The 83,357-nt window shown below is 67.6% G+C and carries 74 protein-coding genes and 2 pseudogenes (1 of these 76 cut by a window edge); 32 read left to right on the plus strand and 44 right to left on the minus strand.

Annotated features, from left to right (window positions below):
• Positions 1-14: the beginning of a 2'-5' RNA ligase family protein gene (locus FM105_RS03255; protein WP_087004720.1), read on the minus strand. 529 nt of this gene lie to the left of the window's left edge; 14 of the gene's 543 nt are visible here — the first part of the coding sequence; its start codon is at positions 12-14; its stop codon lies off the left edge, out of view.
• Between the two features lie 68 nt (positions 15-82).
• Between FM105_RS03255 and FM105_RS03260 the strand changes: the two genes are divergently transcribed.
• A complete protein-coding gene (locus FM105_RS03260) occupies positions 83-640 on the plus strand; it encodes an SAP domain-containing protein (protein WP_256970196.1) in 558 nt (185 codons plus the stop codon).
• A gap of 96 nt (positions 641-736) precedes the next feature.
• On the opposite strand, the gene FM105_RS03265 is transcribed toward FM105_RS03260, so the two are convergent.
• On the minus strand, positions 737-1,264 hold the full coding sequence (locus tag FM105_RS03265; protein WP_087004724.1) for a DUF421 domain-containing protein: 528 nt from the start codon (positions 1,262-1,264) through the stop codon (positions 737-739).
• Between the two features lie 34 nt (positions 1,265-1,298).
• The gene (locus FM105_RS03270) at positions 1,299-2,036 is read right to left on the minus strand and encodes a dihydrofolate reductase family protein (protein ID WP_306298553.1); all 738 of its coding nucleotides are present in this window, start codon (positions 2,034-2,036) and stop codon (positions 1,299-1,301) included.
• Positions 2,037-2,083: 47 nt separating this feature from the next.
• Here FM105_RS03270 and FM105_RS03275 point away from each other — a divergent pair, with 47 nt between their 5' ends.
• On the plus strand, positions 2,084-2,299 hold the full coding sequence (locus tag FM105_RS03275) for a hypothetical protein (RefSeq protein WP_087004727.1): 216 nt from the start codon (positions 2,084-2,086) through the stop codon (positions 2,297-2,299).
• Complete coding sequence (locus FM105_RS03280) at positions 2,296-2,916, plus strand: hypothetical protein (RefSeq protein ID WP_218777903.1); 621 nt, start codon at positions 2,296-2,298, stop codon at positions 2,914-2,916. The genes FM105_RS03275 and FM105_RS03280 overlap by 4 nt, the downstream gene beginning before the upstream one ends.
• Before the next feature lie 38 nt (positions 2,917-2,954).
• Here the strand turns inward: FM105_RS03280 and FM105_RS03285 are convergent, their stop codons facing one another.
• The 6 genes and pseudogenes from FM105_RS03285 to FM105_RS03310 form a co-directional block, all read right to left on the minus strand.
• Positions 2,955-3,395, minus strand: a complete 441-nt coding sequence (locus FM105_RS03285; protein WP_087004734.1) for a YtoQ family protein — start codon at positions 3,393-3,395, stop codon at positions 2,955-2,957.
• Between the two features lie 719 nt (positions 3,396-4,114).
• Positions 4,115-4,882: an alpha/beta fold hydrolase gene (locus tag FM105_RS03290; protein ID WP_256970197.1), complete on the minus strand. Its 768-nt coding sequence runs from the start codon at positions 4,880-4,882 to the stop codon at positions 4,115-4,117.
• A gap of 147 nt (positions 4,883-5,029) precedes the next feature.
• Positions 5,030-5,343 (minus strand): annotated as a pseudogene (locus tag FM105_RS03295) (integrase core domain-containing protein); the annotation flags it as partial.
• 45 nt (positions 5,344-5,388) lie between these two features.
• Positions 5,389-5,679 (minus strand): type II toxin-antitoxin system RelE/ParE family toxin, encoded by a 291-nt coding sequence (locus FM105_RS03300; RefSeq protein ID WP_087004743.1) that lies wholly within the window; start codon positions 5,677-5,679, stop codon positions 5,389-5,391.
• Complete coding sequence (locus tag FM105_RS03305) at positions 5,676-5,909, minus strand: type II toxin-antitoxin system ParD family antitoxin (protein ID WP_087004746.1); 234 nt, start codon at positions 5,907-5,909, stop codon at positions 5,676-5,678. Before FM105_RS03305 ends, FM105_RS03300 begins: the two co-directional genes overlap by 4 nt.
• Before the next feature lie 146 nt (positions 5,910-6,055).
• A complete protein-coding gene (locus FM105_RS03310) occupies positions 6,056-6,484 on the minus strand; it encodes an AAA family ATPase (RefSeq protein WP_087004749.1) in 429 nt (142 codons plus the stop codon).
• A gap of 795 nt (positions 6,485-7,279) precedes the next feature.
• Between FM105_RS03310 and FM105_RS03320 the strand changes: the two genes are divergently transcribed.
• Both FM105_RS03320 and FM105_RS03325 read left to right on the plus strand, forming a co-directional pair.
• Positions 7,280-8,413: an XRE family transcriptional regulator gene (locus tag FM105_RS03320; protein ID WP_087004752.1), complete on the plus strand. Its 1,134-nt coding sequence runs from the start codon at positions 7,280-7,282 to the stop codon at positions 8,411-8,413.
• A complete protein-coding gene (locus FM105_RS03325) occupies positions 8,410-8,871 on the plus strand; it encodes a DUF4411 family protein (protein WP_087004756.1) in 462 nt (153 codons plus the stop codon). Before FM105_RS03320 ends, FM105_RS03325 begins: the two co-directional genes overlap by 4 nt.
• Before the next feature lie 132 nt (positions 8,872-9,003).
• Here the strand turns inward: FM105_RS03325 and FM105_RS03330 are convergent, their stop codons facing one another.
• The 4 genes from FM105_RS03330 to FM105_RS03350 form a co-directional block, all read right to left on the minus strand.
• Positions 9,004-11,937 carry a type I restriction endonuclease subunit R gene (locus tag FM105_RS03330; RefSeq protein WP_087004758.1) on the minus strand — a complete coding sequence of 978 codons (2,934 nt, stop codon included), beginning with the start codon at positions 11,935-11,937 and terminating at the stop codon, positions 9,004-9,006.
• A gap of 2 nt (positions 11,938-11,939) precedes the next feature.
• On the minus strand, positions 11,940-13,355 hold the full coding sequence (locus FM105_RS14480; protein WP_143275808.1) for a restriction endonuclease subunit S: 1,416 nt from the start codon (positions 13,353-13,355) through the stop codon (positions 11,940-11,942).
• Positions 13,355-15,292, minus strand: a complete 1,938-nt coding sequence (locus tag FM105_RS03345; RefSeq protein WP_256970198.1) for a type I restriction-modification system subunit M — start codon at positions 15,290-15,292, stop codon at positions 13,355-13,357. The genes FM105_RS14480 and FM105_RS03345 overlap by 1 nt, the downstream gene beginning before the upstream one ends.
• Before the next feature lie 227 nt (positions 15,293-15,519).
• Positions 15,520-15,735, minus strand: a complete 216-nt coding sequence (locus tag FM105_RS03350) for a helix-turn-helix domain-containing protein (RefSeq protein ID WP_087004771.1) — start codon at positions 15,733-15,735, stop codon at positions 15,520-15,522.
• Between the two features lie 120 nt (positions 15,736-15,855).
• Here FM105_RS03350 and FM105_RS14895 point away from each other — a divergent pair, with 120 nt between their 5' ends.
• The 3 genes from FM105_RS14895 to FM105_RS03365 all read left to right on the plus strand — a co-directional run bounded on the left by FM105_RS14895 (position 15,856) and on the right by FM105_RS03365 (position 19,056).
• Positions 15,856-16,740 carry a transposase gene (locus FM105_RS14895; protein ID WP_256970206.1) on the plus strand — a complete coding sequence of 295 codons (885 nt, stop codon included), beginning with the start codon at positions 15,856-15,858 and terminating at the stop codon, positions 16,738-16,740.
• A gap of 188 nt (positions 16,741-16,928) precedes the next feature.
• A complete protein-coding gene (locus FM105_RS03360) occupies positions 16,929-18,662 on the plus strand; it encodes an ATP-dependent nuclease (protein ID WP_179207046.1) in 1,734 nt (577 codons plus the stop codon).
• Between the two features lie 16 nt (positions 18,663-18,678).
• Positions 18,679-19,056 (plus strand): transposase, encoded by a 378-nt coding sequence (locus FM105_RS03365; RefSeq protein ID WP_087004774.1) that lies wholly within the window; start codon positions 18,679-18,681, stop codon positions 19,054-19,056.
• 56 nt (positions 19,057-19,112) lie between these two features.
• Here the strand turns inward: FM105_RS03365 and FM105_RS03370 are convergent, their stop codons facing one another.
• A complete protein-coding gene (locus tag FM105_RS03370; protein ID WP_087004777.1) occupies positions 19,113-20,300 on the minus strand; it encodes a protein kinase domain-containing protein in 1,188 nt (395 codons plus the stop codon).
• A 517-nt stretch (positions 20,301-20,817) separates the two neighbouring features.
• Positions 20,818-21,900 carry a redox-regulated ATPase YchF gene (ychF, locus tag FM105_RS03375; RefSeq protein ID WP_087004780.1) on the minus strand — a complete coding sequence of 361 codons (1,083 nt, stop codon included), beginning with the start codon at positions 21,898-21,900 and terminating at the stop codon, positions 20,818-20,820.
• Between the two features lie 51 nt (positions 21,901-21,951).
• Here ychF and FM105_RS03380 point away from each other — a divergent pair, with 51 nt between their 5' ends.
• Complete coding sequence (locus FM105_RS03380) at positions 21,952-23,088, plus strand: DNA recombination protein RmuC (protein WP_087004953.1); 1,137 nt, start codon at positions 21,952-21,954, stop codon at positions 23,086-23,088.
• 105 nt (positions 23,089-23,193) lie between these two features.
• Positions 23,194-24,123 carry a hypothetical protein gene (locus tag FM105_RS14640; RefSeq protein ID WP_179207047.1) on the plus strand — a complete coding sequence of 310 codons (930 nt, stop codon included), beginning with the start codon at positions 23,194-23,196 and terminating at the stop codon, positions 24,121-24,123.
• Between the two features lie 107 nt (positions 24,124-24,230).
• Here FM105_RS14640 and FM105_RS03390 read toward each other — a convergent pair whose 3' ends face one another.
• The 7 genes from FM105_RS03390 to FM105_RS03420 all read right to left on the minus strand — a co-directional run bounded on the left by FM105_RS03390 (position 24,231) and on the right by FM105_RS03420 (position 33,050).
• On the minus strand, positions 24,231-24,848 hold the full coding sequence (locus FM105_RS03390) for a histidine phosphatase family protein (protein ID WP_087004783.1): 618 nt from the start codon (positions 24,846-24,848) through the stop codon (positions 24,231-24,233).
• Positions 24,845-26,149, minus strand: a complete 1,305-nt coding sequence (locus FM105_RS03395) for an ABC transporter ATP-binding protein (RefSeq protein WP_256970199.1) — start codon at positions 26,147-26,149, stop codon at positions 24,845-24,847. Before FM105_RS03395 ends, FM105_RS03390 begins: the two co-directional genes overlap by 4 nt.
• Entirely contained in the window at positions 26,146-27,948 is a 1,803-nt protein-coding gene (locus FM105_RS03400) for an ABC transporter permease (protein ID WP_087004786.1), read from the minus strand. Before FM105_RS03400 ends, FM105_RS03395 begins: the two co-directional genes overlap by 4 nt.
• A gap of 81 nt (positions 27,949-28,029) precedes the next feature.
• Positions 28,030-29,193 carry an ABC transporter substrate-binding protein gene (locus FM105_RS03405; RefSeq protein WP_087004789.1) on the minus strand — a complete coding sequence of 388 codons (1,164 nt, stop codon included), beginning with the start codon at positions 29,191-29,193 and terminating at the stop codon, positions 28,030-28,032.
• 150 nt (positions 29,194-29,343) lie between these two features.
• Positions 29,344-30,186 carry a MurR/RpiR family transcriptional regulator gene (locus FM105_RS03410; protein WP_087004792.1) on the minus strand — a complete coding sequence of 281 codons (843 nt, stop codon included), beginning with the start codon at positions 30,184-30,186 and terminating at the stop codon, positions 29,344-29,346.
• 152 nt (positions 30,187-30,338) lie between these two features.
• Positions 30,339-31,820 carry an arylsulfotransferase family protein gene (locus tag FM105_RS03415; RefSeq protein ID WP_087004795.1) on the minus strand — a complete coding sequence of 494 codons (1,482 nt, stop codon included), beginning with the start codon at positions 31,818-31,820 and terminating at the stop codon, positions 30,339-30,341.
• 147 nt (positions 31,821-31,967) lie between these two features.
• Positions 31,968-33,050: a 4-hydroxy-3-methylbut-2-enyl diphosphate reductase gene (locus FM105_RS03420; protein WP_087004798.1), complete on the minus strand. Its 1,083-nt coding sequence runs from the start codon at positions 33,048-33,050 to the stop codon at positions 31,968-31,970.
• 132 nt (positions 33,051-33,182) lie between these two features.
• Here FM105_RS03420 and xseA point away from each other — a divergent pair, with 132 nt between their 5' ends.
• Both xseA and FM105_RS03430 read left to right on the plus strand, forming a co-directional pair.
• A complete protein-coding gene (gene xseA, locus FM105_RS03425; protein ID WP_087004801.1) occupies positions 33,183-34,529 on the plus strand; it encodes an exodeoxyribonuclease VII large subunit in 1,347 nt (448 codons plus the stop codon).
• Between the two features lie 2 nt (positions 34,530-34,531).
• A complete protein-coding gene (locus FM105_RS03430; RefSeq protein ID WP_087004804.1) occupies positions 34,532-34,801 on the plus strand; it encodes an exodeoxyribonuclease VII small subunit in 270 nt (89 codons plus the stop codon).
• 47 nt (positions 34,802-34,848) lie between these two features.
• Here the strand turns inward: FM105_RS03430 and FM105_RS03435 are convergent, their stop codons facing one another.
• Positions 34,849-35,556: a DUF4245 domain-containing protein gene (locus tag FM105_RS03435; RefSeq protein ID WP_179207048.1), complete on the minus strand. Its 708-nt coding sequence runs from the start codon at positions 35,554-35,556 to the stop codon at positions 34,849-34,851.
• A 100-nt stretch (positions 35,557-35,656) separates the two neighbouring features.
• Here FM105_RS03435 and glpX point away from each other — a divergent pair, with 100 nt between their 5' ends.
• The 3 genes from glpX (at position 35,657) to FM105_RS03450 (ending at position 39,054) form a co-directional block, all read left to right on the plus strand.
• Positions 35,657-36,796: a class II fructose-bisphosphatase gene (gene glpX, locus FM105_RS03440; protein WP_087004810.1), complete on the plus strand. Its 1,140-nt coding sequence runs from the start codon at positions 35,657-35,659 to the stop codon at positions 36,794-36,796.
• Positions 36,793-37,554: a carbonic anhydrase gene (locus FM105_RS03445; RefSeq protein ID WP_373270415.1), complete on the plus strand. Its 762-nt coding sequence runs from the start codon at positions 36,793-36,795 to the stop codon at positions 37,552-37,554. The genes glpX and FM105_RS03445 overlap by 4 nt, the downstream gene beginning before the upstream one ends.
• A gap of 96 nt (positions 37,555-37,650) precedes the next feature.
• Positions 37,651-39,054, plus strand: coding sequence for a class II fumarate hydratase (locus tag FM105_RS03450; RefSeq protein ID WP_087004813.1), 1,404 nt, complete (start codon positions 37,651-37,653; stop codon positions 39,052-39,054).
• Between the two features lie 216 nt (positions 39,055-39,270).
• Here FM105_RS03450 and FM105_RS03455 read toward each other — a convergent pair whose 3' ends face one another.
• Both FM105_RS03455 and FM105_RS03460 read right to left on the minus strand, forming a co-directional pair.
• Complete coding sequence (locus FM105_RS03455; protein ID WP_087004816.1) at positions 39,271-40,569, minus strand: PhoH family protein; 1,299 nt, start codon at positions 40,567-40,569, stop codon at positions 39,271-39,273.
• Between the two features lie 318 nt (positions 40,570-40,887).
• Complete coding sequence (locus tag FM105_RS03460) at positions 40,888-41,664, minus strand: isoprenyl transferase (RefSeq protein ID WP_087004819.1); 777 nt, start codon at positions 41,662-41,664, stop codon at positions 40,888-40,890.
• A gap of 55 nt (positions 41,665-41,719) precedes the next feature.
• Between FM105_RS03460 and trhA the strand changes: the two genes are divergently transcribed.
• Complete coding sequence (trhA, locus tag FM105_RS03465) at positions 41,720-42,493, plus strand: PAQR family membrane homeostasis protein TrhA (RefSeq protein ID WP_087004821.1); 774 nt, start codon at positions 41,720-41,722, stop codon at positions 42,491-42,493.
• On the opposite strand, the gene FM105_RS03470 is transcribed toward trhA, so the two are convergent.
• Positions 42,487-42,813, minus strand: a complete 327-nt coding sequence (locus tag FM105_RS03470) for a hypothetical protein (protein WP_087004824.1) — start codon at positions 42,811-42,813, stop codon at positions 42,487-42,489. The genes trhA and FM105_RS03470 overlap by 7 nt on opposite strands.
• Entirely contained in the window at positions 42,810-43,802 is a 993-nt protein-coding gene (gene mca / locus FM105_RS03475; protein WP_087004827.1) for a mycothiol conjugate amidase Mca, read from the minus strand. Before mca ends, FM105_RS03470 begins: the two co-directional genes overlap by 4 nt.
• A gap of 197 nt (positions 43,803-43,999) precedes the next feature.
• Here mca and FM105_RS03480 point away from each other — a divergent pair, with 197 nt between their 5' ends.
• Entirely contained in the window at positions 44,000-44,449 is a 450-nt protein-coding gene (locus FM105_RS03480; protein ID WP_179207049.1) for a DUF4307 domain-containing protein, read from the plus strand.
• A 201-nt stretch (positions 44,450-44,650) separates the two neighbouring features.
• Positions 44,651-45,145, plus strand: coding sequence for a transcription elongation factor GreA (gene greA, locus FM105_RS03485; protein WP_087004833.1), 495 nt, complete (start codon positions 44,651-44,653; stop codon positions 45,143-45,145).
• A gap of 140 nt (positions 45,146-45,285) precedes the next feature.
• Here greA and FM105_RS03490 read toward each other — a convergent pair whose 3' ends face one another.
• Positions 45,286-46,917, minus strand: coding sequence for an AI-2E family transporter (locus FM105_RS03490; RefSeq protein ID WP_087004836.1), 1,632 nt, complete (start codon positions 46,915-46,917; stop codon positions 45,286-45,288).
• Positions 46,918-47,056: 139 nt separating this feature from the next.
• Between FM105_RS03490 and FM105_RS03495 the strand changes: the two genes are divergently transcribed.
• From FM105_RS03495 to FM105_RS03505, 3 genes are all read left to right on the plus strand, one after another.
• A complete protein-coding gene (locus FM105_RS03495) occupies positions 47,057-47,965 on the plus strand; it encodes a hypothetical protein (RefSeq protein WP_087004839.1) in 909 nt (302 codons plus the stop codon).
• On the plus strand, positions 47,962-48,657 hold the full coding sequence (locus tag FM105_RS03500) for a Maf family protein (protein ID WP_087004843.1): 696 nt from the start codon (positions 47,962-47,964) through the stop codon (positions 48,655-48,657). Before FM105_RS03495 ends, FM105_RS03500 begins: the two co-directional genes overlap by 4 nt.
• A 247-nt stretch (positions 48,658-48,904) precedes the next feature.
• Entirely contained in the window at positions 48,905-50,707 is a 1,803-nt protein-coding gene (locus tag FM105_RS03505) for an acetyl/propionyl/methylcrotonyl-CoA carboxylase subunit alpha (RefSeq protein ID WP_087004846.1), read from the plus strand.
• 135 nt (positions 50,708-50,842) lie between these two features.
• On the opposite strand, the gene FM105_RS03510 is transcribed toward FM105_RS03505, so the two are convergent.
• Together FM105_RS03510 and FM105_RS03515 are read right to left on the minus strand one after the other, a co-directional pair.
• Entirely contained in the window at positions 50,843-52,258 is a 1,416-nt protein-coding gene (locus FM105_RS03510; protein ID WP_256970200.1) for an NAD(P)H-quinone dehydrogenase, read from the minus strand.
• A 30-nt stretch (positions 52,259-52,288) separates the two neighbouring features.
• Positions 52,289-52,846 (minus strand): gamma carbonic anhydrase family protein, encoded by a 558-nt coding sequence (locus FM105_RS03515; protein ID WP_087004852.1) that lies wholly within the window; start codon positions 52,844-52,846, stop codon positions 52,289-52,291.
• A 287-nt stretch (positions 52,847-53,133) separates the two neighbouring features.
• Between FM105_RS03515 and FM105_RS03520 the strand changes: the two genes are divergently transcribed.
• Positions 53,134-53,382, plus strand: a complete 249-nt coding sequence (locus tag FM105_RS03520) for a WhiB family transcriptional regulator (RefSeq protein WP_087004855.1) — start codon at positions 53,134-53,136, stop codon at positions 53,380-53,382.
• A 224-nt stretch (positions 53,383-53,606) separates the two neighbouring features.
• Here the strand turns inward: FM105_RS03520 and FM105_RS03525 are convergent, their stop codons facing one another.
• Both FM105_RS03525 and FM105_RS03530 read right to left on the minus strand, forming a co-directional pair.
• Positions 53,607-55,094, minus strand: a complete 1,488-nt coding sequence (locus tag FM105_RS03525) for a sensor histidine kinase (RefSeq protein WP_087004858.1) — start codon at positions 55,092-55,094, stop codon at positions 53,607-53,609.
• Positions 55,091-60,019: an NAD-glutamate dehydrogenase gene (locus FM105_RS03530; RefSeq protein ID WP_179207050.1), complete on the minus strand. Its 4,929-nt coding sequence runs from the start codon at positions 60,017-60,019 to the stop codon at positions 55,091-55,093. Before FM105_RS03530 ends, FM105_RS03525 begins: the two co-directional genes overlap by 4 nt.
• A gap of 90 nt (positions 60,020-60,109) precedes the next feature.
• Between FM105_RS03530 and FM105_RS03535 the strand changes: the two genes are divergently transcribed.
• On the plus strand, positions 60,110-60,658 hold the full coding sequence (locus FM105_RS03535) for a DUF2505 family protein (protein WP_087004861.1): 549 nt from the start codon (positions 60,110-60,112) through the stop codon (positions 60,656-60,658).
• Here FM105_RS03535 and FM105_RS03540 read toward each other — a convergent pair.
• Genes FM105_RS03540 through FM105_RS03550 form a run of 3 tightly spaced genes read right to left on the minus strand, consistent with a single transcriptional unit; the run spans position 60,590 to position 63,010 of the window.
• A complete protein-coding gene (locus tag FM105_RS03540) occupies positions 60,590-61,060 on the minus strand; it encodes a DUF6912 family protein (protein ID WP_087004864.1) in 471 nt (156 codons plus the stop codon). The genes FM105_RS03535 and FM105_RS03540 overlap by 69 nt on opposite strands.
• Positions 61,061-61,064: 4 nt before the next feature.
• Positions 61,065-62,324 (minus strand): AAA family ATPase, encoded by a 1,260-nt coding sequence (locus FM105_RS03545; RefSeq protein WP_087004867.1) that lies wholly within the window; start codon positions 62,322-62,324, stop codon positions 61,065-61,067.
• On the minus strand, positions 62,321-63,010 hold the full coding sequence (locus FM105_RS03550) for a hypothetical protein (RefSeq protein WP_087004870.1): 690 nt from the start codon (positions 63,008-63,010) through the stop codon (positions 62,321-62,323). Before FM105_RS03550 ends, FM105_RS03545 begins: the two co-directional genes overlap by 4 nt.
• Before the next feature lie 107 nt (positions 63,011-63,117).
• Here FM105_RS03550 and FM105_RS03555 point away from each other — a divergent pair, with 107 nt between their 5' ends.
• Complete coding sequence (locus FM105_RS03555) at positions 63,118-63,336, plus strand: helix-turn-helix domain-containing protein (protein ID WP_087004873.1); 219 nt, start codon at positions 63,118-63,120, stop codon at positions 63,334-63,336.
• Between the two features lie 14 nt (positions 63,337-63,350).
• Here the strand turns inward: FM105_RS03555 and FM105_RS03560 are convergent, their stop codons facing one another.
• Positions 63,351-63,950 carry a hypothetical protein gene (locus FM105_RS03560; protein ID WP_143275809.1) on the minus strand — a complete coding sequence of 200 codons (600 nt, stop codon included), beginning with the start codon at positions 63,948-63,950 and terminating at the stop codon, positions 63,351-63,353.
• A 146-nt stretch (positions 63,951-64,096) separates the two neighbouring features.
• Here FM105_RS03560 and FM105_RS03565 point away from each other — a divergent pair, with 146 nt between their 5' ends.
• Entirely contained in the window at positions 64,097-64,825 is a 729-nt protein-coding gene (locus FM105_RS03565) for a LysM peptidoglycan-binding domain-containing protein (protein WP_087004879.1), read from the plus strand.
• A gap of 179 nt (positions 64,826-65,004) precedes the next feature.
• Entirely contained in the window at positions 65,005-65,373 is a 369-nt protein-coding gene (locus FM105_RS03570; RefSeq protein WP_143275810.1) for an Rv3235 family protein, read from the plus strand.
• A 287-nt stretch (positions 65,374-65,660) separates the two neighbouring features.
• Here FM105_RS03570 and secA read toward each other — a convergent pair.
• From secA to mtrA, 7 genes and pseudogenes are all read right to left on the minus strand, one after another.
• Positions 65,661-68,153: pseudogene (gene secA / locus FM105_RS03575) on the minus strand (preprotein translocase subunit SecA); the annotation flags it as partial.
• Between the two features lie 54 nt (positions 68,154-68,207).
• A complete protein-coding gene (locus tag FM105_RS03580; RefSeq protein ID WP_256970201.1) occupies positions 68,208-69,326 on the minus strand; it encodes a winged helix-turn-helix domain-containing protein in 1,119 nt (372 codons plus the stop codon).
• 140 nt (positions 69,327-69,466) lie between these two features.
• The gene (gene hpf / locus FM105_RS03585; protein WP_087004892.1) at positions 69,467-70,153 is read right to left on the minus strand and encodes a ribosome hibernation-promoting factor, HPF/YfiA family; all 687 of its coding nucleotides are present in this window, start codon (positions 70,151-70,153) and stop codon (positions 69,467-69,469) included.
• 124 nt (positions 70,154-70,277) lie between these two features.
• The gene (locus FM105_RS03590) at positions 70,278-71,045 is read right to left on the minus strand and encodes a ComF family protein (RefSeq protein WP_101600469.1); all 768 of its coding nucleotides are present in this window, start codon (positions 71,043-71,045) and stop codon (positions 70,278-70,280) included.
• Positions 71,046-71,047: 2 nt separating this feature from the next.
• Complete coding sequence (locus FM105_RS03595) at positions 71,048-72,799, minus strand: LpqB family beta-propeller domain-containing protein (protein ID WP_087004898.1); 1,752 nt, start codon at positions 72,797-72,799, stop codon at positions 71,048-71,050.
• On the minus strand, positions 72,753-74,489 hold the full coding sequence (gene mtrB, locus FM105_RS03600) for an MtrAB system histidine kinase MtrB (RefSeq protein ID WP_087004901.1): 1,737 nt from the start codon (positions 74,487-74,489) through the stop codon (positions 72,753-72,755). Before mtrB ends, FM105_RS03595 begins: the two co-directional genes overlap by 47 nt.
• 22 nt (positions 74,490-74,511) lie before the next feature.
• Positions 74,512-75,192: an MtrAB system response regulator MtrA gene (mtrA, locus tag FM105_RS03605; RefSeq protein ID WP_087004969.1), complete on the minus strand. Its 681-nt coding sequence runs from the start codon at positions 75,190-75,192 to the stop codon at positions 74,512-74,514.
• Between the two features lie 152 nt (positions 75,193-75,344).
• Between mtrA and FM105_RS03610 the strand changes: the two genes are divergently transcribed.
• From FM105_RS03610 to FM105_RS03630, 5 genes are all read left to right on the plus strand, one after another.
• The gene (locus FM105_RS03610) at positions 75,345-76,487 is read left to right on the plus strand and encodes a hypothetical protein (protein WP_087004904.1); all 1,143 of its coding nucleotides are present in this window, start codon (positions 75,345-75,347) and stop codon (positions 76,485-76,487) included.
• Entirely contained in the window at positions 76,487-77,245 is a 759-nt protein-coding gene (locus FM105_RS03615) for a DUF4129 domain-containing protein (RefSeq protein ID WP_087004906.1), read from the plus strand. The genes FM105_RS03610 and FM105_RS03615 overlap by 1 nt, the downstream gene beginning before the upstream one ends.
• Positions 77,242-78,504: a DUF4350 domain-containing protein gene (locus tag FM105_RS03620; protein WP_087004909.1), complete on the plus strand. Its 1,263-nt coding sequence runs from the start codon at positions 77,242-77,244 to the stop codon at positions 78,502-78,504. Before FM105_RS03615 ends, FM105_RS03620 begins: the two co-directional genes overlap by 4 nt.
• Positions 78,501-79,880: an AAA family ATPase gene (locus FM105_RS03625; protein ID WP_087004912.1), complete on the plus strand. Its 1,380-nt coding sequence runs from the start codon at positions 78,501-78,503 to the stop codon at positions 79,878-79,880. The genes FM105_RS03620 and FM105_RS03625 overlap by 4 nt, the downstream gene beginning before the upstream one ends.
• Before the next feature lie 70 nt (positions 79,881-79,950).
• A complete protein-coding gene (locus FM105_RS03630) occupies positions 79,951-81,243 on the plus strand; it encodes a DUF58 domain-containing protein (RefSeq protein WP_087004914.1) in 1,293 nt (430 codons plus the stop codon).
• Positions 81,244-81,263: 20 nt separating this feature from the next.
• Here the strand turns inward: FM105_RS03630 and FM105_RS03635 are convergent, their stop codons facing one another.
• The gene (locus tag FM105_RS03635) at positions 81,264-82,259 is read right to left on the minus strand and encodes a stage II sporulation protein M (RefSeq protein WP_087004917.1); all 996 of its coding nucleotides are present in this window, start codon (positions 82,257-82,259) and stop codon (positions 81,264-81,266) included.
• Positions 82,260-82,387: 128 nt separating this feature from the next.
• On the opposite strand from FM105_RS03635, the gene FM105_RS03640 reads away from it, so the two are divergent.
• The gene (locus FM105_RS03640) at positions 82,388-83,206 is read left to right on the plus strand and encodes an RDD family protein (protein WP_256970202.1); all 819 of its coding nucleotides are present in this window, start codon (positions 82,388-82,390) and stop codon (positions 83,204-83,206) included.
• Positions 83,207-83,357: the final 151 nt, after the last annotated feature.

The following is an 83,357-nucleotide window of genomic DNA, read 5'->3' on the forward strand; positions in this document are numbered from 1 at the left end:
TCCGGTGACGTCATCGTCCGTGATCCCTCCTGCTCGCTCCCACGCCATACTCGCAGACGGGCAGAACGATAGGCTCGTGGACGTGACCGATGAGAAGCGTCCCCGGCTCACTGAGAGCCTGACCGGTGCGGAGCTGATGCGCTGGTACTGGCTCAAGGACGAGTTGGCTGACTTCGCCCGGCGGCTCGGCATCAGTCCGACCGGTGGCAAGGAACTGCTGACCCAGCGGATCGCCGCGAAGCTCGACAACACACCTTTCAGCGAGCCGCAGAGAACCAGGCGCACTGGCCGCACGCAGCTCACGGGCCAGCTGACGGTTGCGACGGTGATCCCCGTGGGACAGCGATGCAGCCAGGTCGTACGAGCGTGGTTCGTCGAGCAGGTCGGATCATCCTTCGGGTTCGATGCTGAGATGCGCGCATTCTTCGTTCGCGCCGACGGCACACAGACCATGCAGGACGCGCTCGACCATTACCGAGCAACGCGCGGGCAGGGAGCAAAGCCCATCGACGCGCAGTTCGAGTACAACCGATTCACCCGAGCCTGGTACGCGGACAATCCCGCAGGGAGCCGCGAAGAGCTGCTCCGCGCCTGGCGGAGATACCGAGAGGGCCCGGTCGACCACCGTGGGCGAGCGTAGACACGGCGGCGCTGCACCGTCGACGCTGCGCAGCCGGCATCACGTGATCAGATGAGGCCCCTTCGCGAACGCAGCGCCCGCGCCGGAGTGCGCTGATCAGTCGTGGCGCTCGATGTACGGCAGCAGGCTCGACCCATCTCCCATCGAGTCCTGGCCGATGACGCCCAGCGATCCGTCCTGATGCAGGATCACGGCCTGGATGCCCTCGAGTGAGCCGTGCCCCGACTGGCGAGCGGCGGTGTGGACGTCGACCTCCGTGAGCCGGTGCCTGCGCAGGGCCTTGGCCTGCAGCTCTCCGCCGTAGTAGAGGAGGACCGGCGGCGAATCGAGGAAGCGGCGCATGAACCTCCACCGCGAGCGGCCGAACGCGAGCGCCCACTGCACGACGACCAGGAGCACCAGCGCCACGATCGCCTGGGCGAGGCTGACGTCGACGGCGGTGACGGTGCGGCCGAACACCGACCCCAGGCTCACAGCGATGACGAAGTCCAGCGGCGTCATCTTCGCCATGGTGCGCGGCCCCGTCCCGCGCAGCATGATGACCAGCGTCAGGTAGCCGACACCGCCGATCAGCAGGGTGTGCCAGATGGGTGACCAGCCGGTCCAGAAATAGCTCATATCCATGCGGCCATCCTGTCACCTGGGGACACGTCACCCTTCATCGGTCCCACGCGGTTCCCGGCGGTGCGGCGAGTGGAGTGGGACGGTATTCGAGGAGTTGGAGTCCCCCGTCGAAGGTCCGCGCCTCGAGGAGCTCGAGCGTGAAGTCCGCGAATCGCTCCCAGATCCGCTCGAGTCCCGACCGGCCGGTGAGCACGGGGAAGAGAACGATGCGGAAGCGATCGACGAGTCCCGCCTGCATCAGCGACGAGGCGAGGCTGATGCTGCCGACCGTCGTCAGCGGGTCGGAAGACGTCCGCTTCAGGTCCTGGACGGCGGTCACCGCGTCGGTCGCGATGAGGCGCGAGTTCGGCCAGTCGAGCCGCTCCTCGAGGGTCGCGGAGAACACGATCTTCTCCGTGTCCGCCATCTGGGCGAAGCTGTCCCGCTCCTGCTGCGAGATATCGATCGTCTCCGCCTGCTGGGCCATGGCCGACATGAGCCGGTACGTGTTCGCGCCCATGAGCGACACCCGCGTGGGCTGCGCCTCCAGCCACTGGAGGTATTCGGGGCTCTCGAGCCCCCACCAGCCGGGCCATCCGTCAGCAGCGGCGCAGCCGTCGAGGGAGAGGATGAAGTCGACGAGCAGTTCCTGCTCGTCACTGTCCGCGCCCGAGGCCCCGGTCGCCTGGTCGGCAGGTGTCGCCTGGCCGGCAGGTGTCCGCTGGGGTGCGCGCGTGTCGCCGGGGTGTGGATCAGTGGGGTTCGGATCGCCAGTGTGCGGGTGGGTGTCCACGATGCGTCCTCGTCGTCGAGAGATGGCCCGGGGGTCCCGGGGCACGTGTGGGGAACCGACGATACTCCCCTGCCGTCGGCCTGCCCATCGCGCTGAGCGTGCTCAACAGCACCGAGGTCGCGGTCCCCGCCGTCATCTACTCAATCCTGATATACGTCCTCGCCTCGGCCTTCGGCTTCGTGACCAGCCGCGAGACCCGCACCGCGGCCGGCAGGCGGACGTCATCGAAGACATTCTGCGTAGACTCGTCGCCATGGGCATGAGCACCACTGCAGCGATCGCCGACTCCGTCCTCACTGATGCGCACCTGCACGCACTCGGGCTGGTGCCGCTGGGCACGGAGACCACCGTCGAATCAGTCGCACTCGCGCCCGAGGACAGGAGTGCGTGCGTGGTCCGAACCGATGCGGCGACGATCATCGTCGACGGCGGCGAGCAGCTGATGGCGCTCTTCGACGCGTCCGCGGTCGCGCTTCCGGGAACCGTGCACGTCGCGGCCGCGGTCTCGAGCGTCGACTACAGCGCCTATCGAGTCTTCGTCGACGGGCAGTCGGTACGGCACCTGGAGCACGAGGACGGAGAGGTCACAGTCGACGAGGGCGATGCGTCCCCCGCCGAGGACGTCTTCCGACTTCCCAGTGAGGACGAGGAACTCGAGGGGGAGATCGACGGGGACATCCTCATCCAGAGCCTTCCTCAGCTGGCGGGGTTCCCCGTCGACATCTTCACGCTGACCGGTGCCGCTTACGCGGCGGCAGACAGCGGAGACACTGCGGATGACAGCGCAGGCGACAGCGCGGGCCCGAACACGTCAGGCTCCGAACAGCACGATCCGAAGTCCCGGAAACGGGGGTTCTTCGGGCGGCTGTTCGGAGCCTGAGTCTGGTTCGTCGGTCTGCTGCGGGTCAGCCCGCAGGGTCAGGCCGTGAGCACGTACCGCAGAGTCTCCACGACCTGGTCGGTGGTCGTGCACCACGCCTGAGCCCCCGCGTCGACCTCCTTGAGGGGGTGGACGATGTCCGCGTCGTGGAGAGTCACGTAGGGCTTGGCGAGCGCCGAGCAGTAGCCGGCGTCGAAGGCGGCATTCCACTGCTTGTACTTGTCGCCGAACCGGACCACCACGAGGTCCGCCTGCTCGATCAGCGTGCGCGTGCGGATCGCGTTGACCTTGGATGACTGGTGATCCCGCCAGAACTGGCTGTCGTTCTCGCCCAGGTGGTCGCCGGCGGCATCGCTAGCAGGGTGGTCGGTCACCGGCGCGGTGAAGACGATGTCCAGGTCGGCAGCCTCAGCTCCGCGCTGGATCTCGTCGCGCCAATCGGTGTGGATCTCGCCGGAAAGATAGACGAAAAAGCTCATGGTCGGAGGCTCCTGTATGCGATGTGGTCGGATCTGGCATGTTCTCTCTGGCTCACCATCCTAGTAGCTCGACGAAAAGTACCGGCGCCCGATACCGGCGGTGAAGACCCCCGACGTCACACTGCGGCGTCGACCCGGGTGCCTCGCACCGTCCTCAACACTGGGGTCCCATCGACGTCACACCCTCGAGCGCGAGCCCATCCGTGCGAAATCTCCCCCTGTTCGATTGATCGCGGTTGCGTGCACACTGATTCACGTACAGGTAGCCGAATCAGTGAGGAGTTCAGGGGTGGTCAGCCGCCTGGCCCGGCCACATTCCAGCCCGCGGGACTACACGTTGAAGCGAAACTCCACCACGTTCCGTAGCCGAATAACCTCGGGTCTCAGCGGCTCACCCCGCGACCGACTCACGCCGCTCGTGGTCCTGCATCACCCGTCTAAGGGGCTGCCGCACCGATAGGTGACATTTGATCTGGCTTGCTCGAAGGGTCGCCTGGAAGATGTGCACCATGCCCGCTCTGCACCCCAGGAGGTCCGCGACGATCTCATCCGGCGTGGCCCGCTCTCGTGAAGACTGCGTACCGGTGATCTCGTAGGGCTCCTGCCCGGCACCCCGACCGGGAAAACGATCGCCGCCTGAACGGTGGACGGGATCGGCATCGTCGAACTCGCACGTCGGAACGGCGAAGGAAGGGATGTATGAATACCGCGCGACCGGGTCAGCGCTGGTCGTTGAGGAATTCCGTGAGTATGGCGTTGAATGCCTCCGGTTGGCATAGGGGTGTGGGGTCGTTGGAGTCGGCGACGCGGATCAGATGTGTGCAGGGTACGGCACGTTGGAGTTCTTCCATGAAGGCAATCGATCGTGGCCAGGAGTCCTCGCCGACGACACCGAGGATCGGGTACGTCGCGGCATTGAGTGCGGGTGGATAGTTGACGAGATTGATCGCCCACCGGCTCTTGAGAGCGTCGAGCGGTCTCAGCCTCGTCACGGCTTTGGAGAGATAGTCGGCCGCGTGCGGCCACCGGCGATACTGATCTCGCATGATGCGAGACAGGGCGGCAGGTGGCATGAGATTGGAGATCGAGCCAGCGTAGACCGACGCGAGCCACAGTGCCTTGCCGAGAGAAGTGGGGCGGGTGTCGCTGTACGAGTCGATGACGGCCAGCCGCTCCACCCGCCCCGGATAACATGCGGCGAAGTGCTGGGCGATGACGCCGCCGAAGCTGACTCCGCAGATCGTCGCACGCTCTTCCCCGAGGTGGTTGAGCAACTGTGCGATGTCATGGGTGATCTGATCGCGCACCCGCCGCCAGCCCCGGATTGGTCCGGACTGGCCGACGCCCCGAGCATCGAGAACGATTACTCGGTGGTCCCGAGAGAATCGCTCGATCTGAGCTGACCACATGCCGGTTCCAGCGCTGATGGCGTGAATGAGGACTAAGGGGGCGACCCTGGCCGTGGGTCTCGTAGTAGATCTGCGCACCCTGGGTGTCCAAAACCGGCATCAGCGTGCGGCTCCCTCTTCGTCGGCGGCAGACCTCGCCGCGTCTAGCTGGTGCGAGTCAGTGTAGAGGCCGTGGGTGCACAGCTCCATCAGCGGAACTGAAGCGCCCTGGGTTTCGTTCCGCGGTTAGACGGTCGCGGACGCGGTCGTCTTTGGGTGAATGTAGGACGCTTCGATCTCGGCCAGGGTGCGATAGCCGAGTGCTTCGTGGAGCCGCTTCGTGTTCCACCAGTTGACCCAGTTCAGAGTCGCGATTTCGACCGTAGTCACGGTCGGCCAAGTGCGGTGACGGTGGATCAGCTCGGCCTTGTAGAGGCCGTTGACGGTCTCAGCCAGGGCGTTGACGCTCCTCTCGCCGACAGTGCCGACGGATGGCTGATCAACTCGTCCGAGTAGGCCAACGAGACGCCTTGACTGCCGCGGTCGCTGTGATGGACCAGGCCGCCGCTGGAGGCCTCGGCGCGGGTGCTCAGCAGCGTTGTCGCTCAGAAGTGCCGTGTCGGATCCATCCGTTGATGCAGGATGCGCACGACGTCTACACCGTCAGCGCTCTCGAGGTAGAAGATCAGATGACTGCCGATGCCATACCGGCGGTACCCCTCACGAATCTCGTCGCAGGCCCGCCCGCGTTGCGGGTCGACCGCGATCCGTTCGACCGCGGCCCTGATCTCGGAGATGTAAGTCTCGGCTTGATTCTCGTCCCAGCGCTCGTGCGTGAAGTCCCAAATCGAGGAAAGGTCGCGTTGTGCAGCCGGCGTAAGGCGGTAGTTCGTCATGACCTCTTCGACGCAACAAAGGCGTCGAAGTCGAAAAGCTCCGGCGTGCCGCTCTCTTCACCCGCGATGAGCGCGCCTCTGAGCGCCGCCATTTGCATCTCGTGGTCCTCCAGCAACCGAAGGCCAGCACGGACGACCTCACTGGCGGACCGATATCGCCCCGCCTCCACTTCCCGGGACAGGAAACTTGCGAAGTGGTCATCCAGACTGATCGAAGTGTTCTGAGCCATACGAACAGATTACCAAAGATTGGTAGTTTGGCGTAACGCCGAAACCGCCCCGTGCCTGAAGCTCTGCGGCCGTCGCCAGCGAAGCGTTGCGCCACGTCCGGTGCACCTCGTCGCCGCCATTGACTGCGCCCACAACGACATCACGCTCAGGTCGAGTCGTGGCGCCCGATGATCGCGTCCGCGACCTCGTCCGCGGTCCACGCCGCCGTGTCGAGCTCCAGGACGTCGTCGGACCACGCGGCGTAGTCAGCGCGGCGGCGCAGCACGTCCGCCCAGGCCGGCTCGCCGACATGAGCGAGACCGCGGTCCCTGCTGTGGAGCCGTCCTTCATGCTCCCGAGCGTCGGAGAGCATGAGATACACGAACCCGAGCAGCGCCTCCGTTCGTGAGGCCGCCGTCCGCCAGGTCTGCCGAGCCTCTTCGCTGTGGTTCACCGCATCAACGACGACATCGTGGTCGAGCCGGAGATTCTGCTCCGCGATCGCTCGGGACACCTCATACGCCGCGACGGTCACGGCAACGCTGGTCTTCCCGACACCGGGAGGCCCAGAGATCACGAGGAGATGCCCGGTCACGCGATTTTCAGCGGCATGATCGACCCGATCCGATCCCCCGCGAGGCCCTCCGCGCGGTCGAGCTCGTAGTGGCTCTGCAGGTTGATCCAGAACTCGGCCGACGTGCCGAAGTACTTCGCCAGAATATAACGAGGATCGTCAATAACGCTAGACGTTAAAGCGGAACTCCACCACGTTCCGATGATTTCGGAACCTTTGACGCTAAGGCTGTTCCAAGTCGGCAGAGTACCGCCTGAACTGGGGTTTTAGTGCGAGGAGGCGCTGCGCGGAGGGCAACCTGCGCCACTTGGAGCGCCTGAAGGCAGCCTAGCAGCCAGGGTCGCGGAAGAGTTGCGAGGGGGCCAGCAGACGCGCCATTCGACAGGTTAGCGCGCCTACACAACTCCCCATATCTCCAATGCCGAGATTAAAGGTTCGGCCTACCGCCAACGCTGATCCAGTACGGACACTCGCCATCGTGGTTCCCGCAGTCGCACGCGTGAGGACCCTCGTGGTGGTGCCAGCCGCCGAAGCGACCAAGCTCCTCAGACCAGTGCTCACAGCGGATGACCTTCGGCGCGCGCTTGGTGTCATCAGTAGACATGGGTCCATGATCCCACGCCGCGCCGCCGGGACTGCCGGCGCAGTAGCGCCCACCCATGCTCCGCAACGACAGTCATCGGCGACGCTGGCGCTGACACGGTGGGGGTAACGGACCGATAGCTCTTGAGGGTCAGTGCCTAACCATATGATTGGGACAAGGTCACTCGCACCTGGCCTGCCGCCGCTGACCGCCACTCGGGGAGGAGCATCACCATGGCACGCGCACCCATCAACGGGGCCACGCTGACTTGGGCGCGCTCCGTCATGCACCTGGATGCCCAGGACGTGGCCAGCGCCGCTGGCACAACCCTCGAACGAACACTTGCATTTGAGTCCGGCGACGAGCAGCCGACCCTGAAGCAGCTAGAGAAGATTGCTAAGAAGTTGGACCGGACAATGGCCTTCTTCTTCGCTCCTCCGCCAGCGTCCACGGACGTTCCACAGACCCCTGACTTTCGTGGGCGTGGAGCGGAACCCCTCCCACCCCTTCTGGCGCGCGAGATGCGTCGCGCGGAGCAGCACCGCGACACAGTGCTAGACCTCCAGGGAGCGCCGGAGCAGACGGCCCGAGTGGGTTCCATCACTTGGGGCACTTACCGCAAGCGTGCCAGCGAGCTCCGCGCCTATCTCGGTCTCCGCGAAGAGTTTGTACCCCCCGAGAATGGCCAGAACCAGGTACTGAACTTTTGGAGAGGACTGCTGGAGCACCATGGCTACCTCGTATTCCAGACGACCAAGGTTCCTCTCAGCACATTCCGAGGCCTGTCCATTCAGCACGATTCCTTGCCAGTAATCATCCTTAATGGATCCGATTCCAACAACGGCAAGGTGTTCACCCTCTTCCACGAGGTCGCACACCTTGCCAACAAAACCAGCGGCCTGTGCGATCTGGATGAGGATGTGAATGAAGAGGCAATCGCCAATGCGTTCGCAGCGAACTTCCTCATGCCCTACAAGCAGGTCACGGCGTTGGTAAAGACACTGGATGGAGAGCCCAGCGACCTAGCATCCAAGGTAGCGGCGCGCTTCAAGGTCAGCTACCTGGCCGCAGGCATCCGTCTCCGGACATTGGATGTAATTGATGACGACGATTTGGAATCCATCTGGCGGGAGAGTGACGCAGTCTGGGCCAAGAGTCGAGCGGACCAGAAGGCAAAGACCGGCGGGCCCGCCCCCTGGCGCGTGCGTTACCGAGACCTTGGCAGCACATATATCGGCACCGTGGCGCGCGCCGTGGAGGACTCCCGAGTTGACTGGATGGATGCCAGTTACCTCCTGAACGCACGGATTCCCATGGTCAGACAGATGTTTGAGGAGTATTACCGGACCGAGGGGAGCAGCCAGTGAGCTACACCCTCGATTCAAACATTCTCATCAACATGGAGCGGCTCTACCCCCGCGACATCTTCCCGTCCCTATGGGCTTCAATCGAAGGCCTCGTGAGCCAGGGAGAGGCCTGTATCTGCGAAGCAGTCCTCCGCGAGTTGGAGCGAGGTGACGACGACCTCCACATCTGGGCAAAGAACCTCCACGGGTTCCTATGCGCAACGCATCAAGATGAGGTGTTGACGGTGGCCGCCATCACTCAGGCCCACCCCGGCTGGGTGAGCGGAACACAGAACGATGCCGACCCCTGGGTCATTGCCCATGGACTTCAAGAGCAGCGGGTAGTGGTTACCGAGGAAACCCTGAAGGGCCCCAATACACCGGACCGGAACCAGAAGATCCCCAATGTTGCTTTGGAACACGGGGTACCCACCATGAAGTTTTTCGGATTCGTCAAGGCGCAAGGCTGGACTTTCTAGCCGGAATGCAAGCCTGGGATCGCTCCCACTCCAGGACAGTAACGGGGTGATCCGAGTATCGAAACCAAGCTTTGACAGGCTAAGTTTGCTGCCCGCCAGTACAGAGTAGATTAACTTTCAACGCGGAACCACTCAAGCACTCTTCCGGTATGTGGCATTGAAGACCGCGCTAGCGAGCCATTGCTTAAAGCTGCTGTTGTCCTGAAACTCCTTGAAGAGCTGCGTGTCATCTGAGATGAGGCGCAGCATGACCTGGCTGAGGGCACGGTCACTCTCGACGCGGGCGTTCACCGGGTCGTCATTGGCCTGCGCATTCTTGTAGGCCTCGTCCTCGGAAACCAGCCGCGGGATTTCTTCGGTGATGAACCGCTGCACACGATCGGCGTCGTTCCACTCGATATTGCCGAAGTGATCGTTGAAACTCCGGACGATCGCCGAGAGCCTCTCGAGCTCCGGATCCGAGAGGTGTCCTCCGCCGGCAGCCGGGATCGGTGCAAGGGTGCCGTCTTCGTCGTCGAGCACGATCTTCATCGCCTTGAGCTTCTCAGCGCGATACGACTCCAAGTCGATGTTCTCGAGGATCCCGGCGGCGAGATCCTCCTCCTTGGGAGCCGGGAGTTTGGGCACCAGGTGGTCAAGGAAGATCGATCGCTTCTCCCACTCCGTGCTGCCGTAGGGCAGGACGGTGGAGAGGAAGTTGTACGTGCGAAGGAAGGCTTTAGCATCACCCTTGAACTTCACCTGGTCATCTTCTTCAGGGAGTTCGATGTACTCAGCGACGCTGGTGTCCAGCAGCGGGTCCAGCTGGTCGCGCCTCTCGCCCGCCAGGTACCGGCTAACAAATTCTTCGACCTGCTCAGGTGTGTAGATCCCGAATGCGTCAAGGTCGTTGACCAGGTCATGCAACTTGTTGGCGTCTGTCTCTTCAGCCAGCACGGTCGTGCGGTAGTACGGTTCAAACGCGCGCTGGATCTCCTCAGCATCGTTGGCAAAGTCGAGAACGAAGGTGTCGCGCTTCGCCGGATGTGCCCGATTGAGCCGCGACAGCGTCTGCACCGCCAGGACACCCGACAACGCCTTGTCCACGTACATCGTGTGCAGCAGTGGCTCGTCGTAGCCGGTCTGGAACTTGTTCGCGACGACGAGGATCCGGCTCGGGTCGGTCTTCACCTGTTCGGCGATCGCGTTGGAGGGGAAGCCATTCAAGCTTGCCTCGGTGACTTTCAGCCCTTTGTACTCGTGCTCACCAGAGAATGCGACGACCGCCTTGTACGGGCTCTTGCGGGCTGCGAGCGCGTCACGAATCGCATGGAAGTACTCGATGCACCGTGCGATCGACGAAGTTACGACCATTGCCCGCGCTTGGCCGCCGATCTTCCGCTTCGCGACCACCTGGGCAAGGAAGTGCTCGACCATGATGTCGGTCTTCTGAGCAATGGCGTGCTCATTTCCCTCGACATAGGCACGAAGCTTCTTCGAGGCGCGCTTCGCATCGAACTCGGGATCGTCCTCCACAGTCTTCATCAGCTTGTAATAGCTGCCGACCGGCGTGTAGTTGGAGAGGACATCGATGATGAAGCCCTCTTGAATCGCCTGCTTCATCGTGTACGAGTGGAACGGCCGAAAGCTCGTGCCACCTTCGCCATTGGGCACCGGTTCGCCGAACATCTCAAGCGTCTTGTTCTTCGGCGTTGCGGTGAAGGCGAAGTAGCTCGCGTTCGTCAACAGCTTCTTGCCCTCGATGATCCGGTTGATCCGGTCTTCGACGGTGTCTTCCTCATCGGCTTCGACACCTGCAAGCGCACGAGAAACAGCCGCGGAAGTCTTCGATCCCTGGGACGAGTGCGCCTCATCGATGACTATCGCGAACGTACGGTCACGATGGTCCGCGCCGATGTCATCCAGGATGTACGGGAACTTCTGCACCGTGGTAACGATGATTTTCTTGCCTGCGGTGATCGCACGGCGTAGATCTCCGGATCGGTCGGCATGCACCACAGTCGACCCCACCTGCAGGAACGACTTGATGGTCTGCGTGAGCTGGCTGTCAAGGATGATGCGGTCGGTGACGACGATGATCGAGTCGAACGCGATCCGACCAGCATGTGTGGCCTCGGTGAGCTGGTGAGTCAGCCAGGCAATCGAGTTTGACTTGCCACTTCCAGCCGAGTGTTGAATGAGATAGCGACGACCAGCACCGTTCGCCTCAACATCGGACAAGAGTTGGCGCACGACATCGAGCTGGTGATACCGAGGGAAGATCGCCTTGGAGACCTTCTTGCCAGTCTTCTGGCTCTTTTCAACCACGATCTGCGCATAGTTCTCGATGATCCCGGCGAGGCTCTGCGGCGCGAGCACTCGCCGCCACAGGTAGTCCGTCATGACCCCATCGGGGTTTGGCGGGTTACCTGCTCCGTCGTTGAACCCCTGATCGAACGGAAGGAACCACGATGAAGCGCCCTTGAGCTCCGTACAGAATCGTGCGCGCTGGTCGTCCAGCGCGAAGTGCGCGATCGTCCGTCCGAACGCGAACAGCGGCTCACGAGGATCGCGGTCGCGCTGGTACTGCTGCACCGCGTCTTCCGCGGTCTGGTTCGTGATGTTGTTCTTCAATTCGAACGTAAAGATGGGCAGACCATTGACGAACGCCACAAGGTCGACGGCGTCACCTGGATTGCTGACGCTGTGGTGCACCTGCCGTGTGATGACGAATCGGTTCGCGGCAAAATACTCAGCCGCCTTCGGGTTCCCAGCCGCGGGCGTCGGGTAGTACAGGTCAACGTGCAGACCGAGATGGTCGATGCCGTTGCGCAAGACGTGGACAACACCCCGCCGCGTGATCTCACCCTGGAGCCGAGCGAGGAACTTGTGACGCGTGGGAGTCTCCGATACGAGCCCGAGCGAGTAGAGGAGATCGGGCTGGGTTGACTCGATGAACTCGGCGAAGTGCTCCAGATCGATCGCGTAGGAAGCGACGTAGTTGCCGGGTGCCCCCGTAGCCCAGCCACCCTCGCTCATCTGAGTGACGATGAGCGTTTCCAAGCTCTCCTCGTTGAGTCGCTGCATGCTCACTCCTCGCCTTCGCTCAGTGCTTCCTCAAGATCATCGTCGGTTGCTGAGATCGTGTTGTCGAACGACTCGGGTGAGTCCGGCAACGTCGCTGCAATAGCGCGGACGTCGACCTGGCCCGTCACGACGTCGGCGACGAGCCGCGTGCGAAATTCACTTAGGAGATCAATCTCTCGCCTCGTCTTCCCAACGACCGTTTCAAACTCCGCCGATCGTCTGTGGAACTCATCCACGATCGCTTTCTGTACATCAACTGGGGGCAATCCAATCCAGAGGTTGGCAATAACGCCTTGCCCAATGTTCTGCATCGACTGGCTCGCGCCGACTGCACCAGCCTCGATCTGATCACGAGAACTTCTTGAACCCATCGCAAGAGCCAGGAACTCGTTGTCAGCTCGGTCGGCTCGGGCCTTAAGTCGAAATGTTTTATCCGAGAAGGTAAGTTTCTCTCGAGGATTCAACGCCACTGCGGCAGAACCGACCAATTCGCGAGTGTTTGCCCGACTTACGAGCAGATCGCCGTGCTTAACTTCGAGTTTGGGCCTGGGTTCTTGACCTTCAGGGAGCTTCTTATTCTCCTCAGAGCGGAAGCGTCCATGGTTAGAACAACCGGCCTTCAAGACGCCCCACTCATCGGGGCCGGCGGGCTGCGCATCGCACTGAGGTGACCACCCTTGCTCCATTCCCACAAGCACCTTCTTGACTCGAAGCAGTTCCCACGACGCCGGAACTCTGCTGAGCCACGGGAGCCCAGTGGAAGTCTGATCTTGCTCAGCGTCACCTCGCACCAACGATTCAGCGATTGCTTGCTGCTGTTCTTCGAGAAGAGCGATGAGGCGGCGCTTAGCAGCGATGGCCTTGTCGATGCGGGCGTTCGCGTGGGCGAGGTACTTCACGATCGCCGCCTGCTCCTCAACCGGCGGCACCAACAGCGGCGTATCAAGCCAACGTTCGTCCGAAATCTGGAGTCGAGATTTCCATACACCCTGAGATCGAACTTGCAGCTCCCATTGGAATGGTTCGGAACGCACTAACTCATGCAGATATGAGGGATTTAGATCGTGGTTGCGCTGCCGGTACACACCGTATGCCGTACTGACAATGCCATGGTGTCGCGCAATGCCGAGGCCTCGCCCCCACGCCCACAGGCTATTGATTACAAGGTCGTTGGGCCAGCAGAGTTTGTGCCCGATGTAGCTCTCCGCCCTAAACATGCTGACAGTCGCCGATGCCCGCGGAATGACGCCACGCTTCGAAGAGACAGTCAGCAATTCTTCCTCACCGGAAACCGAGCGCACATCGATTGGTCGCATTACTGCTTTTGCGCGCTCCATTCGCCAGTGACGCGGGATTTCCGGAGCCCATGGGATCCTGGTGGCGCGGGTCTCGCCATATCTATGAAGCTCGCGAAACATCAGTCCTCACCTGCAATTTCGCCGATCAAGTCGTCCGTTTCGGCTTCAAGAGTACGGATGTCAGCCTGGATCTCGGCGAGGGTGCGCATCGGGGCAGGCTTGTAGAAGTGGCGGGTGAAGGAGATCTCGTAGCCGATCTTTGTCTTCGACTCGTCGATCCAGGCATCCGGTGCATAGGGCGTGACTTCACGTCGGAAGAAGGCTTCGATCCCACTCGCGTGGTCGCCAGTTGGCTCGGTCAGCGGCACCTGCTCGGTGTCGCGGAGCTCGGTGTCAGGTTCGTACTCGACAACGCGGGTGCGACCAGCGATGACCGACTCGTACCGTCCGTGCAGCGAGTCGGGTACAGCCGAATACGGGAGAATCTTCTTGATGATGGGCGGCGCGCTTTCGTCCCGTACTCCATCTTCCTTGAGCTGCTTGATTTCCTTCGCTGTATACACGCGGTTCGGATCCACGCCGACGATGCGCAGCGGTCGCTCGACGGTGATCTTTTTGTAGCCGAAGTCGACTCCGTCGAACACCTTGGAGCGATCGGTGACGTCGTACTGGTCGAATGCCGCGAAGGCCTCGAGCACCTTGTCGGCGTCGGTCGCACTGACTTTCACGCCCTTCTCGCCGAGGTTCTTGCGCAGCGGTGTCGACCAGCCTGTGGCATCGATCAGCTGCACCTTGCCTTTGCGGCGCTCTTCCTTGCGGTTGGAAAGCACCCACACGTAGGTCGCGATACCGGTGTTGTAGAACATCTTGAGCGGCAATGCGACGATCGCCTCAAGCCAGTCGTTCTCGATGATCCACCGGCGGATGTTGCTCTCGCCCTGTCCGGCATCGCCGGTGAACAGCGAAGAGCCATTGTGAACCGATGCGATACGGGAGCCCCGATCCGTTTCCTGCTTCATCTTCGAGATCAGGTTCGCGAGGAACATCAGCTGGCCGTCGCTGCTGCGCGTGACGAGTGAGTACTCGCTGTCGCCATCGTGAGTAACCACGAAGCGCGGGTCGATGATCTTCTTCGCGCCGCCAAGGCGGTCCTGGTCGGTCTTCCAACTCTTGCCGTACGGCGGGTTCGAGAGCATGAAGTCGAACTCCTGGCCCGCGAACGCGTCGTTGGAGAGGGTCGAGTACTCCGGGCCGCCGACGATGTTGTCTGCAGCCTTGCCGTCACCTTTGAGGATCAGGTCGGCCTTCGCGATTGCATACGTCTCGGCGTTAATTTCTTGCCCGTACAAGTGGGTCGAGACCTTCTTGCCGGACGCCTCCGTGAGGTGATGCAGCGTCTCCTCGGCAACAGTCAGCATGCCGCCGGTGCCCATCGCGCCGTCGTAGAGGCGGTACGTGCCCGACGGGATCGCGCCAGCAATCGGTTCGAACATCAGCCGGGTCATGAGTCGGACAGCGTCGCGCGGCGTCCAGTGCTCGCCGGCCTCTTCGTTGTTCTCCTCATTGAAGCGGCGCACAAGCTCTTCGAAGACCGTGCCCATCCCATGGTTGTCCATCCCGGCCGGGGACAGATCAAGATCCGGCGCGAGGAACTTCTCGATCAATGCACCGAGCGCGTCAGCCTTCGTCAACCGGGGTAGCTGGTTGCGGAACTCGAAATTGTCGATGATCTCCTGCACGTTGGGCGAGAATCCGTCCAAGTACGCCTCGAAGTTCTGCCGCAGGCGCGTCGAGTTCGACACGTGGCGCAAGTCCTGCATCGAGAATCCAGACGTGTTGTAGAAGTCCTGCTTGGCCGCATCCCGCAGCGGTGCATCCTGGTCGGCAACGCCCGCCTCATCCAGCATCTTCTTCATCGCCATCACTGCGTCGCGCGTCGGGCCAAGGACGCTGTCCAGGCGACGCAGGACCGTGAAGGGAAGGATCACGTCACGGTACTTGCCTCGGACATAGAGGTCGCGGAGCACATCGTCAGCGATGTTCCAGATGAGCGCCACGATTCGAGAGTGGTTGATGGAGCTGTGTGGCACGGGGATCCTTCACTGGTGACTAGACAACCTGCCGAGCGGCGGGGCGACGAGACTGGTACTGGCGATGCCGCCCAACACTGAAGGTAGACGGCACCACTGGCATTCTCTCAGCTCGCGGGAAACCTTGTCTGCCCAGACAGGCTCCGCGCAACACCACCCCGCTCGCCACGCAAGAGCGGCTCAAGCACCGACCGTCATCGACGAACGATCAGGGACTGAGCCTCGACCTCGAGCTGCTCGGCGAGAGCATCCACCGAATCCAGAGTGAGGTTCCGCTCCCCACGCTCGATACCAGCGAGGTACCGAGTCGACACTCCGAGCTCTTCAGCAAGACCTTCCTGCGACAGCCGACGCGCAAGGCGCAGATCGCGCACCTGCGCTCCGAGCACCTTCTTCAGCGGTTCTGTCACACATCCAGCCTCAGGTCTGGTAGTCATGACTTCCAGGAAGTTATCGCTTCTAGTTGCGGTTCGACGGGTCTCGCACGACTCGCACTGCGGCCGCATCAGACCTCGAAGGAGAGCGTGACGATGCCCGATTCGCAGCAGATCCCCGACGGGAGCTCGACAGCTCTCCCCCGCGTCCTGCACACACCACGCAGCACGGCACTGCTCTTCGAATCGTGGGCCCAAGCAGAGGAGGCGAAGCGGAGGGAACGGGCAGGCAACGACCCCCAGCTGACGTACGAAGCCTATGCAGCAGGCGAACCATGCCGCGCGTGCGGGCGCGCCCTTCTCGGTGAGCCAGCTCTGGGTACTGATAAAGAGAGCCTTGCGCTGATCGACGCCAACAATGCCGAGTTCCGAGCAGAACACAAGGCATGCAACATGGGTGTTTGGCGTCTCGAGAACAACAGGGTGGAGCACTGCCACCTGTGCTGCCCGTTCCCGCCACTTTCGCCGACACAGCGCGATGAGTTCCGACAGCTCCTGCACCCGTCCTCATTGCGCATCGACCGCAGCGCCACCTGGCGTGTGGAACTCACCTGTCAGCACGTCGAGACTCTGGCCGGGCACTCCCCTTTCTACGTTGAACCCACCGTCCGATGTACCGCATGCGTCGTCATCCGCGGCGTAGTCAAAGCCATGAGAATCGATGACCAGACGAACGACGGTGACCACAACAGCGACATCGAAGGCCTCCAGCCTGACCATCAACGACTCACAGACGAGCAATGGAGCTGGATCAAGCACATCGTTCAGGCAGAAGAAGGCCCTCGCCGAGGGCGGCCACGCACTGACATACGCACGATCGTCGACGCTGCTCTCTACAAGACCCGCACTGGCATCACGTGGCGCGAGCTCCCAGCAACGTTCGGGTCATGGCAGACCGCCTTGCGCCGGCACCGCCAATTGATCGCGAGCTCCCAGTGGGACGAGATCACTCGCACTCTGGCAGAACGAGACCTGCCCTAGTTCGCCCCTCATATGCGGAGGACACGATCCCCCGAGAGCAGTCGACGCCTCGCAGCGTGCCGTTCCAGACCGATTGCGTCTCTACGCAGCTATGGTTGACAAGTCCCACTCCCTCGCGGGGACGGCGGAGTCGACTTTCGTCAACCAAAGTGTCGCCCACCCGCACCTTCCACGAGGAAAGGATGCGCATGCCAGAAGGCAATCCGTCACCCAAAAAGGCCCGCCTCACCCGGATTAAAATTAGCAGGTTTCGCGCCATAAAGTCAGCGGACATTGAGCTTGGAGACACCACAGCGCTAGTGGGGCAAAACGGGTCAGGCAAAACAACCGTCCTGAGGGCGCTTAACGCTTTCTTTAACTACGCGGCCGAGGAGCCAGACTTTCAGTCGGGTCGCCACAAATACACCAGCGGTTCACAATCCGTGATCGAGGTCGCACTCGAAGGGCTCGCGGATTCTGGGTTGCCTCTCTCGGATCCCGCAGTAGGCCAGGTGCGAGCCAGACTCAAGTACCGGTCCGCAAAGAAGTGGGAGTGCTATGCCGGCGGGAAATGGTCCGCGATGCCTTCCGATTTCCACGACACTCTTCGACAACACCTGTCGTTCGCCTTCATTCCCATTCGGCGCGATCACGAAGTGGCGCACGACGGGTCCGGCGGGCTCCTCGAAAGGGCGGTCGAGCAATGGGTAGCCGCGAACCATCAACGCGATAGGAGAAGCCCGCAAATTGCCCGAGTTGCTTCGGATCTCCAGAAGCGCTCGCTTTCCGGACTAGAAAAACATCTCGGCAAGATTGCGCCAATGTCTGGACCATTCTCCTTCCAGCTCGAGTACGCCACGCCGCCCGATTACCGACTCCTGCTACAAAACTTGCGGCTCTCGGTAAAAGAAGGAGGGCAGCTGATACCACTTGCGGATAGCGGGAGTGGAACTCAGAGCATGGCAGTATTCGCCCTTTACGCATACCTCGCAGAACTCGAGAACACCAACTACATTCTGGGGTTCGAAGAGCCTGAGCAAAATCTTCACCCTCAGGCACAGCAACAACTCATGCGAGTCCTGGGGGACCTTGGCCTGCAGGTTGTGTTTACAACGCACTCTCCGACCATTGTCGACACGCTTGAGCACGAGCAAGTCGTCCTGTGTAGACGCGTAAAGTCCGCCAGCCGCGAACTCGAGGCGGAAGTCAGCCAGATCCCGTCATCATTCTTCCAAGATCACGGACTTGATCGAGAGAGCTACTACAAGTTTCATCGCCGCAAGAACTCCAGCTTCCTCTTCGCCGATTTTGTGATTGTGACCGAAAGCCCCATCGATTCCAACGTCGTGGACCAACTGCTCCGCGAGGCGGGCGTAGAGATCGAGGAGCGCGGGATGACTATATTCTGCGTCGACGGAATCCCGTCAATTCCACACATGTACTATTTACTGCATGAGTTGACGATTCCAGCAGCGTTCGTCGTCGACAAAGACTACTTCGTCCCCTACCGCAATAATAACGATCGGAAGAAGAGTCTTGACTCGAAGGGATACCCTCTATACCGATCAGAGGCGAAGCAGCGGAGCCTCCTCGCCACACTCTTTCCGTCACCCAAGGATCAAGGCAGCCTGCTCCACGCTCTGGTGCACAACCACCGGGCCGCCATGGACATGCTTCAGAGAGTAAACTTCTTTGCATTCCGGTATTCAATGGAAGTCGACCTCGTATCAGTTCCAGCGACGCGCGAACGACTGTTTGACCTGACCGGCCTCACCGGAGTGGATAGGACCGAGAAAAACCTGTTGGCCAAAAAGGATGCATTGAAGGATCAGACATACCTACTTAAGTCCTTTACTAGGATTCCATCCAATAGACTGCCGGCTTCCTATCAGCGGTTGCGATCAAGGCTTCCTGTAATTGCCGCGGCCGCACGAACCATCTGATGCGCCGCTAGAGTCAATGACTGACCTAGCAGGCCTTGAACTCGCTGAGGCGATCATCGAGGTCGAAGTCGCCTGGCCGTGCGCCAACCAGCTACGCGACGCCTACCGCGTCAAGGACCTCACCGAGGGCAGCAAGTTCGCCGAACGTATGCTCGAATCGTTCGCCACCTGCCCGATCTCCGAGTTCCGCCGACTCGGGAACACCCTGACCCAGTGGAAGGCCGCGTTCATGTCGTACTTGAGCACAGTGCAGTCCAATAGCGGCGGCACCAACGCCGTCAACAGGCCCATCGTGCTGCATCGCCGCGTCGCCCGCGGCTTCCGCAACTGCGACAACTACCGGCTACACATACTCCTCATCGCAGGCGGGCTGAACCCACCTCAAATTGGATGAGCCACAAACCCACGGCTAGGATCCAATGCCAGCGTCGGCACATTACAGCGGGCAAGCTACGCCGGAGCTTCGCCAGTCACGGTCGTGTCCAGCGCCTCAACGTCGGCGATCAGCTCCATCACCGACTGGTAGCGCCGGTCAGGCTGAGAATCGATGCACTTGTGGATGATTTGCTCGATAGGACTTGCGCTGCTCCGCCCCATATTTTTCCGCCCAGTGAAGATATAGAGCAATACGAAGCCAGCCGCGAATACGTCATGGACAGCAGCGAAGTCCTTGAACGAACCGAGAGCTGGATCGATCTTCGTGCCCTTGAGTTCGGTCTCCGTCATCGTGAATTCGGATCCCTTGAGCTTGGCCAGACCGAAGTCGGACAGTTTGACCAGCACAGCTGAACCGCCGAAGGTGCGGAGCAGGACGTTCCTGGTGCTCAGATCCCGGTGAAAGTGCCCCTTGGAGTGGATGAAGTTGAGGCCGTACAGGAACTGCAGCGCGATCCTCTTGCGGGTCGTCGATCCGAAGCCTGACTGGTTGTTTCGCTTCGCGACGTAGTCCTCCAGCGAGGTGTCGCAGTGCTCCATCGTGTACGACCAATCCGACTCCTTGAAGTTGTAGACCTCGAGGACGTACGGGAACTGAAGCTCTTTCATCAGCTCGAACTCCCGCCGGAAGCGTTCCTTCTCCCGATCATCAGAACCGGGTTTGAGCTTCTTCCTTGCCAGGGTCATGCCGTAGTTCGGGTCAGTGAACCGATGAACCAAGGCGAAGGCACCCTCGCCGATGGGCGTCAGCTTCACGATGCGAGAATCGGACACCGGTACGGCTTGGTCGCCAAGGCTGAAAACTGGTGCGTAGCTCTCGACCTCGACGGGAGTGAAGCCTTCAGGGATGGGGCTCCCTCCACTATCAACGAGCCATGCCGGCGCGTTCTCGATGACCCGCTGGTACCTGGGGTCCATGGTCAGCGAGTGACCAGCCTTGTTGAGCATCGTGCGAGCTTCGGTCAGGAGGTCGATGAGATCTAGCAAGTTCCTCGAGTTGTCAGCATTGAAGTGTCCGCTGCTACCGCCACGAGCCTTGTAGTTCATGTGCTTGAACTCGACGTCGAGGCCAGCGTGGATGTAGGCGAAGGCGCGGGGCAGGACCTGCTCCCGGCGGTACAACTCGAGGTAGGTCGAGTCGATGTCCCTCTCATAGAACGTGCGCTCAAAGCGCTCCACCCGGTCCTGCTCCATGGTCTTCATACCTCGAAGCTATCGATGACCTATGACAGACTCCTCAAACTGCTCCATGCGGCGCATCCTGAGGAGTCACTGAAGCCGGTGCGACCTGACCACTATGGGTCACGGCTCGCTCTCGCCGTCGAGAGCGTCTCGTACATTCGCCCGCAACCGCTGGTGGCCCGATGTCCATCTGAGGCCTCCGCCGTTTGCGTTCTGAAGGATGGCCAGCCTGCCGAAGAAGTCCGATCTCCCGGGCAACCACCTTTTGAGTCAGGGCGATTTTTGAGTCAGCGCTCGTGCCGAGCAATCGCCCGCCGAACAACTCGAACTTGCCCCCGGAACAGGCCATCCGAGGCCGCCTGCCTGCTCCGCTCACACACCCAAAGGAAGGGAGCCGGCCCCTGCGGGAGCTCCGCAGAGGCCGAGCAAAGTCCCAGGTCAGCGGCATAAACGCTGAGCAACTAATGGTAGATCGGAACTCGTCCGTCGAGCCTCACCGGAAGCCGAGAAGATAAAACCCCTGGTCAGAGTCGCTTTTTTAGACGTTAAACCTAAATTCAACCACGTCTCCATCCGCCATGACGTAGTCCTTGCCCTCCATACGGACCTTGCCTGCAGCCTTCGCGTCTGCCATCGAGCCCAGCGAATCCAGATCGTTGAACGAGACGACTTCGGCCTTGATGAAGCCCTTCTGGAAGTCCGTATGGATGACACCGGCAGCCTGCGGAGCAGTCCAGCCCTTCCCGATCGTCCACGCGCGGGACTCCTTCGGACCGGCGGTGAGGTACGTCTGCAGTCCCAGAGTGTCGAAGCCCACCCGGGCGAGCTGGTCCAGGCCGGCCTCGTCCTGGCCGCTCATCTCGAGCATCTCCGCAGCCTCGTCCTCGTCCAGCTCAGCGAGCTCCGCCTCGAACTTCGCGTCGAGGAAGATCGCCTCGATCGGCGCGACGAGCGCACGCAGCTCGTCCTTCTTCGTGTCGTCGGCCAGGATGTCGTCATCGACGTTGAAGACGTAGAGGAACGGCTTCGTCGTCATGAGCTGCAGATCATCCAGCGGTTCGACGTCGAATCCGTCGCCCATCGCCTGGAAGAGCGTGCGGCCCTCTTCGAGAATCGCCTGCGCGGCGGTCATCGCTTCGAGGACGGCGGGATCCGTCTTCTTCTGCTTGACCTCCTTCTCGATGCGCGGCTGCGCCTTCTCGAGAGTCTGGAGGTCTGCGAGCACAAGCTCTGTGTTGATCGTGTCGATGTCGTCCGAGGGCGAGATCTTGCCGTCGACGTGCACGACGTCCTCGTCCGAGAACGCCCGGATGACCTGGCAGATTGCCTCGGCCTCACGGATGTTCGCGAGGAACTGGTTGCCCAGGCCCTCCCCCTCCGAGGCGCCGCGGACGATGCCGGCGATGTCCACGAAGCTCACGGTCGCCGGGAGGATCTTCTCCGACCCGTAGATCTCCGCGAGCCGACCCAGCCTGGGGTCGGGCAGCGGGACCACGCCGACGTTCGGCTCGATCGTCGCGAACGGGTAGTTCGCGGCGAGAACCTGATTCTTGGTCAGTGCATTGAACATGGTCGACTTGCCGACGTTGGGCAGTCCGACGATTCCGATAGTAAGAGCCACAGGAGGAGAGTCTAGTCGGTCATGTCCGTGCCTCGTGCTTGCATGGTCACCATGGAAGCGATCACCCTCTCCGTGGCTCTTGTGCTCGTCCTCGCCGCCGGCATCGCCATCGGCTGGTGGCTGGGCGGCACGCGTGCGCGCGCACAGACCCAGGACCGGCTGGTCCGCGCGGAAACAACTGCGCAGATCCTGTCGGAACGGACGGAGGCGCTCGAGGCGGATGCCCAGGTCGCCGGTGAGCTCACTGCCGCTGTCGGTCCCCTCACCTCCGACGTCCGCTCCCTCTCCCAGCACGTGACCGGCCAGGATCGGCAGCAGGCGGCACGCTTGGCAGGGCTCGATGAACAGCTGCGACAGCTGGCGCTCCAGAACCAACGACTCCAGACCTCCACGCACGGCCTGCTCACGGCGTTGTCGGCCGGCAGCAGCCGCGGCGATTGGGGCGAGGTCCAGCTGCGACGCATCGTGGAGCTCTCAGGGATGACGGAGCACATCGATTTCAACGTGGAGGTCACTGCGACCACCGACGCAGGGCGCATCCGACCGGACATGGTCATCAATCTTCCGGGGGAAGCACACATCGTGATCGACGCGAAGGCCCCCCTCAGCGGCCTGGAGACAGATGCGGACGGCACTGCAGTCGCGGACGCACAGGCTCGCGCCGTCAGGAGACACGTCACCGCACTGTCGAAGAAGTCGTACTGGCAGGCGTTCACCCCCACCCCTCGCTTCGTCGTGTGCTTCCTCCCCTCCGACGGACTCCTCGCGGCAGCAGGCCAGGAAGATCCTTCGCTGATCGACGACGCCCTGTCGGCAGGCGTGGTCCTCGCGTCTCCGTCGACCCTGCTGGGGCTCCTCAAGACCGTCGCACTCAACTGGCAGCAGGCGGATCTGAGCCGCAGCGCTCATCAGATCCTGGATCTGGGCCGCGATCTCCACAACCGCGTCGTGACGCTCACAGAGCACCTCACACGGATGGGTTCGAGCCTGGACAGGAGCGTCGAGGACTACAACCGACTCGTCGGCTCCTTCGAGTCGCGGTTCCTCCCCACTGCGCGGAAGCTGTCTGCCACAGGTGTCTCCGATACACCGCTCGCCGATCCTGAAGAACTCTCCACCCGCACGCGTGGACTCACCGCACGGGAATTCGGCCCAGCAGAAAACGGTCACCTGAAACCCCACCTGTAAGGGCGTTGCACGTTCGCTGATAGCGTCCTGGGTGGCGCCGGGGTGCCCCGTCTTCTCGCACCTCAGTCGCCACTCCATGCTTCCGACCTCAGAAGGCAGTCGAACGTGACCACCGATCCGTCCTCCGCCGGCGATTCACAGCAGCACGGCACTCTGCCGCCGCAGGCACCCGCATACGGCCAGCAGGCCCCGGCCCAGCCGCCTCACGGCCATGCCCAGCCCCAGCACCCGGGCAACGGTCAGCCGTACCCGTACAGCGCCCACCCTGGATACGGACAGCCGCAGCAAGAGCAGACCCACCCGCAGTCGGGCTATGCCCAGCACCCCGGATCCACCCAGCAGCCCGGGTACAGCCAGGCACCCCACGGTCATCAGCAGCAGTACCAGCAGTCTCCCGGCGCCGGGGGCACTGCAAACGCAGCACCGAAGAACGAGTACTTCGATTTCACGGACTACCGCTTCCGCATGCCCACTGCATGGCCGAAGACCGTCGCCGCAGCGAAGCCGTCGTTCCGTCAGGGCTTCGGCAGCATCTTCCAGACGGCACATATGCCGATGGACGCACGGATCGGCTACTGGGTCTGGCTCGTCGGAACCGTCCTGGCGATCGTGCTGTGGTTCTTCTCCATCGCGGTCATCGCATTCGGCGTCCTCATCAACCCGTTCACGCTCGTCGCGACCGGCATGGTCGGCATCTTCGGCGGTGTCCGCTGGGGAATGGTCCTGCTCTTCGTCGCGACCATGGTGTTCGTGCTCGTCATGATGGTCGTTCAGCTCTTCATGACGCTCAAGCTCCGAGAAGGCGCGGAATGGGCACGCCTCGCACTCACCGCCATCACGCTTGCGAGCATCGTCTACTCGATCATCCTCACGGCCGCCGGGCTCGAATCCGGGGGCGCGGGCAGCGTCGTGACCAACATCCTGTCGCTCCTCATGGTCGCGTTCTTCTGGCTGCCGAAGGCCAATGAGTGGTTCCTCCGCACGACGGACGGTGACACCCCTCCTGCAGGTCCACGTCGTTCCGCCCGTCACTGAGAACGTCTGTCGGGTCCCCATCCGTCTGCTCTCCAGCAGACGGTTCTCCACCCGATGTGCCGCGGCCCGTTCACTCCCCCACTGGGAGTGCACGGGCCGCAGCGCATTCAGTCCGCTGGATCCGGATCCAGCACCACCGGTGAGTAGTTGTAGAGCCGCAGCTTCACATCCTGCGTGCGCGAATCCACGTCCAGCAGGCTGAGACCTGCAGGATGGCTGTGGACCGCACGCGCAGGATCAAGACCGACCAGCTCCGCGAGCATCGCGCGGACCGGGCCGCCGTGCGTGACGATCACCAGCGCCTCGCCGCCCGCCTCCGCACAGTCTGCTGCCGCCCCGAGCAGCCCCGCCGTCACGCGGCTCGTGAGCTGCTCGAACGATTCCCCGCCCGGTGGTGTGAGCCTGCCGGCGCGCCACGCCGCGTACGCCTCCGGACTGTCGGCACGGATATCAGCCGAGTACCGTCCTTCCCACTCTCCCAGCGACGCCTCGTCCAACCTGCTGTCGCACGCGTCCGGCTCGAGACCCAGTTCCTGCGCAGTCTCCGCGGTCCTCCTCAGACCGGAGACGACGACTCTGTCGGGTGCCACCGCTGCGATCGCAGCCGCCAGACTGCGCGCCTGGCCCCGACCCGCAGCGGACAGGGCGATGTCCTTCTGCCCCTGCAGCCGTCGTTCGCCGTTCCACGCCGTCTCCCCATGACGGATCAGCGCCACGCGGATCATCGGCCACTCTCCACATCCGACGGGTCACGGTGCCTGTTGGGGAACCGTTCCCCGTGCTCGTCGAAGCACGCCTCGGGCGCAGCCGGAAGCCGCACCCCCACGGGCCCACCGGTCACTGCACCGCTCGGGGCATCGGCCGTCACATGCACGCGCGTGCCCTCAGCCACATCGATGCCCACGACCCAGCGCTCGGCCATCGGGACCTGATCGACCAGCGTGCCCTCCAGCACCGCGCCGGCCTCTCCCGGTTCCGCGAGCGTCAGAGATCCCGATCGGTAGAGGGCTCGCACAGTACCGCTGACACCCTCCGGCGCCTGTCCGACGTCCACTCCCGCCAGCAGCAGTCGGCCATCCCGCACGACGCCGTCGATCACGTTCGCGGGCGGAGTGCCCATGAACGTCGCGGCGAAGGCCGTCGCCGGCTCCTCGATGAGTTCGCGCGGCGTCCCGAACTGCTCGATCCGGCCGTCGCGCATCAGCGCGATGTGCGTGGCCATCGTCATCGCCTCGACCTGGTCGTGCGTGACGTAGACGCTCGTCGCACCGGTCGCCCGGTGGATGCGCATGAGTTCGCTGCGCGTCTCCACCCGCAGCTTCGCGTCCAGGTTGGACAGCGGCTCGTCGAACAGCAGCATCTCCGGTTCCGGCGCGATCATCCGTGCGATCGCGGTGCGCTGCTGCTGCCCGCCGCTGATCTCCCCGGGGTAGCGAGAGGCGAGCGCCTCGATGCCCAGGAGCTCCAGCACCTGGGCCACTCTCTCGTCCCGGCGCGTGCGCGGCACCTTCGCCACTGTCAGCGGCCACTCCACGTTCTGGGCGACCGTCTTGTGCGGCCACAGCGCGTACGACTGGAACACGAGACCGGCATTGCGCTTGCTCGCCGGCACCGATGCACCGGAACCGCGGGCGATCAGTCTCTCGCCGAACATGATCTCGCCGGCTGACGGGTCCTCGAGGCCGGCGAGCATCCGCAGGGTCGTCGACTTCCCGCAGCCGGACGGTCCCAGCAGGACGAGGAAGGATCCGGCGGGCACGTGCAGCGAAATGCCGTCGACGGCCGCAGCGTCGCCGAACCGCTTCGTGAGCCCCTCGAGCGTGAGCGATGCGGCGCGTCCACCACCCGCGGCATCGGAAGCGATCCGGGCAGGATCCGCTCTGTCGTCGACCGCCGTCGTCGGCGCATCCATCTGCATCGTCGTGCTCCGTTCACTTTTCGGGATCAGATTGTCGCGGGTCTTGTCGTCGTGCGTCTGGTCGTCACGCGTCTGGTCGTCGCGCGTCCGTGCAGGGTGCGCCGTCATCCGTCATCGCTCCAGGGCTGCGAGGCCTTCTCGAAGCGTCTGACCAGGAGCGTCGCGCCCACGGAGATCACCGCGATGAGGACGGTGACCGCGTTCGCCAGCTGGGTGAAGTTCTCCGACGAGTACTGGTAGGTCAGCACCGCGAGGACGGGCATGGCCGGTGTCGCCAGCAGCACCACGAGGCTCAGGTCGCGCACCATCTGCACGAACACCAGCACTCCCCCGGTCAGCAGTCCGCGTGCGGTGAGCGGTGCGACGATCGACCGCAGACGGCGGAGCAGGCCGGCCCCTGCCATGACCGCCGAATCCTCGACGTCGCGGGACACCTGGCTCATCGCCGCGGTCCCGGAGCGCACCGCGAAGGGGATCGTCGCCGCGACGCCTGCCAGCACCAGGATCGCGAACGTCCCGTACAGGCTGGGGAACGGTCCCCACGATGCGCCGAACTGTGCGATGAAGGCGGCACCCAGCGCGATGCCCGGGATGAGGAACGGCACGAAGCTCACGACGCTCAGCGTCCCGGTGAGCCAGCGCGGGCCCGACGATCGTGTGAGGACGTAGGCGATGAGCAGCCCCAGGATGCCGGCGCACACCGCGACGGCGACTCCCAGCACCACGGTGTTCCACGCCGCATCGAGGATCTGCGGGTTGCGCAGGACGCCGCGCTGCCCCTGGGCGAGCGCAGGATCCGATTCGCCCAGCCAGTAGTGGAGGGTCAGGCCGGACGCGAAGTCATTCGTCCGACGGGTGAGCGACGAAGCGACGAGCACCAGTCCCGGAAGCACCGTCGTGCAGGCCGCGATGGCCCACGCGATCGCAGCCACCGGCCACGCCCACGGGCCCATCCGCGTGGTCCGGCGGCGACCGCCCTTGCCGCTGATCGTCTCGAACCGACTGCCGCGACCGGTCACCCGCGTCGAGGCGTACATGACCATCGCCGCGACGACGATGAGGACGATCGACAGGACGTATCCGCGTGACGTGTCGCCCGTCGTGATCGAGCCGTAGAGCCGCGTGGACAGGGTGTGGAACCGCACCGGCAGTCCCAGGAGGGCGGGGGTGACGAAGTTCGAGACGCCTTCTGCGAACGCCAGCAGTGCCCCGGAGATGATCGCCGGTGTGACGACCGGCAGCGCGATGTCCTTCGCGACGGCGAACCGTGACGCTCCCGTCATCTCCGCCGCTTCGAGGATGTCCCCGTTCACGCTGGCCAGCGATGCGGCGATGAGCATGAAGGACAGGGAGAAGTAGTGCGCGGTCAGCGTGAGCGCCACCGGCACCGGCCCCCACGCCAGCCAGTCGGGCACCGCGAGTCCCCACGTCGCGAGCACGCCCACGGACCCACCGACGAGGTCGTTGCGGAAGACCGACTCCCACGCGAGCGCCAGCGCGAAGCTCGGCAGCGCGAACGGGATCGTCGCGAGCACACCCAGGATCTTCCGACCGGGCAGGTCGGTCATCACGACGACCCAGGCGAGGAAGCCGCCTACGATCGTCGACAGCAGCGCCGTCGCCACCCCCATCAGCAGGGAGTTGCCCAGCGGGCGCCAGAGCAGGTTCTCGGAGATCCGGCTGGCGAAGACGTCTCCCCAGGCGTCTCTGCCGTCGGCCGCGAACGTCGTGTTGAGCAGTCCGACCAGGGGTGCGATGACCAGGACGGCGAGGACCGCCAGCGTCCCCCACGCGAGGACGACGGTGGGACCGGGCATCGCGAGGGGCCGGCGCCTCGGCGGTCGTGCACCGGTCGGGGACGACGGCGTCGTCCGCGTGCGGGCCGGTGCGGGAGGTGCGTGCGTCATGCGCCGCCTTCCGACGTCGGGCCCGCCGCCGAGGTGCCGGTCAACCGTGCGGTGACCGGCACCCCGGCGGCGGGGTGGGGTTCAGGACAGGGAAAGGAGGAAGTCGGAGACGTCGCCGCGGGACTCCGCGGTGGCGGCCGGATCGATGTCCCAGGCGCCCAGCTCCTCGAGGGACGCCGCGTCCTCCGGGGCCTCCATGTCCGTGCGGACCGGGTAGTCGCCGGGGACGTAGAACGGCTCGTAGCCGGGACCGCCGGTGGCCGAGTCATCGCCCATGAGGAAATCGGCGACCAGACGGGCGCCGGCGGGGTTCGCGGAGTCCTTGACCATGCCGATGGAGGCGGGGAAGGTGATGCCCACAGCCGGCTCCGTGTCCAGGGAGGCCTGGAGAGCCCAGCCCTCCTCCTCGTTGTCACGGCGGTCCGAGTAGGACGTGATGCCGACCGGCGGATCCTCCTGGCCGGTGGCGCCGACGGCCGCATTCACATTGTCCGTGTCATCGACGAGCACCAGGCCGTTCTCGTAGAGGCGCTTGAGGAACTCCTCGCCGGCGTTCTGCGTGCCGTCGAGCTCGATGGCCTCGCCCGCGTGGGATTCATAGGCCTCCGCCATCGCGTCGGACTGGAGGACGATCTCCGTCATGAGGTCGAGGTAGTCTCCGCGGACGTTCGGGTCGACCATGACGACCTTCCCGTTCCACTCCTCCTCCGTGAGCTCCCAGAGGTTCTCGATCGGGCTGCCGTCGGGGTGGGCCTCCTCGTTGTACATGAGGATCTTCGTCGACAGGCGGTTGGCCAGCAGCGGCTCCTGGTACTCCTGCGGCACGGTGTCCGCGACGCGCTCGGGCACGTAGCCGGTGAGGATCCCCGTCTCCACGAGCTCGGAGAGGACGACCGGGGCGTCGGAGATGTAGGCGACATCGGCAGAGGGGGCGCCCGCCTCCGCCTCGGAGGACAGACGGGTGATCTGCTCGGTCGACGAGATGTCATGGCCGATGAGGTCGATGCCGGGGTACTCCGCTTCGAACGCCTCCTCGACCGCGGCGATGCGTGAGGTGAACGAGTAGACGGTCACCTCGCCCTCCTCCTCGGCAGCGGCGACGAGCTCGTCATGGCTGAACGAGTCGTATTCGTGGGCGGCAGCGGTGTCGGAGGCCGGCTCCGTCTCCGGCGATCCGCCTCCGCAGGCGGCGAGGGTGAGGGTCAGGGGAACGGCGACGGCGAGGGCGAGGCGACGCGTGAACATGAAGACTCCTTCAGAGATCCGTGGGGTGTCATGAGACGAGGACGTGGGGGGGGTGAGTGGGCAGGGTCGACGAAGGTCAGTGGGTGCGGAAGGTGGTGAGAGCCGGGGTCTGGGACCTCGGGAGCGGTGCCCGGGCAGTGCCCGGTCGTGTCACTCGAACGTGCGCAGCAGCGAATCGAGCCTGTCGAGAGCGGGCAGGGTCCGGTCGGGATGTCGGTGGGCGAGCGTGAGGACGAGCGCGTTCGTCACGGCCATGGGAACGGTGAGGGAGGAGAATCCGTCGCGGTCGCTGCGGCGCGCGGCCACGAGCACATCCGGCGCGGGATCGAGGGTGTGGAGGGTGTCCGTCACGAGCACGGACCGTGCGCCGACCGCCGCCGCGTGCGCCAGCAGGCCGGTCAGCAGACGCGGGGGCCGGCGGAAGGCGAACGCGAGGACCAGGTCCTGTGCGGTGAGTGCCGTGAGCCGCTCCGCGAGCTCGCGGCCATCCCCGTCCAGGACGACGACGCGCACGCCGAAGCGCCGGAGCCTGCGCTCGACCAGCTCGGTGAGGACGCTCGCGTTGCCGCGGGCGAACACGTGCACGGTGTCCGCTGCGGCGATGGCGTCAGCGATGCCGTCCAGACGCGTCTGCTCGACGCACTCCGCGACAGCGGCCAGTGACTCGACCTCCGCGCGCAGGAACGTGTCGAGCACCGTGCCCGTCTGATGCTCCGCCAGCTCTGCGCGCATGCGGTCGCCGGCCCCGCGCAGCGGCTTCTGAGCTTCGCGTCGCTCCTGCCGCAGCTCCTCCCGCAGATGCGGATAGCCCTCGAACCCCAGCTTCTGGGCCAGGCGCGTCGCCGCAGCGGGGTGGGAGCCAGCATGACCCGCCAGGTCGTCGCCGCTCCAATGCACGGCGTCCTCGGGCGAGGACAGGAGGGTGTCGAGGAGTGCCCGGTCGGTCTTGGTGAGGCGACCGCGCTGTGTCTCGATGCGCTCGTGGAGGGTCATGCCCAGAACACTAACGGCAACGACTCTTGCAGGACAGTGAAATCCTGCAAGAGTCGTTGCCGTTCATGGACTCTTCATCTCATGCGCCGGGGAGCCTCCCGGGGTTCACCCGGGTTCACCCGGGTGAACCCGGGTTCACCGGGTGTTCGCCGTCAGTCGGCAGTCGTGCTGCCCAGCACCTCGCCATCCTCGTCGAGCGCTTCGACGACGACGCTGTCTGCGTCCTCGGGCAGCGGGATGGGCGTCTCGAAGCCCGCACGCTCCGCTGTCGCGAGCTCGGCGCGCGCACCGGCGTCGGGTCCGCCGAGCACGCGCCACTGCGCGACCTCCGTCGCACCGTTCCACGAGGCGTAGACGGTGGTCTGGTCGTCCTCGGTCGTCATGTCCGCCGCGGGCGGCTCGGTCGGCGTCGCCTCCCATTCGGAGAGGTACGCGCGGTAGTTCGAGTCCGCGCCCACGGTCCCGTCGCGCAGGACCTCGCCGTCGGCGGAGTACTCCGTGAACGACGGCAGGGCTCCCCAGCCGATCACGACGCGTCCGTCCTCGAGCTCCTGGTAACTGCCCTGGTTCGCGGCGATGCGGGGAACGGGAGGCAGGAACTCCTGGACGAGCTCCGCTGTCATCTCGTCGGTGTCCACGTCGATCTTCATCCCACGGGACGAATCGCCCAGCGTGGGCGACGACTGATTGTCGAACAGCGTGATCGTGCCGTCGGGCGAGCGCTCGACATCGTGCTGCCAGGCGAAGTACAGGTCGTCGTCGGCTTCGAAGTCCGTCGACTTCCCGCCCAGCGTCCAGTTCACGCCACCCGACTCGCGGTCGACGTTGTAGAAGGCATGGGTGTTGCGCGCGTCCACCAGCAGCGAACCGTCGTCGTCGACAGAGACGGAGTTGCCGTGGAAGTAGTCGTACGGCTTGTCCTCGGTCCCCGCATCATCCTCGAACTCGCGCTCGGAGTCCGTGACGGGGATGTGGTCGAGTGAGCTCCAGTCGAGCAGGACCTCGCCGGTCTCGATGTCGACCTCCTGGACGACTCCGTCCCAGACCCAGCCGTCGGACTCCCCACCGATCTCCGTGAGGTCCGCCTGCTTCGGAACGTAGGCCATCAGCAGCATCGTGCCCTCGTCGGTGATCGTCGTCTCGTGGAGGTCGACCATCCGGTGCGGCAGGTCATTGCCCATGCCGACCCGCGCGATCTCCTCGTACGAGTCGTCGACGACGACGACCTCGCCCTCGGCCAGGGGCGTGTCGACGATGCCCTCCCACCAGGTGAGGACCTTCTCGCCCTCGTACTCCTGGACGCGCATGTCCCAGCCGGCCGTGGGCTCCGAGGAGCCCTCAGACTCCTCGTCCTCCTGGATCCACACCGGCTCCCCGTCCTCGTCGACGATCAGCTTGCCGGACCACAGACCGGTCTCCTGCGACTTCGGCCCGACGAAGAAGTACTCGTCGGACCGATCATCGTCGGTGCTGTCCAGATCGATCGGTGGAGCTGTGAGGTCCGTGCTCTCGTATTCGGTGAGCTCGACCTCGTCGGCGTCATCACCGCCACCGTTCGAGCATCCCACCACTCCGACCAGCACTGCGGCGGACAGGACCGCCGCCCCTCTGCGCACCCTGCGGTTCGCCGACATCGAATCATCCTTGTCGCTTCGTGTTTAAGCGGTCTCGTCCGCGACGAACCGCCCTGTGACAGCACCACACTAAGCGAATGATCAGGATCTGCGCGGTTGTCTCGCGGCGAGCAGGGGGCAGCAGAGGCCGGCAGAGACGAGCCGCGCTCAGCGCAGTTCGTGGTTCCGGTCCGCGCCGTTCTTCTTGTTCGAGGTCTCGAGGCCCGCCGCCTTGAGGTCCTTCCGCAGTTCGCGGGGCAGGGAGAAGATCACGTCCTCGTCCGCTGTGCGCACCTCTTCGACGTCGCCGTAGCCGTAGTCGGCGAGCAGGCGCAGCAGATCCTGGACCAGCAGGTCCGGGACGCTCGCACCGCTCGTCACGCCGATGGTCGACACGCCGTGGAACCACTCCTCATCGACCTCGCGGGCGAAATCGATGCGGTGGGCGTCCTTCGCACCGTGCTCCAGCGCCACCTCGACCAGGCGCACCGAGTTCGACGAGTTCGCGGACCCCACGACCAGCACGAGATCCGCGCCCGGAGCGATCTTCTTGACCGCGACCTGACGGTTCTGGGTGGCATAGCAGATGTCGTCGCTCGGCGGGGCCTCGAGGTGGGGGAAGCGCTGCTTGAGGATGTCGACCGTCTCCATCGTCTCGTCGACGCTCAGAGTCGTCTGCGAGAGCCAGATGAGCTTGTCCGTCTCCGGCAGCTCGACGGTGCGGGCCTCCTCCGGGTTCTGGATGAGGGTGATCGAGTCCGGTGCCTCGCCCATCGTCCCCTCGACCTCTTCGTGGCCCTCGTGGCCGACGAGGACGATCGAGTAGCCCTGCTTCTCGAACCGCACCGCTTCACGGTGCACCTTCGTCACGAGCGGGCACGTCGCGTCGATCGTGTCGAGGCTGCGCGCGGCTGCCTCTTCGTGGACCGCCGGCGACACTCCGTGGGCGGAGAACACCACGCGGGCGCCTTCCGGCACCTCATGCGTGTCGTCGACGAAGATCGCACCGCGCTCGGAGAGCGTGTCGACCACGTGGCGGTTGTGGACGATCTCCTTGCGGACGTAGATGGGAGCGCCGTAGTGCTCCAGCGCGCGTTCGACGGCGATGACCGCGCGGTCCACCCCTGCGCAGTATCCGCGCGGGGCGGCGAGGAGGACGTTCTTCTCACCGCTCTCCGGCTGACGGATCTCCGAGGGGTCCTTGCGGCGGCGCGGCATCGCGGGGACGGGCACAGTCACAGTCGCAGTCATGCGGATGATTCTACGCGGCACTCCTCAGAAGGGGCTGGGCACCGGGGAGTCGTCCGTCACCCCACCGACCCGTGTCCGTCGCCTCGTCTAGGATCGGGGACACCCCGCACACGATGAGAAGAGGAGCGGACCGTGGCGCAGCGCATCTCCGGGACCCCCGGGACCCTGGGCGATCAGCCGGAACGCCCACCCGCCGCGGCGACGGCGGCGGACACCTCCGCGGACAATCCCTGGCCGGTCAGCCTGCTCGCCCACAAGATGAAGGCCTACATCGACCGCATGTCGACGGTGTGGGTCGAGGGCCAGATCATCGAACTGTCCGATCGGGCGAACGCCAGCTATCTCACCCTCCACGACACGACGGAGGACATCTCACTCCCCGTGCAGATCTGGCGCAACGTCCGGGACCGCCTGGACACGCGGCTCACGGAGGGCTCCCGCGTCGTCGTCCAGGCGAAGGCGAACTACTGGCTCGCGAAGGGCCGCCTCACGATGCAGGCGTACGACGTCCGCGCCGTGGGACTGGGCGAACTGCTCGCACGGCTCGAACAGCTCAAGCAGATGCTGGGCGCCGAAGGGCTCTTCGACCCCGCGCACAAGAAGCCCCTGCCGTTCCTCCCCTCCCGCATCGGCCTCATCACCGGCCATGACTCCGACGCGATGAAGGACGTCCTCCGCAACGCGTCTCTGCGCTGGCCGGCCGTGGCCTTCGAAGTCCGAAACGCCGCGACGCAGGGGACGAACGCGGTCCCGCAGGTCATGGCGGCACTGGAGGAGCTCGACGCGCACCCGGACGTCGATGTCATCGTCATCGCCCGTGGCGGCGGCAGCCTCGAAGACCTCCTCCCCTTCTCGAACGAAGCGCTGGTCCGCGCAGTCCACGCAGCAAGCACTCCGGTCGTCTCCGCGATCGGCCATGAGGCGGACCGTCCGCTGCTGGACGACGTCGCAGACATGCGCGCCTCGACTCCCACGGATGCGGCGAAGCGGATCGTCCCGGACGTGGCAGAGGAGCAGATGGGCATCCTCCAGGCCCGCGCCTCGCTCAACGGCGCACTCGACCGGCTGCTGCAGAGTGAGGCCAGGGCCCTGGCCGACGTCCGCGGCCGTCCCGTGCTGGCCCAGCCGGAAACGATGATCACCGGACGGGAACAGGACGTGTCGACGCTGCGTGCCAGATCCTGGCAGGCGCAGGCGGGACTGGTGGGCCGCGCTGCGGCAGAGATCGAGCACCTCCGCACTCAGGTGCGCAGCCTCTCCCCCCTGAACACCCTGGCCCGCGGCTACGCCGTCGTCCAGACGGAGGACGGTGCCGCCGTGCGCAGTCACGAGCAGGTGGATGCGGGTGACCGCATCTCGATCAAGCTCGCCTCCGGGCGCCTGACAGCGCAGGTCGATGACTCCTCGCCGGACCCCCAGTCACGGGACCTCGGCGATGGTCCCCGGCAGCACACCGACGACAGCACTTCCAAGGAGTGACCATGGCAGATGAGCAGAACAGCACGACGACCGTTCCCGGCGGAGCGACGGACGGGATAGACGCGCTCAGCTACGAACAGGCTCGCGAAGAGCTCGTGACGACGGTGCGCACCCTCGAGGCCGGCAGCCTCACCCTGGAGGAATCGCTGCGCCTCTGGGAGCGGGGCGAGGCACTCGCCGATCGCTGCCAGAACTGGCTGGACGGGGCGAAGGACCGCTTGGAGAAGGCCCGTGCCGCCCGTGACGAGCAGGACGGAGCGGCGCAGGGCTGATCACCCATCGGCCGCTGGGCGGCCCTGGTGCTGATCAGTCGTCCTGATCAGTCGTCGGTCGCCACGGCTCCGACGGTCTGCACGGATTCCGCCGCGTACTCCTCGAGCGGGCCCCACTCGCCAGCGCCCACAAGCAGGAGGACGGTCCCGTCGGCCTCCCCCAGGAGCGCCTTGTCGGAGGAGTCGGTCCCCTCGAATCGCGTGAACGCGGTACCGGCCAGCTCGGACTCCCCCGTCTCCGCGAATTCCTCGAGGTACGACTCCGCCCACGCGTCGGGGGTCTCCTCTGCATCGGTCTGACGCAGCGACGCCCAGCCGTCGTCCCCGTCGACCCAGGACACGTACCAGGTCTCCACGGGAGGGGTCCCGCCCTCACCGAACGACGCGGCGTTCGCATGCCATCCCTCAGGCATCCCCGGCACCGCCAGGTCGAATCCTGCCTCCGGCTGCACGTTCTGGGCCACGGCGCCGTAGTCGACCTCGCGGGTGATGTCGCCCTCAGGACGCGGCGCGAGCGCAAGCGCGGCCAGCACCAGCACCAAGCACGCCAGCAGCGCGATCGCCATGTTCACCCAGTTGTAGTGCCGCCGGATCACACGCATCTCTTCGCGCGAGCCCGCCTTCGTGCGCGCCAGCGCCTTCTCGCCGGGGAACAGCTCCGGTTCCTCGTGCGGCCGCTCCGGTCCGGCGAGGCCGCCGTAGCGCGCGGTCGACGACGGGAGGGGCGGCGGGGTGGCATGCTGCTGGTCGTTCACACCTGCATTGTCCCCCGTCTCACCGCACGACGACCAATCGCCGTCCCGCCGCGACGATCCAGCGTCGGGTCCAGCCCGGGCAAGTGGCACAATGAGTGGCATGGCAGACAACTCCGCGCCCACGTCCCCCGGCGACGACGCCCCCGTCAAGGCTCACCACGCCGGAGGACGCGGCGATCCGGACGCCCCCCCGGTCACCGTGACGGATTCGTGGTCCGAGCGCCTGCGCATCCAGGAGGGCTCTCCCGATCGCAACCTCGCGCTCGAACTCGTGCGCGTCACGGAGGCGGCGGCCATCGCCGCCGGACCGTGGGTGGGCCGCGGCGACAAGCTCGCAGCAGACGGCGCAGCGGTCGCAGCCATGCGCAACGTGCTGTCGAGCGTGAGCATGGACGGCACCGTCGTCATCGGTGAGGGCGAGAAGGACGAAGCCCCGATGCTCTTCAACGGCGAACGCGTGGGCGACGGCTCCGGCGCCCAGGTCGACGTGGCAGTCGACCCCGTCGAGGGCACGACGCTCACCGCCCGTGGGATGCCCGGCGCGATCTCCGTCATGGCGGTCGCAGAGGCCGGCGCGATGCTCGACCCGTCAGCCGTCTTCTACATGGAGAAGCTCGTGGCCGGTGCGGAGATCGCCGATGTCGTCGACCTGCGGCTGCCGGTCGGCGAGAACATCCGCCGCGCCGCCAAGGCGAAGGGCACGGACACCAAGAACGTCACGGTCACGATCCTGGACCGCCCGCGCCACGAAGCGATGATCGACCAGGTCCGCGAAGCCGGCGCCCGCATCCGCCTCATCACCGACGGCGACGTCGCGGGTGCCATCGCGGCCGTGCGCCCCGGCACGGGCATCGACATGCTGCTGGGCATCGGCGGAACGCCGGAGGGCATCATCACCGCGTGCGCGATCAAGGCGCTCGGCGGCGTGATCCAGGGACGCCTGTGGCCGCAGTCCGACGAAGAGCGCCAGAACGCCGTCGAGCACGGACTCGACCTCGACACCGTGCTCTCGACGGATGATCTGGTCAGCGGCGACAACACCTACTTCGTCGCGACGGGCATCAGCGCCGGCGACCTGTTGGACGGCGTCCGGTACGAGGGCGACCGGGTCCACACCCACTCGCTCGTCATGCGATCGAAGTCGGGAACGGTCCGCAACGTCTACGCCGAGCACCGTCCGGACAAGACGCACTCCTACGAGGAAGCCGCGCGCGAAGCCGCACGGCGGGGCCTCGTCTGATGGCGGACACGACACAGCCGACGACGGGTTCCGAGGCCGCAGAGTCGACGGAGGCGCAGCCGGAGGCCTCCGCGGACAGGCGCATCGAGCGCACGAATCCCGCACGTCGCTTCATGACGCCCAAGGACGCGCTCCAGGCCGTCCTCGACGGGAACGAACGGTTCGTCTCCGGCACGCCCCTGCACCCGAACCAGGGGGCAGACCGTCGCAACGCGCTCGCGAACACGCAGGAGCCGTTCGTCTCGCTCTTCGGCTGCTCCGACTCCCGCGTCGCAGCAGAGATGATCTTCGACGTGGGCCTCGGCGAGATGTTCGTCATCCGGACTGCGGGCCAGGTCACGGACGGCGTCGTGCTGGGCACCCTGGAGTACGCCGTCGACCTCCTCAGCACCCCGCTCCTGGTGGTGCTCGGTCACGACAGCTGCGGGGCGGTGACCGCCGCACACGATTCGTTCGACTCCGGAGAGACGCCGGGCGGGTACATCGACGATCTCGTCGCCCGCATCATGCCGTCCGTCGCCCACGCCCGCGCACAGGGCCGCGAGGGCATCCCCGGCGCCGTCACGCAGAACACGATCGACACCGTCCACCGCATCCCCCAGCGCTCTCCGCTCATCAAGCGGGCCCTGCGCGAAGGCCGTCTGGAGATCGTGGGCCTCACCTACCGGCTGGACGACGGTCGCGTGAACACCGTGTCGCACCTCGGACCGATCGTGGACGCCAACGGCATTCCGGTCGATCTCCTCACCCGAACCTGACCCGATCCTCCAGCGCATCGACGGCCCCCGGCCGCAGACGCGCTGCACGCACCCACCAGATACCGCACCCCCTGACTTCGAGGAGTGAAGGAAAGAATGACGCAGGAATACCGCATCGAGCACGACACGATGGGCGAAGTGAAGGTCCCCGCTGACGCTCTGTACAGCGCACAGACACAGCGTGCGGTGGAGAACTTCCCGATCTCCGGCAAGACGCTCGAGCGCGAGCACATCGCCGCACTCGCCCAGGTGAAGAAGGCCGCAGCCTCCGCGAACGAGGAACTGGACGTCCTCGACGCCCAGCGCGCCGCGGCGATCCGCACCGCGGCGGACAAGGTGATCGCCGGCGACTACGACGCCCACTTCCCCATCGATGTCTTCCAGACCGGTTCGGGCACCTCGTCCAACATGAACACCAACGAGGTCCTCGCGACGCTCGCGAACCGGGAGCTCGAGGGCACCGACGTACAGGTGCATCCGAACGACCACGTCAACGCCTCGCAGTCGTCGAACGACGTGTTCCCGACCTCCGTCCACGTCGCCGTCGCGAACGCACTGGTGAAGGACCTGCAGCCGGCACTCGACGTGCTCGCGACCTCGCTGGAGAAGAAGGCGGAGGAGTTCCGCGACATCGTGAAGTCCGGTCGCACGCACCTCATGGATGCCACGCCGGTGACGCTCGGGCAGGAATTCGGCGGCTACGCCGCACAGGTCCGCTACGGCATCGAGCGCATCGACGCCTCGCTCCCCCGCGTCACGGAGGTCCCGCAGGGCGGCACAGCGGTCGGCACGGGCATCAACACCCCCGCAGGCTTCTCCGCCCGGGTCGTCGAGCTCCTCGCCGAGCAGACCGGCCTGCCCATCACGGAGGCGCGCAACCACTTCGAGGCACAGGCGAACCGCGACGGCCTCGTCGAGGTCTCCGGCCAGCTGCGCACCATCGCGTACGGCTTCATGAAGATCAACAACGACCTGCGCTGGATGGGTTCGGGCCCCAACACGGGTCTGGGCGAGCTCCAGATCCCCGACCTGCAGCCGGGCTCGTCGATCATGCCGGGCAAGGTCAACCCCGTCATCTGCGAGGCCGCCATCCAGGCCGCCGCCCAGGTCATCGGCAACGACACCACCGTGTCGCTCTCCTCGACCAACGGCGCCTTCGAACTCAACGTGGGCATCCCGGTCATGGCCGCGAACCTGCTCGAATCGGTCCGCCTGCTCGCCAACACCTCGCGGGTCATGGCGGAGAAGATGATCGACGGGCTCACCGCGAATGAGGAGCGCGCCCGCTTCCTCGCGGAGGCCTCACCCTCGATCGTCACGCCGCTCAACAAGGTGATCGGCTACGAATCGGCCGCGAAGATCGCCAAGTACGCCGTGGCGGAGAAGGTCACGGTCAAGGAGGCGACGATCGCGCTGGGCTTCGTCGAGGACGGCTCCCTCACGGAGGAGCAGCTCGACGCGGCCCTCGACGTCACGACGATGATCGGCGAGTACCGCTGAGCACGGCTCGCTGAGCATGTTCTGCTGAGGCGCGCGCACCGCGCCTCGATCCAGACACACGGCACCCCCGGGAGGATTCCTCCCGGGGGTGTCTTGTGCTCTCAGCCGGTAGCGGGCGATCGAGACGTCACTTCTGCACACGAATCGCCGCTTCCACGTGCCACAGTGACGTCTCGACGTGCGGAAACGACGTCACGACGCCTCAGCCGGCCTCACTCACACCAGCTCGGCTTCCTCCAGCACCTCGGTCACGAGCGCGGCGATCGCGGACCTCTCGGAGCGGACCAGCGTGTAGTGCGCGAACAGCGGATGCCCTGTCAGCCGGTCGATGACGGCGGTGATGCCGTCGTGCCGTCCCACCCGCAGATTGTCGCGCTGCGCGACGTCGTGGGTGAGGATGACGCGGGAGTTCTCCCCCAGCCGCGACAGCACCGTGAGCAGGACGGTCCGCTCCAGTGACTGCGCCTCGTCGACGATGACGAAGGAGTCATGCAGCGACCTGCCGCGGATGTGCGTGAGCGGAAGGACTTCGAGGAGCCCCCGGTGGACGACTTCGTCGATGACATTCTGGCTCACGAGCGCCCCCAGGGTGTCGAACACCGCCTCCGCCCAGGGGTTCATCTTGTCCCCCTCGGAGCCGGGCAGGTATCCCAGGTTCTGACCGCCCACCGCGTACAGCGGTCGGAAGACCTTGATGGACTGGTGGCTGTGGTCCTCGAGCACGGCCTGCAGCCCGGCCATGAGCGCCAGCGCGGACTTGCCGGTGCCTGCCCGCCCGCCCAGGCTCACGATGCCCACGGACTCGTCGGTGAGCGCGTCGATCGCGATGCGCTGCTCCGCCGATCGTCCGTTGACGCCGAACACCCCCTGATCGCCGCGGACCATTCGGATCCGATCGTTCCCGACGACGCGCGCGAGCCCGGAGCCGCGGGGACTCGTCAGCACGAGGCCCGTGTTGATCGATTCGTGCGCCACGGCGTCGGTCTGCAGCCAGCCCTCGTCGAACAGGGTCGACATCTCCTCCTCGTCGAGGCCCAGCGATGACATGCCGGTGAAGCTCGAATCTCCGGCCTGCTCGTTGAGGTACTGCTGGGCGGCGAGACCCAGCGACGCCGCCTTCACACGCATCGGCACGTCCTTCGTCACGACGACGACGGTGGACCCCTCCGCCTGCAGATTGCGAGCCACCGCGAGGATCCGCGTGTCGTTCTCCGCGCGGTCGAACGTGCGCGGCAGCTGGGTCGTGTCGACGTGGTTGATCTCCACACGCAGGGATCCACCGTCCTGACCGACCTGGAACGGACGGTCGAGTCTGCCGTGCTCCTCCCGCATCTCATCGAGGATCGCGAGCGCGCGGCGCGCGGTGTAGCCGAGCTCCGGATGGTGTCTCTTGCCCTCCAGCTCAGAGACGACCACCAGTGGGATGACGACCTCGTGCTCCGCGAACCGCAGCATCGCGCGCGGGTCCGACAGGAGGACAGAGGTATCGAGGACGTAGGTGACGAGTGCGCTCACGGCCGAGCTCCCCTTCAAGCTTCGAAGTCCGAGGCCGCGTCCCTGTCCTTCCCCGACGGGGCCCAGCCCCGGAGCCGGCTTCCTGCCGACACCTCCACGCTAGCCCCGTCCACGCCCCTGCGTTCGGACGCGGCGGGCGAGTCCCATGGCCATCGGGTGAACGACCGCTGAACCGCCGCCGAGGTCCCGGTCACCCGGTCGTCGCAGTCACCCGGTCCTCGCAGTCACCCGATCCTCGCGGTCACTCAGTCCTCCCGGTCACTCGATGCCCGCGGTTGCCCGATCCCCGCGGCCGCCCGGGTGCGCCGGCCGCGCACGCTACTTGCCGTAGCGGCGGTTGCGCTCCGCGTACGCACGCAGCGCGCGCAGGAAGTCCGTGCGCCGGAAGGCCGGCCAGTACGCCTCGCAGAAGTAGAACTCGGTGTATGCGCTCTGCCAGATGAGGAAGCCGGACAGCCGCTGCTCGCCGGAGGACCGGATGATCAGGTCCGGGTCCGGCTGGCCCTTGGTGTAGAGGTGCTCGGAGATCCCGTCCTCGGTGACGGACTCGATCGCGTCCTCGAGGGACCGCCCCTCGTCCAGACTCTCCCGCAGCAGTTCCCGGACCGCGGCGACGATCTCCTGCCGGCCGCCGTACCCCGCTGCGATGTTCACCCTGACGCGCGCGCGGGCGTGGTCGGTGGACGCCTCCACCGCGCCCTCGAGACGGTCGCGCAGAGCCGGAGGCAGCAGCGCCAGGTCACCGACGAGGTTCACCTCGATGCCGTCGCGCTGCGCGATGTCGTCGACCATGTCCGCGATGATCGTCCCGAGCGCCTCGACCTCTTCGTCCGACCGCTGGAGGTTCTCCTTCGACAGCACGTACAGGGTGACGACCTCGATGCTCAGCTCATCGCACCAGCCGATGAACTCGACGATCCGCTTCGCGCCGGCACGGTGCCCGTCCTCCGTCGTGGTGCCGAACTCCTTGGCCCACCGACGGTTCCCGTCGGTGATGACCCCCACATGGCGCGGCAGACGACCGGAGGGTTCGAGCCCCGCGGCGATGCGCCGGTTGTAGAGCCGGTACAGCCACGAGCGCGGCGACGTCGGCATAGATTCTCTCCTTGGGGGTGAGGTGCTTCCCAGCCATTCACCCTACTATCGGAGTATGGACCTTCTGGAGCACCCGAACGACGCCTCGTCCGCGTCCGCGGGCGACACCGCGCTCAGCGACAGCCCTGCGGCGAAGCCAGCCCGCGGGGCTCGCAAGCGCACCGCGCTGCGCCATGAGCTCACGAAGCTCGCGGGACAGATCCGTCCCAGCTGGCGCGGGTGGATCCACGCCGGGGCGTTCCCCGTGAGCCTGCTCGGCGGGCTGGCCCTCATCATCGTCTCCCCGACGATCGCGTCGCGGATCGCCGCCGCCATCTTCACCGTGACCGGCATGCTCCTGTTCGGCACATCCGCCGTCTACCACGCGGGACGCTGGAGGATGCGGATCCGCCTGATGCTGAGGCGCTTCGACCACGCGAACATCTTCCTCATCATCGCGGGCACCTACACACCGCTTGCCGTCCTCTGCCTCGAGGGGACCGCGCAGACCGCCCTCCTGGTCACCATGTGGTCGGCCGCGATCGTGGGAGTCCTCTTCCGCATCCTCTGGACGACGGCCCCCCGCTGGCTCTTCGTGCCCGTCTACGTGGGGATCGGACTCGCAGGCGTGGGCTATGTCCCCGGCATCTGGATGGAGAGCCTGCCCGTCGGGATCCTCGTCGTCACCGGCGGCGCCCTCTACATCATCGGTGCGGTCGTCTACGGCCTCAAGCGGCCCAATCCCGCGCCCACCGTGTTCGGCTTCCACGAGATCTTCCACACCTTCACGGTGCTGGGCTACGGCTGCCACCTCGCGGCGCTGCTCGTCGCCGCGTCACACGCCTACTGACGCGGTTCGTCGCCCGCCGCCGGCGTCCCCGCAGGAACATCGTCCACGGACGCCTGCGCATCGCTCCCATCCAGGGTCCCCGTGTTCTGGGGGCCCGTCCTGGGGCCGCGCTCGATCGGGATCGGATGGTAGCGGACCACGCCCGCCCGCGCCCGCATCCTGCGCTGGCGCTTGAGGAGGCTGCGGGCCAGCAGGACGACGGCGGTCGCGAGGAAGAACGTCGCGAGGAACCCGATCGTCCCGGGCGTCACCAGTTCGGCATCGGGGTAGCCGCCGTCAGCAGGCGGTTCAGTCGCGGCTGCGACGATGAGATCGATCATCGGTCCTCCTCCAGGACGGTGGGATCGACGGCATCGGGCAGGAGGTCATCCGGCACGACGTCTCCGTCATCGTCCGTCACCCCGGCGAAGAGGTCGGACTCGATGAAGTCCTGCGAGCGGTCCAGCGGGGGACGTCCGGTGCTGTCGTGGGCGAGCTCGAACTCCTCGGTGAGCCAGTGCTTCCGAGCCGCTGCACGGCCGCCGGAGAAGAATCCGCCGTTCGGGTCGATCTGGGTCGCATGGGCGATGAGGGCCTGATCCCGCACGGAGAAGAACTCCCCGCTGTGCACGCGCGCCGTCAGCCACGTGTGCCGCTCCTCGTCGCGCTTGGCGAACCACTCCAGCTGTTCCGCGAAGGGCGATTCCCCTCCCTCAGCCTCGATGAGTCGATGGATCTCGAGGAACTTCCGAGCGGACAGGTCCTGGTTGAAGTACACCTTCTGCACGCGCCACGGATCGCCCAGCTCCGGGTTCGACCCGCTCTGCGCCGCATGCTCCAGTGCCACCATCGACACGTCGTGCGTGCGGATGTGATCGGGGTGGGGATAGCCGCCCCGTTCGTCATAGGTCGTCACCACGTGCGGGCGGAACCTGCGGATGACGGACACGAGCGTCCGCGCGGACACCTCGATCGGCACGCGGTAGAAGCTGCCGCGGGGCGTGAGCTCGTCGGGATCGCCGTCCGGCAGTCCCGAATCGACGTAGCCTGCCCACACGTGCTCGACGCCCAGCGTCCGTGCGGCCTTCGCCATCTCCTCGCGACGCAGGCCCGCGATGTCGCGGATCGCTGCGGGCGAACCCTCCAGCGCGGGGTTGAGGATGTCACCGGCCTCACCGCCGGTCATCGTCACCACCATCACGCGAGCCCCCAGCGCGGCGTACTTCGCACTGGTCGCGGCGCCCTTCGACGCCTCGTCGTCGGGGTGCGCGTGGATCGCCAGGAGCCTGAGGCCCTCGTAGGGGGTGGTGGTGTGGGAACGATCCCGCATGGACGGATGACCTCCGGTCGGCGCACGGTGGCGCATGATGCTCGACTGCCCGCGCGCGGGCCCGCGCGCAGAGACCCCTCCAGGGTAGTCGCCGCACTGGCCGCCCACCCAATCGGAGCGGTGTTCGTCGCCCCACACCGTGCCGCGGTCCCGTCTCGCACGTCCCGTTCCCAGGCGGGTCTGGAACAATGGGGGACGTGACAGCCACTGCCGATCTCAGCTCCCGCTACGGGGGACGCCCGTCCCATGTCAGTCCCCCGCCGTCGGGACGCCGTCGGATGTCCCGCCCTGCGATCATCGCCACCGTCGTCGGCCTGGCCGCCGCGAGCGGAGTGGCCGCATGGTACGGGCTGGCCCCCAACCCCACGCCGGACGGCACGAAGGACGTCGGCTACGAGATCGTCGACTCGACGCTCACCCGCGCCACCTTCTCGGTCCAGCCCGACGACTCGCGCGACATCGTCTGCGCGGTCCGTGCCGTCAACGCCCACGACGCCGTGGTGGGGTTCACGGAGATCGACATCCCGGCGGATCCCGCAGCCGATTCCTCGACGCCGCAGGTCGTGACCACGGACATCGCGACCACCCAGCTGGCCGCGTCCGGTCATCACGAATCGTGCTGGTACGCAGACGACCCGCAGATCTGAGCACCCCGATGCGGCTCGGCGCACGCTACGACGATGCAGGTGACCTTGTGACCGGCGACATGACACGGTAGAATCGCGTTTTCAGGAACGATCCCGGATGGCGTCCCGCCTACCGGGATCATTCACTGCCGTACGCGGACCATCGGGTCCGCAGACCGAGGCCCGCAGCCCCTGCGGGCCTCTCGCACACGAGGAGGACCAATGACGGAAGAGGTCATCGGCGAAGAGACCTGGCTGAGCCAGGAGGCCTTCGACCGCCTCTCCAAGGAGCTCGAGACCCTGCAGGGCCCCGGACGCGCGGAGATCGCGGAGAAGATCGACTCCGCCCGCGAAGAGGGCGACCTCAAGGAGAACGGCGGCTATCACGCAGCGCGTGAGGAGCAGGGCAAGATCGAGGCCCGCATCCGCCAGCTGGAGCACCTCCTGCGGCATGCGACGGTCGGCGAGGCGAGCTCGGATCTGAGCGTCGCCTCCCCCGGCACCGTCATCACCGCGACCGTCGCCGGCCGTGAGATGCGCTTCCTGCTGGGCTCGCGTGAGATCGCAGGCGCGAACACGGACATCGACGTCTTCTCCGAGGCGTCACCGCTGGGAGCGGCCGTCAACGGCACGAAGGTCGGCGATTCGACGTCCTACGAGGCGCCGAACGGCAAGTCGATCTCTGTGACGGTCGACAAGGTCGACGCCTACAGCTGAGCAGGTCCGCTCGCTTGAGCACGTGAGCCGCTCTCGCGGCTCGGAGCATGCAGGAGGCCCGCACGGAAACACTCTGTGCGGGCCTCCTGCATGCTCAGCGCGGACTCGTCATCGCGCGCAGGTGACATGCTCCACTCGTGTCAGCGGCGCCCGTACCCGTGGTCGGACTCGCCATCTGCATCGTCCTCGGGGGCGTCCCCCTGATCCGCGCCATGCCGCGCACTGCTGTGATCGGCCGATCGCGGTTCGTCCGCCGCCGCACGTCCGCCGGCCGTTCCGCGCCCGCTCGCCGGGCCATGCTCCCCGGCGGCGTGGGCCTCGGCTGTTGCACCGTCGTCGGCGCCGGACCTCGCAGAGCGCGCCTGCGTGGACTCGTCCGCGAACGTGGCACGGGCGGAGCCAGGCGTCGTGTGCGCCTCCTGCTCGGGGACGGACGCGCCTGCGCCGGCCGGGACTGCCGTCCGGCCTCGGCGGTCCGCAGCCTCCGGATCGTATCGAGGCGGCTGATCGTCGTCCGGTCTGTCCTTCTCCTTCTGCTCGGCGAACATGTCGTCGCCGGCGAGGAAGCGCACGATGGTGTTCGCGACGGCGATGACCGGCACCGCGAACAGCGCACCCATGATGCCGAACAGGAATGCACCGGCCGCCACGGCCAGGACGACCGCGAGCGGATGCACGCTCACCGCCTTGCCCATGATGAACGGCTGGAGGACGTTGCCCTCGATCTGCTGCACCACCAGGACCACGCCCAGCATGATGAGAGCGGACACGAACCCCTGCGACACCAGCGCGACGACGACGGCGATGATGCCGGTGGCGACCGCGCCGACGATCGGGACGAACGACGCCAGGAACACGAGCACCGTCAGCGGGATCGCCAGCGGGATGCCCAGCAGCAGTGCACCGAGGCCGATGCCGATCGCATCGACGCCGGCGACGATGATCTGCACGCGCACGTACTGGACGAGCGTCTGCCAGCCCCGCAGTGCCGCGCCCTCCGTCTTCGCACGTGCGGGCTTGGGCATGAGTCGGACGGCCCACGTGAACATCCGGCGTCCGTCGTAGAGGAAGAAGAACGCGGTGAAGAGCGTGAGGAGGAGTCCCGTGGCGAAGGTGCCCACCGACGACACCGCACCCGCCGCGCCGCCGACCAGGTTCGAGGCGTTCTGCTCGAGGTAGGCGATGCCCTGCGCGAGGCCCTCATCGATGTAGCCGGAGATCACCGACGAGTCGATGCCGAAGGGGTTCGAGTTCAGCCAATCGCTGATCGTCACGAAGCCCGCGATGACCTGTCCCGACAGCTCTCCGAAGCCCGCGACGATCTGCTGTCCCACCAATGCGATGGTGCCCACGACGAGCACGAGGAAGCCGACGAAGACGACTCCGGCGGACAGGGCCCGCGGCCACCGGTGCCGCACCAGGAAGGCATGGATCGGGGTGAGCAGTGCAGCCAGGAGCAGGGCGATGAGTGCGGGCATCAGCACCAGCGAGACCGTCGACATCAGCCAGAACAGTGCGCCCAGAGCGATGGCGATGACGAGCGACCGCCAGCTCCAGGCCGCCGCCAGCCGGAACGGCGGAGAGACGTACGGTTCGTACGCGCCCCGGCCCCGTTCGTCGGCAGTGGGTTCTGCGAACGTCATGGGTCCGGTGGGCGGTGCGCCCAGGAGCACTCCGCCGGGATTCTGCGCGGCACCTTCACGGAGGTTCCTGAAGCCCTCCCATGCACCGCGGATCCGCTTCGTGAGATCAGGTCGCCTGTCGTTCGCCATAGCGCCATGCTATATGCCGGAATCACCGCGATCGGGATGTCATCCGGCATGGTTCCGCCGGACCGATAGGCTGACCCAGCGGGGGCCGCACGACGTGTGTCCACCGCCCACCCGGGTGATCAGATCGAGGAGCGTGCCCATGCGGCGTAAGACGGCCGTCGGCCTGCTGTGCACCGTCGCGGCGCCCACCGTCCTGGCCGGTGCCGCATCGGGCCTCCTCCGGCTCCAGGCGGGTCGGCTGCGCCGCGCGTTCACCGCGGCGGCGGACGCATCGGACGCCCCGGGGACCCGCATGGTCTCAGAGCCGCCCGCGTTCATCACCGCCTCGGCAGACGGCTCGCTCAGCGGGGCCTCCCCCACCGATGGCTCCTCCGCTGACGACACCTCCCCCACCGACCCATCCCGTGCCGGCGAGGCCCCCGCCGCGGCCCTCGCCGTGCTCGGGGACTCCTGGGTCGCGGGATCCGCTCCCGGCGACCCGGCCCGGCTGCTCAGCCGCGGTCTCGCCTCGCTCCTCGGCACCCGCGTGCACCTGTCCGCGTTCGCAGAGCCGTCCGCGCGGGCCGAGGCCCTCATCACCCAGGTCGACCGCACCCTCGCGGATCCGCACCTGCGCACCAGCGGCGGACCGCGGATCGCCGTCGTCTCGATGGGCACGGCGGACATCGTCTTCCCGGTCACCGGCTCGATCACGCTGGGGGTCCTGTCCTCGGCACTCACTCGCCTGGACCGGGCCGGCTTCGCGGTCGTCGTCCTCTGCTGCCCCAACCTCAGCAGCCTGCCGGGACTCAGGGACCCTCTGCGGACCGTGCTGCGGCGCTCGTCGCGCGTCCTCGCCGGTTCGCAATGGCTCGCCGCGCTCGCCGCCGGTGCCCTCCCGCTGTCGGTCACCAGCATCCTGTCCGGCACCTCGCACGGGGGCCTCGTCGATCCGTCCGGTCAGCGACCCAGCCCACTGGGCCGCCGACAGCTGGCCGCCGCGATCCTGCACGAGATCGCACAGCGCTACGCACTGCCGCAGTACAGCCGCGCGGGGGACGACGCATGACCCGCCTGCTGCTCGCCTCCGGGTCCCCCTCCCGCCTGCGCACACTGCGGGAGGCGGGAGTCGAACCGCTCGTCGCCGTGCCGGATGTCGACGAGGACGCGCTCGAGGCCGCACACCCGCACGCGGACGTGCGCACACTGGTCACCCTCCTCGCACAGGCGAAGGCGGAGGCCGTCGTCGACCGACTCACCGCGGACTCCTCCGCCGTCCCCGGACTCGACGACGTGGACGGCGACCTGGTCCTCGTCGCCTGCGACTCCGTGCTGGAGCTGGACGGGGTCGCCGTGGGCAAGCCGCACACCGCAGAGAGGACCCGTGCCCTCTGGCAGGACATGGCGGGGGCGTCCCCGATCCTCTGGAGCGCGCACTGGGTGGGGGTCCTCACCCGGACCACACCGGAGGACCCCCACGCCCGAGGCCCCTGGAAGGTGCGGGCACACCGCGCTGCTGCCGGGGAGACGACCGTCCACCTCGCCTCCCCGACCTCCGCGGAGCTCGAGGCGTACATCGCGACCACGGAGCCGTTCGAGGTCGCGGGCGCCCTCACGATCGACGGGCTGGGAGGCGCCTTCGTCACCTGCATCGAGGGAGATCACCACAACGTGATCGGACTGAGCCTCCCTCTCCTCCGCACTCTGCTCGCAGAGATGGGCATCCTCTGGACCGACATCTGGAACCGCCTTCCCCAGTGATCGCCCCCAGCGTTCGCCCCCAGTGATCGACGTCGCCGCGACCGGGGTACCCGTGGCCGGGGCCCCGTGCTCGTGGCCCGGTGATCGGCCGCGCCGTGCGACACGCCCGGAGCTGCATCCTCGCGGACGAGAATCGAGCCGCACCCTTTTGTCAGATGCCCACAATCCCGCGATGGACTTCCCTATATTCAGCGGTGCTGTTCCCGTTCGTGCAGCCCGCACGCGCACCCGCCGGTGAGGAGACCCGATGACCGCAGCACCCGCAGCGTCGCAGACCGATCTGATCGCCGCCGATCCCCGGCCCGTCCGACGGGTCCTCATCGCGAACCGCGGCGAGATCGCCCTGCGCATCGTCCGCGCATGCCGTGACCTGGGCATCGCCAGCGTCGCCGCGTACACGGCCGCGGACGCCGACGCTCTGTTCGTCTCGCTCGCGGATGATGCGTACAGGCTCGACGGCAGCGGTGCGGCAGAGACCTACCTGAGCATCCCGACGATGATCGACCTCGCGAAGCGAGCCGGAGCGGACGCCGTCCACCCCGGCTACGGATACCTCGCGGAGAGCGGCGAGTTCGCCACCGCCGTCACCGAGGCCGGACTCACCTGGGTGGGCCCTGCGGCCTCGGCGATCGACGCGCTCGGGGACAAGGCAGGGGCGCGCGCCGTCGCCCAGGCCGTCGGCGCACCGGTCCCGCAGGGCTCCCCCGGACCCGTCGAATCGATCCGCGGGGCGCTGGACGTCGCAGAGGAGATCGGGTACCCCGTCGCGATCAAGGCCGTGCACGGCGGTGGCGGGCGCGGATTCCGCACGGCCGCCGATGCGCAGGCGCTCCCCGCCGCGTTCGAAGCAGCGTCCCGTGAGGCCAAGGCCGCTTTCGGCCGCGGCGAGTGCCTCATCGAGCAGCAGATCATCCGCCCTCGTCACGTCGAGACCCAGTGCCTCGCGGACGCGCACGGTCGGGTCCTCGTGGTCTCCACCCGCGACTGCACGCTGCAGCGCCGCAACCAGAAGGTGCTCGAGGAGGCCCCAGCCCCCGGCCTCACGGACGAGCAGGAGCGCCTGCTCGCAGACGCATCGGTGAACATCCTGCGCCACGTCGGATACGTGGGCGCGGCGACCTGCGAGTTCCTCGTCGGCGCGGACGGCCGCATCACGTTCATGGAGGCGAACGCGCGCATCCAGGTCGAGCACACCATCACGGAGGAGGTCGCCGGCATCGATCTCGTCGCGTGGCAGCTGCGCATCGCAGCGGGCGCGGCACTGCCGGACTCCTTCCCCGCGCCGCGCGGCCACGCCTTCCAGTTCCGCATCAACGCGGAGGATCCCGCTCACGGGTTCGTCCCCGTCTGCGGCACGATCACCCGCTACCGCGAACCGTCCGGCCCCGGAGTCCGCATGGACTCCGGCGTCGCTGCAGGCACGGTCGTCGGCTCGGACTTCGACCCGATGCTCGCGAAGCTCATCGTGTGGGGACCCGACCGGGAGACGGCGCTCGCACGCAGTCGGCGGGCCATCGACGAGTTCGCACTCGAGGGCCTCGCCACCCTGCTGCCGCTGCACCGCAGCCTCACGGACGCACCGGAGTTCCGGGGGCAGGATCTGCAGGTCTCCACGCGCTGGCTGGAGGAGGACTTCATGCCGGCGTGGTCCGCCGAACGACTGCCCCAGCCGACGGAGGATGCGGAGGCGCCCGCAGAGCAGGTCGACGTGGTCGTCGAGGTCGACGGGCACCGGCTGGTCGTCAGCGTGCCCGCGTCGCTGGCCGCCCCGAGCGCGCGCCCCTCGTCACGCAGCCGCCGCGTCACCAGGCGCACCTCGAAGTCCGCCGTCGCGTCGGGCACCCTGACCGCGCCGATGCAGGGGACGATCGTCGCCGTGGACGTCTCCCCCGGCGACCAGGTGTCCGCGGGCGACCGCCTCGCCGTCATCGAGGCGATGAAGATGGAGCAGCCGCTCACCGCGGCGCACGACGCAGTCGTCCGCTCCGTCGTGGTCGGACCGGGGGCCGGCGTCCGCTCCGGCGACGTCCTCGTCGAGTTCGAGGCCTGAGTCGAGTTCGAGGCCTGACCCACAGCATGGCGAAGGGCCTGTGACGCTGTCCGCGTCACAGGCCCTTCGCCATGCTCATGTCGGATACCCACCGCCCCTGTCCGATACCCGCCGCCCCGGTCCGGGCTGGGGGCGTCAGGCCTGGTGGTGGTGCAGCTTACGCGCCGCCTCCGTGAGCGATCCCGTCAGTGACGGGTAGACCACGAACGACTGCGCCAACTGGTCGACGGTGAGCCGGTTCTCCACCGCCATCGTGATCGGGAGGATCAGGTCGCTGGCCCGCGGCCCCACCACCACACCGCCCATGACGGAACCGGAACCGCGGCGGCAGAAGATCTTGACGAAGCCCTCCGTGATCCCCAGCATCTTCGCCCGCGCGTTCGTGTGCAGGGGCTGGGTCACCGTCTCGACCTCGAAGGCGTTCTCCCGGAAGTCCGACTGGGTGAACCCCACCGTCGCGATCTCCGGTGACGTGAAGACGTTCGATGCGACGTTCCGCAGGCGCAGCGGGACCACGGCGTCGCCCAGGGCGTGGAACATCGCGATGCGACCCTGCATGGCGGCGACCGACGCCAGCGGCAGGACCGCGGTGCAGTCGCCGGACGCGTAGACGCCGGGCACCGACGTGCGCGAGACTCCGTCGACGACGACGTGGCCCGATTCCTGGACCGCCACTCCGGCCTCCTCGAGGCCGACCCCCTCCGTGTTGGGGATCGATCCGACCGCCATGAGGCAGTGGGAGGCGCGCACGATCCGACCGTCGGCCAGTGTGACCACGACACCCTCGCCGTCGCGCTCCACGGACTCCGCACGCGAACGCGACAGGACATTCATCCCCCGGGAGCGGAAGACCTCCTCGAGCACCTCGGCAGCGTCCTCATCCTCGCCCGGCAGGACGCGGTCGCGGGAGGACACGAGAGTGACCTCGCTGCCCAGAGCGCGGTAGGCCGATGCGAATTCCGCACCGGTGACGCCGGAGCCCACCACCACGAGGTGCGGCGGGAGCTCGTCGAGCGCGTAGAGCTGCGTCCAGGAGAGGATCCGCTCTCCGTCGGGAACCGCGGTCGGCAGTTCGCGGGGGTGCGCGCCGACGGAGATGAGCACGGTGTCCGCGGTGAGGTCGTACTCCGTGCCGCCGGCCTCCGCCACGTGGACGGTGCCGCGGTCCACGAGCGATGCCGTCCCCTTGATGACCTTGACGCCGGCGCGGACCAGGCCGGAGTGGATGTCGCTCGCCTGCGCGTCCGCGAGGCCGAGGATCCTCTCGTTCATCGCGGCGAGATCGGGCACGACGGGCGTCTCCGACTCTCCTCCGCGCACCCGAAGGCCGAAGGTGCCGGCATCGTGGATCGTCCCCATCACCTCCGCGGTGGCGATGAGGGACTTCGACGGCACGACGTCCGTGAGCACCGCGGAGCCGCCGCAGCGGTCCCGCTCGATGAGCATCACGTCAGCACCCAGCTGGGCACCGATCAGCGCGGCCTCATACCCTCCGGGGCCGCCGCCGATGATGACGACACGATTCTGCGAGCGATCCAGTACGTTCTTCACACTCCTCATTCTGTCAGAGGAGTGACGAGGTCACAGGATGCGGGACTTCTGCGTGTGGACCTGCGCGAGCTCGCGGTAGGACTGCCAGTTGCGATCGATGTGCGCACGGCCCTCCTCGTCGAGCTCGCGGCGCACCTTGCCGGGGACCCCGGCGACCAGGGACCCGGCGGGGATCGACGCGCCCTCGAGCACGAGCGCCTTCGCAGCGACCAGAGTGTACGAGCCCACGACTGCTCCGTTGAGCAGGGTGGTGGACATCCCGATGAGGCAGTCGTCCTCGATCGTGCAGCCGTGGATCATCGCAGCGTGACCGATCGACACGCGACTGCCGACGGACACGTCGAAGCCGGGATCGCAGTGCATGACCGTGTTGTCCTGCACGTTGGTGTCCTCACCGATGACGATCGAGGCCCGTTCGGCGCGCAGCACCGAGCCGTAGAAGATCGAGGACCGCGCCCCGACCGTCACATCGCCGATGAGGGTGACGCCGGGTGCGATGAAGGCAGTCTCATGGACCTGCGGCGCCTTTCCATCGACCTCGATGAGTCGGACGTCGGACAGGTTCCCGGGGCTTCGCTGCTCACTCATGCCCACCATGCAAGCAGAGGACGCGGACCACGGCAACGACTGACCGCCTGCCGGACATGCCCTAGCACACGATTTGCACTTCCGCACGCGTCTCGCGCATGATTGTCTGTCAGAGACTTCACACAGCTGAGGTCTTGTGGGTGTGCTCGGTTGCGTGGGATCCTTGATTATCACCGTTTCCGCGCCCGTCAGAGCGCCAGCGGCGGATCACGCCGCGACGACCGTGCCGACTGCGTACCGCTGCCGGTCTGCCACGACGGGACTGTCACCCCACCTGAGAGGAACCCATGGACTGGCGCCATCGTGCTGCGTGTCTGAACGAGGATCCTGAGCTGTTCTTCCCCATCGGGAACACCGGACCTGCGCTTCTTCAGATCGAGGAGGCCAAGCGGGTCTGCCGCCGCTGCGAGGTCGTCGAGACCTGCCTGCAGTGGGCTCTGGAATCCGGACAGGACGCCGGTGTCTGGGGCGGGATGAGCGAAGACGAGCGCCGCGCACTCAAGCGCCGCGCCGCACGCGCCCGCCGCGCGGGCTGATCGCCCGCACACGCTGAACACCACGGCTCGCACACTGCGAGCACAGCGACTCGCACACAGTGAGTACGGAGACTCGCACACCGTGAGTACAGAGGAAGGCCCGGACCCCGCACAGGGTCCGGGCCTTCCTCTCTGTGTCACTGGCACTGTGTCACTGGCACTGTGTCGCTGGCACTGTGTCACAGGCGCTGAGTCACCGGCGCTGAGTCACCGGCGCTGCCGCCTCACTCCGGCGCGCGCAGAGGCACCTCGACGACCACCTCGGTTCCGCCTTCCTCACGACGTCGCCAGTCGATCGTGCCGCGCAGATCTGCGGTGATGAGGGTGCGGACGATCTGAGTGCCCAGACCGTCGCCGGGACCCCGATCGTCAGTCAGGCCGACCCCGTCGTCGGTGACCCGCAGGCGCAGGAAGTTCCCGTCGCGCTCCGGCCGCACCTCGATGATGCCGCACACGGGCTCCTGATCGGGGTCGTCCAGATCGAACGGGAAGCCGTGCTCCACCGCGTTGGTCACCAGTTCGGTGATCGCGAGCAGCAGGGCGGATGCGTCCTCCGTCGCGATCTTGCCGAAGCTGCCCACCCGTCGCGGCGTCACCTGGACCAGGGGCGACGACAGGTCCGGGGCGAGACGCAGCCCCTTGTCCATGATGTCGTCGAAGTCGATCGACTCGTCCAATGACTGGCTGAGCGAATCGTGGACGACGGCGATCACGGACACCCGCCGCATCGCCTCCTCGATCGCGGACTTCGCCTCCGAGGACGACGCGCGGCGAGCCTGCAGGCGCAGCAGCGCGGACACCGTCTGCAGGTTGTTCTTCACCCTGTGGTGCATCTCGCGGATCAGGGCGTCGCGGCTCATCAGCTCCCGTTCGCGCCGGCGGATCTCTGAGACATCACGGCCCAGGACGACAGCTCCCGTGCGGTTCCCGTCGCGCTTGAGGGGGATGGACCGCAGGGAGATGGTGACCCGTCCGGACTCGATCTCCGATCGCCACGGAGTGCGGCCCGTCAGCACCAGCGGCAGCGATTCGTCGACGGTCCCGTGCTGATCGACGAGGTCCGCGACGAGGTCGGCGAGGTACCGGCCCTCGATGTCTCCCTCCGACCCCAGGCGGTAGAGCACGGACACGCCGTTCGGCGACGCGTACCTGATCCGGCCCTCCCGGTTGAGCAGGATGAGCCCGTCGCCCACGCGGGGCTCTCCGCGACGCGAGCGGGAGGAGGCCTCCGCGTGCGGGAACGATCCCTCGCCGATCATGTCGAGCAGCGCCGACGCGCTGCTGCGGTAGTTGCGCTCCAGCCGTGACGCGCCCGTTCGCTTCGACTCCTCCGTGTGTCGTGTGAGCACCGCGATCACGCGACCGGAGCGGACGACCGGCACGACATCGGCGCGGGAGAACCGCGTGCCGTCGTCATCGGCGATCACCGTGGCCCCGGTCCGATACGCGCGATCGATCAGTGCACGGTGACGGGGAGCAGGACGGTCCCCCACTGCATCCGTGGGGAAGACCGTGAGCCCCGTCGTCGGACGGCACTGCGCCGCGACGACGTAGTCGACGTCGTCCTCGCGCGGCTTCGGAACCCAGAGGACGAGGTCCGCGAAGGACAGGTCGGCGATGAGCTGCCAGTCGCCCACCAGGACGTGGAGCCAATCGACGTCGTCCTCCGAGAAGCCGCTGTCGTGGGCTCGGAGCTCCGCCAGGATGCTCATGCGGTCTCACTCGCCCAGTCGGCTGAGCGCACGACGCCGCGCAGCTGGCGCAGCACGACCGACACCGGGGCCTGATCCACCGTGTCCAGCTCCCGCAGCTCCGACACCATGTCCAGCACCTTCTCCAGAGCACTCCGGTTGGCCTCCAGCCACGCCGCGAACCGGCGCCGACCGCGGTCGGCGCCGCGGGCGCCATCGGCGGGGATCATGTCGTCGACGTCCTCCGAGACTCCGCCCGTATGCCTGAGGACCGCATCGGTGAGGGACAGCATCGCCTGGTAGAAGTCATCCCGCATCGCACCGCGTGCTAGAGCGGTCCAGCGGCTGGAGCGGTCCAGGCTCCGGATCATGTCGAGCAGCGAGCTGCCGCTCACCATCTCCGTCACCGAGTAGTACACGCCGGCCGTCTCCTCCGGCTGCATGCCGGTGCGGACGCTCGCCTGGACCACGTCCAGCAGCGCGAACTCGTCGAGCAGACCCGCGGCGCGCGCGGCCAGCGCCTCCGGGACGCCCCGATCCAGCAGGCGCTGCCGCTCCGACTGGTACTGCACGAGGTCGTCGCCCTGCAGGTAGTCGGCGAGGTCCGTCCGCAGCCGGGTGACCACATCGCGGTACGTGTCGATGTTCGCCATGACGTCGAGCTCTTCCGGACTCTGATGGACGAACCACCGCGAGGCGCGGTCGAGCAGACGGCCGTGCGCGTGCAGGAGCTCCATCTGCACCTCCGCCGGCACGAGTCCGTCGAGCGCGCAGATCTCATCGATGAGCCCGTCGAGTCCGAAGACCTCGCACACGACGGTGAAGATGCGCACGAGGTGCGGGAGCTCAGCGCCCGTCTCCTCCTGCAGCCGGTAGAGGTAGGTGATCCCACCGCGGTCCACGACGGAGTTCACGATCTTCGCCGTCGCGATCTCCCGGCGCAGAGGGTGATCCGCGTAGTGCTCCTCGTACGTCAGCAGGCTCGGCGGGAAGTAGTCCCGCAGAGGCCCTGCCATCCAGTCCTCGTCCGGCACCGGCGATTCCAGCATCTTCTCCGCGGCGTCCATCTTCACGTACGCCAGCAGCACCGCCAGTTCGGGCGAGGTCATCCCCGTGCCGGCCTGTGCGCGCTTGCGCAGCGCACCGGCCTCGGGAAGGTCCTCGACCGCACGGTCGAGCTCCGCCTCGCGCTCCAGGTACCGCATGAGCCTCAGCAGGGTCTCCGTCATCGCCAGCGCGCCGTAGCGGGCCTCCCCCATCGCCATGTTCTGCGTGTAGTTGTTCGCCAGCACCCGATCGGCGACCTCGTCCGTCATCGATGCGAGCACCTCGCCCCGCTCCTCCGGGGCGAACGCACCGCGGCGGATCAGCGCCGCGAGGAGGAGCTTGATGTTGACCTCCTGGTCGGAGGAGTCCACACCGGCGGAGTTGTCGACCGCGTCCGTGTTGATGCGGACGCCGGCCAGCGCCGCCTCGATGCGGCCCAGCTGCGTGGCGCCCAGGTTGCCGCCCTCGCCGACGACTCGGGCGCGGATGTCCTCACCGTTGACGCGGATGGCGTCATTGGCGCGATCGCCCACGGACGCGTGGGATTCGTCGGACGACTTCAGGTACGTCCCGATCCCGCCGTTGTAGAGCAGGTCCACGGGCGCCGTCAGGATCGCGGTGATGAGTTCATCGGGAGTCATGCGGCCGGGCGAAGTGCCCAGGGCCTCGGCGACCTCAGGAGTCACCTCGATGGACTTCGCGCTGCGCGAGTGCACACCGCCGCCGTGGGAGATGAGCGACCGGTCGTAGTCCTGCCACGAGCTGCGCGGCAGGTGGTAGAGGCGCTCGCGCTCTGCGAACCCGACTGGCGCATCCGGCACCGGGTCCAGGAAGATGTCGCGGTGGTCGAACGCCGCGACCAGGCGGATGTGCTCCGACCGGCGCATGCCGTTGCCGAACACGTCGCCGCTCATGTCGCCGATGCCCGCGACGCGGAAGGATTCGCTGGCCGGATCGACTCCCAGTTCCCGCAGGTGCCTCTCGACGGACTTCCACGCGCCCCGGGAGGTGATCCCCATGGCCTTGTGGTCGTAGCCTGTCGATCCTCCGGACGCGAACGCGTCGTCCAGCCAGAAGTCGCGGGAGGCCGCGATCCGGTTCGCCACGTCGGAGAAGCGCGCGGTGCCCTTGTCCGCCGCGACCACGAGGTAGTAGTCGTCCGCATCGTGCGCGATGACGCGTTCCGGGCGCAGCACCGTGGATCCCTCGTCCGTGTACTCGAGGTTGTCCGCGATATCCAGCAGAGCGCCGATGAACGTCTCGTACGCCTCCTGGCCCGCCGCAGCCCACGCATCCCGGTCGACCGCGGGGTCCGGCAGCTGCTTGGGGAAGAACCCGCCCTTCGCACCGGTCGGGACGATGAGGGCGTTCTTCACCATCTGCGCCTTCACGAGCCCCAGCACCTCGGTGCGGAAGTCATCGCGGCGGTCGGACCAGCGCAGTCCGCCGCGCGCCACCCTGCCGAACCGCAGGTGGACGCCTTCGACCGCGGGCGAATACACCCACGATTCGAGCGCCGGCCGCGGCTTCGGGAGGAAGTCCAGCTCCTCTGCGCGGATCTTCATGACGATCGCATCCGGCTGCGATCCGTCCGCGCTCACGAATGCGTTGGTCCGCGCGACGGAGCGGATGATGTCGACGGTGGCCCGCAGGACGCGATCGGCTTCGAGGGTGGCGACCTCCGCGAAGCCCGCCTCGATGTCGGCGAGGAGTGCGTCTGCCGCCTCCGCGCGCTCGTCGAGCGACGCGAACTCACGATCCGGGTCGAACTTCACCTCGAAGGCCTCGACGATCTTCGCCGTCAGCGCGGGGTTGGAGGTGAAGGCGTGGGCGAGTGACGCGTCGGAGTAGGTGAATCCGGCCTGCCGCAGGTACTTCGCGAACGACTGGACGATGCTCACCCGCTGCCAGGCGATCCCCTTGAGCAGCAGCCGGTCGAGGTCGTCGGAGTCCCGCTCCCCCGCCCATGCCGCCGTGAAGCCGTCCTGGATCGTCTCGAGGTCCTCGTCGCTCAGGTCCTCGTCGAACGCCAGGCCGAACTCGTAGATCCAGGCCTGGCCCCCGCCCACGGGGCGCAGCTCGAACGGGCGCTCGTCGACGACCTCGGCACCCAGGTTCGCGAGGTACGGCAGCACCTGGGTGAGGGTGACGGGCTCCCGGCGGTAGAAGGCCAGGAGCGCTTCGGTGGCGCTGCGGCGGTGCACGGCCACGACGGGACCGGAGTCCCGGCCCGCCCGCTCGATGCGCGCCACGTCCTCGACCGCCCGCGCCGGGGTGTGCAGCGACGTGTAGGACGGCGGGAACGCGTCCGTCCAGCGGCGGGCGCGCTCGGACGAATCCGCGGGGTTCTTCTCCGCAGCCGGCGCGAGGATCTCCCAGAGGTCCTCGCCCCACGACCGCAGAGCGCGGACGATGCGCGCCTCGACCTCACCGGAATCGGTCGCCGGCAGCTCCTGCTCCCCCGGCACACGGGCCGTGAAGTGCAGGCGGGCCAGAGCGGAGTCGCCCAGCAGCACGTCGAAGTCGACGGTGTGCGCGTCGTAGTGCTCGCGCAGGACCTCCTGGACCCGCTGGCGCGCCGATGTGTCGTAGAGGTCGCGCGGCAGGTAGATGAGGACCGACACGTACCGCTCATACGGGTCACGGCGGATGAAGACGCGCGGCTCGTGCTTCTCCTGCAGGTCGATCACCTGCATGACGGTGCTGAAGATCTCGTCCGTGGACGCGTGGAAGAGGTCGTCGCGCGGATAGGACTCGAGGGCGCCCAGCAGCTCGTCGCCCGCGTGGGTGTCACGGCCCAGCCCCGAACGCCGGAGGATGTTCCGCACCTTCGTCCGGATGACGGGGACCTCCAGTGCGGAGGTGGTGTCCAGCCGAGGAGTCCACAGTCCGACGAAGCGGCGCTCGCCGACGATCCTCCCCTGCTCGTCGTAGGTCTTCACGCCCACGTAGTCCATGTAGCCGCGGCGCATGACCCGCGACCGCGAGTTCGCCTCGGTGAGGACGAGGACGTGGGGCTCCTCCGCCTTCGCGGCGACCGTCCGAGACAGGTGCGAGGAGCGCGCTTCGCGCAGCGTGGAGATGCCCAGCGCGGTGCCGCGCACCGGGTCCAGGCGCTTCCCGTCGTCGTCGACGGACAGCGCGTACTCGCGGTAGCCCAGGAACACGAAGCCGTGGTCCATCCAGTCGAGCAGCTCTGCGGCCTCCGCCGCCTCCGCCGTGAGCTCCGGTCGGGGCGCCTGTGCGCGCAGTCCGGCCGCGATGTCGCGGGCGCGCTGACGCAGCCGGCTGCGGTCGTGATCCGCTGCCGCCGCGAAGGCGAGCACATCGGCCAGACCTGATTCGACGTCCGCGAAGCCCTCCTCGGGCACGCGGTCCACCTCCAGGTGGATCCACGATTCCGAGCGGACCCCCTCGAGGCCGATCTCGCCCGTCACCAGGCCGTCCGGGCCGATGACCGGCAGCGCGGACGTCTCTGTGGCGGTGTGCGTGAGCTCTGCATCCGGGACGATGCTCAGACCCTCGTCGGTGCGTCGGACCGCCATGATCGGGTGGTGGACCTCGCGGATGGCCCGTCCCTGTCGGTTGAGCTCTGCGACGACGCTCGCGACCGCATAGCGGATGTCCTCGACCACGATGTCGATGAGCGTGCGATTCCCGGTGTAATCACGGGCGTCGTGCTCAGGGTTGCGGATGCTGATGCGCGCGGGGCCGCCCTCATAGGGCTCGGCCAGCGACACGTGGGCTGCGGCGAGTGCCGCCAGGGCCTCGGGCCCCGCACGTCGCATCTCCGCACTACTGAGTCGCGGGTAGTACTCGGCGAGGAGGTGCTCCGGCGGGGTCTGCCCCCGAAGCTCGTTCCACGCGTGTGCGATTCCGGCCAGGTCGACCTCGGTCACGTCAGTCTCACCTCATGTGCTGTAGCGGTGCGGCGTGCTCGACGGTGAGCACGTGGCCCACTCTATGCCCATGAGGCAGACTTGACGTCCATGAAGTCCTTCACCCTCACGGGCGCTTCGGCACTGTCACCCGCACGGCTGCGCACGGGTCTGCTCGACCCCACGACGTGGCGCGGCCAGGACGGCGTCATCGAGTCGACTGCGGACGACGCGCTCACCGTGTCGTTCCCGCTCGGAGCGCAGTCGATACCCGATTCCCTGTCCCGCTTCGTCCCTGCGGACGCCGTCCTGCGGATGGAGGTGCACACCGCCGCCGAGGCCCCGGCCGGCTCCCCGCAGTCCGCCCACCTCACGGTGACGGTCCCGGGGGCACCCGTCATGGTGCGGGTCGAGCTGACCGCCCACCCGACTGCGCCGGCCGCGGATCCGACTGCCGCTGCTGCGGACCCGACGGACAGCGCTGACGTGGCCGAGCCGGCGTCGACGCGTGCCGCAGAGGGCGCCGGGTCGACCCTCAGTGCTCGCACGGAGGTCGAATCGTCCGTCCCGCTCTTCGGCCCGATGGTCGAGTCAGCGCTCGAGCCCGTCGTCCGCTCCCAGCTGTCGGAGAAGTTCGACCAGCTGGCCGATCTCCGCTGAGTCGAACCAGAGGAGGTCCGAATCGGCGAGCGCGGCGAGCGCGGCGTCCCGGTCCTCCGGCAGTGCGGCGAAGCCCTCCGGGTCGTCGATGTGGACGCTGGCCGTCCGCAGGGGATCGATCGTCGCCGTGCCCATGACCACGCCGGCCACGACCTCGGCGGCGTCGGACAGTGCGTCCTCCGGCAGGTCGACGGCGACGACGGCCCGCGGAGAACCGGCTCGCAGCGCCTCGTCGGACACGCTCGCCGCGGCCGCGGACATCGCTCGGTACTCTCCGAGCTCCAGGTCGTCACCTGTCAGCCGCCGCTCCTGGGGGCCGGGAGCGAACACTGTCACGGGGTCGCCGATCGGCCAGGTCGCAGCGAACGTCTGGCCGGTGAAGGGGGCATACGCACGGATCATGGCCTCATTGTCGCACCGGCTCCGCGACCCGCGTGCGCGACCGGCCGGGACGACGGCGGGTGCGCGTCCGGCGGGCCGTGTGCCCGGGCAGTCGCGGCAGCAGGTCCGCGTCCAGGGTCGTGACGAGGGGCGATCGCCGCGTCACCTCCAGCGGTGACCGTCCCGCGAGCACGGCCGCGTCCACCGTGGTCCGGTCATCGGGGACGAGCACGATCTCCTCGACCCCGGCGAAGCGCCGGAGCACGGAGCGGATCCGGGTCTCCGGGTCCGGGCCCACGGCGGAGGCCCTCACGCGGTTGACGAGGACGGTCAGGTGATCGGCATGACGGTCGGCTCGGTCCGATTCGAGCAGGCGGACCAGACGCTGGAGGCCGATCGGGTCAGCGGAGGCGACGAGCACGATGTGGTCTGCCCGGTCGAGCACCGCCCGGGTCGCCTGATGGCGGTCGTAGTGGGGGTCCGCGTAGGGGTCGTCGGGGTCGATCCGGTCGGAGACATCGACGATCACGTGCTCCGCGCGGGCCGCCAGGCGATCGAGGACGTCGGCCAGCACTCCCGCCCGGATCTCCGGCCACCGGTCGGCACGACTGAGTCCGGTGACGACCTCGAACCCGGGCTCGACCTCCACCAGCCGCTCTGCGATCGCCGGCGCGTCATGGGCGGCGCCGCTGACCACCAGGCGGCACAGGGCCGCGAGCTGCGGGGCATCATCCAGCAGGCCCAGTGCCGGGGTGAGCGACGACGACACCGTGTCCGCATCGACGAGCGTCGTGCGGCCGACCGTGCGCGCCAGGAGGTGCGCGGTGACCAGAGCGATCGTCGAGCGGCCCGGAGACGAACCGGTCCCCCACACCGCTGTCACGGACCCCTCGGGGGTCGCCGGCCCGTCCGGCACCGGCGGGGCGGTCGGCCGGGGCGGCGCCTGGACCGCATCGGCGCAGTCGCGCAGGACGGCTCCGGTCTCCTGCGGTGCCGCACCGGGCGCCAGCGTGTGGACGATCCCCCACCGTGCGAAGAGCGCCTCGTCCTGGCCGAAGCCGACGATCCGAGCTCCGGCCTCGAGCATGCGCGCCACGACGTCCGCGTCGATGCCCGGGAACCAGCGGGACAGGACGACGACGTGGCCGGTCCCTCCCGCCACCAGCGCCAGGAGCTCGACCTCGTCCGCCGGGCGGCGCACCACCTGCGCGTCCGGCAGTGACGAGACTGCGGCCACGACGCTCGATTCGTACTCGACGTCCACGGCGACGACCACATCGATCACGGGGCGACCTCCGTCGGCTCCGCATCCGCACCGTCGGCGGAGCGCCCATCGGGGACCACGACCACGGAGATGTGATGACCGGTCGCCAGGGCGCGGACGACCTCCCCGATCCGTCCGTCGGGCACGTAGACCTCGATGCGGGCTGCGCCGGGGGACGTGAAGTCCCCGCCGCCGCGATCCACCGACAGAACGTCGACGCCCTCGAGGATCGCGTCCGGGGCCTCGACCTCGGCGGCGCGCGCGTCGGTCGCCCACACGTCGACGCGGCTGCCGGATGCCACTGCCGCGGGCAGCGCGGAGGACACGTCGACGGAGACGACGCGTCCCGACAGGTCGGACAGCGCGACGAGCGAGGAGACGGGGATGAGCTCTCCGGCACCCACGACTGCGCGGACCGTCGTGCCGGGCTCGATGTGCGAGTCCGCGGAGATGTACTCGCCCTCCGATGCAGGGAGCTTCACCTCGATCGGCACGAACGAGTCCGCGGTGAGCTCACCGCCGGGGACCAGATTCTCCGCAGCGGCCCACACCCGCGTCGTCTCCGCGACCGCCCGCACGAGTGTCGTCGTCGCCACGAGCGACACCAGCACGAGGACCGCGCCGATGAGCAGCCGCGGATCGCGCCACCGGGGACGCGTGAGTCGGCGTGCTCGCGGCGCTGCCGCGGGGGTGGACGAATGGCTCATCTCGCGCCTCCAGCTGTTCGCACGTCAGTGCATGTAATTGCGTCAAGTGATATTATTTGGCCGTCACCGGCACCAATCAGCGTGCTCATGACGCGAAAGGACTCCTCATGGCTGTTGAAACCCGCTTCCTGCCGCTCACCGATGTCGCCGAGGTCCTCAACGTGTCCGTCGCACAGGCCCGTGCACTCGTGCGGTCCGGCGACCTCCGCGCCATCAAGGTGGGCGGTCGCGGTCAGTGGCGCGTGGAGAAGACGGAGCTCGAGGACTACATCCAGCGGATGTACGCAGAGGTCCGCGCGGACGTCGACGCGGGCACCGCGGACTGACGCGGCACCCGCCGTCACAGCATCCTCTTCTCCGGTCGCACGTACGCGATCGCCGGGATCGGCACGAGCAGACCTCCGCCCGGAGCACCCACGGGGCTCCGGGCGGAGTCACGTCCCGATGACTCGGTGATCTCGACGTAGTCCTCGGCCACCAGGTCCAGCCGACCCACGACCGTCCGGACACCCCCGGCCGCACTGGTGGTGGCGACCGCGCACGGGATCTGCTCCGCCCGCCACCGGCGCAGCGGCGACGCGATCGACAGCGTCTCCTGCGGCTGCGCATGGGAACAGGACTCGACCCGCACATCGTCGATGTGCGCCGCAGAGACGAGCACCTCCCCGCCCCCGTCGAGCGCGACGAGGACCCAGGTCTGCGCCGCGGTCTCGAGCCGGCCGGCGAAGCGGACTCCGGCGGTCGAGACGACGATGCGGTGTCCCACCGCACCCGCCAGGCGGTCCGCGAGCGCGTGGTCCGCCGCCTCGCCCGCGACGAGGTCGGAGAACTCGCCCAGACGCTCATGCAGATCGCGGCCCGACGCCTGCGCCTCCAGGTCCTCGAAGAGGCGGAGGAATCTGTCATCGGCGTCATCGGCGACGCCCACTCGTCTTCCCATATCCGCAGTATGCCACGGGGATCACACCGCCTGCACTCTTCTGCTCCTCTTTAGGGAGCAGTGCACGCACATCGAGGCCCTGCTTGATCTATTGATGCATTTGATGCTCTTTGCTATCGTTGAGCATCCACCACGAAGGAGTGCACATGGGACTGCGCCGTCTGACCGCTTTCGCCCTCGCCCACGCTGCGGGCACGATCCTGCTCCTGGCCTCGGTCCGGGAACTCGGCGCAGAAGCGCTGTCCGGGGATGCCGGAGCCGCTCTGCTGCTGATCGCCGGAGGTGCGGCCGTCCTCGCGGGCGCGCGGACTGCACTCTCCGTGCATCTCGTCCTCGCCTGGCGCCTGTGCCGAGCATGCGGCCTGGCCGCTGTCCCCCTCCGTGCGGCCGCGCTGCGTGCCGCTCCCCTGGCGATCCGCTCGATCGTCGCCGCAGCCGTGGGCGGGTCCCTCTCCGTCGTCGGGCTCACAGCGCCGTCACTGGCCGCATCATCCTCGCCGGCGGCGGCGGCCGCACCGTCGTCACCGGCTGCGCAGCAGTCGCCGCCTGCATCGTCATCGCCGGCCTGGCCCCTGACACCCGGGCCGGGAGCGGAGGGAGCGCAGGACCCCGCGTGGCCGCTCTCAGACGGTGCGGATGCGGGGGAAGACTCCGGTGAAGACGCTGGTGGTCATGGTGGTCACGCCGACGACGAGGGCCAGTTCCACATCGTCTCCTCCGGAGACACCCTGTGGCGGATCGTCGCCGACGACCTGCCGTCAGCTGCGGCGCCGCAGCTGACGGATCGGGTCGAGGAGATCCATGCCGCGAACAGAGCGACGATCGGCGACGACGCGAACCTGCTCCTCCCCGGCCAGCGCCTGGTGCTGCCATGAGCGCCGCACCCCACACCGACCACCAAGTGCGTTCCGCCGTGGGCGCCCCACCTGCTTCCCCACCGGCCGAGGAGGACGCTCCCGTGCTCAGTCTCGTGAGGCCGCGTGCGCACCCGCACCCTGTGGCAGCGCGACCGGCCTCCGCGGAACCTCGCACAGTCACGACCACTGCCGGGGCCGTGCCCGCTTCGGACAGCCCGCTGGCCGCCGAGGATCGCGCGCTGCTGACATCCATGGCACCGGCGCTGGCGACCGCACTGGTCGAGGTGCTCGTGGGCGCACGCGCGGCCCAGTCCGTCGAACGATGGGTCGAAGGATCCCTCTACGAGCGGATCGTCGAGCACACCCGGGTCCGCAGCGCGCTGGCGCAGGGCAACCCCCACGCCGATCGGCCCATCGGGGTCTCCGTCGCACGGCTCTGCGAGGTGGCCGACTCCATCGTGGAGATCTCCCTCGTCGTACGGACGACCAGGCGCCCGCGAGCTCTCGCACTGCGGATGGAGCGACGGAGGTCGCGCTGGCGACTCAGCGAGTTCCTCAGCATCTGAGCCCTCTGCACCCTGCGCCCATGCCCAGGGCCGGCCTGCTCCTGTCAGGCGCCGCGCTTGCGCTTCCGACGCTCGGCACGGTTCGTCGGAGCGTCACCGGCCGCCGCCTCGTCGTCGCTCTCGTTCACACCGCCGGACTCATCCGGAGCGCTGAGGTGCAGATGCGGCTTCTTCGGCTTGAGCTCCTCGGCCTCCACGGAGACTCCCCCGCCGGCCTCGCCGTTCGACGCCCCGGCGCCCAGCTGAGCGCCGGAGCCCTTCGCGCCCACAGCCGCGGTCGGCCTCTTCACCTTCACCTCGAGCGTGTTCGCCAGACGCACGACGTCCTCCTTGATTCCCTCCTGCATCGCGGTGAACATCTCGAAGCCCTCGCGCTGGTACTCGACGAGCGGGTCTCGCTGCGCCATCGCGCGCAGCCCGATCCCGTTCTTCAGGTAGTCCATCTCGTACAGGTGCTCGCGCCAGCGCTTGTCCATGACGGAGAGGGTGACGCGACGCTCGAGTTCACGGGTCGCCTCCTCACCCAGCTGCTCCTCACGGCGATCGTAGAAGAGGTCCGCGTCCGACTGGACCTCGGAGCGGATCTTCTCACGCGTGAGTCCCGTGGTGCCGTTCGCGTCCTCGATGAGCTCCTCTGCCGTGAACGACGGGCTGTAGAGCCTCTCCAGGGCCTCGAACAGCTCGTCGATCTTCCAGGCGTCCGGCGGTCCGGCCGTCGCCGCGGTGACGTACTCATCGAGCACCTCATCGCGGAACTTCTGGATCTGCTCGGCGAGGTCCGCTCCTTCGAGCACGCGACGACGCTCCTGGTAGATCACCTTGCGCTGGCGATTCAGGACATCGTCGTACTTGAGCACGTTCTTCCGCTGCTCCGCGTTGCGCTCCTCGACCTGGTTCTGCGCGGACTGGATGGCGCGGGACACCATCTTCGCCTCGAGCGGCACATCGTCCGGAACGTTCGCGATCGACATGATCCGCTCCGCCGCGCCCGATCCGAAGAGCCGCATGAGGTCGTCCGTGAGCGACAGGTAGAACCGGCTGTCGCCGGGGTCGCCCTGACGCCCGGAACGGCCCATCAGCTGGTTGTCGATGCGACGCGATTCGTGGCGCTCCGTGCCGAGCACGTAGAGGCCGCCCGCTTCGCGGACCTCCTCGGCCTCCTTCTTCGCGTCCTTCTCGACCTCTGCGAGGACATCCGGCCATGCCGCCTCGTACGCCTCCGGGTCCTCCCGGGGGTCGAGGCCCTTGGCCTCCATCTTCGCCACGGCGAGGAACTCGGCGTTGCCGCCCAGCATGATGTCCGTACCGCGGCCGGCCATGTTCGTCGCGACAGTGACGGCACCCCGGCGGCCCGCCATCGCGACGATCGCGGCCTCCCGCGCGTGGTTCTTCGCGTTCAGGACCTCGTGCCGGATGCCGCGCTTCCCCAGCAGCTTGGAGAGGTACTCGCTCTTGTCGACGCTGGTCGTGCCGACCAGCACGGGCTGCCCGCCCTCGTGGGCCTCGGCGATGTCGTCGACGATCGCGTTGAACTTCGCCTTCTCGTGCTTGTACACGACGTCCGAGTGGTCGACGCGCTGCATCGGCCGGTTCGTGGGGATCGGCACGACACCCAGCTGATAGGTCGACATGAATTCGGCGGCCTCGGTCTCCGCGGTGCCCGTCATGCCGGAGAGCTTGTCGTACAGGCGGAAGTAGTTCTGCAGGGTGATGGTCGCGAGCGTCTGGTTCTCCGCCTTGACCTCGACGCCCTCCTTCGCCTCGATCGACTGGTGGAGGCCCTCGTTGTAGCGGCGCCCCTTGAGGATGCGGCCCGTGTGCTCGTCGACGATGAGCACTTCGCCGTCCATGACGACGTAGTCCTTGTCCTTGGTGAAGAGTTCCTTCGCCTTGATGGCGTTGTTGAGGAAGCTGATGAGCGGGGTGTTGTCCGAGTCGTAGAGGTTGCCGATGCCCAGGTAGTCCTCGACCTTGTCGATGCCGGACTCCAGGATGCCGATCGTCTTCTTCTTCTCGTCGACCTCGTAGTCCCGTTCGGCCTTCAGCCGCTTGACGACCCGTGAGAACTCGCCGTACCAGCGGTCCGCGTCGCCCTCCGACGGTCCGGAGATGATGAGCGGTGTGCGGGACTCGTCGATGAGGATCGAGTCCACCTCGTCGACGATGACGAAGTTGTGCCCGCGCTGCACCATCTCGTCGACGGACCACGCCATGTTGTCGCGGAGGTAGTCGAAGCCGAACTCGTTGTTGGTGCCGTAGGTGATGTCCGCGGCGTACTGCTTGCGGCGGTCGTCATTGCTCATCTGCGCCTTGATGCAGCCGGTCTCCATGCCGAGGAAGCGGAAGACGCGGCCCATGAGGTTCGACTGGTAGTCGGCGAGGAAGTCGTTCACCGTGATGATGTGCACGCCCTTGCCGGTGAGCGCGTTGAGATAGGCGGGGAGCGTGGCGACGAGCGTCTTGCCCTCACCCGTCTTCATCTCTGCGATATTGCCCAGGTGCAGGGCGGCTCCGCCCATCAGCTGCACGTCGAAGTGGCGCAGGCCCACGGTGCGGGCCGAGGCTTCGCGCACGGCGGCGAATGCCTCCGGCAGCAGCATGTCGAGCGTCTCGCCGTCCTGGTAGCGCTTCTTGAAGCGGTCGGTCTCCTCGCGGAGCTCTGTGTCCGACAGCGCCTCGAACTCCTCGGACAGGTTGTTGATCGCGGCCGTATAGGTGCGCAGCCTCTTGAGCGTGCGGCCCTCGCCGGTCCTCAACAGCTTCTCGAGCAGGTTCGCCACGATTCTCCTTCGCCCCGCATGCTCCCACGCGGTCCACAGTCTGAAATCCGCCTCTCAGCATATCTGCCCGGGCGGCAGGACCTCGACTTCAGATAGCCCCAACCACCCTGCGAGTTCCCGCAGTTCCTGCTGGACGGCCGCTCCGCAGTCCTCGCCGGGCTCCATATGCACCGCCGCCCGCAGCGTCCCCTCATCGCGCACGGCCCGCACATCGACCCGTGCGCGCAGCTCCTCGTCGTGGAGGAACGGCATGACGTAGTAGCCGTACCTCCGCCGGTCGGCAGGGGTGTAGATCTCGATGCGGTAGTCGAAGCCGAACAGCCAGCGGATGCGCCGGCGGTTGAAGACCAGCGGATCGAAGGGCGCCAGCAGCGCCGTCGCCCGCACGGCCCGCGGCGCGACCGCCTCGTGCCAGCGCCAGGCGCGGACCCCGTCGACGGACACCTCCTGGAGCTCGCCCGACTGCGTGAGCGCCTCGATGGCCCGGCGCGTCGTCGCCTGGGGCAGGCGGAAGTAGTCCGCGAAGCAGTCGACGGTGCCGATCCCCAGAGCCGGTCCGGCCAGTCGCACGAGCGACACGGCATCGTCCTCGAGCCCCGTCACCCCGGGGCGGATCCGCCCCGGTCCCGGCCGGATGCCCAGGTCCGGATCATCCGCCGTCCCCCACACCAGGTCGGGGGCGGGGAGCTCCGGGTGCGTGTGAGCGGACAGCGCGTAGACGCGCTCGAACTGGGGCGTCCTCCCCGAGCACGCGATCCTCCCCGCGCGGAACAGCGCCTCGAGCGCGGACTTCGTGCGCGACGGGTTCCATCCCCAGTGATCCCGGTCGTGCTCGGGCAGCGAGTGCGGCACGCGGTCCGCCAGTGCGCGCGCGGTGCCGGGCCCCTCCGCCAGCTCGACGACGAGCGCCTCCATGAGTGCGACGAAGTCCGCTCCGTGCTCGGGATCCCGCTGCCCGTAGTCCCGGATGAACCACTCCGCCCGGCGGCGGTGGAACGCGTGCACCGTCGCAGGCGCCACGTACGCCGCTTCGTGCGCCCAGTACTCGACGCCCATGCGCGGCGCCTCATGGAGAAGGGAGTCGAGACGTGAGCGCGGATAGGGGCCCAGGCGGGAGAAGAAGGGGAGGTAGTGGGACCGGGTGACCGCCTGGACTGAATCGATCTGGACCACGGACAGCCGATCGAACACCCGGCGCAGGTGGCCCGCGTGCGGGGCCCGGGGACGCGGCCGGTCGAAGCCGGAGGCGGCGAGCGCGATGCGCTTCGCCGCCTCCGTCGACAGGGTCGGCGTGCGACCCCTCGTGGTCGTCGTCAGGACGGGACCTCTGCGCTGTCGGGAGACATCGTCTCGTCCAGGGCGATGACGCCGTAGCTCCAGCCCTTCCGGCGGTACACGACGGACGGCTGCTCATTCTCCTCGTCGATGAAGAGGTAGAAGTCGTGCCCGACCATCTCCATGCGGTTCAGGGCCTCCTCGATGCCGATCGGCTGCGCCGGGAAGCGCTTCTCACGCAGGACGACCGGCGAATCGCCTTCGGCCCTGATGCGGCCGTTCGTCTGGTCGGACGCGTCCGGGACCCCGTTCGCGGATCCGTCGTGGGGCTCTGCGACAGAGCCGTCCTCCGGGACGAGCGGATCGATGACCGGCATCGCTGCGAGTGCTTCACCCGTGGAGCTCTTGCGGCGGTGCCCGGACCGCGCGACCTTGTTCCGGTCCTTCGTCCGGCGCAGTCGCTCGAGCAGCTTGGCCCATGCGAGGTCGAGTGCCGCGTACTTGTCATCCGCTGCGGCTTCCGCACGGAGCACCGGGCCCTTCTGGAAGACGGTGATCTCGACGCGCTGCTCTTCTTCGCGGTTCTTCGTGTTCTCGTGCCTGAGCTGGACCTCGACGGCCTGCGCACGGGGAGAGAGCTGTTCGACCTTTGAGACCTTTTCCGCGGCGTGGGCCTGAAAGCTGTCCGAAACGGCCTGGTGGCGGCCCTTCACTACGACGTCCATGGTGTCTCTCCTTGGCGAATCGCTTCACGGATCGCTCCGTACCCATTCGGTGGATGGGTACACTCCATTGAACACCATCGTGAACGCCGAATGAAGTCCAGATCACACTGGCGCGTCATACGTCTCAGACGGAGCCGGCAGCCCCCTCGTCGTGCCCGGCGCGCCCGTCCTCGGTCACCGCGATGACCGCGCACACCACCGCCTGCGCTCCCCCTTCGTTCAGGGCCCTCGTCGCCTCCGCGAGTGTCGACCCGGTCGTGAGCACGTCGTCCACGATCACCACGTGCGCGGCGGACCTCACCCGCTCCCATCCTCCGCCACCACCCCGGTCGCGGCGCGGCGCGTGCGTGCCGGCGACGTTGCGCCGCCTCTCCCGCGCGCCGGACCCCACCTGGTCGCGGTGGCGCACGACCGTCAGCACGTGCGCCGGCCGGATGTCCAGCCCGTCCTCGGCGAGCAGTCCGCAGGCGTGGGCCGTGAGGTCGCCGACGAGGTCGCGTCCGCGCTCGCGCAGCGCCGCCGCCGAGGCCGGGACGGGGACGACGGCCACGTCGCCGCCCGCGTAGCCGGACTCCTCGAGGGCATGCGCGATCGCCGCCGCCAGCAGGATGCCGACCACCGGGACGACGTCCGTCCGCCGCCGCGCCTTGAGCGCGACGATGACGCTGCGCAGCGTGCCGGTGTACTCCCCCGCCCCGGCGACGGGCAGCAGCCCGTAGCGCGGCACGACCGTGCGCGTCGCAGGCGCCAGGTGCGTGAGGCACGGGCCGCAGAGACTCACGGTCTCCACCCCGCAGCCCGCACAGGTCCGCGGCAGGGCGAGGTCGAGCAGTTCGTGACCGACGGCCCCAAGTCTGCGGACGAACCGCGGTCGACGCGGTGCCCCGTCCACGATCAGCCCGGGTAGGCGGGATCGTGGACGACGAGGTCGACGACCTTCTGCCAGGTGTCCGCTCCAAAGGAGAACAGCTCGCCGTCCTCGGTGCTCACCCGGATCGAGCGCGCATCGGAGCTCGCGGTGATCGAGGATCCGCCCCGCACGTCGCCCAGCGACTGGGCGGGACCGGAGACCGGAGCCAGGTAGGGCTGCGGCTCCTCACCGGCTGCGTCCGCCGCGAGGACCGCCAGCTGCGCGGACCCCGCCCAGGACAGGTCCACGATGTTCTCGAAGCCCGCGCCCACCCGAAGCGGCGCAGACGGGACGACACCGGTGGGAATGCCCTCGGCGGTGCGGTTGATGCCGATCACGTCGATGCTAGGTGCGCCGGTCCCGTTCCGGGACAGCACCGCGATCTGGGTCCCGTCGCGGGACACCCGCAGCGCCTCCACGGTGCGATTCGCCAACCACTGGACGGAGACGTCGACGGCGTCGCCCGATGCGAGGACCACGGTGACGTGACCGGAGTCCCCCTGCTCACGGGAGGCCGTCCAGACGCCCCCGTAGCGGTCGAAGCTCGGGCCGGTGAGACCGTCGTCATCGGTCAGGACGATCGCGTCGCCGTCACCGCCGGGAAGGATGCGGTGCAGCTCGCGGCCCTCGTCCGCGAGGTACGCGAAGGTCGAATCGTCGATCGAGACGGCGGGGTCGGTGGGGTCGTCGCCCAGTTCCGGGAGGTCCGGGATGGGCTCGACCCGCGTCTCGTCCAGACGGGCCAGGGTTCCGTCCGCGATCAGCACCGGGCGCGCATCGATCGGCACGCCGATGGGCGCGCTGTCGCCGGGCGGGGCGTCCAGGCTGCCCGCCGGCGTCGTCACCTCGATCGCGTTCGTCGAGGACAGGCCGCGAAGCGTTGCGGACACCTGGCCGAGGATGCGGGCATCCGTCTCCTCGTCGAGTCCCTGCGCCGTCTCGTCGAGTCCGACCTGGGCGATGCCCCCGGACACCGTGACGGAGTGCGGCTCGAGCCGGGTCCCGTCGGGCAGAGCGGAGATGACCGACCCGCCCAGGTAATCGGCGGGGCCGGCGAGGAGCTCCGTCATCACCTCGGTCGCGGCCGCCGGGGACCGCACGAACCACCGGGGGTCGGCGACGAGGTAGTCGAAGCCTGGCGCGTAGAAGTACAGCGGGTAGGAATCGTAGACGGTCGTGAACGACGAGGAGGTGAGGACCAGCCCCTGGGGAGCGGAGGAGATCCGCCATTCGCCGTTCACCTGCCGCAGCGAGAACTCGCGGTCGGCCTCGGAGCCGCCGCGCTCCTCGCGGTAGACGCGCTGGCTGTCGAGCGACGCGGCGACGGGGACGCTCATGGAGATGCTCTGCTGGTCTGAGGACACCTCTGCCGTGACCGTGTCGAAGTCGTCGCCCGGCGGCATGATGACCACGTTCGACTGCGGGTCCCACTCATTCGCGAAGTCGTCCGTGAGGAACGACCGCGCCACCGCGAAGTCGTCGGAGTAGCCCGCACCGGCCGCCAGGAACCCGCGGACGATGGTGTTCGGGTCGGCGCCCTCGACAGGGCCCTCGGGCTCGACCTCCGACTGGACCCGCTCCGGACGGTCCTGGACGTCGATCACGCCCGATTCGCCGGAGCTCGGAATCGACGCGCAGCCGCTCAGGACGAGCAGCGTCGCCACCAGTGCTGCCAGCGGCCCCCGCTTCTCACACATCGTGCTCGTCCCCCGTTCGTGCTCCCTCTCCCTGCTCATCCGCACTCGCCTCGACGACGATCGGGATGCTGCCGGTCTGGATGCGCACCGACCCGTCGGAGCTCGTCGGCCCTGCCACGAGCGCGGCGCGGGGCGCGGCGTCCGCAGGCGGGAGCGGCAGCGGCGAGGTCGTGATCGCCTGGCCGTCGCGACGCGGGATCGTGAGTCGGAAGCACGACCCCTCCCCCAGCTCGCCCCACGCCTGCAGCCAGCCGCCGTGCAGGTGCGCGTCCTCGAGCGCGATCGCCAACCCCAGGCCGGATCCCCCCAGAGTGCGCTTGCGGGACGGATCGGCACGCCAGAACCTGTCGAAGACGTGCTCGACGTGCTCGGTGCTCATGCCGATCCCGTGGTCGCGGACGCTCACCGCCGCAGCCTCGGCGTTCGATCCGAGGTGGACGTCGATCGGACGGCCGTCACCGTGCTCGATGGCGTTGACCACAAGATTCCTCACGACGCGGGTGATCCGGACGCGGTCCAGCTCGGCCATGACGGGAGCCGTGGGCGCATGCACCCGGACCTGCGATCCCGACCGGTCCGCCACGACCATCACCGTCTCGACGACACCGGTGACGATCTCCCGCAGATCGTGCGGATGCACGACGAGCTCGGCGGCGCCGGCGTCGTAGCGGGAGATCTCCAGCAGGTCGCCCAGCAGCTGCTCGAACCGGTCGACCTGGGAGTTCAGCAGCTCTGCACTGCGTCGGGCCGACGCATCGAACTCGTCGCGCGACTCGTACAGCATGTCGGAGGCGATGTGGATCGTCGTCAGCGGTGTGCGCAGCTCGTGCGACACGTCGGAGACGAACTGCCGTTGGAGGACGGACAACCGCTCCATCCGCAGGATCTGCTCCTGCATGCTGTCCGCCATGTCGTTGAAGCTCTGCGCCAGCTGGGACAGCTCGTCGCGACCGGTCACCGGCATGCGGCGGTCCAGGTCCCCGTCGGCGATCTCGCGGGCGACCTCGGAACCCGTCCTCACAGGGGTCACCACGAGTCGGGACACGAGCAGACCGACCGCACCCACGAGCACGACGAGCACGACGCCGGCGACGGCGGCGGCGCGGGTCACGAAGTCGAGCGTCGCCTGCTCCTCCGACAGGTCGGCGATGACATAGAGGTCGAACTGACCGGCGCCGGGCACCGACAGCGGCTGCGCGACCACCAGTCCTGGTATCTCACCGCTCTCCGCGAGGTTGATCGAGGTGTAGCGCTGCTGATCCGCGACGGAATCCGAGACCTGCTGTCGGAAGTCCTCCGGCAGCTCCTCGACGCGGGGGGAGCCCTGCACGGTGTCGAGCACGGTGACCGGCAGCACGCTGCTGTTCGCATCGCGCGGTTCGAGGCTGATCGACCGCAGCGGTGACGGCGAGCGCGAGAACATGCTCTGGAGCTGGACCGTGAGCGCCTCCCCCAGATCCTCCTCGGATGCCACGGACTCGATCTGTGCGACGTAGGTGTTCGTCTGGTCGGAGACGACGGACAGCTTCGATTCGAAGAGTCCGCGGGCGATCACCTGCGTCATGTAGGTGCCGACGCCGAAGATGGCCACCAGCGTGAGCACGACCGTGAGCACCACGATGCGGACCTGCAGGGACCGCGAGAAGAGCGAGACGAGCCAGCGCGTGAGGTCCGCGATGCCGCGGCCGGTCGCACCGAGGACCTCCGCGACCGCCGGGGCTCGGCTCATCCGTGCGCCCTCCTGTCGGCACTCACGCCGACTGACCCGCCTTGTAGCCGACGCCGCGGACCGTCACGACGATCTCCGGGTTCTCCGGATCCTTCTCGATCTTCGATCGCAGCCGCTGGACGTGCACGTTGACCAGCCTCGTGTCCGCCGCGTGGCGGTACCCCCACACCTCTTCGAGGAGGATCTCACGCGAGAACACCTGCCACGGCTTGCGGGCGAGCGCGACGAGCAGATCGAACTCGAGCGGTGTCAGCGAGATCGGCTCACCGCCTCGGGTGACCTGGTGGCCGGCGACATCGATCGTCACATCGGCGACCTGGAGGACCTCCGGGGCAGCGGGCTCCGTGAGGCGCAGGCGGGCACGGACGCGGGCGATGAGCTCTTTCGGCTTGAAGGGCTTGGGGACGTAGTCGTCGGCCCCCGCCTCGAGCCCGGCGACGACATCGACCGTGTCGGACTTCGCCGTGAGCATGATGATGGGCGTGCCGGCTTCGGCACGGATCTCACGGCAGACCTCCAGTCCGTCCTTGCCGGGCAGCATGAGGTCGAGCAGGACGAGGTCGGGCCGCATCTCGCGGAACGCCTCGATGGCGCCGTCGCCCGTTGCGCAGAACTCCGGTTCGAAGCCCTCACTCTTGAGGACGATTCCGATCATCTCCGCGAGCGCCGTATCGTCATCGACCACCAGGATGCGTGCATTCATGCCGCCCATTGTTCCAAACGTCGCGGCCATCGGCGCACAGGACCCGCGACGGAACCTCTGTGAAGTCCGGAACGCGCGTCGTCGGGTGCTCATGGCAGGATGGTGCCGATGACCAGCCGACACAGTGAGTACGGACAGTCCGGGAGGCGCGTGTGACCACCTCACCGCACTCGGTGTGGGGCACCGAGGTCGACTGGGCGAGCGGCACTCTCCGTGATCGCAGCGGCGCCAGGCCGCCCGCGCAGTGGATGCCCGCGCCCCAGCCCGGAACGCTCCCGAAGAGGCCGTTCACGTTCTTCGAGGCCATGGACGGCGGGTTCCGCCTGCTCCGCTTCGCTCCCGGCGCGACGTTCGGGATCGCGATGATCGTCCACACGCTCGTGACCCTCGCCGCGGGCCTCACGTTCACCGCGCTCGTCGTGGGGAACGCCGGATTCATCGGACGCGTGCTCGAGAACCCCGAAGCGGGGATCGGACTCAACATCGTGATCCAGACCGTGTCCGTGGCGGCCTCCTTCCTCATCCTCTCCCTGGTCCAGCTGCTGTCCGCCTTCGCCGCGGTCGCGGCCGATTCTGCGTTCTCCCGTGAGCGCACGACGCTGTCCGCCGTGTGGCGTGCCCTGCGCGGCCGCCGGCTGCGGCTGGTGCTGCTGTGCGTCGTGTGCCTCGCGGCCCACGTCCTCGTCCTGGGCGTCCTCGTCGCCCCGGGCCTCGTCCTGCTGGTGCTGTCTCCGGCGGCCGGCGTCCTCGTCGCCACACTGGGAGTCGCCCTGTGGGTCGCCGCGACGGCCTACCTCTTCACGAAGTCCGCGCTCGCAGGCGCCGCGCTCGCCGTCGAGGACCTGGGCGTCTTCGCGGCGCTGAAGCGGTCGTGGGACCTGACACGCAGGGGGTTCTGGAAGTCCTTCGGCCAGCTCGCGCTGTCCTACTTCCTGTCCTCACAGGTCGTGAGCCTCATCCTGACCCCGATCCTGTTCGTGCTCATGTTCGTCTTCATCCTCGTCTTCGTCGTGCTGTCGCTCGACGGCGGCTCCGGTGCTGCGGCCTTCGCCGGGATCGCGCTGGGCATCGGGATGGGCGTCGCGATCGGAGCCGTCGCGATCGGCGCGACTGCGCTCATGTTCGCGTTCCTGAGCGGAGTCGTCGCGATGGTGTACCTCGATCGGCGCATGCGCCGGGAGGGATACGACCTCGTCCTGCTCCACCGTGCGGAGCTCGAGGAGGCAGCCGCCGCGCGGACCGTGGACTCCACCGACCCGCTGGCGCATCTCAGCGGTGCGGGAGGTCCGCGCTGATGCCCGCAGGCACGGATCCCCTCCTACCGTCGCAGGCACAGGCACAGTCCGCACTCCTCGCCCAGCCGGACCGTGACGAGGGGCAGCAGTGGGCCCGCGACGAGCTGTCGGATCCCCTCTACAGAGAAGCGGACATGACCCTATTCGAGCGGATCGGGCGGGCCATCAGCGATTTCTTCGCCGACATGCTCGATTCCGCGACCGGCATCGAGTCCCCGGCGCTCACGATCGTGCTGGTCCTCGCCGTGATCGCGCTCATCGTGCTCGCAGTGTGGTGGACCCGCCGCAGCGCGAACGTGCGCCTGGAGCACGTCGCCGCTCGCCAGCCCGTGTTCCGCTCGCAGCTCGACCCCGTCGCGCTGCGTCGCACGGCCGCCGAGGCCGCGGCGGCCGAAAACTGGCGGCTCGCGGTGCAGGACCTGGTCCGAGCAGTCTTCGCGGAGCAGGCGAACGCGCAGCGGATCGTCATCGACCGCGCGTCGACGGCACAGGAGCTCGCGGCCGCCTCCAGCGCGGCACTCCCCCGTGCGGCCGATGCCTTCACCCGGCTCGCGACCCTCTTCGACGACGTGTCCTTCTCCGGCAGCCGCGTCACCCGCACCGCGTGGGAGGACGCGGGAGCACTCGACGCACGGATCACCTCCGATGCACCCGCGCCGATCGACTCAGCACCGACGGACTCGGCCCCGCACGCCGCCGGCATCGGATCGAGCGCCGGCGACGGTCAGCCGACCGGCACCTCGGGCGGTGGCGCATGAGCGCGCAGACCGACGTCGCGATCCGCGGCACCCGGTCCGCGACCGGTCCGGGAGTCCTCGCACGTGCCGGCGGCCTCGCCCGGTCCTCAGCCCTGTGGGTCGTCGCAGCGATCGTCGTGCTCATCGCCGCGATCGTCACTGTGCTCGTCCAGGGCGGGGAGAACACGTCGCCGCTGCACTACGAGTCGACCGAGGACAGCGGCGGCCGCGCATTCGTCGAGGTCCTGCGCGACCACGGGCGGGACCTCACCACCACCGAATCGCTGGGCGAGGCCGGCGCGGCAGTGGACGCGGGAGAGACGGTCGCGATCTACGCGGCCGACTGGACGCTGTCGGATCCCGCGATCGAGGACCTCTCCGCCCGCGCCGCCGCATCCGGCGCACGGATCGTGCTCATCGCACCGGAGCAGCAGGTCGAGGTCTGGACCGATGCCCTGCTCTACGACTACCTCAGCGAGGGTGCGGGTGCGCCCCCGTCGCGCCGCGCTCCGAACTGCGAGGCGGACATCGCGAACACCGCGGGCAACGTGCGCCACGAGGACACCGGGGACGAATACTTCTCGACGAGCTCAGAGCCCGCGGATTCGACCTTCTGCTACGGCGCGGACTCGGGCGACGTCGTCCCGCACGGCGTGTACGCACAGGTCCCCCACGGCGACGCCGGCGGGACCCTCACCGTCATGGGCTCCACGCAGTGGTTCGCGAACGGCACGCTCGCCCAGGAGGGGCACATGTCGCTCGTCGCGGGCGTCCTGGGCACCGACGAACCGCTGACCTACTACTACCCCGTCCAGTCCGATCAGCCCGTCGAGGGTGACGAGGGCGGCGCGGGCGGATCGCCCACGTGGCTGTTCCCCCGGTGGGCGGTGGCGGCTCTGCTGTGGTCGCTGCCCGTCGTCCTCGTCGCGCTGCTGGTGTACGGCCGCAGGCTCGGTCCGCTCGCGATCGAGCCGCTGCCCGTGATCGTGCCCGCCGCAGAGACCGTGCGCGGTCGCAGCGCGCTCCTTCAGCGGTCGCAGGCCCGTGCGGAGGCGCTCGCCGACCTGCGGACCGCCGCACTCGTGCGGATCGGCCGCCGCCTCGCGCTGCCGCCCGACGCACCCGCCGCCGAGGTCGTCGCTCGTGCCGCTGCCCAGTCCGGGCTCGATCCGGCCTGGGCGGAGGCCGTCCTGCTCACTGACCAGCCCCACGACGACGAGACGCTCATCCGCATCTCCATCGACATCACCACCATCGAGAGCGAGGTCGACCCCCTATGACCGTTCCCCCTCCGCAGCCGGGTCCCCAGGGCCAGCACGGCCAGCCGGGCCAGCACGGTCCCCAGGGCCAGCCGGATTCCCAGGCCCAGCCGGGGACTCAGAGCCAGCCGGGTCCCCAGGGACATCCGACGCAGCAGGGCCAGCCGGGTCTCCAGGGATACCCAGCACAGCAGGGTCGGCCGGGCACCTACCCGCAGCCGCACCAGCAGGGCCAGCAGAGCGCCCACACCCAGCAGAACCAGCCGGGTGCCCATCCCCCGCAGGGTCAGTCAGGGGCCTATCCCTCGCAGAGCCTGCACGGCGAACACTCGCCGCAGGGGCGGCCGGTCCAGGCTCCTGTGAACCCGGACGGCGCACAGTTCGCGCCGCCGCGCGACGGGGTGAATGCGCCGGCACCGGCGGAATCGCTCGTGCTCACGGACGAGGACGCTCAGCTGCGCGAGGTCCTGCTGCGCGTGCGCGAGGAGACGGGCAAGGCGGTCGTCGGGCAGACCCAGGCGGTCGAGGGGATCCTGCTCGCACTGCTGGTGCAGGGTCACGTCCTACTCGAGGGGGTGCCGGGCGTGGCGAAGACCCTGCTCGTGCGCTCGATCGCGCAGTCCCTCGACCTGGACTCGCAGCGTGTGCAGTTCACCCCCGATCTGATGCCCGGAGACATCACGGGCTCGATGGTCTACGACGCGAAGTCCGGGGACTTCTCATTCCGCGAGGGCCCGGTGTTCACCAACCTCCTCATCGCCGACGAGATCAACCGCACTCCGCCCAAGACGCAGTCCGCACTCCTCGAGTCGATGGAGGAGCGTCAGGTGACCGTCGATGGGACATCGCGTCGGCTCGCCCCGCCGTTCCTCGTCGCCGCGACGCAGAACCCGATCGAGTACGAGGGCACGTATCCGCTGCCGGAGGCCCAGTTGGACCGGTTCCTCTTCAAGCTGGTCCTGGGACTGCCGGACCGCGACACCGAGTTCTCGATCCTCACGCGTCACGCCGAGGGCTTCGACGCGCACCGGCTGCGAGACGCGGGCATCGCCCGCGTGGCAGGGCCGGAGGAGCTCCTGCGGGCGGGGAACCGGGCGGCGCAGGTGCACTGCGCGCCCGAGGTGATCGCCTACATCGTCGACATCGTCCAGGCGACGCGTCAGGCCCCCTCGCTGGCACTGGGCGTCTCGCCGCGCGGTGCCACCCGCCTGCTCGCGGCCTCTCAAGCGAAGGCGTGGCTCTCCGGCCGCGGCTACATCACGCCCGACGACGTGAAGTCGCTCGTGCCGATGACGTTCCGCCACCGCATCGCCCTGCGCCCCGAAGCGCAGATGGAGGGGGCCGACATCGACCGGGTGCTGGCCTCGATCGTCGAATCGGTGAACGTCCCACGGTGAGTCCCTCCTCCATGCCGTCGATCTCACCGCAGGCCCTGCCCGGTGCTGCGCTCCGAACCGGGGGCCGCCCGTGGCACTGACCTGGCGCTTCCTCGTCCTCACTGCGATCGCCGCGGTGCCCATCGCGCTGCGTCCGGAGGGCACGACGTTCCTCGTCTTGCTCGGGGTGCTCGCGATCATCGGGCTGCTCGATTGGCTGGCGGCTCCCGGGATCCGCGCGCTCGGCTTCCAGCGCACCCCGGGACCGCGCATCCGGCTGGGCGAGGACACACACGCGGTCCTCACCGTCACGAACAGCGGACGGCGTGCACGTCGCCTGCTCGTCCGCGACGCATGGGCGCCGACCGCGGGTGCGCAGGACAACCGGTTCCGCGCGACGGTCCGGCCCGGGTCCCCCTACGAGAGGACGACCGTGCTGCGGCCCACACGGCGCGGGATGCTGCGCGCGGACCGGATCACGGTCCGGTCGACCTCGTGGGTCGGGCTCGTCGCCCGTCAGCGCAGCGTCGAGGTGCCGGCGGCGATCACCGTGCTGCCGCCGTTCCACTCCCGCAGGCACCTCCCGTCGAAGCTCCGCAGGCTCCGCGAGCTGGAGGGTCGCACTGCGGTCATGCTCAAGGGCGCCGGCACCGAATTCGATTCGCTGCGGGAGTATGTCCGCGGCGACGACGTCCGCTCCATCGACTGGCGGGCGACGGCACGTGCGCAGGAGGTGATGGTGCGGACGTACCGGCCCGAACGGGATCGTCGCGTCATCATCGTCCTCGACTCGTCCCGGCTGTCCGCCCGCTACGTGGGGACGGGCACCGCGTTCGACGCGGCGATCGAATCGGGGCTGCTCCTCGCAGGCCTCGCCGCCGGTGCGGGCGACCGCGTGGACGTGCTGGTCGCGGATGCACGCGTCCGCGCACGCGTCGGCCCGCTCGGCAGGATGGCCTCGCTCGACCATCTCATGCACCGCATCACGCCGATCACTCCGGAGCTGCTCGAGGCGGACTGGGAGACGATCGTCTCCGCCGTCATGGGGGTCACCTCCCACCGCGCGCTCGTCGTCTTCGTCACGGCGCTGGATCCGGCGACGATCGCGGAGGATCTGCTGCCCGCGCTCCCCGTCCTCACCCGTCGTCACATGGTCGCGATCGCGTCCGTGGCGGATCCAGCGCTCCAGGACATGGCGTCTGCCCGCTTCACGACGGAGCAGGTGTACACCGCCGCGGCCGCGGAGCGCGAGCTGCTGGAGTCCCGGTCCCTCATCCACGCGCTGTCCGGTCTGGGTGTGCACTCCGTGCACGAATCACCCGACGATCTGCCGCCGGCGCTCGCGGACCTCTACATCATGCTGAAGTCCTCCGGCCGACTCTGATCCGGGAGACGGCGGCTGCGTCAGTAGGCGACGACCGTGCGGTAGCCGGCGCGCTCCTCCTCGAGGTCGCCGTCGCCGCCCGCCATCAGCACGGGTCGGCCCAGCAGCGTCGCGTAGGCGAAGATCCCCAGCGTGAGGCCCACGCCCACGGAGATCTTCAGCCAGACGGGCAGCGGGTTCGGCGTGATGAAGCCCTCGACCAGTCCGGACAGGAAGAGGAAGAAGACGAGTCCTCCCGCCACGGTCATGAGGGACCTGGCCTCCTTCGCGAGCGCCTGCCCGCGGGTCATCGCCCGCGGGATCACCCATGCGACGAAGATCTGCAGGCCTGCGGCCGCCGCGATCAGGATGCACGTGATCTCCGGGATCCCGTGCGGCAGGATGTAGGACCAGAAGTCCGCTTCGTAGTCATGCGCGTACATGACGGCGGCGGAGAATCCGACGTTGACGCCGTTCATGAGCAGCCCGAAGACCACGTAGATCCCTGTGATCCCCAGCGCGATCCACTGCACGGCGATCCAGGCGTTGTTCGTCCAGACGCCCAGGGCGAAGACGGAGTTGGGATTCTCCTTGTAGTAGTCGACGAACTCGTCCTCGGCGAAGGCCTGCTGCTGCGCCGGGGGCATGAGGGCATCGAGCGCGCCGGGCGTGTTGAGGGCCCACACGGCGGCGACGACGGCGCTGCCCAGGAAGAAGGCCGTCACGCCCAGGAACATCCATCGCAATCGGTAGAGGGAGGCCGGCAGCGAGCGCACCGCGAAGCGCACGAACGCGGACATCGGACCGCGCGGGATCGACGACAGGTGCGTGCGCGCGCGGTGGACGATCACGGAAAGGCGGGCGGCGGTCTCCGAGTCCGGTGCGACGGTCACGATCCGCGACAGATCCTTCGACGCCGCGCGGTAGAGGGTGAGGAACTCCGACGCCTCCGCCGGGTTCAGCCGCACCTTCTTCGCCAGCTGTTCCAGGTGCATCCACTGGGGTCCGTGGAGCTGTGCGAGGAGAGCGGGATCCATGCCCCCACCCTACCCAGGCGACGCCCTGCCACCGCAGTCCGCACGGTCGCGTCACCGCAGTCCGCGCCGTCGCGTCACCGCGGTGCGCACGGTCACCGGAGCCCTGCCCCTATGGGACGATGGAGCACATGAGCGTGCTTGTGACAGGCGAGGCCGTCGCCCTCCGGGTCCAACCGGCCCACTACGCCGCCCGGGCGCTGTCGGCCGTCATCGACGCCGTGGCCTACACCATCGTGTACGTCGCGCTGTTCATCTGCGCGACGTGGATCCTGTCCGAGGCCCAGCTCCAGTGGGACCTCGTCGCCTCATCGATCGCGATCCTGCTGACGGTCTTCACGACCGTCGCGATCCCGTGTGCCGTCGAGCTGCTGATGCGCGGCCGCTCACTGGGGAAGCTCGCCCTGGGACTGCGCGTGGTCCGCGACGACGGGGGCGCGATCAGCTTCCGCCACGCCCTCATCCGTGCGCTCCTCTGGCAGTTCGAGGTGCTCGCGACGGGCGGGTCGATCGCCGCGCTGGTGGGCCTGCTGTCCAGTCGCAGCAAGCGCCTGGGCGACATGCTCGCCGGCACCCTGGCCGTGAGCGAGCGTGCGACCCGTCCCCGGCATGATCAGATCGTCCTGCACCCTCACCTCTACGGCTGGACCCCGAAGGCAGACGTCTCCCCGCTGCCGGCCGGACTCCACCACCGCATCGTGCAGTTCCTGTCCTCCGCGTCCCAGCGCACGCCTGAATCCCGCCACGCGCGGGCGGTCGAACTCGCGGAGGAGCTCAACCCGTACATCGCCCCTGCGCCGCCGGCGGGGACCACACCGGAGATGTTCCTCGCGGCGGTGATCGTCCGCACCCGGTCGGAGTACGTCGAGCGCCAGCGCCGGACGGACACGACCGCCGCCGCGTTCCGCAGTCGGGTCGGGACCCTCCCCCACGGTCTCCGCCTACACTGAGCAAGCACCCTTCCCGCGCACCTTCCGCACTGCCAGCTCACGCGGACCCTCCCCACGACCAGCCCTCGCGCGCCACTCCACAGGAACCATTCCCTCGAGTGAGTGCAATCCGGCCCCCGAGAGCGCTCTCGGGGGCCGGATTGCACTCACT

Origin of the sequence: Brevibacterium yomogidense (assembly GCF_900163715.1) — a bacterium.
GTDB classification, from domain to species: domain Bacteria; phylum Actinomycetota; class Actinomycetes; order Actinomycetales; family Brevibacteriaceae; genus Brevibacterium; species Brevibacterium yomogidense_A.

Excerpts from the sequence above, each read along its gene's own strand:
- FM105_RS03565 (WP_087004879.1), top strand. The coding sequence starts at position 64,097 with ATGGGACTGCGCCGTCTGACCGCTTTCGCCCTCGCCCACGCTGCGGGC.
- FM105_RS03330 (WP_087004758.1), bottom strand. The coding sequence starts at position 11,937 with ATGCAGCGACTCAACGAGGAGAGCTTGGAAACGCTCATCGTCACTCAG.
- FM105_RS03505 (WP_087004846.1), top strand. The coding sequence starts at position 48,905 with ATGACCGCAGCACCCGCAGCGTCGCAGACCGATCTGATCGCCGCCGAT.
- FM105_RS03525 (WP_087004858.1), bottom strand. The coding sequence starts at position 55,094 with ATGAGCATCCTGGCGGAGCTCCGAGCCCACGACAGCGGCTTCTCGGAG.
- FM105_RS03405 (WP_087004789.1), bottom strand. The coding sequence starts at position 29,193 with ATGTTCACGCGTCGCCTCGCCCTCGCCGTCGCCGTTCCCCTGACCCTC.
- trhA (WP_087004821.1), top strand. The coding sequence starts at position 41,720 with ATGGACCTTCTGGAGCACCCGAACGACGCCTCGTCCGCGTCCGCGGGC.
- glpX (WP_087004810.1), top strand. The coding sequence starts at position 35,657 with ATGGCAGACAACTCCGCGCCCACGTCCCCCGGCGACGACGCCCCCGTC.
- FM105_RS03615 (WP_087004906.1), top strand. The coding sequence starts at position 76,487 with ATGCCCGCAGGCACGGATCCCCTCCTACCGTCGCAGGCACAGGCACAG.
- FM105_RS03560 (WP_143275809.1), bottom strand. The coding sequence starts at position 63,950 with ATGGGAAGACGAGTGGGCGTCGCCGATGACGCCGATGACAGATTCCTC.
- FM105_RS03265 (WP_087004724.1), bottom strand. The coding sequence starts at position 1,264 with ATGGATATGAGCTATTTCTGGACCGGCTGGTCACCCATCTGGCACACC.
- FM105_RS03365 (WP_087004774.1), top strand. The coding sequence starts at position 18,679 with ATGACTGACCTAGCAGGCCTTGAACTCGCTGAGGCGATCATCGAGGTC.
- FM105_RS03520 (WP_087004855.1), top strand. The coding sequence starts at position 53,134 with ATGGACTGGCGCCATCGTGCTGCGTGTCTGAACGAGGATCCTGAGCTG.
- FM105_RS03430 (WP_087004804.1), top strand. The coding sequence starts at position 34,532 with ATGGCAGATGAGCAGAACAGCACGACGACCGTTCCCGGCGGAGCGACG.
- FM105_RS03495 (WP_087004839.1), top strand. The coding sequence starts at position 47,057 with ATGCGGCGTAAGACGGCCGTCGGCCTGCTGTGCACCGTCGCGGCGCCC.
- FM105_RS03400 (WP_087004786.1), bottom strand. The coding sequence starts at position 27,948 with ATGACGCACGCACCTCCCGCACCGGCCCGCACGCGGACGACGCCGTCG.
- FM105_RS03535 (WP_087004861.1), top strand. The coding sequence starts at position 60,110 with ATGAAGTCCTTCACCCTCACGGGCGCTTCGGCACTGTCACCCGCACGG.
- FM105_RS03500 (WP_087004843.1), top strand. The coding sequence starts at position 47,962 with ATGACCCGCCTGCTGCTCGCCTCCGGGTCCCCCTCCCGCCTGCGCACA.
- FM105_RS03395 (WP_256970199.1), bottom strand. The coding sequence starts at position 26,149 with ATGACGGCGCACCCTGCACGGACGCGCGACGACCAGACGCGTGACGAC.
- FM105_RS03490 (WP_087004836.1), bottom strand. The coding sequence starts at position 46,917 with ATGGCGAACGACAGGCGACCTGATCTCACGAAGCGGATCCGCGGTGCA.
- FM105_RS03370 (WP_087004777.1), bottom strand. The coding sequence starts at position 20,300 with ATGAAGACCATGGAGCAGGACCGGGTGGAGCGCTTTGAGCGCACGTTC.
- greA (WP_087004833.1), top strand. The coding sequence starts at position 44,651 with ATGACGGAAGAGGTCATCGGCGAAGAGACCTGGCTGAGCCAGGAGGCC.
- FM105_RS03285 (WP_087004734.1), bottom strand. The coding sequence starts at position 3,395 with ATGAGCTTTTTCGTCTATCTTTCCGGCGAGATCCACACCGATTGGCGC.
- FM105_RS03300 (WP_087004743.1), bottom strand. The coding sequence starts at position 5,679 with ATGACGAACTACCGCCTTACGCCGGCTGCACAACGCGACCTTTCCTCG.
- FM105_RS03320 (WP_087004752.1), top strand. The coding sequence starts at position 7,280 with ATGGCACGCGCACCCATCAACGGGGCCACGCTGACTTGGGCGCGCTCC.
- FM105_RS03555 (WP_087004873.1), top strand. The coding sequence starts at position 63,118 with ATGGCTGTTGAAACCCGCTTCCTGCCGCTCACCGATGTCGCCGAGGTC.
- FM105_RS03640 (WP_256970202.1), top strand. The coding sequence starts at position 82,388 with ATGAGCGTGCTTGTGACAGGCGAGGCCGTCGCCCTCCGGGTCCAACCG.
- FM105_RS03280 (WP_218777903.1), top strand. The coding sequence starts at position 2,296 with ATGAGCACCACTGCAGCGATCGCCGACTCCGTCCTCACTGATGCGCAC.
- FM105_RS03625 (WP_087004912.1), top strand. The coding sequence starts at position 78,501 with ATGACCGTTCCCCCTCCGCAGCCGGGTCCCCAGGGCCAGCACGGCCAG.
- FM105_RS03470 (WP_087004824.1), bottom strand. The coding sequence starts at position 42,813 with ATGATCGATCTCATCGTCGCAGCCGCGACTGAACCGCCTGCTGACGGC.
- FM105_RS03420 (WP_087004798.1), bottom strand. The coding sequence starts at position 33,050 with ATGACTGCGACTGTGACTGTGCCCGTCCCCGCGATGCCGCGCCGCCGC.
- FM105_RS03550 (WP_087004870.1), bottom strand. The coding sequence starts at position 63,010 with ATGAGCCATTCGTCCACCCCCGCGGCAGCGCCGCGAGCACGCCGACTC.
- FM105_RS03540 (WP_087004864.1), bottom strand. The coding sequence starts at position 61,060 with ATGATCCGTGCGTATGCCCCCTTCACCGGCCAGACGTTCGCTGCGACC.
- FM105_RS14480 (WP_143275808.1), bottom strand. The coding sequence starts at position 13,355 with ATGTTTCGCGAGCTTCATAGATATGGCGAGACCCGCGCCACCAGGATC.
- mtrA (WP_087004969.1), bottom strand. The coding sequence starts at position 75,192 with ATGAATGCACGCATCCTGGTGGTCGATGACGATACGGCGCTCGCGGAG.
- mca (WP_087004827.1), bottom strand. The coding sequence starts at position 43,802 with ATGCGGGATCGTTCCCACACCACCACCCCCTACGAGGGCCTCAGGCTC.
- FM105_RS03595 (WP_087004898.1), bottom strand. The coding sequence starts at position 72,799 with ATGAGCAGGGAGAGGGAGCACGAACGGGGGACGAGCACGATGTGTGAG.
- FM105_RS03515 (WP_087004852.1), bottom strand. The coding sequence starts at position 52,846 with ATGAGTGAGCAGCGAAGCCCCGGGAACCTGTCCGACGTCCGACTCATC.
- hpf (WP_087004892.1), bottom strand. The coding sequence starts at position 70,153 with ATGGACGTCGTAGTGAAGGGCCGCCACCAGGCCGTTTCGGACAGCTTT.
- FM105_RS03380 (WP_087004953.1), top strand. The coding sequence starts at position 21,952 with ATGGAAGCGATCACCCTCTCCGTGGCTCTTGTGCTCGTCCTCGCCGCC.
- mtrB (WP_087004901.1), bottom strand. The coding sequence starts at position 74,489 with ATGAGCCGAGCCCCGGCGGTCGCGGAGGTCCTCGGTGCGACCGGCCGC.
- FM105_RS03360 (WP_179207046.1), top strand. The coding sequence starts at position 16,929 with ATGCCAGAAGGCAATCCGTCACCCAAAAAGGCCCGCCTCACCCGGATT.
- FM105_RS03415 (WP_087004795.1), bottom strand. The coding sequence starts at position 31,820 with ATGTCGGCGAACCGCAGGGTGCGCAGAGGGGCGGCGGTCCTGTCCGCC.
- FM105_RS03620 (WP_087004909.1), top strand. The coding sequence starts at position 77,242 with ATGAGCGCGCAGACCGACGTCGCGATCCGCGGCACCCGGTCCGCGACC.
- FM105_RS03305 (WP_087004746.1), bottom strand. The coding sequence starts at position 5,909 with ATGGCTCAGAACACTTCGATCAGTCTGGATGACCACTTCGCAAGTTTC.
- FM105_RS03410 (WP_087004792.1), bottom strand. The coding sequence starts at position 30,186 with ATGACCCTCCACGAGCGCATCGAGACACAGCGCGGTCGCCTCACCAAG.
- FM105_RS14895 (WP_256970206.1), top strand. The coding sequence starts at position 15,856 with ATGCCCGATTCGCAGCAGATCCCCGACGGGAGCTCGACAGCTCTCCCC.
- FM105_RS03460 (WP_087004819.1), bottom strand. The coding sequence starts at position 41,664 with ATGCCGACGTCGCCGCGCTCGTGGCTGTACCGGCTCTACAACCGGCGC.
- FM105_RS03635 (WP_087004917.1), bottom strand. The coding sequence starts at position 82,259 with ATGGATCCCGCTCTCCTCGCACAGCTCCACGGACCCCAGTGGATGCAC.
- FM105_RS03450 (WP_087004813.1), top strand. The coding sequence starts at position 37,651 with ATGACGCAGGAATACCGCATCGAGCACGACACGATGGGCGAAGTGAAG.
- FM105_RS03390 (WP_087004783.1), bottom strand. The coding sequence starts at position 24,848 with ATGATCCGCGTGGCGCTGATCCGTCATGGGGAGACGGCGTGGAACGGC.